Raw genomic sequence first — 112379 nt, 5'->3', positions numbered from 1 at the left:
AGCTGGTCAATGCGGAAGCGGGCGAATTGACGAAGAACGAGGCGGGCCTGATCGTGGCGCGCAGCGGCGAAGACTTGCAGGCCGACCCGGCGGTACGCATCCGCGACCGCCACCTGGAAGGCAGCAACGTGTCGGCCGTCGAGGAAATGGTCGCCACCATGAGCCTGAACCGCAGTTTCGAGATGCAGATGAAAATTTTCAAGGCCAGCGACGCGATGACCGAGTCCGGCAACCGCCTGCTGGGCGCCTGAGCCCAACGCCAACCAATTACCAGGAGTAAATCATGAATCCAGCAATGTGGATCAGCAAGACCGGCGTGCAGGCACAAGACGCCAAACTGCAAGCCATCGCGAACAACCTGGCCAACGTCAACACCGTCGGCTTCAAGCGCGACCGCGTCGTCTTCGAAGACCTGTTTTACCAGGTCGAGCAGCAGCCGGGCACGCAGCGCGCCGACAATACCCTGTCGCCATCGGGCGTGCAGCTGGGTAACGGCACGCACATGGTCGGCACGCAAAAGGTGTTTACCACCGGCAGCCTGCAAACGACGAGCCGCGAATTCGACGTCGCCATCACCGGCAACGGCTTTTTGCAAGTGCTGCGCCCGAACGGCGAAGCGGCCTACACGCGCGCCGGCCAGCTCGGCATCAATGAAAACGGCGTGATGGTCAACGCCCAGGGCTTGCCGCTGGTGCCGCAGATCACCGTGCCGAACAATGCCACAGCGATCACCATCGGCGAAAACGGCATGGTCACGGCCACCGTGCCGGGCAATGTCAACGGCACCCAGCTGGGCCAGCTGAACCTGACCAGCTTCGTCAATCCGACGGGCCTGCTGGCACTTGGCGAAAACCTGTTCCAGGAAACGGCATCGAGCGGCACGCCGACGGAAGGCCGTCCCGGCGAAGGCGCACTGGGCAAGCTGAAACAGTTCGCCCTGGAAGGCTCGAACGTGCAGGTGGTCGAAGAGATGGTCGACATGATCGCTGCCCAGCGCACCTATGAAATGAATACCAAGGTGCTGTCGGCCGCCGACAATATGCTGCAATACCTGGCGCAAGCGGCACGCTGATGACAGTCGCCATGAAAGCCACGGCAGCCATGCTGCTGGTGTTGATGGCCGGTTGCGCCAGCCAGCCGGCTGCGCCGGTGGCACCGAGCTTTTCCGATACGCCGCTGCCCGTGGCGCCGCGCAGCGCTGCGCGCGGCGGCGTGGCCGGCGGCGTGTTCAATCCCGACGCGGGGCTGGACCTGATCTCGGACAGCCGCGCCTTCCGCGTCGGCGACGTCGTCACGGTGGCCCTGCAGGAAACCACGCAGGCGAGCAAGAAGGCCGGCACCTCGTTCAACAAGGGTTCGTCCGTCGGCGTGAAGGCGGCCAACATCCTCGGCAAGACCTTGCCCAAGACGGGTATCGACCTGTCGGCCGACCGCAACTTCGCCGGCGACTCGACCAGCACGCAGCAAAATGCGCTGTCCGGCGCCATCACCGTGATCGTGCAGGAAGTGCTGCCGAACGGCTTGCTGCGCGTGCAGGGCGAAAAGACGCTGACCCTGAACCAGGGCGAGGAATTCGTGCGCCTGCGCGGCTACCTGCGCGCGGCCGACATCGATTCGAACAACCAGGTCTCGTCCCTGCGCATCGCCAATGCACAGATCGCCTATTCCGGCCAGGGCACCCTGGCCGAAGCCAATACACCAGGCTGGCTGACGCGCTTCTTCGTCGGCCCATGGATGCCGTTTTAAGGTGAGCTCATGAAATTTCGTTCCGCCCTGCCCCTGGCAGCCATGCTGGCCGCGCTCTCCGGCTTTGCCCTGCCCGCCAGCGCCGCACAAGTGCTGCGTAACCTGGTCAGTATCGAGGGCGTGCGCGACAACCCGCTGGTCGGCTACGGCCTCGTCGTGGGCCTGAACGGCAGCGGCGACACCACCCAGGTGAAGTTTTCCAGCCAGTCCGTGGTCAACATGCTCAAGCAATTCGGCGTGAAGATGCCCGACGGCGCCGAAGCAAAAAGCAAGAACGTCGCCACCGTCATGGTCAGCGCCGTGTTTCCACCAGGATACCGCCGTGGCCAGGCCATCGATGTCACCGTGTCGTCGCTGGGCGATGCGAAAAGCTTGCGCGGCGGCACCTTGCTGCTGACGCAATTGCGCGCGGCCGACAATGAAACGTATGCGCTGGCGCAAGGCAACGTCGTCGTCGGCGGCTTGAACGCCACCGGCAAGAGCGGCTCGTCCGTCACCGTCAATACGCCCACCTCGGGCCGCATTCCCAACGGCGCCAACATCGAACGCGAAATCCTCAGCGATTTCTCGACCAAGCCGACCGTCACCCTGAACTTGCGCCACCCGCATTTCGAGACGGCCATCAATATCGTCGAAGCCGTCAACCGCCGCTTTGGCGCCGTCGCCACCACGCGCGACGCCACCAGCGTGGAAGTGCTGGCGCCGGAAAACCCGACCCAGCGCGTGGCCTTCATGGCCAAGCTCGAAGCGCTCTCCGTCGATGTCGGCGTCGATACGCCGAAAGTGGTCTTCAATTCGCGCACCGGCACCGTGGTCATCGCCGAAGGCTTGCGCGTCAAGGCGGCAGCCGTCACGCACGGCTCGCTCAAGGTCGTCATTTCCGAAAGTTCGGCCGTCAGCCAGCCGGCGCCGTTCGGCCGCGGCCAGACCACCGTTACGCCGCAGTCGAAAGTTTCCGTCGACCAGGGCAATGGCAATATGTTCAAATGGCCGGCCGGCGCCAAGCTGCAGTCGATTATCGACGTGGTCAACAGCCTGGGTGCCTCGCCCGATGACATCATGGCAATTCTGCAAGCCCTGGACCAAGCCGGGGCCATCGAAGGCGAACTGGTGGTCATATGATGAATATCAACGACAGCAGCGGCGCCCTGCCCTCGGCGCTCGACGACAAGACTCCCGCCGCGGCCACGCCGGCCGATCCCCGTTATGCGGCCAAGGCCACCGAGGCGGCCGTCAAGTTCGAAGCCTTCTTCATCTCGCACATGCTGCGCCAGATGCGTTCGGGCACGCGCGAGATGGCGGGCGAAGACAGCGTCTTCAAGGACCCGATCAACAGCGACATGCTGGAAATGGCGGATAACCTGGTGGCCGACAAGATGGCCGGCCAGCGCGCCTTCGGCATCGCCGACGCCATTCTGCGCCAGCTGCTGCCGCCGGCCGGAGCCCCGGTGACAGCCCGTGGCGCTGTCAAGACCGACAATATTGCGGCGCCGCTTAATAAATCCGTCTGAAGCGTCGCCTGTACAAGGTAACAACGATTCAATGCCTGCCCACCCGCACGCGCCACACTCTTCACGAAAGAAACTTGCCCAATGAGCATCATCAGCAATGCATTGTCAGGCAGCATCGCCGCCCAGGCCGCACTCAATGCGGCCAGCCAGAACATCGCCAACCTGCAAACGGCGGGCTACACGCGCCAGGGTGTGCTGCTGTCATCGCTTGGCGCCACCGCCGGCGTGCGTTCGGCCGGCAATGGCGTGGAAGTGTCCGCCTTGCTGCGTTTTGCCGATGCTTATAAGAGCCAGCAAATGTGGCGTGCCGCGTCCGACCAGGGCGCCCGCTCGCAGACCCAGCCTTACCTGACCCAGCTCGAGCGCGTGATGGGCGACGATGCGTCGAGCATCAGCAATGGCATCGACGGTTTCTTCAAGGCCCTGAACGCGGCCGCCGTTGATCCGACGTCGACGCCGCTGCGCCAGCAGATCGTCACTTCCGCCGACGCCATGGCGCAGCGCTTCAACAGCATCAGCACCGTCATGGGCAACCAGTTGCTGTCGGTCCAGCAACAACGGGCAGCGATCGTGCCGCAAGCGAATACCACCCTGGCCAATATCGCCGCGTTGAACCAGCGCATCAGCACCTCCACAGCGTCGGGCACGAACGTGTCGTCGCTGATGGATGCGCGCGACCAGCTGATCGACGGCCTGGCCTCGCAAATGGGCATCGAGGTGCTCGACCAGCCGGACGGCTCGCGCAATGTCTCGCTGAAGTCGGGCCAGCCTCTGGTCATCGGCAGCCTGGCCGGCACCCTGAGCAGCACCATGACGAACACGGGCGACCAGACGCTGAGCCTCGATTTCGCCAAGTCCTCGTACACGCTCGATCTGGTCGCCATCGGCGGCCAGATGGGCGGCCTGGGCGAGTTCGAAAAAAATACCCTGAAGCCGCTGCAGCAGTCGCTGCAAGACATGGCCACCCAGTTGACCAGCAAGGTCAACGCGCAGCTGGCGCTGGGAACAACCATGGGCGGCACGGCCGGCGGTCCCCTGCTGGCCTACGCGAATGGCAAGCTGAGCATTACTCCCGGCTTCAACGCCAAGGACCTGGCCCTGTCGCTGACGGGCCAGGCCGGCGACAGCGGCAACTTGCAGAAATTGATCGACATCAAGAATCAACCGATCAATATCAGCTGGGTGGGTTCCGTCCTGATGAGCGACGCGGATACGCAGCTGGTCGGCAAGCTGGCGATCTACAGCCAGCAGAACCAGGCCTTGCTGAAGACGGCCAGCACGGTGCGCGCGCAAGCGATCGACGACTGGAAATCCACGAGCGGCGTGAACAAGGACGAGGAAGCGATGAACCTGGTCGAATTCCAGAATATGTACCAGGCAAACATGAAAGTCATTTCCGTGGCGAATACCTTGTTTGACGCCACTTTGCAAATGATGGGTTAAGGAGAAGATCATGCGTGTTGCCAGCAGCCAGTACCAATCGCTGATTAATATTTCTCTTCAGCAAAATCAAGAACGCATCAATTACCTGACCCAGCAGATGGCCTCGGGCTTGCGCATCCAGCTGCCGTCGGATGACCCGATCGGCAACGTGCGCATTTCGCGCCTGACGCGCGAGCAAGCCATGGTCACCCAGTACCAGGACAATATCGCCACGGTCAAAGTGCGCCTGCTGAAAAATGAAAACTACCTGTCGAGCATGGTTACCGACATGGGCCAGGCGCGCGACCTGCTCGTGTGGGCGGCCGACGGCAGCAACGCCCCCGACGACCTGAATGCGATGACACAATCGCTGGTCGCCATGCGCGACAGCGTGCTGTACACGGCCAACCTGAAGGACCAGGAAGGCCGCTACATGTTTTCCGGCACCGCCACCGACCAGCCGGCGATCAAGTACGACGCGACAGCGGCCGCCGGTTCGCGCTACAGCTACATCGGCAACACCGACACGCAGACCGTGGTGGTGGGCAATGGCGTGACGCAGGCGGCCAACGTCGACGTGAAGAATCTGGAAGTGTGGCTCAACAAGATCGACCAGGTCATCACCACCCTCGGTACGCCGGGCGTCAGCCCGAACGACCCGGCCGTGCGGGCCGTGGTGGGTGCGGGCCTGAATGGCACGGATGACGGCATGGATCTGCTCTCGGGCAAGATCGCCATCTTCGGCGGCGCGCAGAACATTCTGTCCACCTTGTCCGGCAACCTGGCCAATGTGTCGCTGTCGAACGATTCGGCCCTGCTGGACCTGAAAAAGACCGACATGGGCGCGGCAGCCATCGAACTGACCGGCTACCAGACAGCCCTGCAGGCAACATACAAGGCCTACGCCAAGGTTGGCACCATTTCCCTGTTTGATCTTCTCTGACCATCATGCAAATCGTTCAGACTTCCTCCTCCTCCGGCGTCAATGCCAAAGGCGCCGGCACAGCCCGCGTCGTCGATGACGCGTCCGCCGCCATCAACGGCAGCGCCAGCGCGCGCAGCGATGCGCCGGCGGCGAAGAGGTCGACGGCGAGCCTGCAACGCGGCCTGAGCAACTGGGATCACCAGCTGCAGGGGGAGATTTCCAACGCGCAGCAAACGCTCGACTACCTGGAACGCAGCAGCAGCCAGTTGCAAGCGCTGAAAAGCGAGCTGGCGGCCAAGCTGGCCGCGCGCCAGGGCCGCGAAGGGCAAGTCGAAGCAAGAGTACGCCAGTTCAGCAATACCTGGCGCCAGCGCGCCAGCGCCTCGGGCGGCACGCTCGACGCACAGCTCAGCTATACCAGCCCGCGCGCGGCACAGCAAAACTTCAGCATCCGCGGCCTGACCATGGCCAGCCTGCAGGAAGGCCCGCAGGAAGTGCTGGCCTTTTCCGTCGGCGGCGCGAACCAGGCATTGCGCTCGGTCAATATCGAACCTGGCCTGAGCGCGAACGAAATCGTCTCGCGCTTCGACCGCGCCCTGATGCCGTCGGGTATCGGCGTCAAGCTGGGCGAAAATGGCGAACTGGTGTTCAGCACGTCGGAAGCGGCCTGGGCCAACGTGCGCGACAGCCTGTCCGTGCGCGGCAGCGGCATCCGCTATCCGACCGGCCAGATGAGCCGCGTGCGCACGGATGCGGAACCGGCCGCCATCGCGCCGGAAGAATGGCATACGGGCGACGTGGAAGCCCTGCGCGCCACCTTGCAGCAAGTGGTGCAGGCGCTGGCGCAGTTGCAGGCGGCGCGCAGCTCCGTCAGCCTGGCCCTGGCGCAAGCCACGGGACGGGTTGCCCGCGCGCAACCTGTGCAAGTGCACGTCAGCATGGATACCTTGGCGGAAAACTTCACGCAAAAGGCCAGCGAGCCCGGCTATGAATCGCTGCTGGCGATCAGCTCGGCATTGGTTGGCATCAGCCGCGAGAGAGTCGTCGCCCTGCTGGGCCTCGAATAACCGTTCACCGCGCGTACGCCGCCTTGGCGCACACGGCAATAATGGGGCACGCCCCCTAGCTCAGGACGGTGGAAATCCGTAAGATGCTGCTGTCGCCATCTACTTCCGGAGTTTCCTTGATAAAAACCGCCGCCCGGCTGATCAGCTATGCCCTGCTGGGCAAATCCGGCAAGCAGCCCCTCGATATCGCCAAGGTGCGCAAGGTACTGATTTTGCGCAACGACAAGATCGGCGACATGATCGTCACTTCGGCCCTGCTGCGCGAGCTGAAGAAAAACTATCCGCACTGGCAGATCGACGTGGCCGCCAGCAGCGCCAACCGCGATGTCATCGCCGACAACCCGCATGTGAACGAGATCCTCATCTGGGACAAGCAGCCGCTGCTGCGCGACTTGCGCACCACCATCGCCGAGCTGCGCCGGCGCCGCTACGACGTCATCTTCAATCCCTACAACCGCTTTTCGATTCCCTTGCTGCTGCGTATCAAATGGCTGGGTGCGCGCTATTTGACGGGCTTTGCCATTCCCAAGTACGGCACCTCGACGGCGAAGCTGGGCATGTTCGACCATACCGTGCCCTGCGACCGCAGCCGCCACATCCTGCACAGCTTTTTTGCCACGTTCGAACAATTTTCCTTGCGCGACATCGATATGCGCTATGAACTGTTCGGCGTGGACGCGCACGCGGCGCGGGTCGACGCCGCCTGCGACACCTTGCTGCATACGCATGAAGGCTTATTCTGCCTCAATTTCCAGGGCAGCAATGCGCAGCGCACGGTCAGCGTGGCCGACGCGCAGCGCTGCTGCGCGGCCCTGGCGGCACGCTATCCGCGCCATGCGCTGCTGGTGATCGCCGCGCCGGGCACCGAGGCGCGCGCCGCCGACATCGTGCGCGGCGCCGGCCATGCCAACGTGATGAGCGCGCCGCCCACCGGCCACATCCTGGAGCTGGCGGCCCTGATCCGCCGCTGCGACCTGGTGCTGTCGCCCGACACGTCGGTGATCCACCTCGCCTCGGCATACGACAAGAAAATCGTCGGCTACTACATCCGCACCGACAACTACCGCTGGTTCTATCCGGCCAGCCGCCATTACCGCGTCATCCTGGCGCCGGGCCTGACCCTGGCCCCGGTCAGCGCCGCCGAGACGCTGGCCGCCGTGGAAGAGCTGATGGAAAGCGGCGGACAGGCGCAGGAAACGCTTCAGGCCGCCGGCTGAGACGCCAGCAGGCGGTCCATCTGCCCCGCCGGCAACGCGCGCGAAAAAAAGTACCCTTGCGCATAGTCGCAGCCGGCGGCGCGCAGCAGGTCGCGCTGCGACGCCGTCTCCACGCCTTCGGCCACGACTTTCAGCCCCAGCCGCTGCGCCAGCGCGATGATCGCCTCGCACATGCCCTGCCCGTCGCCATCGCGCCCCAGCTCGCCGACCAGGGAACGGCCGATCTTGAGAAAATCGATGTCGGCCTTCTTGATGCACGCGAGCGACACCTGGCCGCTGCCGAAATCATCGAGCGCCAGGGCCAGGCCCATGGCGCGGAACTGGCGCAGGCGGTCGACCACCTGGCGCCCCTCGTCGAGCAGCACCGCTTCCCTTGTCTCGATGACGATGGCGCCCGGCGCCAGCCCCTGGCGCGCCAGATGCGCACCCCAGTCCTGGTACAGCGCGGCGTCGCAGCGAAATTCCATGGCCGACTTGTTGATGCTGATCTGGAACGGGGCGCCAAGCTCATCCTGCCACTTCCGCGCCTGGCGCACGACCTGGCGAAACACCCACTCGCCGATATCGATGATCAGACCGTTCGCCTCGGCAAAGGCGATGAAATCGGCGGGCACCAGCAAGCCGCGCAGCGGATGGCGCCAGCGCAGCAGCGCCTCGGCCCGCTCGATGGCGCCGTCGCGCAGGCGGATGATGGGCTGGTAATGCACTTCGAACTGGTCCTGCGCCAGCGCCAGGCGCATCTCGCGCACCGTGCTGCGGCGCAATTCGGCCGCCTGCTGCAAGGCCGGTGTGAAGTAACTGTAGCCGTTGCGCCCCGCACTCTTGGCCGCATACATGGCCTGGTCCGCATGCCGCAGCAAGGTGTCCGGCGCCTCGGCGTCGGCCGGATACAGGGCCACGCCCACGCTGGCCGACACTTGCACCGTGTCGCCGTCGAGCATGAACGGCAGGGCCAGCGCGGCCGTCAGCTCCTGCAGCACGCGCTCGATGCCGCCCAGCTGCCCCACGCCGGCCAGGATGACGGTAAATTCGTCGCCGCCCAGGCGCGCCACCGTATCGGTGGCGCGCACGCGTTCGCTGATGCGGCGCGCCGCCTGACGCAGCAGCATGTCGCCCTTCTCGTGACCGAGGCGGTCATTCACCTGCTTGAAATGGTCGAGGTCGATGAACAGCAGGGCCAGACAAGCGCCTTCGCGTTTGGCATGGGCCGCCTCGTGCTGCAAACGGTCAAGAAACATGTGGCGGTTCGGCAAGCCTGTCAGCTGGTCGAAATTGGCTTGCCGCCAGATGCGCTCGGACGCCGCGCGCTGCGCCGTGATGTCGCTGACCAGCGCCAGCGCGCCCAGGTAGGTGCCGCTGGCATCGAAGATGGGATTGGTGGCCAGGGTGGCCCACAAGGTGCTGCCGTCACGCCGCTGGAACTTGAATTCGTGGCGCTCGACGATGCCGTCCTGCCGCCGCGCAATGTTGCGCTCAAGGATGGCGCGCCCCTCCTCATCCATGAAGGCCGCCAGCGGCTGGCCCAGCATATCCTCGATCTGGCAATCGAGCATCTGCGCCATCTTCGGATTGACAAAGCTCGTCAGCGCCTGCGCATCGATTTCCCAGATGCCCTCCTCGGCGCTGTGCACGATGCGCCGGAAACGCTCTTCGCTGCGTTCGAGCACGGCCAGCTTGCCTTCGGCCTGCTCCAGCACCAGGCGCAGCGCCTGGCCGTTCGGATCGGCGCTGCCCAGCAGGCTGACGGGCAAGCCGGCCTCGCGCGCGCCGGGACGCGGCGGCGGCAGCTGCACCTGCAGCTGGATGCGCTCGGGGTCGCTGCTGTTGAGCACGCGTTGCACGAACTGGTCGTAATCGTGGCGGAACGCCTCGTGCACAAAGGAACGGAACAGCACGTGGCCGGGATGTCCGCGCGCCAGACCGAACAGTTCCGCCGCCACCAGGTTGACCTGCAGGATCACGCCATCGAGACCGAGCACGAAATAGGCGACAGGCGCCAGCAGGTATAAATCGTTGAAATAAGCTTGTTCGCGTTCGGCCTTCATCCGTTCCGGACTGAAGACGCCATCGTCAAGCAGGGGCGCGACATGCCGCGGCACGCCGTCGTGGCCGAGCGGGGAGGAATCCAGAGCAGGTACCGCTTGCGGTGGTGTATCCATGGCTGTCCTTTGCACGGCCGTCCTGGCAGACAGGAGGGTGCAGTAGCGAGACTAGCACGCGTCGCGCGCAGTGTCGAGCCATGCCTGCCCATATGCCACATTCACCACAAGCGGGGGCCGTCAGGACGGCTGTGCCGGCAGCGCTGCGGCACGCGAGCGGCCACGCGTGAGCGCATGCCAGCCAGCGCGCAAGGCAAGCAGGCAGGCGTCGGCGAACATGGCTGCGCCACCGTTGAGACGCCGGCGCAATACGTGGGCCGCCATCCGATAGCGGCCGGAACCATACAATTGCTTGATCAATCTGCGCACGGCGGACGCATGCATGATGGCATCGTCGCACAGGAGCAGGTAATCGCGCAGCGCCACGTCGTCCAGCACCCGGCCAAAGTTGAAAAAACCATGAAAACCGAACGTGGGACCGGTGGGCTCCACACATTCGAAGGCAAAGTTGGAGGCCAGACCGGCATCGGCAAAGCGCACGCCAAAATCCTCGCGCAACCGCTCGCCATGCAACTCACAGATCGCATAGTCCTCGGGATGAACTTGCGTGATGGCCAGCTGAGGCAAGACCTCATACAGGCGCCGCGATCGCAAGGAAAAGCCGCCATTGCCGACGGCCACCGGGCGATGCGACCACGGTGCGCCTATGTAATCGCAGTCCAGGAAAGCGTTCTGCCATTGGCGCGCATCCACGATGAAACTGTCCCACTGCATGATGAGCACATGCGTGCCGCCGAAATGCGTGCCCAGCTCATGCACCATGAATGCCGAATACGCCTCCACGCTCTCGATGGGGGCGATCAGTACCTGGCGTATATGCGGGGGCAAGTCATGCAGGCGGGAGGTGAACAGCAGACACTCCTTGAAATCGGCGCCGGCCAGGCAACGCTCGATGGCAAAGCTGGCCAAGTCGGGATAACGCGTTTCCACACACACCAGGCTGATGTTGCGGAGGTCCAGTTTGTCATTACGCATCACAGGCTTTTCATCGGAATGTAGACGGAAGGCATGCCTGGCACGGCATGGCATATTTTGCAACGCCCGCATCATACAGCGCAAAGCGGAGCCGGACAAGGGGCATGGCCATCCGCCTCACTGCAGTAAATACGCTTCAGCGGCCCATGCGGTGCCGGCGCAAGCCGAAATCATGGCCCACCACCAGCAAGGTGCTGGCCACCAGGCTCGATAGCCCCACGATCAGCTGGATCAGCTTATCGTCAGGCAATATCCACAAGGACGAAGCGGGCGTCTCGCAGCCCGTGGCGGCGCTGATCAGGGGAGACACCCAGGCCGCGTCCGGCGTCACGTCGAGCACGACGGCGCCGTCGGCGCTCGTCTGCATATAGATGTCGCCCCCTTCGGCCAGGGTAAAACAGATGCCCACGCCCGTTTCCGTGGCGCGGATATTGTCCTGCATGCTGCGGTTATGTTCCTCGATCCATACTTCCACGTCGTACGGCGTTTCCAGGTGCTCCCACGGACGGGGACGGAAACGGGGACGCTCTTCCGCACTGGCGGGGGAATCCGGGATATCGGGAATGTTGCTCTCTGCTGCGCCTTGCATGCTTGTTGACCTTTTCTGCGGTGATGCGGCGGGACCGGTTGCCCGCCAGCCGCCATTATCCCTCGTTCGCGGCAAGCATGGTAATTCCACGTCGCATCCATCAGAAAAACTGACAGCTATCGACTTTTAACATCAGCATGACTGACTCAAAATACGCACCATCTCTTCTTTACAGGTTTTACATGCAAGGCATCAAACGCAAAATCGTCTACGTCACGGCCTTTGAAATCATCGGCATGGCCATTTCCACCGCCTGGCTGACCCTGCTTTCGGGCGAGTCGCCCACCAGCACAGGCCCGCTGGCCATCATGATCACCACCATCGCCGTGATCTGGAACCTGCTCTACAACACGGCGTTCGAATACTGGGAAATCCGGCAAGTATCGCGCACGCGCACGGTCTGGCGCCGTATCCTGCATGCGATCGGCTTCCAGATCACGCTTGTCATCTACCTGATCCCGCTGATCGCCTGGTGGCTCGATATCAGCCTGTGGCAAGCGTTCGTGCTGGACTTCGCGCTGATGCTGATCATCCCCTGCTACAGCTTCATCTTCAATTACTTCTTCGACGGCCTGTTCGGCGTGCCCCTGTCGGCGCAGCAGCCGAAGGAAGAGTCCAATGATGCTCAGGCCGCTTCGCTGAGCAGCTGAAGAAAGGACCGCGCCGCCATGCCCAGCGGCCGGTCCTTCATCCACACGAGGTGGATGGGCACGACCAGGCCATTGCCCGTATTCTTGAACGCCACGCAGCGCACCCGGCCCGCCGCCAGCGATTCCTTGATGGCCGAGGCGGCAAAGTTGCCCCAGCCCAGTCCCGCCTCCACCATCGCCAGCGCCATCGGCAAGCTGTCCGTGCGCCAGTAGGACAGCCCCACCACGGGGCGCGCATCGGCCAGATCGAGTTCGCGGCTGGCCACGATGATCTGGCGCAAAGTCACCAATTCCTCGATATACAGGGGCCGGCCCGCCGCGTCGGGCGGATGCTGGGTGGAGATAATCGCCAGCAAGGCATCGCTGCCCACCAGCTGGAACTGTTCCTCGTGGTTGATGCGCCCGCCCGCGAAAGCCATGCAGGCGCTGATGCGGCCCCGGTGCAGCATGTCGAGCACATCGTCCTGCGGCGCCGTCAGCACTTCGATGTCGAGCAGCGGATGGCGCTGCGACAGCGCGCGCACGGCGGCGAGAAAAGGCGCATGGTCGAGTTCGGCCGCGATGCCCAGTGAAATGCGGCTTTCCAGCCCCTGCGACAATTCCTGCACGTGCAGGTGCAGCTGCTTCAGCTGTTCGGCGATCAGGCGCGCGTGGGGCAGCAGCGCCAGCGCGGCAGGCGTGGGCACGGCTTCGCGCGCGCCCCGGTCGAACAGGGCGATGCCCAGTTCGGCCTCGATGTTGGCCATCGCCATGCTGACGGCCGACGGCGCCCTGCGCAAGGTGCGCGCGGCGGCCGAGAACGAGCCGCCGTCGACGACGGCCAGGAACAGTTCGATGTTATGGCTGGAGAGTTTCATGGAAGAGAGCGCGGCACTTTTGCGTGCGCCAGAGGTCAAACGCCAGGCCAGGCAAGAAAGGAGCAGCCATGCCGCATCGACTTCCCTACCGCCGCAGCGGTTACGTATCAGACTTTACCCGTTTCATCGACGGCTATCTGCAGGCGCACCCGGAGGTGCGGGCCAGCCAGCGCCTGGGCTGGCGCATTTACTGGGAACGCCCCGTGAATTTCGACGCATGGCGGCGCGCCGGCACCGATAGCGTGCCGGAGCCGCCCTACCACTACGATTAGAAAGCCTTAGCCTTTCCAAACGCGCTGCAATCCCGTATCCGCATGGATCCAGCCGCCACGGGGGCCGGAACGGTAATAGAAGCCCACGCCGCCCTGCTTGAAGCTGCGCACGAGCGAACCGAGCACTTCCGCGTTCAGATTCGCCACGCGGATATCGGCGGCGCGGCCCGAGATATGCAGCGACTGGCGCGCGGCGGGTACGCCCGCTTCGCGCAGCTTGCCGTTCGACTCGGCCGTGCGGTAGCCCGACAGGATCTCCAGCGGCTGCTCGATGCCGTAGCGGGCCACGAACGCCTGCGTGCCCCACAGGGTTTCCAGCAGTTTCGGGTCGATGGGCGCCGTCTTCTTGCCGTTCACGTCGCGCAGCAGGTGGCACAGTTCCTGGTAGGCCGAATCGATGACTTCGCCATCTTTCCAGTACAGCAGTTTCGCCTTTTCATTGCTGGCCGGGCGCACCACTTCCAGGGTGCGGGGCTTGAGCCAGAATTCCAGGTCCAGCGCCTGCGCGTCGAAGATGTCGGGCGGCGGTTCCAGTTCGGTGATGGCCTGGCGCGACTGCGACGTGATCGAGCGGTCGACGCTGGCCAGTTGCGTCGGCTGGGGCGGCACGCCCGTGCGCGGTGCGCGCGGCTTGGCGCTGGCCGAAGCCGAGGCGGGAGCGGCCGTGCGCGAGGCGCAGCCGATGAGTGGGGTGGCTACCAGGCCCAGCGCGGCCAGGCCCATACCGTGATGTAGAAAATTTCTGCGCGATGCCATAGTCAGTCCAATTTAACGATGGGAATACTATAGCGTATTGTGCTGCGAAGAAAAACCCTCATTTTCTATCGTATCTGCCTGTTTTTCACGTATTTTCCGCTGAGCCCGCCTGAGCGGGAAGCCGCTCACGCGGCGGCGCTGGCGGCCGCGTCCTGCTTTGCCTGCGCCAGCGCCGTCAGCGGCTTGTCGAGCAGATAACCCTGGGCCACGATGGGCAGGCCCGTGAGCGCGGCGATGCGCTGCAGCGCGGCCAGCGCGGCCGGCGTGTCGAGGCGCTTGAAGATGACGCGTATCTTCGCCGCATGGCACACAGTGACGAAGCTGGCGACGGCCCCCTCGTCGCTGAGGTTGCCCGCGTCGAGCTTGAACGCATGCGGGTGCAAACGCTCCAGCATGCCCGTGGCCTCGTGCACGCTGGCCACGTTGATGGCCAGGCGGAAACTGTTACGCCGGTAATTGTCGGCCACGTAGTTGAGCAGCCAACCCTGGTTCGGCGTGACCGTCGGCAATTGCAGCACGATGCGCCCGATGGGCAAGCCCAGCGCGTCGAGGATGCGCTGGAAGGCGTGGCCATGGTTGCTGCTGACGGCGCTGAGCAGGCGGTCGTGCACGTTCAGATACAGGTCCGACTGCTCCGCTTCGCTCTGGCGAAAGAAATTAATGGCGTGCAACATGCGGCACAGCCGGTCCAGCTCCACGGATTCGTCGTCGCTGGCCGCGTGGTCCAGCAAGCGCCACAGTGACAAGCCCTCGTCCGCCTTCGACACGCTGCGCGCCAGTCCCTCGAACGCCACCAGCTTGCCGCTGTCGAGTTCGCGCAGCGGCTGGAAGGCGCTGGTCATGGTGCAATTGAAGAAGCGCCCCAGCGCCCTGCCCTCCCCATCGAGCCAGACGCTGGTGCCAGCCTGGGTTTGATGCGACAGGCGGGCCAGGTAATTTTTCAGGACGGGAAATGGCATACGTGCTCCTTCATCGGACTGCGCCGGCGTCCCGCATGGGGACGACGGCGCCAAAGTGTGCAGAGTAAGGCAGCGTCAACCAAAGGAGAACGAATGGTTTCGCCATTTGATATGCGCGCGGCAAATATGGACGACACAACGGACGGCGCATATCGATAGTCGGAAACATTCGTTCCGGCGCCCTGCCCCGGCCTTTACTGTGGGCGTGTACCGATACCATCAGGAAGGGCCGCCATGTGCCAGTTACTCGCAATGAACAGCAGCAAGCCGGCCGCGCTGGGATTTTCCTTCGCCGGCTTTGCCGAGCGGGGGGGACGCACGGACGAGCACCGCGACGGCTGGGGCATCGCCTATCATTCCAGTAGCGGCTGCACCTTGCTGACCGATCACCTGGCCGCCATCGATTCGCCGCTGGCCGCGCAGGTGCAGCAGCATCCCGTGAAGGCGAAAAACATCGTTGCGCACATCCGCAAGGCCACGCAAGGCCGCATCGCGCCGGAAAACACCCACCCGTTCGCCCGCGAACTGTGGGGCAAGACCTGGTCCTTCGCCCACAATGGCGACTTGAAAACGTGGCGCGCCCCCGCCAATGCCCACTACCAGGCCAGCGGCGACACGGACAGCGAACAGGCGTTCTGCCACCTGCTGGCCCGCTTGCGCACGCAGTTTCCCGCAGGTGAGCCCGCGCGCGCCGCCGTGCGCGCCGCCATCACCGAGGTCGCCAAAGACATCGCCGCGCACGGCACCTTCAATTTCATCCTCTCGGACGGCGAGCTGCTGTTTGCCCACTGTTCCACGCATTTGCACTATGTGATCCGCGAATACCCGTTTTCCGTGGCGCACCTGATCGACTGCGAGCGCAGCATCGATTTTCGCCAGCACAACCACCTGGATGACCGCATCGCCGTCATCGCCACGCATCCCCTGACGCAAAACGAGGACTGGCTGGCGTTCGCGCCAGGCGAACTGAAACTGTTTGCCGGCGGCACCCTGCTGCCGGCAAACGATGCCGTACCGCACGGCGTGTATATCCAGATCAGTTATTGAGAGAAGATATTCAAAGGGAGGGAAAGGCCCGCCGCCGGATGGGCGGGCTGAAATGCTGGCGGGCCGTCAGGCCGAATTGCAGTTGCAAAAGCGCTTGCGCTTGGGGTCGCCGCTGGCGATACCGGCGGGATCAATCTGTTTCCAGCAAAAAATCGTTTCCACGCCATATGGCGAACGCACATTGCCCGCCTCGACATACCCTTGCTTGACGAAAAAGGCCTGGCTGCTGGCCGTGCTGTGCAGTTGCAAGGCCTTGATGCCCCACTCGCGCGCCTGCGCTTCCAGTTGCTCCACCAGCGCCTTGCCGGCGCCGCGGCCTTGCGCCTCGGGCAGCAGGTAGCACAGGGCCAGCTTGCCGGCGCGCGTCAGCAGGCCGACGCCGACGACGGCGCCCGCTTCGACTGCGACCAGCGAAAAATTGGTGGGCGACGCGAACCAGCACGCCACCATCTGCGGTGTTTTATTGCCCAGCCAGGCTTCCAGGATGGCCGGATCGTCCCGATGATCGAGGCTGCAGCATTCGACGATGGAGCGTCGTAATACGTTGCACGCCTCGAAAGCGTCGGTCGATGTTGCAATACGAATTTCAAGACTCATGTACGCTCACAAAATATTCCAGTTGCCGATGCAGACGGTTTGACCCCTGTATCGTGCGATTCGACTATACACCAAGCGGCGCAATCGGGTTTTTTGCCGCACGCCACGCGCTGGTTTTGCCTATGGCGCCATGCTTGCAGACTAAGTGCTGATGCGCGCCTTGCCCACGAATGTTTCCAAAAATCGATATCTGTTTTTTAGCGCAAACGGGAATCGTATCTAAGCATATTACGAAAAATTCGTTTCTTTTCCGGCCGGAATTTTAGACTATGTCTGTCTATTCTCACAACAAGAGTTCAACATGACCCATTCCAACGCCGTATCGACTGCCGCAGCGACGCTCACCCAACGCTCGCGCCGCTGGTTCCTGGCCAGCGCCCTGGCCGCTTCCGCTGCCGCCATGAGTCTGCCGCTGGCAGCCAGCGCCGCCGAACCCGTGGTCTTGCTGAACGCCTCGTACGACGTGATGCGCGAACTGTTCAAGGATGTGAATCCCGCATTTATTGCGGATTGGAAAGCCAAAACGGGCGAAACCATCACCATCAAGCAGTCGCACGGCGGCTCGAGCAAGCAGGCGCGCTCTGTGGCCGATGGCCTGGAAGCGTCCGTCGTGACCATGAACCAGGCCAATGACATCGATCTCCTCGTCGACCGCGGCCTCGTGGCGGCCGACTGGGCCAAGAAATTCCCGAACAATGCGGCGCCGTTCTATTCCACCATGGTATATCTGGTGCGCAAAGGCAACCCGAAACACATCAAGGATTGGGACGATCTGGCCAAGCCCGGCATCAAGGTCATCGTGCCGAACCCGAAAACCTCGGGCAACGGCCGCTACACCTACCTGGCAGCCTGGGGCTATGCCGTGAAAAAAGGCGGCAGCGAAGCGCAGGCGCGCGACCTCGTTACCAAGCTGTTCAAGAACGTGCCCGTGCTCGACGGCGGCGGCCGCGGCGCCACCACCACCTTTACGCAACGCGAAATCGGCGACGTGCTGGTGACGTTTGAAAATGAAGTGCAACTGGTGCGCGCCGAATTCGGCGACAACTTCGAGGTGGTGTATCCAAGCATCTCCATCCTCGCCGAGTCGCCGGTGGCCGTCGTCGACAAGGTCGTCGACCGCCGCGGCATCCGCAAGGAAGCCACGGCCTACCTGCAATACCTGTACTCCGAACCAGGCCAGGAACTGGTCGCCAAGCACTACCTGCGCCCCCGCTCGGCAGCGGTCGCCAAGAAATACGCGGCCAGCTTCAAGCCGATCACCCTGTTCACCATCGACGATGTCTTTGGCGGCTGGAAACAGGCACAAAAGAAACACTTTGACGACGGCGGCGAATTCGACAAGATTTATCAGAAGTAATCTTCGCCATATCGACAAAAACCGGGACATGTCCCGGTTTTTTCATCTCCGCGCCTGTTTGCGCATATCGATATGCGCATCGATTCGTGGTCAAAACCGCGCGCGCGCCGTACTCTGGCCATGTCGCGCCGCACGGCGTATTACGGGCACAAAGGAAACAACATGGCTATCTCGGAAGTGAATGTACGCAACCAGTTTCGCGGCAAGATCAAGGAAATCATCTTTGGCCCCGTGGTGTCTGAAGTGGACGTGGAAACGCCGCACGGCATCGTCACTTCGGTGATCACCTCGCGCTCGATCAAGGACCTGGACCTGAAGGTGGGCAGCGAAGTCATCGCGCTGGTCAAATCGACGGAAGTGTCGATCGCCAAGATCCAGTAAGCGCTGCGCCACCGCTGGTCGCCACGCCCCGCCACGTGCGGGGCGTTTGTCTTGCCGGCTAATCGCGAAACAGATACGTAAACGTGCGGCTGACGGGGAGTTTTTCCGCGCTGCCGCGCAGCAGCACCTGCATGCGCTCGGCGTCGATGCGTTCGGCCGCCTCGATGGCTTTCACATTGACCATGGTGCCGCGGTGGATTTGCCAGAACTGCTCCGGATCGAGGCTGCCCAGCAAATCCTTCAGCGGCGTGCGCACCAGCGCTTCCGAGCCGGCCAGCACCACGCGCGTGTACTTGGTGTCGGCCTGGAAGAACAGCACGTCATCGATGTCGATCAGGCGGATCTGCTTGCCCACGCTGGCCCTGATCCATTTCAACTTGTCGCGCGGCGGCGCCGGCAGCGCCGCACGCAGCGACTGCAGCAGGTGCGCCATGTCGGCCGGCTGCGCACCGAGCTTGTCGCGCAGCCTGGCCAGCGCCCGCTGCAGCCGCTCGGCCTGCACGGGTTTCAACAGGTAGTCGACGGCGCCCGCGTCGAACGCATCGACGGCGTACTGGTCATACGCGGTGACAAATACCACGTGCGCCCGGGTGCCGATACGCTCGGCCACTTCCAGACCCGACAGGCCCGGCATGCGGATGTCGAGAAAGACCACCTCCGGCTCATGCTCGAGAAAACCGTCCCAGGCATCGTTGCCGTTTTCCGCCACCAGCACGACCTGTGCTTCGGGCCAGGCTTGCGCCAGCAGCATTTGCAGGCGTTCGCGCATCAAGGGTTCGTCTTCGGCGATCAGGATGGTGGTGTTCATGCGGCAGGCTCTTTCAGGCTGGAGGCAATGGTAATGGGCAGCCATATTTCAGCGATCACGCCGCCCTCGTCGCCGTCGCGCAGGCTCAGACTGGCGGACGGATCGGACAGCGACAACCGGCTGCGCACGTTTTCCAGGCCCAGGCCGCTGCCCGGCGCGCTGCCCGCGCCGCTGGCCGGCAAGCCCATGCCCGTGTCCTGCACGCGCAGGCGCAGCATGCCGTCCACCCGCAGCGCCGACAGGCGGATCTCGCCGCCGCGCAACGATGGTTCAATACCGTGCTTGATGGCGTTTTCCGCCAGGGTCAGCAAGATCATGCTGGGGATCGTCGCGTGCGCCAGCTCGGCCGGCAAGTCCAGCGCATAGCGCAGGCGGGAACCCATGCGCGCCTGCATCACGCGCAAATATGCGGCAACCATGTCGAACTCGCTTTGCAGCGGCACTTGCTCGCTGCGCATCTCGGCCAGGCTGGCGCGCAGAAACGCGATCAGGTCGGCCGTCAATGCCGCGGCCCGGCCGGCGCCTTGCGCTCCCTGCTCGGCCAGTTGCTGCACGGCGCCCAGGGTATTGAACAGGAAATGCGGCTCAATCTGCGCGCGCAGCAGACGCAGCTGCGATTCGCTCAATTCGCGCGCCAGTCGGTCGCGCTCGGCATCCTGCTGCAACTGCACCGTCAGCGCTTCGTACTGCCGGTTGCGCCAGGTGGTCACGATCGCCAGCGGCACCATGTAAAACAAACCAGCCACCAGCAAGGCGATGCCGCCCACCCGCAGCAAGCGCTCGAAGGCCATGCTCATGGAACCGGTATCGCTCAAGCCGGCCAGCAGCACGCCGGCCGCGACCCCTGCCGCGCAGGTCGAGACGATCAGCAAGAGTTTCTTGAACTTGTAGCGCACGGAACTGCGGTAATTGAACCAGACGCCCACCAGCCCCCACGCCAGCGCAAAACCGAGGCCGTTGCTGAAGACCAGGGCCTTGAGCAATTCGAACCTGGCCGGCAGCAGCAGGTGCAGGGCAACGCCGATGGCGCTGAACAACAGCATCAGCTTGAACGCGGCAATGTAAAAACCGGCGCCACGATACTTGAGCAGGAAAGCGTGCAACTGCTGGCGCTCGATCGGCGTCAGCTTGACCAGCTTCATGGCGACGTAGCGACGCACCTTTCCCTGGACCTGCTCCGCCAGCTCGGGATGTTGCAGCACCCGCAGCGATTCTTCGTCGATGCTGCGGTACCAGTCCGTATATTTTTTTAACATCATGCGTTCTCCGTGGTCTGTGATTCAGGCATGAACGCAGTCTACGGCGCCCCTGTTGCGGGGCATAGCGCGGGGCGACGAAGCACGAAGCGGCAGGCATCAACGACGAAGCGCGCGGCGCCTGCCGGACCATGGCTGCCAATATTGCTGAAATAATATGAAGTTTCCAAGATGAAATCAATAAGTGTGGAACAATTTTCACTGCGGCAAGAATAGCCCCATTTATTTGCCAAATTGCCCGCAAAGCCGCCTGTCGCGGGCTTGTACCGTAGACATCGCTTGATCTTTAATGGTATTGTTTAAGCTTGGCAAATATTGCCTCCGAGATACACGCCGCGTCCCCGCGCGGCCCCGTTCCGGATTTGCGCGCAGCGCCCACGATGGCGCCCCAAAACTGCTTTCCCACATACAATCCCATGCTCAAAAAAATGTTCGCCGCGGTGCTGATGACGCTTTCCACAGCGGCCATCGCCGTGCCCTTCGGTTCCCAGTCGATACTGGTGGTCGAAGACGGCACAGGCAAAGTCTTGCTTGAAAAAAATTCCAACGTGGTGGTGCCCATCGCCTCGCTGACCAAACTCATGACAGCCATGGTCGTGCTCGACTCCAAGGCGAATATGCAGGAAGAGATCAGCATCGACCGCGAGGATGTCGACACCTTGAAACACAGCACCTCGCGCGTGCCCGTGGGCGCCACCCTGAGCCGCCACGACGTGCTGCAACTGGCGCTGATGTCGTCCGACAACCGCGCCGCCGCCTCGCTGGCGCGCACCTTCCCCGGCGGCCCGACGGCGTTTGCCGTGGCCGTCAACGCCAAGATCAAGGCACTGGGCATGCGCCAGACCGTGATCGAAGAACCGACGGGCCTGTCGCCGAATAACCAGTCGACGGCCGCCGACCTCGTCAAGATGGCCGTGGCCGCCTCGCGCTACCCGGAAATCAGCCGCATCACCACCGATTCGAAGGACGTCATCCAGATCAAGGGCCGCGACGTGGAATACCACAACACGAACCGCCTGGTGGGCGCCAAGGGCTGGGACATCGGCCTGTCGAAGACGGGCTACACGAATGAAGCGGGCCGCTGCCTGATCATGCGCATCAAGTCGGCCGGCAAATTCGCCACCATGATCCTGCTCAACGCGCGCGCCAATTCCGTGCGCGCCATGGACGCCGTCAACATCCGCCGCATGCTGGCGGCCGAGAACGGCATCGAAGAGCCGAAAGTGATGCGCGCTTCCGTCAGCCGGCACAAGAAGGCGCCGGCGAAGCCATCGAAGCGCCGTCGCGCCAAATAATTATTTCGCTTGCCGGTTGGTCATCACCACGCCGGCAATCGTCACCGCCCCGCCCAGCAGCATGGAGGCGAGCACCGGCTCGCCCAGCAGTCCCGCCGCCAGCACGATGCCGAACACGGGCACGAGATTGTTGAAGACGGCCGTGCGCGACGGGCCCAGCGCCTTGACGCCCTCGTAATACCAGACAAAGCCGATCACCGTGCCGAACACCCCCAGGTAGCCGATGGCGGCCCACACTTGCCAGCCAAAGCTGTGCCACGGCACGGTGGGAAACTCCACCACCGCCCCCACCAGCAAGAAGGCCAGGCCCCACATCGACGCATACGTGGTGGCGGCAATGGGGCTCAATCCCTTCAGCGCCACCCGGCCGATCAGGGTGTAGGCGGCCCAGCTGGAAATGCCGCAGAACATGAACACTTCGCCCATGCCGATGCCGCCGCCCGTGCCGTGCAGCAGGCCCGCCAGATCGCCGCGCGTGATGACGATGGCCGTGCCGCAAAACGCCAGCAGGATGCCCAGCCACTTGAACGATCCCAGCCGTTCGCGGAACAGCATGGCCGAGGCCAGCGCCGTGACGATGGGGTTCAGGGCCACGAACAGGGCCGTGCGCCCGGCCGGCATGCGCGACAGGGCCGCCAGGAAGCACAGGTTGTACAGGAAGATGCCGGTCAGGCCGAGCGCCGCCGTCGTCATCAATTGCTTGCGATCCAGGCGCGGCAAGCCCCCCTCCAGTTTCCACGCCAGCACGACGAGCAGCAGCACGGCCACGCCGAAGCGCCCGCTGGCGGCCGTCATGGGCGGCATCTGCTGCGCCAGCACGCGCCCCGCGATGAAGGTGCCGCCCCAGAACAGGGCGACGCAGATCAGTTTCAGATAGACGAGCGGCGATTGCGCGGCAGGCAAGGCGGCTGAAGGCACGGCGGAAGAAGACATGGGAGTTCCTGTAAAGCCGCTTGCGCGGCGGGTGGCGTACTTGCTGTACACTTATATATTAATACTAATATCAACTCATGAAATAATGAGCAAATACTCATACACCAGGAAAACCACAGCATGACCTTCACGCAACTGGAAATCTTTACCCTGGTGGCCGAACTGCACGGTTTTTCCGCCGCCGCCGCGCAGCTGGGCATCAGCCAGTCGGCCGTCTCGCATGCGTTAAAAGCGCTGGAAAAGGAGATGGGCGTGGATCTGATCGTGCGCCACCAGGCGTCGGCCGAGCTGACGGACGTGGGCCGCCAGCTGCTCGTGCGCGCGCGCGAAATCCTCGGCCTGTCGGAAGCGATGCGCCAGGAAGCGGCCGACGTGCTGGGCCAGCGCCAGGGCAGCCTGCGCATCGGCTCCTTCGGTCCCACCTCGTCGTTGAATCTGCTGCCGGCCATCACGGCGCAATTCCGCCTGCGCTATCCGGGCATCGCCCTGCGCATCGATGAAGGGGCCGACCATGAAGTGGTGCAGTGGATACGCGAACGCAGGGTTGACGTGGGCTTCGTCGTGCTGCCCGACGAGCGTTTTGATACGGCGCCGCTGGTGGAAGACCAGATGATGGCGCTGGTGCCGCGCAGCCACCCGCTGGCCAGCGAAACCACCATTACCCTGGCGCAGCTGTGCGAAGGGCCGTTCATCATGTCCGAGGCGGGCTGCGCCTGCCTGATCGAACCGCTGTTCGCCAACGCGGGGCTGCAGCCGAACGTCCCCTACCGCATCAGCCAGGTCATCACCATCCTCGACATGGTCAGCCGCGGCGACGGCCTGTCCATCGTCGCCGAACTGGCGCTGCCGCAGCGGCTGCGCGAACAGTATCCCGAACTGGTCGCCCTGCCCTTGAACCCGCCCGTCAGCCGCAAGGTGGGCCTGGCCGTGCGCGACCGGCGCCAGAACACGCCGGCCACCAACGCTTTTTTCGAGGTGGCGAAACAGATGGCGCCGACCCTGGCGCCGCGGCGCGCCTGAGCGCTGCTTAAAACGTTTCCCACTCCTCGCTGCGTTCCGGCTTGGCGGCAGCTGTCCCGGCGGGGCGGCTGGCGAGGCGCGGCGCCATCGCGGCGCGCACCACGGGCCGAACGGGTTGCTGCTGCTGCTGCTGCTGCTGCGGCGTCGACCCGTCGTCGAGCTTGAACACGCCCACCACCTGTGCCAGCGTGCTGGCCTGGTCCTGCAGGCTTTCGGCGGCCGCCGCCGCCTCTTCTACCAGGGCCGCATTCTGCTGCGTCACCTGGTCCATCTGCGCAATGGCCTGGTTCACCTGCTCGATGCCCGAGCTTTGCTCGACGCTGGCGGCTGTGATTTCGCCCATGATGTCGGTGACGCGGCGCACGCTGTCGACGATTTCCTGCATCGTCGCCCCCGCCTCGTCGACCAGGCGCGCGCCCGAATCGACCTTGCCCACCGAATCGTCGATCAGCAGCTTGATTTCCTTCGCCGCCCCCGCGGAGCGCTGCGCCAGGCTGCGCACTTCCGTCGCCACCACGGCGAAACCGCGTCCCTGCTCGCCCGCGCGCGCCGCTTCGACTGCCGCATTCAGGGCCAGGATATTCGTCTGGAAGGCGATGCCGTCGATCACGCTGATGATGTCGACGATCTTCTTCGACGAGTCGTTGATCGAGGCCATGGTATCGACCACCTGCGCCACCACCTGCCCGCCCTTGCTGGCCACGCCGGACGCCGATTGCGCCATCTGGTTGGCCTGGCGCGCATTGTCCGCGTTCTGCTTGACGGTGGAAGTCAGCTCCTCCATCGAGGCGGCCGTTTCTTCCAGCGAGCTCGCTTGCTGTTCCGTGCGCGAGGACAGGTCCTGGTTGCCGGCGGCGATTTCCATTGATGACACCTTGACCGATTCGCTGGCCGTGCGGATTTTCACCAGCACGGCGGCGATCTTGTCGATGAAGCGGTTGAAGGCGCCGGCGATCTGCGCCAGTTCATCCACGCCGGAAGCGTCGAGGCGGCGCGTCAAATCGCCCTCGCCCGAGGCGATATCGTCGAGCGCGTCGCGCACCAGTTCCAGGCGCTTGAGCATCCTGAACACCAGCAGCGACAGCAGCAGCGCCGCCAGCCCGGTCAGCAGCGCGGCGGTGACAGTGGCCGTCGTCAGCATCGTCTGCAAGGCTTGCATGGCTTCCTGCTGGTCAAGCACCACGGCCAGCAGCCAGTCGGTGCCCGCCACGCGCGTGACGTACAGCTTGCCGTCGCGTTCATTCAAGCGCACGGCCTCGCTCGCACGCGTGCTTTCCAGGCGGTTGACCTGCGCGGCCGACAGCGCCGCATCGAGTTTCGCCACCGGCTGCAGGCTCAGTTCCTTGTCCGCATGGGCGATGATGGTGCCGCTCTGGTCGACGAGGAAGGCAAAGCTGTGCGGCGTCGGTTTGATCGCCACCACGTTGGCGATCACCGTATCGAGCAGCACGTCCGCGCCCGCCACGCCTGCCAGCGCCTCTTTCGGGCCGACGGGCGCCGTGAACGACACCACCAGCTTGTGGCTGGCCGCATCCACGTACGGCGGCGTGAGCATCGGCACGCCCGCCTTGACGGTGTCCGTGTACCAGGCGCGCGCCGTCGGGTCGAAATCGGCCGGGCGGCCAGGATGGGTAAACACGGAACGCTTGTCCGCGTAGCCGATGAACACTTCCGCAAAATCGCCGGCCTTTTCCGCGATCTGGAAGGCGCGCAGCGGATCGGGCGTCTCGGCCGACATGACGATGGACGCCATGACTTTCTTCTTGCCATCGACCCATTGCGCCAGCACGGCGGACTGGCTTTGCAGCAGCTGCTGCATCTGCTGGTCCGACGACGCCAGCATGCTGCTGCGCGTGGTGACGTAATTGGCGACCGACAAGGCCAGCATGGACAGGACGACGATGGCCACGCAAATGAGCACCAGGCGCGTGCGAAGGGAAGACAACATGATGGACTCCTCGTTTCGATTTGATTGGCGTGAAACAGTGCTTTTGCACTACTTCATCTATGCAAGCATTCTCACACAAAAATCGGAACAATTATCATCAATATTCGGAATACAAAACATATATTTCCGAATGGAAACGTGTCGAACCCTGTCAAGCCATCAGCCGATCAACCCTCTCAGCCCGCTGGCGCGCTGCGTGCGGCGCAAAATCGCGTCGAACAGCACGGCCTGCGTGGGCGAGACGAGGGTAAAGAAATCGCGCGCGCGCGTGATGCCCGTGTAGACCAGTTCGCGCGCCAGCATGGCGCCGCCTTCCTGCGGCAGCACCAGCACCGTGTGGCGAAATTCCGAACCCTGCGACTTGTGCACCGTCATGGCGAACGCCGTCTCCACGTGGCGCAAACGCGTGGCCAGCACGCTGCGCACGTTCTCGCCTTCCAGGAAGTACACGCGCAGTGATCCCGGCCGCGCCGGGTCGCGCAAGGTCAAGCCGATGTCGCCATTGAACACGCCCGTGCCGTAATCGTTGCGCGTGACCATCACGGGACGGCCCACATACCATTCGCTGCGGCGTATCAGCCCTTCCTTTTCCAGCCGCAGTTCGATGGCCGTGTTCAGGCCCGCCACGCCCCACTCGCCTTCGCGCACGGCGCACAGGATGCGGAACGATTCAAAACTGTGCAGCACGGCGCGCACCCAGTCGTCATGCTGCGCGTACGCCGCTTCGCCCGCGTTCACCAGCGCCAGGTAAGGCTGATAGCCGCCCGGCGCATCAAGACGTCCGCGCAAGGCCAGGCGCAGCACGTCTTCCTGCTGCGCCGGCACGTTCCACGCCAGCTGGCCGCCGCTGTCGGCGGCGAAGCAGGCCCTGGCCAGGTCGGGCCTGCCGGCATTCACGGCCAGCGCCAGTTCGCCGATCGGGCCGCTGAAACGGTGGCTGTGGCGCAGCATCACCGTCTGCTGCGCCAGCGCGCCGGCCGCTCCCGCGAAGGCGTGCGGAATGGCCACGCCGCTGGCCGCCTGCGCATACGCGATGGTGGCGTCCGTGTAGCCGCCCGCCTGCGCGTCGTGGCACAAGTCGCCCAGCACGGCGCCCGCCTCCACCGACGCCAGTTGATCCTTGTCGCCCAGCAGGATCAGGATCGCCGTCGGCGGCAAGGCGTCGAGCACCGACGCCATCATCTCCAGGTGCACCATCGACGCTTCATCGACGATCAGCACGTCCACGTCGAGCGGATTGCCCGCGTGGTGCGCAAAGGCGCGCGTATCGGGCCGCGCGCCCAGCAAGCTGTGCAGGGTGCGCGCCGCGCCCATGCGCCGCGCCAGTTCCGGCAGGGGCAAGGCATCACCCGCCTTCGCCGCCAAGCCTTCCAGCGCCTTGTCGATCGACTGTTTTAATCGCGCGGCCGCCTTGCCCGTCGGCGCGGCCAGCGCGATGCGCAGCTGCTCCGGCTGCGGCGAGACGGCAAACAGCAAAGTCAACAGGCTCGCCACCGTGTACGTCTTGCCCGTGCCCGGGCCGCCCGTGATGATGGCCACCTTGCCGCGCAAGGCGACGCCGCACGCCACCTTTTGCCAGTCCGGGCCACCGTCCTGGGTCGGCTGGTCGAACAGGATGTCGAGCCATTGCCGCACCTGCGCCAGCGGCGGATTCGTCAAATCCTGCGCGCGCACGGCGATCTTTTCACCGACCAGGGTTTCGTCGCGCCAGTAGCGGCGCAGGTACAAACGGTCGCCATCGAGCACCAGCGGCTGGCGCACGTCGGCCGCGCCCACCTGCCACACCTGCGCTGCGCCGGCCAGCAGCGCGCGCCAGCCGGCGGCGCTGTCCGGCAGCGGGCCGGCAACGGCCAGCACGCCATGCCACAGCTCCTCGCTCCAGCCCAGCAGCTGCGACGGTTCGCTGGCCAGGTCCGCCAGCATCAGGCAGCTGTGGCCCCGCCCTTCCAGTTCGGACAGCACCACGCACGCCACGGCGACGGCGGACGCATGCGGCGCATCCTCGTCCAGGCTGGCGATGAAGCGGGCAAAGGCGGCGCTCAGGCGGCGCAGATGGCCATCCCCGGCGACGCCGTCGACATGGGTCAACAAAGCATTCATCTGTGCGTCATGCCGCATGGTGTTCCGTTTCTTCTAACAGTTGATCGAGGCCGTCCAGCAGTTCCAGCTGCGGCGCCAGCCAGTAGCAGCCATGCGTGTCCCCATTCGCGATACCGCGCAGGAAGAGGAAGATGGCGCCGCCCAGGTGTTCGGCCGGGTCGTAGGCGTCGCCAAGTCGGCTTTTCAGCAGCCGGTGCAGGGCCAGCATGTAGATGGCGCCCTGGATATCGTAGCGGTGCTGCGCCATGCCGGCGGCCAGCGCGGCCGTGTGGTAGGCCGCGTCGTTGGCGCCCAGCGCGTTCGACTTGTAGTCGAGCACCCAATAGCGGCCATCCCGTTCGATGACCAGGTCGGCAAAGCCTTTCAGCATGCCGTGCAGCTGGCGCCGCGGCAGCACGGGACGCGGCGCGCCATCGAGCAGCAGGCGCGTGCACAGCTGGTCGAGCGCCCCCGTGGACAGATGCTCGCTGGGGAACCAGAACTCCATCTCGGACAGCGTGCTGTCCAGCTGCGACAGCGAGGCATCGAGCAGCGGCAGCGGCGTGACGGCGATTTCCCTGAGCCAGGCGATGGCGTCTTCCTGGCGGTGGCCCCAGCCAGCCCGTTCGCAGCGCGCGGCCAGGCGCGTAGTGAAATTGGCGTCGTGAACGCTGTCGAAACCTTCGCTGCCCATCCACTCGAGCTGCTCGTGCAGGAAGTTACCCGGCACGGAACCGCGCGGGAAGCGGTGCCAGGGCGCGTCGCCCATTTGCATCGGCGCGGCCACGGCCACGGCCACGGCCGTGCCATCTTCCAGCAAGGTCTCTTCCAGCGCCCGCTGCGGCACGTGCGCGGCCGCCACGGCGCCGATCTGACGCGTGAGCGAGGTAAAGCTGCCCACCGACCAGTCGCGCTCGAACTCGCCCGCGAACACGGGCGCGGGACGCAGCTCGGGGCGCCGCTCGATGCGGTCGAGCACCGTGCAGGCGTCGGGCTGCGCCAGCGCGCTCACATAGATGGCGTCGCAGCTGCCCGCCACCTGCTGCCAGCGCAGCAGCAGCTGGTCGGACGGCAGCTTGTCGCCGCCCGTCAGCAGGTAGCCGAGCGCCGATTCGTGCAAGGTATTCTCGCCCGCCTTGCGCGCCGCCTGGGCGGCCACGCCCAGCCACAGGAAGTGGCGCGCGCGCGTCAGCGCCACGTACAGCAGGCGCAAGTCTTCCTCGATGCGCGCCTCTTCGACCGCCGCCATCGCCTCGTCGGACAGGGACAGATCGAGACGGCGCTCGCCTTTTTCATCCGCATAGTCGAAGAAACTGCGGTTGCGTTTATCGACCTTGCGCGCCGTGACGGCGAACGGCAGATACACGAGCGGATACTCGAGGCCCTTGGATTTGTGCACGGTGATGACCTTCACCAGCTCCGCGTCGCTTTCCAGGCGCAGCACGCGCTCGTCGCCGCCCTCGCCTTCGCCGGCGATCTGCTCGGCCAGCCAGCGTATCAGCGCCTGCTCGCCATCGAGCTGGCGGCTGGCCGATTGCAGCAGTTCGGCCAGGTGCAGCAGGTTCGTCAGCCGCCGCTCGCCGCCCGTCTGCTGCAGCAGCATGGCCGGCAGCTGCAGCTCGTGGATGAAGCGACGCAGCATGGCCAGCACGCCCTGGCGCTGCCAGATCAGGTGCAAGGCTTTGAGTTGCTCGACGCGGCGCTCCCATTCCAGTTCATCGCTCGACAGGCGCGCCAGCTCGCCCAGCGACAGGCCGATGGTGCGCGTGGCAAAGGCGGCGCGCGCCAGTCCCCCGTCGAGCGGGTTGGCCAGCGCCGCCAGCCAGCGCAGCACGTCGGCCGCTTCCTCGCTGTCGACGACGGAATCCTTGTCGGACAAATACACGCTGGCGACCCGGCGGCGCGCCAGCGCGCGGCGGATGGCCGCCGCCTCCTTGCGGTCGCGCACGAGGATGGCGATATCGGCCGGCTGCAGCCGCACGAAGCCGTCCGGACCGTCGAAACCGGCTTGCGCATCGCCCAGCATGGCGACGATGTGCTCGGCGCAGTGCTGCGCGAAATACTCGCGGTAGCTGTCGCCGCGCAGCGCTTCATCGCTGGCGCAGGCGGCCAGCAGGGCCGGCAGCGGGCCGCCGGCGTTCACCAGGTGCTCGGCGCGGCCCTTGGCGTCGACGGCCTCGAAGGGCAGCGGATTCTCGCCGTTTTTGCGGTAGCGGAAGGCGCCAGCCGGCACCTCGGCGCGTTCCGCGTGCAGGAACAGCTGGTTGACGGCCGCCACCAGCGGCGCCGTCGAGCGGTAGTTGGTGCCCAGCTGGTAGTGGCGGCCGGTCGTCGCACGGCGCGCCGCCAGGTAGCTCTGGATGTCGGCGCCGCGAAAGCCGTAGATCGACTGTTTCGGGTCGCCGATCAGGAACAGGCCCAGGGCCGGGTCGTTGTCGGCGATGCGGTACAGCAGGTTGAAGATCTGGTACTGGGCCGGCGCCGTATCCTGAAATTCGTCGACCATCGCCAGCGGATACTGGTCGACGATGCGCTGGCGCAGGGCCGCGCCGTTTTCGCCGGCCAGCGCGTCGTGCAGGCGCTGCAGCATGTCGGCAAAGCCGAACTGGCGCGACTGGCGTTTTAACTGGTCCATGCGCCGCGCGATGGCCGCCGCCGCATGCAGGTGCAGCTTGTGCGCCAGCGGCGTCAAGGCCGCCAGGGCGATTCCCAGCGCCTCCGTATGTTCGAAGCACGCGGGCACCTGCGCCGTGAAACTCTTGGCAAACGCATCCTCGATGCCGAACGGCGTCAGGCGCTCCCACGCCTTGGCCGTGATGGCCGGCAGCAGCAACAGCGGATCCTGCGCCCAGCGGCGCAAGCCGTCGAACCATTTCGTCAGGTTTTCCGGCTTCATCTTGACGCCGTTAAAACACTTGGGATTGGCGGCGCGGTGCTCGTTGATCCAGGCAGCCATCTGGTCCACGCGCTCGACCCAGCCCGCCTTCAGGGTGGCCAGCTGCGCGGCCAGCGCCCGCTGTTCGCGCGCGATCAGCGTGGACAGCGGCTCGTCGTCAGCCATGCGCATGATGTCCGCGCGGCGCGCCAGCTCGCGTGCGCCTTTCTTCAGCGCCCCGACGTCGGGCCAGCAGGCCAGCAGCACGTCGAGCGCCTGCGGCGGCAAGGGATAGACTTGCTGGCGCCAGTAATCGTGGGCCGCATCCTCGAACAGCGCCTGCTCGTCGCTGACCAGTTCTTCATCGAACAGGCTGCCGCTGTCGAACGCGTGCTCGCGCAGCATGCGCTGGCACCAGGCGTCGATGGTGAAGATGGCCGCTTCATCCATCGTCTCGGCGGCCAGCATCAGCCGGTGCGCGGCCTTTTGCCGTTCGCTCTCGTCAGGATAGGATTCGAGCAAGGCGTCGAGAAACGGGTCGCTGCCGCCGGATTCAATGCCAGATTCGTGCCGAAAATAGGCGGCCGCCTCGATCAGGCGCTCGCGCACGCGGTTCGACAGTTCGCGCGTGGCGGCGCGCGTAAACGTCATCACGAGGATGTCGGCCGGCAGCAAGGGACGCGTGAAGCGGCTGTCGTCGTCGCCGTGTCCCAGCACGAGCCGCACGTACAGCGCGGCGATGGTCCAGGTCTTGCCCGTGCCGGCCGAGGCTTCGATCAGGCGCGAGCCGTGCAGCGGGAACGCCAGGGGGTTGAGCAGATGGCTCGTCATTGTTCTTCTCCCGCGCCGTCGAAGGGCGCGCTGATCGGGTCGATCGTGATGTGCTGTTGCAGCCAGTCGGCCAGCGGGCCATACAGCTCGCGCGTGCAGTCTTCCCATGCTTCCTCCGCGGCCAGCGCGGAGAACTCGGGCCACAGGCGCGCCAGACACAGTTCCGCGCGCTCGCCCGACATGTCGAAGCCGCCATCGTATACGGCGCGCGGGTCGCCCTGCTGCACCAGCGCCAGGCCCGTCTTGCAGGCCGTGGGCAAGGGATGGTTCATGCCTTCGCGCCACAGCGCCAGCAGGGTGGCCAGCGCGTCACGCGAACTGGCCGGATCGAGCGGCGCCATGCTGACGATGGCGTCGCGCGCCACCAGGTAGCCGGTGACGGGAAAGCCGAGGGCGGCGGCGGCCAGCTGGCGCAGCCACATCAGCATCAGCTTGTCGCCGCGCGCCAGGCCGCCCTTGTCCGTCACCTTCGAGGAAATCTGCATCAGCCAGGCCGTCTCCTGGCCGTTGCTGCACAATCTGTCGAGCCAGTCGTCGATCTGCACCTCGCCGAACGGCAGGTTGATGGCGCGCTTGTCGGCCGCCAGCGGGAACGAGGCGCGCAGGGACAGCCACGCGCTGCGCACGGGCACCAGGGCCTCGACCAGTTGCGCCTGCACTTGCCGGCCGATCAGGCCGATGGGCAGCACGCCTTCGCGCGCCAGCTTCTCCGCGCGCGCCTCCAGGCTGGCGCGCACGTCGTCGAGTGCTTCCACGGCGCCGCCGTCATCGAGCATGGTGTCTTCCAGCAGATAGCGCTCGAGCGCATTCAGGCCGAACGGCTCTTCATCCTCGCCCAGCATGGCCGCATCGGCAAAATACACGCTCAAGCGGCGGCGGAAGAAGTATTTGACGGGCTGGCGCAAAAAGCTCGCCAGCTCGCCCAGTTTCAGACGCGTGCCGGGATCGAGTTCGTAGGGCCCCAGCGGCAACGCGGCGGCCTGCGCCTCCGCATCGGCATGCGCCACGCGCCATTCGCGCGCATAAGTCAGCAAGCCATCGGCCTCGAAATAGCGGCGGCTGAACGGCTGCAGCGCATGCTCGGTGGTCAGCGATACAAGGTGCCGGTCCAGCGACCAGCCGGCGGCCAGGTAATCGCGCAACTGCGACACCAGCACGGACGGCGGCTGCTCGGAATTGTCGCGCACATTGCGCCCCACCCAGCTCACGTACAGTTTGTCGCGCGCGGCCAGCAAGGCTTCGAGCATCAGGTAGCGGTCGTCGTCGCGGCGCGAGCGGTCGCCCGGGCGCGCCATGCCGGGCAGCGCCAGCAGGTCGAAATCGGCCTTCTGCGCGCGGCGCGGGAAGTCGCCGTCGTTCATGCCCAGCAGGCAGACGACGCGGAACGGCACGGCGCGCATCGGCATCAAGGTGCAGAAGGTCACGCCGCCGGAGACGAACTGGTGGTTCAGGGTCGGCTCGTCGAGCGCGCCCAGCCACGCCACGCGCAGCACGGACAGCGGCACCGGCTCGACAAAACCCGCATGCTCGCAGGTTTCCAGCCAGCCCTGCAAGGCGCCTTCCAGCTGTGCCAGGGTCAGGCGGTCGCCCTCGTCGTCGGCGTCGAAAAAGGCGGCCAGCAGCGCGCGCGCCTGCACGCCCCATTCGGCTGGCGTGCAGGCGCCGGCCAGCACGGTGCGCCAGTGCAGCAGCGCCTCGACCAGCTGCGCCAGCGAGCCCGCCAGCGCCGCATCGAGGCCGCCCACTTCCGCATACGGTTCGATGCCGCCGAAGCTGGCGCCACTGCCGCTGGCATAGCCGAGCAGCATGCGCCGCACGCCGAAGATCCACGCATTCTGTTCCCCGGCCGCGCCCAGCCCCAGGCCGGCGCGGTGCGCCTGGTCCAGGCCCCAGCGCACGCCCGCCCCTTCGATCCAGGCGCCCAGGGTGGCCAGGTCGTCCGGCTGCAGGCCAAAGCGGGCCGCCAGCGCGGGCACGTCGAGCAGGTCGCGCACTTCGCTCTGGCGGCAGCGCTGCTGCGGCAGCTGCAGCAGCCACTCGAGCGCGACGAGCAGCGGGTTGACGCTGCGGTCCTTCACGTCGCCGATCTCGAACGGAATGAAGCGCTCGTCGTTGCGCCGGTACTGGCCGAAAACGGCGTGGATGGCGGCCGTAAACGTGTCGATGTCGGGCACCATCACCACCACGTCGCGCGGACGCAAGCCCGTTTCGGCGCTGTGCGCGAACATGGCCAGCAGCTGGTCGTGCAGCACTTCCACTTCGCGCTGCACGCTGTGCGCCACGTGAAATTCGATCGAGCGGTCGGCGGCGTCGGGCGGCGTTTGTTCGTGTTCGGCCAGCGGACGCAGTTCGCGGATGGCCACCTGCACCTGCTGCAGCAGGGTTTCGCCCGTCTCCTCGCCAAACAGGTCGATGCGCAGGCTGTCGTCGCGCCCTTCGGCTTGCGCGTGTTCGTCGAATTCGTCGAGCATGCGGATGAAATCGCGCCCTTGCCTGCCCCAGCTGGCCAGCAGCGGGTGGCTGTGCGCATGCAGTTCTTCGAGCGGAATTTGCGCCAGGTCGGTGCCGTTGCGCTGCCGCTGGCGCTTGTTTTGCGCGCGCAGCAAGTCGCGCCCGTCGATGATGTCGCCCCAGTAGAACTGGCACGGGTTCGGCACGGCCAGCAACACCTGCGTGTGGCGCGCCAGCGCGGCCAGCGCCTGCAAGGTCTGGTACGGCAAGGCCGACACGCCGAACAGCACCACCCTGCGCGGCAGCTTGCCAAGCGGTGCATCGCCGGAGGCGATCGCCGCCAGGAAGGCGTCATGGATGTCGGCCCGGCCCGTGTCGCGCTCGAAGGCCTCGACGTCGGCACTCACGGCGCGCCACAACTGCGCCTGCCAGCGCTGGTCTTCCTTCAAGACGATGGCTTCCCCGCGCGCCGTGCGCAGCTGGTCGCGCCCGGCCGCCCAGTCGGCCAGCCAGTCGGCGCGGTAGACCTGGTACTGGTCGAACAAGTCGGCCAGGCGCTCGGCCAGCTGCAGCCGGCGTTCGCTATCGCCATCGGCGAGGAAGTAGCGCAACGGCGCAAACACCGGCTCGGCCAGCAGCGAGGGCAACAGCCGCATCAGACGCCAGGTCAGCGGGGATTTATCGAACGGCGACACGCGCGGGACGCGCTCGCGTCCCAGCATGCCCCGGTAGCTTTCCCACAGCAGGCGCGCCGGCAGCGCGATGCGCGTGGCGGCGCACACCCCCATCTCCTCGGCCAGGGCGATCTTCAGCCATTCGGCCACGCCGTTCGACTGCACCAGGAAGATATCCGTTTCCAGCGGCGCCAGCGGATGCTGGCGCAGCCATTGGAAGACGGCGGCGCGCAGCTGTTCCAGCTGGTTGCCATGCAGGATGAGGAGGCCGGGCGTGACGGGTGTATGCATGCTGATCCGATGGGTTGCCGCGTCTCCGGCCCGGTGGCCGGAGACGTCAAACGCCTATTATCGCCGCTGCCTGCCTCAAGGGGCGTCGCTGGCGGCAAATTCCATGGAAATTTGTTCCGCCACCTGCGCCAGCGCCGGCCCGAGCGCCGCCAGCAAGGCGCGCGCCTGCTGCAGGTCGCCGCCCAGGCGCAAGCCTTCGATCGACAGGCACAGGGCGGCGAAGGCATGGGCGCCCACGGCCAGCGCCGACGATTTGCTGCGGTGTCCCAGGTCGGCCAGGCGCCCCAGGTCTTCCAGCGCCATGGCTTGCTCCATTTCGGCGATGCCATCGCGCGCCGTGTCGAGAAACAGCTGGGTGTACTTGCGCATCTTCACGGCGTCATTGCTGAAAGTGAGCGCCAGGGTGGCCAGGTCGAGGATGGCCGTGTCGCGCAACTCCGGCGCGACGTCCGATGGCGGCGCTGTCGGCGGTGTCGATGCCGCCGCCAGCCTGTCGCGGCCGATGCCGCCGATGCCGCCACGCAGGCGAAACCATTTCGCCAGCAGGTGAAACAGCAGATTCGGGGCGATCGGCTTGGTCACGAATTCATCCATGCCCGCCTCCAGGCAGCGGGCGCGGTCTTCGCTGCCCGCGTTGGCCGTCATGGCGATCACCAGCAGGCCGGCAAGTTGCGGGTCGGCGCGGATGCGGCGCGTCGCCTCGAAGCCGTCCATCTCCGGCATCTGTACGTCCATCAGCACGCAGTCGTAGCGCTGGCGCGCCAGCAATTCCAGCGCCTCGCGGCCATTGCAGGCGACGCAGACGGTGGCGCCCGCGTCTTCCAGCAATTCGCAGCCCACCTGCTGGCTGAAGATGTTGTCTTCCACCAGCAGGATGGACGCGCCGCGTATCACCCCCAGCACTTCCGGCTCGACTTCGGCGATACCCTCGTCGGCCGCCTGCGCGCTTTTCTCCAGGCGCGCAGTGAACCAGAAGGTGCTGCCCAGGCCCGGCTGGCTGTACACGCCCACCTTGCCGCCCATGAGCTCCACCAGCTGCTTGCTGATCACCAGCCCCAGGCCGCTGCCGCCATACTTGCGCGTGGTCGACGGGTCGGCCTGGTGGAAGGAGCGGAACAGCTGCGCCACCTCTTCCTGCTTCATGCCGATGCCCCGGTCCTGCACCTCGAAGCGCAGCATGCCGTAGCTGCCGCGCTCCTCGGACTGGCGCACGCGCACGAAGATGCTGCCGTTGTCGGAAAACTTGATGGCGTTGCTGGTCAGGTTCAGCAAGACTTGCTCCAGGCGCAGCGGGTCGCCGCGCCAGCGCTGCGGCAGCTCGGACGCGATATCGAACTGCAGCACCAGGCCCTTGACGGCGGCCGCGTCGCCCAGCTGGCTGGCAATGTTTGCCAGCAGGGTGTCGAGACGGAAGTCCAGCACTTCCAGTTCCAGCTTGCCCGCCTCGATCTTGGAAAAATCGAGAATGTCGTTGATCAGGCCCAGCAGATGCTGGCCCGAATGGAAGATTTTCTGCAGATAGTCGCGCTGGCGCGCATCGGCCACCGATTTCAGCGCCAGGTGGGCCATGCCGATGATGCTGTTCATCGGCGTGCGGATTTCATGGCTCATGTTCGACAGGAAGTCGCTCTTGGCCTGGCTGGCCGCGTCGGCCTGCTCTTTCAGGCGGTGCAGTTCCGTCACGTCGGTGGACAGGCCGATCAGGCCCGTGACGGGACCGGGCAAGCCCAGCGGCACCTTCACGCTCCACAGGTGATGCACCTGGCCCTGCGCATCGACGAAGCGCTCCTCGCCGACGAACTTGGCGCCGCTGTCGAAGACCTGGCGCTCCGTGCGCTGCGCGGCGGCGGCCGCATCGCCGAGCATCAACTCGCCATCCTGGCGGCCGATCAGCTGCTCCGCCGGACGGCCCAGGATGGTTGCCGTGCGCGCATTCACGTAGCGGTAGCGCAGGTCGGCATCCTTCATGTAGACGTAGGCGTCGACGCTGTCGAGCACCGTATCGAGCAGGGTGCGCTGCGCCACCGCGTTGCGGCGCGAGCGGTACAAGGTAAAGATATAGCCGTAAATGAGCAGGGTGCCGGCGACGCCGACGCCCAGCGCCAGCCATGGAAAATAGCGGTCGAAGGGGCTGTACAGCTCCGCCTTGCGCACGCGGAAATGGGCTTTCCACAGGCCGCCCTGGTAAGCGACGGGCAGCACCTGGTCGAAATAGTCGGCATCGCTGCCCGGTTGCGGCGGCGCCGCCGCCAAGTCGCCGTCATCGTTGAACAGCAGGCGGTCCTGCGGCGTGATGGACAGGGGCCCGCCGGCCGTCAAAGGGTCGGCCGCGCTGTACAGGGTCAGGTGCAGCGGTTCCAGGGCGCTGCGTTCGAGCGCGCTGTGCACCAGCTGCGCCACGCCAAAGCCGATGCCGACGGACCCCTGGTAGGCGGCGCGGCGCTCGGCCACGCTGCCCTGCGGCATGCCATTGCGATACACGGGCAGGCGCATGCCCAGGCCCACATGCGCGGGCGGCCCCTTGATCATGATCACCTGCCCCGATGCGCTGACCTGGCCGCTGTCGCGGGCCTGCGCCAGCGACAGCGCCACCAGCGGGTTGGCGCCGATATCGACGCCCATGCGTTCGGCCAGCAGGGAATCGGGCTCCAGGTAGGTGAGCACCGTGTATTCAGGCCGCTCGCCCGCAGGCCGGATGGTGAAAGCGGGATAGCCGCGCGGCGCCAGGCTGGTGTCGCGGCGCACGGCCTCGATGAAGGCGTCGCGCTGCGCTGACGGGACGGCCGCCGCGTAGTTGACCGATTCGATGGCCGGGAACTGGCGCACGATATCGAGGCCGGCCACGTAATCGTGGAACTGGCGGCGCGTCAGGTGCTCGCTGGTGCGGAACAGGGCCTCGAGGCCGCGCAGCAGGTCGGAATAGCTTTTTACGCGCGTGATCAGGCTATGCTGGGCGCCATGCGTGAGATTGTCGAAACGCTGTTCGGCGTCGTCATTGACCGTGCGCGCCGCGCCCGCATACAGGGCACCGCCCACCGCAAGGGCCAGCAGCAGCCCCCCCGCCCATATCCTGTAGCCCGTTACCGCCTCGCCCTTGCTCAAAGTGTGCATTGTCGATCGCTTATTCCGGTTTCCTCGAATGTGCGGCGCACCGGCCGCCCAGCAAGTACGAGGATACTATCAAAGCTCATGCCCGACGCGCTTGTGCAAGAAAAAAAGCGCGCAGGATGGTTGCACTGGAAAACACCGGGTACCTAGGCCCCCTGCAGCGCCACGGCCAGGAAGTCGCAAAAGGCGCGCACCTTTTCCTGCACATGGCGTCCATCGGGCGTCAAGGCATACACGCCACGCCTGGCCATGCCGTGCGACGGCAGTACGCGCACCAGGGCGCCGCTGGCCAGCAGCGGCGCGGCGACGAACGACGGCAGCGCCCCGACGCCGATGCCCGCCACCAGCATATCGGCCAGCAGCAGGCTGCTGTCGGCGGAAAAGCGCACGGGCAGCACGATGCTGCTCGCCCCTTCCGGGCCGTCCAGCTGCCAGACGCCGGGACTGTCGGCCAGGCGGTAGGCCAGGCAATCATGGCCGTGCAAGTCCTGCGCCTGCCGCGGCGTGCCGCGGCGCGCCAGGTAGGCCGGCGATGCGCAAATCATCTGCTCGACGTCACCCAGGCGGCGCGCCACCAGGGACGAATCGGCCAGCGCGGCGCGGATGCGCAGCGACACGTCATAGCCCTCGCCCACCACGTCGCGCAGGCGGTCGTCCAGGGTCATCTCTATCCTGACGTCCGGATAGCGGGCCATGAAGTCCGGCAGCAAGGGCGACAGCACCTTCAGGCCAAACGACAGCGGCGCATTCACGCGCAGCCGCCCCGCCATCTTGCCGGCGCAGCCGCGCGTGGCCAGTTCCAGCGCATCGATTTCATCGAGCAGGCGGCAGCATTCAAGATAATAGGCCCGCCCGCCATCCGACAGACTCATACGGCGTGTCGTGCGCACCAGCAGCAGCGTTCCCAGGCGCGCTTCGAGCTGGCGCACCTGCTTGCTGATGGCCGCCGCCGACTGATTCAAATCCTGCGCCGCCTTGCTGAAGCTGTCGCGCTCGACCACCTTGCGAAACACGCGCATGTGCGCCAGGACATCCATGATTCTTTCCATTTAGTTGAATATCTTATTATTTTATCGCTGATTATCATTGGCATTGAAAATAATATGATGGTGGCTTCTTCATTCATGTCACGCAAGGAGTACCCCATGTTCAAACCATCCGCCACCCTGACGACCCTGCTGCTGGCCCTGCTGGCAGGGACAGTGCAAGCCGCCCTGCCCGAGGTGGGCCTCAGCCCCTGGGGCCCGAAGGATGAAATCGGCCGCCTGAACCTGATGACGCCGGCCTCGCGCGCCGCCATCCTGGCCCGCATCGACGGCGGCAAGAGCTATGACCTGGCCGTCGATTTCTATATCGGCATGCCCAGCTGGCAGGCGGCAGGCGACCCGCCCTACCAGATGTGGATGACGCACACGCCGAAAGGCAATGTGGTGGCCGACTCTATGAACGTGGGCGAACAGATGAACCGCCACGTCAGCTACACGGGCTCGGCCGTGTCCATGTATGCGCACATGGGCACGCATATCGACGCCTTGAACCACTTCGGCTTGAACGGCAAGATCTGGAACGGTTTTACGGAGGAACAATATCTGGGCGACCGGGGCTGGACCGTGACGGGCGCGGAAAAGCTGCCGCCGATCGTCGCGCGCGGCGTGCTGATCGACGTGGCCGTGGCCAAGGGTCTGTCGCAATTGCCCGACAATTACCGGGTGACGCGGCAGGACTTGCGCGCCGCACTGGCGCAACAGAAGGTGACGCTGGAAAAAGGCGATGTGGTGCTGATACGCACGGGCCGCATGCAGCACTATGAGCAGGCGCACACCTACATGGCCAATCCGCCCGGCCTGTCGCTCGATGCGGCGAAATTCCTCGTCGAAGACGGCGGCGCCATGGTGGTGGGCGCGGACAACCTCAGTTTCGAGGCGTTTCCGTCCGAAGTGGCGGGCAATTACCTGCCCGTGCACACCTATCTGCTGGCGCAGCAGGGCACGCCCATCCTGGAACTGGTCGACCTGGAAGCCTTGTCGCGCGACAAGGTCTACCAGTTCGCCTTCATCGGCGCCTCATTGAAATTCCGCGGCGGCGACGCGGCCCCCATCCGTCCCGTGGCCCTGCCGATCCGCTAGCGTCCGGTGGCAGCGAACACGCCCGGCGCGCCATGCGCATCCCACGCATCGGCGCAGCGCACCACCTCGCCCACGACGATGATGCTGGGGCTGCCCAGGCCGCTGGCCAGCAAGTCGTCGGGCAGCTCCTGCAAGGTGCTCAGCAACTGGCGCTGCGCCGGCAGGCTGGCCGATTGCACCACGGCCACGGGCGTGCCGGGCGCCATGCCGCCGGCCAGCAAGCCGGCCTGGATGGCCGCCACCCGGGCCACGCCCATGTAGATGACGAGGGTGAGCTTGCTCTGCGCCAGGGCCGCCCAGTTCGGCTCGGAAGCGCTGTCCTTGCCGTGACCTGTGACGAAGATGGCGCCCTGGCTCCAGCCGCGGTGCGTGAGCGGCACGCCGATGGCCGTTGGTGCGGCCAGGCCGCTGCTGATGCCGGGGATCACCTCGACGGCCACGCCGTGGCTGCGCAGATAGGCGCGCTCTTCGCCGCCGCGCCCGAACAGATACGGGTCGCCCCCTTTCAGGCGCACCACGTGCAGGCCGGCGCGGGCGTCAAGCAGCATCAGGCGCTCGATGAAGGCTTGCGGCGTGGAGGCGCAGCCGCCCCGCTTGCCCACCTCGACCACGCGCACGCCGGGCGAAGCATGGGCGAGGACGGCTGGATTGACGAGGTCGTCGATCAGCACCACGTCGGCGCTGGCGATGGCTTTTACTGCCTTGATCGTCAGCAAGTCCGGATCGCCGGGACCGGCGCCAACCAGGGTTACGCTTCCACATTGCGCCATGATGCAGTCTCCAATCAGAAAAAATGGCCGATGGCAAACGATGCCGCGTACGCTTCCGGCGCGCTGCCGTCCCACACGACGCCGTCGCACAGGGTCGAACTGCGCATCGGTGAGGCGGGCAAGGGCGTTGCCGTCATTTCCGCCGCCTGGCGGTACAGGTCGATGCGGTTGACTTGCCTTGCCACCGCCAGGTAATCGGGTTCGTCGCGCAGCAAGCCCCAGCGCCGGTGCTGGGTCATGAACCACATGCCGTCGGACAGATACGGGAAATTGACGGCGCCATCGCCGTAGAACTTCAAGCCGTGCGCCTCGTCCCAGGTCTTGCCCAGGCCATCCTGGTAATGGCCGAGAATGCGCGGCGCCAAGGTTTCCTGCGGCGTGTTCAGGTAAGCGGGATCGGCCAGGGTGGCCGCCATGGCCAGCCGGTTGGCATCGCTGGCGTCGATCCAGCGTCCCGCCTCGAGCACGGCGGCGATCAGGGCGCGGCAGCTGTTCGGATGCTGCTGCGCAAACGCGGCGCTGGTGCCCAGCACCTTGCCCGGATGGTCGGGCCAGATGGCGCCGCTGGTGACGGCCATCACGCCCACGCCGTCGACGATGGCCTTGTAGCCCCACGGTTCGCCAGCGCAAAAGCCATCCATCTGGCCCGCGCGCAATGCCGCCACCATCTGCGACGGGGGCACGGTCATCACGCGCGCGTCGCGCAGCGGATCGATGCCGTGCGCCGCCAGCCAGTATTGCAGCAGCATCGCGTGGTTGCCGGTCGGGAAAGTATGCGCGAACGCAAATGGCCGCGCCGCGGCCCGCATGTGGCGCGCCAGGGTGGGACCATCGTGGGCGCCCTCGCGCGCCAGCGCCGCCGACAATGTCACGGCCTGGCCGCTGTGATTGAGGTTCATCAGCACGGCCATGTCGCGCTGCTGCCCACCGATGCCCATCTGCACGCCATACACGAGGCCGTACAGCACGTGGGCGGCGTCGAGTTCGCCGTTTTGCAATTTGTCGCGCACGCCGGCCCACGACATCTCCCGGCTCAGTTCAATCTTGATGCCGTATTTCTCATCGAGACCCAGCTTCGACGCCATCACCAGCGAGGCGCAATCGGTCAGCGGCAGATAGCCGATGCGTATCGTCTGCTTTTCCGGCTGCAGGGGCCGCATCGTGTGGGCAGTGGCGCCCGCTTGCTGTGTCATACCATTCCTTGCTGATAAGTACTATTTTTCCGCGCCGCCATGGGCAAGGTCATGCCCATCGAGCAGCAAGGACCGTGCCCGGGCATGCCCTGTCCCAGGCAGCTGAAAATGCACCGCAATGGTGCGCTGCACCAGCATGTGTCAGGAAATGCGCTCTTCATCCCAGCAAGTCCTCCACGTCGAGGATGCGCTGGGCAATTTCCGCCAATTTGAGTTTCTTGTTCATGGCCATGCTGCGCAAGCGCTGGTAAGCCTGATCTTCCGTCAAGCCGTGATGCGTCATCAGCAAGCCCTTGGCCCGTTCGATCACCTTGCGCTCGAGCAGCTTGTGCCGCGTGTCGAGCAATTCGGCGCGCAATTTTTCTTCCTGACGAAAGCGCGCCAGCGCCACGTTGAGCACGGGCAAGATGCGCTCGGCATGCAGGCCGGCTACGATATAGGCGGACACCCCGGCCGCCATGGCCGCGTCGATGCTGGCCGTGGCGCCGTCTTCCGTGAACAGGACGATGGGGCGGCGCTCGTCGCGCGTGGCGATGACGATGTGCTCGAGCACGTCGCGCGCATCCGATTCGGCGTCGATGATGATGAGGTCAGGCTGCAGCTGCGCGATGCGCTCGGGAAGGTAGAGGTCGGCTGGCAGGGAGGCGACGATGTCGTAGCCCGATTCCAGCAAGCCGATGCGCAAGGCATTGCCGCGCTGCACTTGGGCAGCCAAGGCCGCGTTCTCGTGCACGCCGTGCTCGACAATAGTGTTGACGACGACGATGCGCAAAGGCTGGGTACGGCTGGACGTCATGGGAGCGATCTGCAATGGCTAAACACAACCATTGCAGTAAGCAAGAAGCGAACCAGCCGGTTTTACAACGGAATTACTTCAGGGTCGGCATGGCAAACTCGGCGCCGGCCGCCGTCGAGGCCGGCCAGCGCTGCGTCACCGCCTTCTGCTTCGTGTAAAAACGCACCGATTCCGGACCGTGCGCGTGGTGGTCGCCGAACAGGCTGCGCTTCCAGCCGCCGAAGCTGTGGAAGGCCATCGGCACGGGGATCGGCACGTTGACGCCCACCATGCCCACCTGCACGCGGTGCGTGTATTCGCGCGCCGTATTGCCGTCGCGCGTGTAGATGGCCGTGCCGTTGCCGTATTCATGCGCATTGACCAGGTCCAGCGCCGCCGTGAAATCGGGCACGCGCACGATGCACAGCACGGGGCCGAAGATTTCCTCTTTGTAGATCGTCATCTCCGGCGTGACGTGGTCGAACAGGCTGCCGCCGAGGAAAAAGCCCTTTTCGTGGCCGGGCAAGACGAAACCGCGCCCGTCGCAGATGAGCTTGGCGCCCTCTTCCACGCCCTTGGCGATGTAGCCGGCGATCTTCTCCTTGTGCACCTGCGTGACCACCGGCCCCATCTCGGCCGACAGATCCATGCCCTGCGTGATCTTTAACGCCGCGATGCGCGGCACCAAGGATTCGACCAATTGGTCGGCCACGTTGCCCACCGCCACGACGACGGAAATGGCCATGCAGCGCTCGCCGGCCGAACCGAACGCGGCGCCCATCAGGGCGTCGACCGTCTGCGCAATGTCCGCGTCCGGCATGACGACCATGTGGTTTTTCGCGCCGCCCAAGGCTTGGACGCGCTTGCCCTGCGCGCAGCCGGTCGCATAAATATACTCGGCGATCGGCGTGGAACCGACAAAGCTGACGGCGCGCACGTCCGGGTGATGCAGCAAGCCGTCCACGGCTTCCTTGTCTCCCTGCAGCACGTTGAAGACGCCGTCCGGCAAGCCCGCGTCCGTCAGCAGCTGCGCCAGCAGCAGGCTGGCCGACGGGTCGCGCTCCGACGGTTTCAGCACAAACGTGTTGCCGCAGGCAATGGCCATCGGGAACATCCACATCGGCACCATCACGGGAAAATTGAACGGCGTGATGCCGACACAGACGCCGAGCGCCTGGCGGATCGACCAGGCGTCGATGCCGCCGGCCACCTGTTCCGAATACTCGCCCTTCATCATCTGCGGGATGCCGCAGGCAAATTCCACCACTTCGATGCCGCGCGTGACTTCCCCTTTCGCATCCGTGAATACCTTGCCGTGCTCGGCCGTGATCAGGGCGGCCAGCTGGTCCGCATGTTCTTCCAGCAATTCCTTGAACTTGAACATGACGCGGGCGCGGCGCAATGGGGACGTTTGCGACCAGGCGGGAAAGGCCGCGTGGGCGGCGGCCACGGCGGCGTTCAGTTCGGCAGGCGTCGCCAGCGCCACCTGCGCCGCGATCGCTCCCGTGGCGGGATTGAAAACGTCGCTCGTGCGCTCCGCGCGCGACGCCATGGGGTTGCCACCAATAAAGTGGCCGATTGTCGGGGTCGTCATTATCTTGTCCTTGGTTATTTCGTCATCAGCCAGTCATGGGCCGGGTCGTTTTTAAAATGCCACACGCGTTGCGGGCCGGCCATCACGTTCAGGTAATAGCCGTCGTAGCCATATGGCACGGTGACGGGGTGGTAGCCGCGCGGCACCATCACCACGTCGTGGTTTTCCACGGCCATGGCTTCGTCGAGGGAACGGTCGTCCGTGTAGACCCGTTGAAAGGCAAAGCCCTGCTCGGGGTTCAGGCGGTGGTAATACGTTTCCTCCAGCGAACTCTCGGTTGGAATATTGTCGCTGTCGTGCTTGTGCGGCGGATAGCTCGACGAGTGGCCGGACGGCGTGACCACCTCGACCACCAGCAAGCCGTCCGCCTCGGCCGTCTGCGGCAGGATGTCGCACACATAGCGGGTATTGGCGCCCTTGCCGCGCACGGAGCGCGTCATGGTGGAGGGTTCGATCAGGCGCGCCGGGCGGTGCGTCGTGGCCGGCGCGCTGCACAGGGCGACCTCGGCGGCGTTCACGGCCGTGATGCTGACCGTCGTTTCCAGCGGCACATACACAGCATACGGCGAGACGTCGTCAAACACGCTCTGGCGATTGCCGATGGCGCGCCACTCTTGCCCGCCCGCCGTGACGGTCACCGTGCCCGTCAGCACGACGAGGCACAGTTCGCGCTTGCCCGTGTCCAGGCTGAGGCTCTCGCCGGCCGCCAGCCGGTGCGCGGCAAAGCCCACATGCGTCCAGCCGGCGGATTCGGGCGTCACCTCGACGATCATGCCGCCGTTCTTGGCCGCTTTGACCAGCAGCGGGCTCATGCCGCCTCCCGTCCCAGGCGGGGAATCGCGTCAACCAGGCGCGCCAGGTAATCGTGGCCCATCTTCGCATACTGATAGCTGGGGGCGACGGCCGGATCCTGCTCCGCCTCCACCACCAGCCAGCCTTCGTAGCCGTGCAGATACAGCCGCGTCAAAATGGCCGGAAAGTCGATGCTGCCGTCGCCGGGCACACTGAAGGCGCCATTGATCACCGCTTGCAAAAAACTCCAGTGGCCATTTCTCGCCAGTTTCACCACGTTGGGGCGCACGTCCTTGCAATGCACGTGGCAAATCCGGTCGATGTGCTTGTTCAAGACCGCTAGCGCGTCGCCGCCGGCAAAGGTGATGTGGCCCGTGTCGAACAGCAAGCCCACTTCCGGTCCCGTCAGGGCCATCAATTGGTCCACGTCCGCCGGCGTTTCCACGTAAGCGCCCATGTGGTGGTGGTAGGCCAGGCGCACGCCGTGGTCGAGCAAGTGCTTGGCAAAGGCCGTCAGCTTGTCGGCGTAGTCCTGCCATTGCTGCTGCGACTGGAAACGCGGGCGTTTATACAGCGGCCGGGCTTCGCCCTGAATGGCGTCGGCCACTTCGCCATACACCATGACGCTGGCGCCGCTGTCGGCCAGCAGGCGCAAGTGCGGGCCGACGGAGGCGATCTCTTCCTCGACCGAGCGATGGGCCAGCCGTCCCGAATACCAGCCGGAGACGCACGCAAGATTGTATTTGCCCAACACGGCATTCAGGGCCGGGGCGTCTTTCGGAAACTTGTTGCCCAGCTCAAAACCCACATAGCCGATCTCGGCGCCTTCCTTCAGGGCCGTTTCCAGGGGCGTCTCGCCGCCCAGGCTCGGCAAATCGTCGTTCATCCACGAGATCGGGTTGATGCCGATCTTCACATTCCAGGTAGTCATTTCAATTCCTTTGTTTCAGGCGATCGTTTTCATAACGGGCACGGGCAGCTTGCACGGCGGGCTGAGTGGACACTTCCGGCACGGCCACTTCCCACCAGCAACCGCCCTCTTGCGTCGTGCGCGTGTCGTCCGTATCGATGCAGATCAGATACGTGCGGGAGGCGGCGCGGGCGCGCAGCATGGCCTGTTCCAGCTCGGCGATGTCGGCCACGTGTTCGGACAGCGCGCCCAGCGACCGCGCATGCAGGGCGAAGTCGATGGCGGGTGCGCTGTCAGGCAGCATATTGTTGAACGAGGCATTGCCGCAGGCCTGCTGCAATCGGTTGATGCAGCCGTAGCCGCGGTTGTCGAGCACCACGATGATGAGTTTTTTGTCCAGCATGACGGAGGTGGCGATTTCCGAATTCATCATCAGGTAGCTGCCGTCGCCCACCATGACGATGACTTCCGCTTCCGGTTTCGCCATCTTGACGCCGAGGCCGCCGGCGATTTCATAACCCATGCACGAATAGCCGTATTCCATGTGGTAGCCACCCGGCGTTTCCGTGCGCCACAGTTTATGCAGTTCGGCCGGCAAGGTGCCCGCCGCGCAGACGACGATGTCGCGGCTGGTGGAATCGGGAGCGGAACGCTGCACGGCGCCGATGACTTCGCCGTCGTACGGCAAGCCGGCGACGTCGCGCTTGCCGGTAATGGATGCCACGGTGGCGCGCCAGGCATTCGCCTCCTGCTGCGCGCGGTCCAGCCACTGGCCCGCGCTGTTCCAGCTACCCAGCAGGCGCGACAGGCCCTGCAAGCCGAGTGTCGCGTCCGCCTGCAGGCCCAGGCCGCGGCGTTTCAGGGCGTCAAAGTTGTTGACGTTCAGGCTGAGCAATTGCGCCTGCGCAAACAGCGAGTTCGAGCCCGTCGTGAAATCCTGCAGGCGCGTGCCGACGGCCAGCACGACGTCGGCCTGCGCCGCCAGCGCGTTGGCGGCGGGCGAACCGGTGACGCCGATGGCGCCCAGCTGCAATGGATGGTCCCACGGCAAGCTGCTCTTGCCGGCCTGGGTTTCCGCCACGGGAATGCCGTGGCGTTCGGCAAACGCCTGCAGGGCGGCGCCGGCCTGGCCGTACAGCACGCCGCCGCCGGCGACGATCAGCGGCTGTTTCGCGTTGCTCAGCAAGGCGGCCGCCTCTTCCAGTTCCTGCTCGACGGGCGGCACGGCGCGGAAACGCACGATGCGCGGCGTAAAGAATTCTTCCGGATAGTCATACGCCATCGTCTGCACGTCTTGCGGCAGGGACAAGGTGACGGGGCCGCAGGCGGCCGGGTCCGTCAAGGCGGCAATCGCCCGTGGCAAGGCCGTGAGCAATTGCTCCGGATAGACGATGCGGTCGAAATAGCGCGACAGCGGCTTGAAGGCATCGTTGACGGACACGCTGCCGTCCGTGCCATCTTCCAGCTGCTGCAAGACCGGGTCCGGCGCGCGCGAGACGAAGACGTCGCCGGGCAACAAGAGCACGGGCAAGCGATTCACGTGCGCCAGCGCGGCGGCCGTGAGCAGGTTGGTGGCGCCGGGGCCGATGGAACTGGTGACGGCCAGCATGCGCCGGCGCATGTGGGCTTTCGCATAGGCAATGGCCGAATGCGCCATCGCCTGTTCATTGTGCGCGCGGTAGGTGGGAAAGGATTCGCGGTACTGGTACAGCGCCTCGCCCATGCCGGCCACGTTGCCGTGGCCAAAGATGGCGAAGGCGCCGCCGAACAACGGGACCAGGGAACCATCGCCGTCCTCCGTGCGCAAGGCGGCCAGGTAGCGGACCAAAGCCTGGGCCATGGTCAAGCGGATGGTGGTGGCGCTCATGCTGCACGCTCCAGGCGGTTGCGCGTGCGCTGCCACAGGGAAATCAACTGCTCGAAGTTGGCGCGCACGGCGGCGATCAGGCCCGCATCGTCGAGCTCTCCGGCCAGCCAGCGGCGGCTCGGTTCCTGGAAGATCGTGCGTCCCACCATGAAGCCGCGGCAGGTGCTGCTGGCACTGGCCTGTTCAAAACTGTCGGCCAGGGCGGCGATCGGCGCGTTCAAGCCCAGCAAGACGACACCCCGGCAATACGGATCGCGCTCGTGCACCAGGGCATCGATCGCTTGCCATTGCTGGGCCGACATACTTTCCAGTTTCCACCATTCCGGGTAGATACCGAGGTTGTACAGGCGCTTGACGGCACGCAAGACCGTGTCTTCACTGTGCGGCAAGGCTTCCGACGGTATGACTTCGAGCAACAGTTCGTGACCGCTCACTTGCGCCGCGTCGTACAGGGCCTTGATCTGCGCTTCCTGTTCCAATCGGTTTTCCACGGCGTCGTCCGGATGCAGCTGCACCAGGCATTTGATCACGTGTTCCTTCGGCCAGCTGAGCAAATGCGAACCGATGGAACGGCCCCAGTCGAATTGCAGCGGATTGGAACCGGGCAATTCCACGGGACGGCCGATCCACCAGCCGCGCCCCGTCGCATCGTTGAGCGCATCGACGCCATAGCGTCCATCGATCAGCACGCCCGTCTTGCCGGCCAGTCGCAAGGCCGCTTCCGTCTGCGCCACAGCTTGCACCATCAATTGCTTCAGGGCGCAAATAGCCGACTCGGGCGCGCCCGTCTGTTGCGCCAGCTCAAAGAATTGCGTGCGGTGATCGAAGGCAAACACGCACAATTCGTTCCATTGCTTGCGCGCCACCGTCGTGCGGTGCAGCCGGGACAAGGTCGCGTCCTGGTCCGGCTGCGTCAGCTTGGCCGCGTTGGCGAGGAAATAGTCGAGCTCGACGGGCGACGGCATGGCCGGCGCGCAGCCGTGGCGCGACACGACGAGGGCGCCGCAGCCATTCGCGTAGCGGCAGCAGGCCTCGTAATCCTCGCCGCGCAACCAGCCTTTCAGGAAACCCGAGAGAAACGCGTCGCCCGCGCCCAGCACGTTGAGCACTTCCACGCGCACGCCACGGTAGTTATATGCATCGTCAAGGCTGGCCGGCACCACATTGTCGATGACGGCGCTGCCCAGCGGCCCGCGCTTGACGACGAGGGTCGCCAGGGTGGCGGCCCGCACGGCGCGCAGGGACGCCATGATGTCCGCGCCGCCGCCGGCGATCATGAATTCCTCTTCCGTGCCGACGATCAGGTCGAATTGCGGCAGGATGCCTTGCAGATGTTGCGTGACGCCGTCGTTCGAGACGAAACGCGTTTCGCCATCGGCCTTGCCGGACAAACCCCACAGCACGGGCCGGTAATCGATGTCGAGCACGGTGCGCACATTACTGGCGCGGGCCAGCTGCAAGGCCTGCGTGCTGACGGCGTGCATGGCGGCCGTGGAGAAATGCGTGCCGGTGATTAACAGCGCCTTGCTCGACGCAATGAAAGCCGCATCCACCGACGATGCGTCGATGGCCATGTCGGCGCAATTTTCACGGTAAAAAATCAGCGGGAAGGTGTCTTTATCCTTGATGCCCAGCATCACCAGGGCGGTGAGCCGCTCGCGGTCGATGCCGACATGGCTGACGTCGCAGCCCTCCTGCGCCAAGGTGTCGGTGAGGAAACGCCCCATGTGGTCGTCGCCCACTTTCGACAGCATGGCGGACTTCAAGCCCAAACGGGCCGTGCCGAAAGCGATATTCGCCGACGAGCCGCCCAGGTACTTGGCGAAACTCGTCGCGTCTTCCAGCGTGCTGCCGATCTGCTGCGCGTACAGGTCCACCGCCAGGCGGCCCAGGCAGATCACGTCCAGCGCCCTACCCTGGGCAAATTGTGTGGAATTATTCATGGCTATCCTTAAATCGTGACACCGTCGAGTTCACTCATCAGCGTTTGCATTTCCGCACCGCCCGCCATCATGTCCAGCAAGGCATCCTTGGTCACCGTATCCTTGGTGAAGGTGCCCAGCGACTTGCCCCGGTTCAACAACGTGAACGAGTCGCCGACCGGATACGCATGGTGCACATTATGCGTAATAAAGATCACGGAAATACCGCGCTCGCGCGCCTTGTAGATCAGTTTCAGCACATTGAACGATTGCTTCACGCCCAGCGCGGCCGTCGGCTCGTCCAGGATCAGCACGCGGGCGCCGAAATGGATGGCGCGGGCGATGGCCAGACATTGCTTTTCGCCGCCCGACATGGTGCCGATGGCCTGGTGCGGATCGCGCACCATGATGCCCATCTCGGCCAGCTTGTCGCGCGCCGTGGCGGCCGCATAGTCGATATCCATCACGGGCACGACGCCCAACAGCTTTTTCATCGGCTCGCGGCCCATGAAGAAATTGCGCGCCACGGACAGCAGCGGCACCAGCGCCAGGTCCTGATAGACGGTGGCCACGCCCATGTCCAGCGCTTCGCTGGGCGAATTGAAGACGACGGGCTTGCCATCGACCAGGTACTGGCCGTCGGTCGGCTTGTGCACGCCGGCCAGGGTCTTGATCAGGGTGGACTTGCCGGCGCCGTTGTCGCCCAGCAAACAGTGCACTTCACCTTCCTTGAGCCGCATGGTGATGTTTTGCAGCGCCAGCACGGAGCCGAAACGCTTGCTGACATTTTCCAGGGCAAGAATATGCTCACTCATGATTTATCTCGCTTCCGTGACGCGTGAGCGTACAAAGTTATTGAACAGCACCGCGATCAGCAACATGACGCCGAGGAACACGCGGAACCAGTCCGAATTGATGTTGGTATAAGTGATGCCGATCTGCACCACGCCGAAGATCAGCGCGCCGAAGCAGGCGCCGACGACGGAACCGTAGCCGCCCGTCAGCAAGGCGCCGCCGATGACGGCCGCGATGATGGCTTCGAATTCCTTTTGCATGCCGCGGTCGGCGGCGGCCGAACCCACATCGCATACTTGCAAGGTGGCAAACAGGCAGGCACAGAAGGCCGTGAAGACGAACAGGGAAATCTTCACCTTGCGTACCGGCACGCCCACATTCTTGGCCGCGTTGGCATCGCCGCCGACGGCGAACATCCAGTTGCCGAAGCGGGTACGCGACAGCACGAAGGCGGCGCCGGCGGCCAGCACCAGCCACCAGGTGATGACTTTCGGCACGCCCTTCACCAGCGGCGAACCGTCGTCAAGCACGGCGATCCAGCCGTGCGCGCCCATCCACTGGAACAGGCCCGTCGCCACATTACCGTGGAACAGCAGGCTGGCCAGCCAGTCCTGCGCCGCCAGGTCGCCCACGCCGCTGACGATGGTGCGGTTGGCGAACATGATCGACAGGGCCAGGGTCAGGCCGCGCAGGATGAACAGGAATGCCAGGGTCACGATGAACGATGGCAAACGCGTCTTGATGACGATGTAGCCGTTGAGCCAACCCAGCGCCATGGAACCGGCGAAGGCGAAGATAATGGCGGCCCACAATGGCCAGTGGAAATAAATCGTCGGGATGGCGATCATCATGCCGGCAAAGCCGATCATGGAACCGATCGACAGGTCGAACTCGCCGGCGATCATCAGCAGGCAGGCGCCGATGGCGATGATGCCCAGGTAGGACGCCACTTGCATCCAGTTGACGACGCCATCGAGGTTGAACATGCCGGAATCGCCGGCCGTGATGACGAAGAAGGCAAATACGAGCACCGCGCCGGAGATCGAGGCGAACTCGGGGCGGCCAAAAAACCGTTTGACCCAGCTGGTCGTGCCCACGCGCTCGTCGCCGGCGGCAACTGGCTTGCTGGAGGCGCCGGGAGGCGGGGGAGGATTCATGCCGGGGCTAGCCAGGCTGGATTTGAGCGCAGTCATACGAAGTCCTTTCAGTGATACTTGTTACCAATTCCGATTACTTTCCTGCCAGCATCGCTGGCGCCAGGCGTGTTCCTCCCAAGCGCCGCCCGCGGGAGGCGGTGCGGCGCTGGGCAACTCCCGGTGGCGACTGTGTGGATTAGCGGTATTGACCGGCGTATTTTTCGACCTTGGCGATGTTTTCCTTGGTCACAAAACCGGGGCCGGAGCTGATGTGGCGCGGGCCGTAGATAGGCGTCAGGCCGTATTCCGCCAGGCGCGCCTGGTATTTCGGATTGGCGATCAGGATTTCCTTGACCTTGGCCAGGTCAGTGATCTTCTGCTGTTTCATGATGGCCATCACGGCGACAGGAATGTAGCCTTGCAGGTAGGGCTGCTGGTCGATGGCGAACTGGATGCTGCCATCCTTGATGCCTTTGGCGATTTCCTCCGACAAGTCGAAGCTGGCGAAGTACATCTTGCCTTTCAGCCCCAGCTTTTCGACGGCGCGCATGGCGGCAGGCGCCGAATCCGGTCCCAGCGCCAGCACGGCCTGGGTCTTCGGATTGCTGCGCAGATAGGCGCTGACCTTGCTTTCGATCACGCCAGGGTCGACGCCATTGGTGTCGAGCGTGGACGATTTGAAATCGACGCCCAGCGCATCGGCAAAACCGCGGCAGCGTTCGAACGAGGACGCATTCATCGCATAGTGATTCACGCACACGAACGATTTGATGCCCGCTTCCTTGGCGCGCTTGCCGGCGCCCAGGCCCGCGTCATACTCGGGCTGGCCCACGTGCATGATGGCTTTCAACTGTTCGCTTTGCGCCAGGGTACCCGAATTGATAGTCACGAGCATGATTTTCTTGGCCACTACCGTACCCAGCGGTTTTTGCAGCACGCTGAAGTCGGCGATGTCGGCGATCAAGCCGTCGTAATTGCGCGCGGCCGACTGCTCGATCAGGCGCGCCATGTCGGCCAGGTCGCCATTCGGCGGATTGCGGTAGTCGACCGTGACGTTGAAGTCCTCGCCGGCTTGCTTGATGGCGTTCTTGATGGTATTCCACCAGGAATCGGAGTCCGGCGCATGGCTGACGAGGACGAATTTCTCGCCGGCAGCATGGCTGGCGCCCGTGCTCAAACCCAGGCTCAGGCCCAGGCTGGCGATGGCCAGGCATTTCATCAAACCCTTGCTTTTATTGCTATGCATGAATGTCTCCTAGACGGATTAATTTTTATAGTTGCGAGCTTTTATGAAGGGTGTCACCGGCCTGGCCTTGCGGCACACGAACCGATGCACTGCGCACAGCTTAGGCCACAAAAAAGACAAATGCAATAAAATTTTCAAAAATAATTTAAATAGAAATTCGTTTCTATTTTTCAGATTCCCTCCTATAATTCTCGCCAGAACCAGCCGCACGAATAAAGCGGCCCAGCAAGCACACCGAGGAAAACACCATGGCAGCCACCGCCCCCATCGAACAGCTGATGCAGCACATTGCCGCCGAGTACGACAACCTGTCGCGCCAGTTGAAAGTCATCGCGCAATACATTGAAAAGCACCGGGCCAGCCTGATGCTCGAACGCATCAGCGACATCGCCGCCGCCTGCGACGTGCAGCCGTCGGCCATAGTGCGTTTCGCGCAGCGCTTCGGCTATACGGGCTTTTCCGAAATGCAGGATGTGTTCCGCCAGGCTTACACGGACCAGGCCGGCGCCACGCCCGACTATCAGCAGCGCATCCGCAAGCTCATCTCCACGCGCGACGCCGCCCTCAGCGCGGGCGACCTGACGCGCGAATTCGTCGGCGCCAGCCGCGCCGGCCTCGACGACCTGGCCGCGGGACTCGACGACGCGCAGCTGGAAGCGGCCGTCAACCTGCTGCTCAAGGCTGAAAATATCTATGTGATCGGCGTGCGCCGGTCCTTCCCGATCGCCTCCTACATCGCCTACGCGCTCGAGCACACGGACAAGCGCGTGCACCTGATTAGCGGACTGGGCGGCATGCACCGCGAACAGATGCGCAGCGTGCGCGAACGCGATGTGGCGATCGCCATCAGTTTCTCGCCTTACGGCAAGGAAACCCAGCAGTGCATCAAGGCGGCGCAAGACAAGGGCGCCAAGGTCCTGGTGATTACCGACAGCAAGCTGGCCCCGCTCGCGCGGGCCGCCGACGCGCTGCTCACCGTCACCGAGGGCAGCGCCTTCGCCTTCCGCTCGCTGACCAGCACCATCTGCCTGTGCCAGGCGCTGTTCATCGCGCTGGCATACAAATTAGAGCTCGACATCGAAGAAATCCACACCCCAGGAGAACATGATGATTGAAGTAGCGTTGTTCGGCGCCGGACGCATCGGCAAAATCCACGCGGCCAACCTGGCCGCGCAACCCGGCGTGCAGTTCAAGTACGTGGTCGACGTCAACCAGGAAGCAGCCGCAGCGCTGGCGGGCCTGCATGGCGGCAGCAGCGCAACTGTCGAGGCGGCATTGGCAGACCCGGCCGTCAAGGCCGTCGTCATCGCCTCGAGCACGGACACCCACGCGGACCTGATCCTGCGCTCGGCCGCCGCCGGCAAGGCCATCTTTTGCGAAAAGCCCGTCGATCTGACGCTGGACCGGGCACGCGCCTGCGCCGCCGCCGTCAAGGAGGCAAAAGTGCTGTGCATGCTGGGCTTCCAGCGCCGCTACGACCCCACCTTCAATGCCGTCAAGACACGCATCGCAGCGGGCGAGATCGGCACGCCGGAGTTGCTGGTGGTCACCAGCCGCGATCCCGGTCCGCCACCCGTGAGCTACATCAAGGTCTCGGGCGGCATCTTCAAGGATATGCTGATCCACGATTTCGACATCTTCCGCTGGATACTCGACGATGAAGCCGTCAGCGTGCACGCCACGGGCAGCTGCCTCGTCGACCCCGCCATCGGCGAGGCAGGCGACCTGGACACGGCCGTCGTCACCATCCGCACGGCCAAGGGCCGCTTGTGCCAGATCAATGCCTCGCGCCGCGCCGCCTACGGCTACGACCAGCGCTTCGAAGTGCTGGGCAGCGCCGGCATGCTGCAGGCGGGCAACCACAAGCCGACGGAAGTGACGGCCTATGGCTCGGTGAACGTCAGCGTGGACAAGCCGGAAGATTTCTTCCTGGAACGCTACCGCGTGGCGTACGCGCAGGAAATGGCGCATTTCTTCGACGCCCTCACCCACGGCACGCCGCTGCGCACCACCGTGCACGATGGCTTGAAGGCGCTGGAACTGGCCGAGGCGGCCACCTTGTCGTGGCGCGAGCAGCGTGTTGTGACCCTGTAAAAATACAAAAACAAGATACTGGAGACCAAATGTCATCCCCAACATTAAAAGTGGGCATCGTCGGCCTGGGCAGGCTGGGCCAGCGCCACGCCATCAACCTGGCGCAACGCGTGCCCAATGCCAGCGTGGTCGCCGCCTGCAGCCCCGTGCCGGCCGAGCTGGACTGGGCCGCCAGCCAGCTGGGCGTCACCACCGGCTATGCCGATTACGATGCGCTGCTGGCCCACCCGGGCCTGGACGCCGTCTTCCTCGTCACCCCCACCTCGCTGCATGCGGACCAGATCATCGCCGCCCTGCGCGCCGGCAAGCATGTGTTTTGCGAAAAACCGCTGTCCTTGGACCTGGCCGACTGCCTGAAGGTGGAAGCGGAAGCGGCGCGCCACCCGCAACTGACCATCATGATCGGCTTCGTGCGGCGTTTCGACGCCAGCTACCATGACGCGCAGCAAAAGATCGCCCAGGGTCTGATCGGCAAGCCGTATCTCGTGCGTTCGCAAACCTGCGACCAGAACGACCCCAGCGGTGCCTTCATGCGTTTCGCCCCCACCAGCGGCGGCATCTTCCTCGATTGCAGCGTGCACGATATCGACCTGGCACGCTGGCTACTGGGCAATCCCGTGCCAAAACGCGTGTATGCGAGCGGCACCAACGCCATCCACACGGGCTTGCAGGCCTTCGGCGATGTCGACAACGGCCTGGCGACGGTCGAGTTTGCCGATGGCAGCATGGCCAGCTTCATGGCGTCGCGCACCATGGCGCACGGCCATGAAACCCTGACGGAAGTGTTCGGCACGGGCGGCCGCCTGGCCGTGGGCAGCAATCCGCGCCTGAACAGGGTGGAAATTTCGGATGCGCATGGCGTGCGCAACGAATGCACGCCGGACTTCTATGCCCGCTTCGCCGACGCCTTCCTGATCGAGGCGCAGGAGTTCACGGATGCGGCGCTGGGCCGGCGCACCCTGTCATTGACCCTGCACGACGCAACGGAAGCGACGCGCATCGGCCTGGCCATGACGCAAGCGATGCGCGAGGCACGGCCCGTCGAGTTTTAAACCAAAGCCGGGACTCAGACAGCCGGCGTGGAAAACGGCTGCCTGGGTTCCACGGCCAGCCGCAAGCCCATGGCATCGAGGATGGCCGTCAAGGTGGCGAGCGAGGGATTGCCCTCGGGCGACAGGGTGCGGTACAGCTGGGTGGGATTGAGCCCGGCCGCCTGCGCCACGGCGGGCACGCCGCCAAAGGCGCGCGTCAGCTGGCGCAGCACGGCCAGCAGTTCCCCGTGGTCGCCGTCGGCAAGGATATTGTTGATCAGTTCAAGGGCCAGATCGGGATCGTCGCGGTACAGTTCGGCCATCGCTTCGTCATGCGAGCGGTCTCTCGGTGGTTTGCGGATGTCCTCGCTCATGTCCTCTCTCCTTCCAGTCGTGCCAGCAGGCACAGGCGTATTCGATATCTTTCGATTGGGTACGCTTGTCGCCGCCGCACAGCAATAAAATGATCTGTTCGCCGGCGACGGCGTAATACACGCGGTAACCAGGCCCCACATCGATGCGCAATTCCCACACGCCATCGTGGCAAAATTTATGGTCGCCAAAATTGCCCGCCATCAGACGCAACACGCGCCGGGCTATGGCCACCCTGGCCGTATTATCGCGTTGGCGTTTCAGCCATTCCGTATATAAATCCCTGCCCGATGATGTCAGGTAGTGCCGGATCTCGACCATCATATTCGTCCATAAACGAAGAAAAATCAAGGAAAAAATCACGCTGATACGTAAAAGGAAGACCACGCCATCTTGCTACCAAACCCGCTCAAGCAGGCCGTGAATGCCGGGTTCACTGAGCTATATCAAGATGTATTTTCCCAATTACTGTAAAGAAAGGATGTGACGCGTACACGCCTCACGCGCATGCCATTGCGCTATACAATAAGCGCCTGCCCAACCGCAAAAACCAAGGCCACCATGACGAACGACGACAGCCACTCTCCTTCCCTCGCCGACGCGGCCGAACGCTACGTCAAGCTGGTTCTGGCCATGGGCCAGCACGATGCCTCGTACGTGGATGCCTATTACGGCCCGCCCGCATGGCAGCAGGAAGCGGTAGAACAGCAATTGAGTTTGAGCGACATCAAGGCCGCGACTGACAAGGCGCTGGCCCTGCTGGCCGATGACGCATCCTTGCGCGCCCTCAACCTGCGCAAGCAGCTGCACGCCGTGCTGGCCAAGGCGGAGATGCTGCAAGGCACACGCCTCGATTTCGATACCGAAAGCGCGCGCCTGTACGACGCCGTCTCGCCCCATCACGACCGTGCATACTATGAAGCACTGGTGGCGGCAATCGACGCCCTGCTGCCCGGCGACGGCACGGTCAGCGAACGCGTGAATGCCTTGCGCGCGCAACTCGTCATTCCCGCCGATAAGCTGCGCGCCGTCATGGAAGCGGCCATCCGCGCGGGCCGCGAGCGCACCTTGCAGTACATCGCCCTGCCCGATGGCGAGGATTTCGTGCTGGAATTCGTCACCGACAAGCCTTGGAGCGGCTATAACTGGTACAAGGGTAACTACCAAAGCGTGATCCAGATCAATACGGACTTGCCCGTGTACATCGATCGCGCCGTCGACCTCGGCTGCCATGAAGCGTATCCGGGCCACCACGTGTACAACGTGCTGCTCGAACGCGACCTGGTGCGCGGCAAGGGCTGGATGGAGTACTGCATCTATCCGCTGTATTCGCCGCAGTCCTTGATCGCCGAAGGCACGGCCAACTACGGCATCGAACTGAGTTTTACGGATGTGGAAAGGCTGGCGTTCGAGCAACAGGTGCTGTACCCGCTGGCCGGCCTGGACCCAGCGCTGGCGCCCCGCTATGCGCAACTGAACGCGCTGCTGGCCAAGCTCGGCTATGCCGACAACGACATCGCGCGCCAGTACCTCGAAGGCAGCCTGAGCCGCGAAGAAGCGCTGGAATGGCTGGTCAACGTGCGCCTGTACCCGGCCGAGAAATCCGCGCAGCGCCTGCAGTTCTACGATGCCATGGGCGCGTACGTCATCAATTACAACCTGGGCCAGGACATGGCGAAAGCCTATGTCGAACGCCAGGGCGCGACGCGCGCCGCACATTGGGCCGCCTTCCGCGACCTGATGTCCTCGCCGCGCGTGCCCAGCGCGCTGCTGGAATGAGGCGCCAGCGCTAAAGGAGAAAACATGCCACGCTACATCACGCACGCTGCCAGCGCCCTGCTGCTGGCCCTGTCCTTCAGCAATGCGGCATGCGCCAGGGATGCCGCTGTCGCCACGGCACCGGCGCTCAGCGCACGCCAGCAGGCGCTGATGGCCACCGTGGCGGGCAGCGCCGCCCATCCGCGCATCCTGCAGGTGCGCCTCGATGAACTGCATCCGACCCAGCCAGCCATCGGCTACGACCAGGTGTATTACAAGCTGGGGCGCTATGCGGCCGAAGAAAAGCACATCGCCGACATCGCCAAGCCGAAGAAATTCGCCGACCTGTGCGAAGCCAATGGCCAGGGCGACGTCCTGCCCAACACGGCCAATGTGGCCGGCGCCACCCTGGCCGCGCCGCCGGCCGGCTACCGCTGCAAGGCGGCCGTGGGCAGCCGCCCGGACGACATGAAGACCGTCGTCATCGGCCCGCGCGGCCTCGTGTACCTGACCGATGGCCACCATACGTTTTCCACCTTCTGGGAAGCCGATGGCGGACGCAATCATCAATTACAGGTCTGGGTCAAGGTCAGCGACAATTTCAGCGCGCTGGGCGACGCGGCCTTCTGGGCGCGCATGCGCGAGGAAAACAAGGTATGGCTGAAAGACGGCAAGAACCAGGCCATCACGCCGCGGCAGCTGCCTTCCGCCATCGGCCTCGCCTCCCTGGGCGACGATCCCTACCGCTCGCTCGTCTACTTTACGCGCGGGATCGGCTACGAGCCGCCCGAGCACGCCACGGAATTTCTCGAGTTTTACTGGGCCGACTGGCTGCGCCGCATTCCCGCGCTGGACCTGGCGCAGGTCGACCTGCGCGACCCTGTCGCGTATGCCAATGCGATCCTGCTGGCCGCGCAGGCGATGGTGGCGCTGCGGCCCGGCGATATCGTCAGCGGCGGCAAGAGCGCGCGCGAGCTGGGCGCCCTGCGTGAAGTCAACCGGAATGAATTCGATGAGCTGATCGACGACAAGGGCAAGCTGCGCCACGCCATCGCCTATAAAAAATCGCTGCCGCATTAAGCGCGGCGGCATAAACGACCACGGCCCGCCTGTCATGCGACAAGCGGGCCGTTTTCTATTGCTGGTGCCGCTTACGCGATGCGTTCGCCGTTGGCCGGATCGAACAGGGCCGCTTTCGACAGGTTGAACGACAGCTGCATGGTCTGCCCCGGCAGCACGGCTTCGCGCGGGTGCGTGCGGCAGGTCACGGCGGCGCCGTTCAGGCGCGTCGTCAGCAAGGTGTCAGGGCCGGTCGGCTCGACCAGGTCGATCAGGCAACCGAGTTCCTGGCCCACGTCGCCGTGCGCGCTGCTCATGTCCGTGATCTGTTCCGGGCGTACGCCCAGGATCACGTCGCGGCCCGCGTAGCTGCGCAGCTTGTCGGCCGGGAACGGCAAGGCCAGGCGCAGGCTCTTGCCCGCGTTCTCGATGGCGACGGACACCGTTTCGCCTTCGATGACAGGCTTGACGGTGATGAAGTTCATCGACGGCGAGCCAATGAAGCCCGCCACGAACAGGTTAGCCGGGTTGTCGTAGATTTCCTGCGGCGTGCCCAGTTGCTGCACCACCCCATCCTTCATGACGGCGATCAGGTCGCCCATCGTCATCGCCTCGATCTGGTCATGCGTGACGTAGACGATGGTGGCCTTCAGGCGCTGGTGCAGCAGCTTGATCTCGGCGCGCATTTCCACGCGCAGCTTGGCGTCCAGGTTCGACAGCGGTTCGTCGAACAGGAACAGCGACGGCTTGCGCGAAATGGCGCGGCCCATGGCCACGCGCTGGCGCTGGCCGCCCGACAGCTGCGCCGGGCGGCGGTCCAGCAAGTGCGTGATCTGCAGCGTTTCGGCCACGCGCGAGACGATTTCTTCCTGCTCCGCCTTCGGCACCTTTTTCACATTCAGGCCGAACGCGATGTTTTCGCGCACCGTCATCGACGGGTACAGCGCGTAGGACTGGAACACCATGGCGATGTCGCGGTCCTTCGGCGGCAGGTCGTTGACGACCTTGCCGTCGATGAGGATTTCGCCGGACGTGACGCTTTCCAGGCCGGCCACCATGTTGAGCAAGGTCGACTTGCCGGAGCCGGAGCCGCCGACGAGGATCAGGAACTGGCCATCCTTGATCTCGATGTCGATGCCTTTCAAGACTTCGACGCCATTCGTGTACACCTTGCGGATGCTGCGTATCGATAAACTGGACATATTCTTTCCTTAACCTTTGACTGCGCCTGCGGTCAGACCGCGCACAAAATAACGGCCTGCGACCAGATAGACCAGCAGGGTCGGCAGCGCGGCAATCACCGCGGCGGCCATGTTGACGTTGTATTCCTTCACGCCCGTGGACGTGTTGACCAGGTTGTTCAAGCCCACCGTGATCGGCTGCGAATCGCCGCTGGCGAAGACGATCCCGAACAGGAAGTCGTTCCAGATCTGCGTGAACTGCCAGATGATGCAGACGACGAAAATCGGACCCGAAATCGGCAGCACGATCTTGCGGAAGATCAGGAAGAAGCCCGCGCCGTCGATGCGCGCCGCCTTGATCAGTTCTTCCGGCACGCCGATATAGTAGTTACGGAAGAACAGGGTCGTGAACGCCGTGCCGTACACCACGTGCACGAAGACGAGGCCCGTGGTGGTATTGGCCAGGCCGAATTCGCCCAGCAGGCGCGCCATCGGCAGGATCACCACCTGGAACGGAATGAAGCAGCCCACCAGCAGGGCGGCAAACAGGATTTCCGAACCGCGGAAGCGCCAGTGCGCGAACACGTAGCCGTTGAAGGCGCCCAGGAAGGTCGAGATCAGCACGGCGGGAATCACCATCTTGATCGAGTTCCAGAAGAACGGCTGCATGCCGTCGCAGGTGACGCCCGTGCAGGCCGAAGACCAGGCCTTGGCCCAGGAATCGAACTGCCACAGGTGCGGCAAGGCCAGCAGGTTGCCGCTGCGGATCTCGTCGAGCGACTTGAACGACGTCGACAGGGTCACGTACAGGGGCACGATGTAGTACACCGCAAACAGAATCAGCAGCAGATATACCACCACCCGTCCGAGGGTGAGGCGATTATTTCGGGTAGGTGTCATCTCATCGCCTTTGCGCTGCGCGTTTCCAGGTACATCAGCGGCACGAGCACGGCCACGATGGTGGCCAGCATCATCATGGCCGATGCCGAGCCCAGGCCCAGCTGGCCGCGGGTGAAGGAAAACTGGTACATGAAGATGGCCGGCACGGACGACGAGTTGCCAGGTCCGCCAGCCGTCAGTGCGATGACCAGGTCGAAGCTCTTGATGGCGATATGCGCGAGGATCAGCAGCACGCTGAAGAACACGGGACGCATGGCGGGAATCACGATGCGCCAGTAGATCGTCGGCAGCGATGCGCCGTCGACTTGCGCCGCCTTGATGATTTCATCGTCGATGCCGCGCAGGCCGGCCAGGAACAGGGCCATGACAAAGCCCGACGACTGCCACACGCCGGCGATCACCACCGTGTAGATGGCCATGTCGGAGTTCACCAGCCAGTCGAAGGTGAACGACGTCCAGCCCCAGTCGTGCATGACCTTTTCCAGGCCCAGGCTGGGATTGAGCATCCATTTCCAGGCCGTGCCGGTGACGATGAAGGACAGCGCCATCGGATACAGATAGATGGCGCGCAGCGCGCCTTCGGCGCGGATTTTCTGGTCCAGCAGGATGGCCAGGAACAGGCCGATGGCGATGCTGCAACCGATGAACAGGACACCGAAGATGCCGAGGTTCTTGAGCGAGGTCCACCAGCGCTCGTTGTCGAAGAGCTCGACGTATTGCACCAGGCCGGCGAACTCGTAGTTCGGCATCAGCCGCGATTCGGTCAGCGACAGCCAACCGGTCAAAAAGATAAAACCATAGACGAATACCAGGCTGGCGATGAGCGTGGGGCCCAGCACCATCTGCGGTATCCATCGGTCGAATTGCTTGCGTATGGACATAGGACAGCCGTAGAAGAAGAACTGCGTGTGGCGCCGGCCTGGCCGAAGCCAGGGTGGACGCCTGCGATGCATGCGATGCAGCGGGCGCCGGCGAGCGTGCCGGCGCCGTCGTGATTACTTCACTTTTGCCGCTTTGGCCAGGGCGGCAACCGCGTCTTTCGAGCTCATGTTGGTGTTCATGAACTTGGCGATGACGTCGGTCACGGCGCCTTGCGTGGCCGATGGCAGCGCCATGCCGTGGGCGAACGACGGCACCAGGCCGCCGGTCTTGTTGGTGGCGTCCATGTCTTCCATCGATTTCAGGGCGCAAGCGTCAAACTTGTCCTTGGAAACGCCGGAACGCACGGGGATGGAACCCTTGTTCAGGTTGAAGATCGACTGGAACTTCGGATTCATGATGGCGTTGGCCAGGGCGATCTGCCCTTTCTTCGCATTCGCATCCTTTTGCGTGAACATGGCAAACGAATCGATGTTGAAGGTGTAGGCCTTGTCCGTGCCAGGCGCGGCCACGCACAGGTAGTCCTTGCCTGGCACCTTGCCGGCGGCCGTGAACTCGCCCTTGGCCCAGTCGCCCATGAACTGGAAGCCGGCCTTGTTGTTGATGACCATGGCGGTGGCCAGGTTCCAGTCGCGGCCTGCCGCATCCTTGTCGATGTAGGTCTTCACCTTGCCCAGGGTGTCAAACACCTTGAGCATGGTCGGGCCGGTCAATTCCTTCTGGTCCAGCTTGAGGATGGCCTTTTTGTAGAATTCCGTGCCGCCCACGCCCAGCGCGACGGATTCAAACACGGTGGCGTCCTGCCAAGGCTGGCCGCCGTGGGCGATCGCGATGCCGCCCGATTTCTTGATTTTCTCGGCCGCGTCGAAGAACGCATCCCAGGTGGTCGGGGTGGTGGCCACGCCGGCTTTTTTCAGCACTTCCGGATTGACCCACATCCAGTTGACGCGGTGGACGTTGACTGGAGCGGCGACGTAGTGGCCCTTGTATTTCATGATGTCGGCGACGACTTTCGGCAGCACGGCATCCCATTTGCCTGGAATGGCGGCATCATCGATATTGGCCAGCACGCCTTCTGCGCCCCACTCCTGGATCGATGGGCCCTTGATCTGCGCAGCCGTCGGCGGGTTGCCGGAAATGACGCGGGTCTTCAGCGCGGTCGCGGCGTTTTCGCCAGCGCCGCCGGCCACGGCGAAGTCTTTCCAGCCGAAGCCGCTTTCCTTCACGATTTGCTGCAACTGGCCCACGGACTTCGCTTCGCCGCCGGAGGTCCAGTAGTGCAACACTTCCACGTCGGTCGCAAAGGCGCTGCCGGCGAATGCCAGGGTGGTCAACGCGGCCAGTTGGGTAATCTTGAATTTCAGTTTCATCTCCACATTCCTTTTTTGATCAAGCTTTTAGGGGGCTTCGGCATACGGGGGCCGAAAAAGGTGAAATCTGCGCCTGTACCGGCGCTCTTGTGCTCAGACCCGCTTGCAAACGGGCATCATCTTCAGTGAAAAGACGGCGCCGTGATCCATGACATGCGTACTTTGTATTTATATCACGGGACGGCGCCAAAAACGCATCCGCGAAGGATGCGCCAGGTTGAACTAGACTGCCAACGCCTGCTAACTTAGAACCAAGTTTCCACTTGGAAACCGTAGGAGGTGCCGCTGGTATTGTTGTTGTAGATCGGGCCGCCGTTGTTCGACGCATTGACCGAGGCGGTGGCCGCATCGTTCCATTTGCCGTAGGTGACGAAAGCGCGCAGTTCAGGGCGCGACCACAGGCCAGGGCCGGCCGAGATCGTCGGGGCGATGGTCAGCTTGGTCAGGCGCTTGGCCGGCAGGCCGCCCGCTTGCGTCACGCGGTCCGTGCCCAGTTCGCCCACCAGCTTGAAGTTGTTGGTGAATGCGTACACGGGACGCACGCCGACCGAGGTCCAGGTCGAGGAACCGTTGGCGTTCGATTCGTCTTTTTGCCACAGGGCGACGAATTCCATGCCGAAGTTGGCCATCGGCTGGATCGCCATGTCATTGAAGATGCGCGTGCGTTTCACGTCCGAACCGAAATTGGTGTCGCCCGACGCGCCGAACTGCGCGCCCTTGCCGGTGCCAGGACCGACGCCGTACTGCACGCCGAAGGTATTGCCGCCGCCGAAGACTTTCGCCTGGCGGTGGAAGGCCGACAGTTGCCAGCCATTGTGCTTCTGGCCAAACGCGTCGTTGTCCTTGCCTTCGCCGATGATGTAGGTCGCGGCCAGGTCCAGCGTGCCGTTTTCATTGACGGGAATCTCGCCGTAGATGAAGTTCTGGCGCACGGCCGACTTGGTGCTGACGACGCCGGTCTTCGACACGGTATTGATGTCGTTGTCCTTGAAGAAGGCGTACGAGAATTTACCGGGGCCCGCGGGAATGCGGTCCAGGCCGGCGCCCGTGCCGTTCATGTTGATGTACTGCAAGTCCAGCATGTGGATGTCAGGACGGTAGTAGAAGCGCTTGCCGATCCAGGCCGTGCCGCCGTTCAGGAAATCGAGTCCCTGCGCTTCGACATAGGCCTTGACGATGCCCAGCTTGTTGTCGCCGAAATCGGAATTTGGCGCGTAAGCGTTGACCCAGATGGTGGCCAGGTAGTTCACGCCGCCGGACTGGGCGACGGACTTGGTGTAGCCGAATTCCGTGTAGGCGTCGCACTCATTGCCCAGACGATATTTCATGGTATTGCCGCCCAGACCGAAGCAGCCTTGCGAACCGCCGCCGCCCGAGGTATTGCTGCCGGCGCCGGCGCGCAGGTAGCCATGGAAGCCTTCGGAATCGGATGGGTACATAGGGTCGGCGGCAGCGGAACCGCTGGCGATGGCCAAGACGATGGCAGCTGGCAGTGTCTTCAACACGGCCTTCAACATGTTGCGATGCAGCATGGTAAGTCTCCTCAGTAATTTGTTTTTATCTAGTCATTCGTGGCCGAATGTACTGGCCAGAATTCTTTCCAGCAGGGACATAGTAACTATACTACGAACAAATATCAACATATTATGTTGTAATCCTACGACTACTCTGCGACACTTTATTTGCGTACCGACAGGCGAGTTGACTGCCCTGTTTTTTCCGCTGGCGCCGCCGCATCCGGCACGGCGGGCAGGCACTTGCGCAGGCGTTCCGCATTTTTCGGCACGCGGCACGTATACGAATTAAAATCCTTGGTTTTTGCCCATAACGACAGTGCGCGGCCACGACCACGCACGCAGACGAGACAAAGCACCGCCATGAAAATTGATGAAAAAATGGAAGTAGCAGGCAGCGATCCGGCGGAGCGTTTCAGTGAAGGCCCGCGCCTTCTGGCAGACATCGGCGGCACCAATGCCCGCTTCGTGCTGGAAACGCGCCAGGGCCACCTGGAAGCGGTCGCCGTGCTGCCCTGCGACGACTACGCTTCGCTGCTCGACGCCATCACCGCGTATATGGACAGCAGCGAGGCGCGCGCCGCCGGTTCGGCGCGCGTGCGCCATGCGGCCATCGCCATCGCCAATCCCATCGACGACGACAATATCCGCATGATGAACCATCACTGGTTCTTCTCGATCGAGGCGATGCGTGCCGCGCTGGGCCTCGACACCTTGCTGGTGGTGAACGACTTCACGGCGCTGGCCATGGCCCTGCCCTATCTGCGGCCCGACCAGCGCCAGCAGATCGGTGGCGGCATGGCGCGCGCCGACAGCGTCATCGGCCTGCTCGGTTCGGGCACGGGCCTGGGCGTGTCGGGCATGATCCCCGCCGAAGACCGCTGGATCGCGCTGGGCAGCGAAGGGGGCCACGTCAGCTTTGCCCCCTGCGACCAGCGCGAGATGGACGTGCTGTCCTTCGCCTGGCGCGAACTGTCGCACGTCTCGGCCGAACGCCTCGCCTCCGGGCGCGGCCTGGAACTGATCTACCGCGCCCTGTCCGACCGGGCTGGCCGGCATGACGTGCAGCCTCTGCTGGCGGCCGACATCACCAGCCGCGCCCTGAACAATGAATGCGACGTGTGTCTGGAAGCGGTGGACTGCTTCTGCGCCATCCTCGGCTCCATCGCCGGCAACGTGGCCATGACCCTGGGCGCGCTGGGCGGCATCTATATAGGCGGGGGCATCGTGCCGCGCCTGGGGCCTTTGTTCGAACAGTCGCAGTTCCGCGCCCGCTTCGAGCAAAAGGGCCGCCTGAACGAATACCTGGCGCAGATCCCCACCTTTCTGATCACGGCCGAACTGCCGACTTTCCTCGGCATCGCCGCCATCCTCGCGCAAAAGCTCAAGCGCGCCCATACCGGCGCGCCCGTGCTCGAATCCGTGCGCCAGGCGCGCGGCAGGATGAGTCCATCGGAATGCAAGGTGGCCGACTGGGTGCTGAAGGAACCGAACGCCATGCTGACCCTGCCGATCGCCGAAATCGCCCAGCGCGTCGGCGTGAGCCAGCCAACCGTGATGCGCTTTTGCCGCTCGATCGGCGTGCAGGGTCTGGCCGACTTCAAGCTGAAGCTCGCTTCCGGCCTGACGGGCGGCGCCATCACGGTGGCGCACTGCCATGTGGAGATCTCGGACTCCGACGCGGAACTGGCGCGCAAGGTGCTGGGCAATAGTGCCTCGGCCGCGCTGGCCCTGCGCGACATGCTCGACGTGAAGGCGCTGACGGCAGCCATCGAACTGCTGCGCGGCGCGCAGCGCGTGGAATTGCTGGCAGTCGGCAGCGCCCGCGTGGTGGCCGACGACATGCAGCACAAACTGCTCAACCTGGGCATCGTCAGCAGCTTCTTTGCCGACCCGCAGGCGCAGGAAATGAGCGCGGCCATGCTGAAACCGGGCGACGTGGCGCTGGTCATTTCCCGTTCGGGCGCCCTGCCCGACCTGCTGCGCACCGTCAAGGTGGCGCAGGGCTGCGGCGCGCGCGTGCTGGCGATCACGGCCAGCGGTTCGCCGCTGGCCAAGCTGGCCGACGTGCTGCTGACCCTGAACCACCCGGAAGGCAATCTCAATTTCGTGCCCATGATCGTGCGCCTGCTGCAGCTGATGATGCTCGATATCCTGTCGGTGGGACTGGCGCGGCGCGACACGGCGCAGCGCACCAGCGCCGCCCAGCTGGAAGAAGGTCAATTGCACGGCATGCGCATCAGCGGCAAGCTGAAATTCGGTGGCCACCTCGAATAAGGCGGCGCACGGCGCCCACGCCCCCGATACGGCCAGCGGGGCCACCGTGCATGACGTGGCGCGCGTGGCCGGCGTATCGGCCATGACGGTATCGCGCGTGATCAACGGGCGCGCCAGCGTCAGCGCGGCCACGCGCGACAAGGTCGAGGCGGCCATCGCCAGCCTGCGCTACCAGCCCAACCTGGCGGCGCGCGCCGCCCGCACCGGCACCCTGCGCATCGGCCTCTTGTACAGCAATCCCAGCGCGGCCTTCCTCAGCGAATTTTTAGTTGGCGCCATGGACCAGTGCCGCCAGGGCGGCGGCCAGCTGCTGCTCGAGCGCTGCGGCGACCTGGCCAGCCAGCGCGCCGGCATCGATTGCCTGGTGGCGGCCGGCGTGGACGGCATCCTCGTGCCGCCGCCCCTGTGCGATTCACCGGAAGTGCTGGCGCAGCTCAATACCATGGGCATCCCCGCCATCGCCGTGGCCACGGCGCGCCCCTCGCCCGGCGTCTCGGCCGTGCGCATCGACGACTACGAAGGCGCGCTGGCCATGACGCGCCATCTGCTCGCGCTTGGCCACCGCGACATCGGCTTCATCGAGGGAGATCCGGCGCACACGCCCGCCCTGCTGCGCCGCCAGGCCTTCGAGGACGCCATGCGGGAAGCGGGCTTGCAGGTAGCGCCGCACAGGGTGGCGCAAGGCTATTTTACGTATCGTTCGGGTCTGGACGCGGCGCGCCGGCTGCTGGCGCAGCAACCGTACCCCAGCGCCATCTTCGCCAGCAACGACGACATGGCCGCCGCCACCCTGGCCGTGGCGCACGGCATGGGCTTGCAGGTGCCGCTGGAATTGAGCGTGTGCGGCTTCGACGACACGCCCGTCGCCACCACCGTCTGGCCCGAGCTGACCACCATCCACCAGCCCATCGCCGACATGGCGCGCGCCGCCGTCAGTCTCGTCATCGACGCGATCCGCCAGCGCCGCGCGGGAGAAACCGCGCCTGCCACGCATCGCCTGATGGAATTTACCTTGATGGCGCGGGCGTCGTCGGGACCCGTGACGCGGGGTCAGACCCGCCGGGTCTGACCCCGGCCTTGGTATTGCTACCGCACCACCGTGCGCTGCGCCAGCGATTCCACCAGTTCCACCGATGGCGGCGAACCGCCGGCCGCCAGGCAGGCGCCCGCGCCCGCCGCGACGGCAAAGCGCAAGTGCTGGCCGCCGTCCGCATCGGGCCGGTACATCAGGCTGTACAACAAGCCGCCGATGCTGGCGTCGCCCGCACCCACCGAGTCGACCACCTCGATGGCGGGCGGGGCCGCCTGCCATGTCTGCTCGCCCCGGTACAGTGCCGCGCCCTGCGCGCCGCGCGTATACAAATACGTGGCGTGCGGATTCCAGCCGCGCAGGGTGGCGAACGCGCCATCGATGTCGTCATGGCGGAACAGGCCCGCCAGGTCTTCATCGGACACCTTGATCACGTCGGCCAGCTCCGTCATGCGGCGCAGGGTGGCGTCGTAGCGCTCATCCATCATGATGCGGAAATTCGGGTCATAGCTGATCTTCACGCCAGCGGCCTTGAGTTCCTGCGCCAGCGCCACCAGCTTGCCCGCCAGCGGTTCGCGCGCCAGGCTGATGCCGCCGAAATGCACCCATTGCGCGCCCTGCATCCAGCCGGACGGCAAGAGCGCAGCGTCGAAATGCAGGTCGGCGCTGTCGTCGCCGATGAAGTAATAGGTGGGCGGATGCAGTTCATGCACGATGGCCAGCAGCGGCGACTTCGCGCGGCGCTGCAAAAAGCGCATGTCCAGGCCCGCCGCGTCGGTCGCTTGCGCCAGCGCGTCGCCGAAGACGTCGAGGCTGACGGCGCCGGCAAAGGCGCTGGGCACGCCCAGGCGCGCCATCACGCGCGCCACGTTCCACGTCGAGCCGCCCACCTGGCTGCTCCAGGAATCCGGCCCTGTGCGCAGCATGTCCGTCAGCGCTTCGCCGGCCGAGACAAACGCGGGGAAGGTGGGAAAAGCGGCGGCGCTCATGCGGCACCGCCGATCACGTTCAGCACTTCATAGCAGGCGCCCATCGTGTGGTAATCGACCTTGCCGGCCGGGCTTTTCTCGTTGCTGATTTTTTGGTTCTCCGGCGTCAGGATGCGGTACCAGGCGCCGTGCTCGTGGTCGACGAAATGCTTCCAGCTGTAGTCCCAGATCTTGTCATAGCTGTGCCAGTAGGCGTCGTCGCCCGTGCGCGCGGCCAGCACGGCGGCGGCGGCGAAGCTTTCCGCCTGCACCCAGAAGTATTTGTCGCCATCGCAGATTTCATCGTGCGGGCCGAAACCATAATGGATGCCGCCATGCGCGCCATCCCAGGCCTTGGCCAGCGCCGTGTCGTACAGGGCGCGCGCGCGCGGCAGCAGCCAGTCGGACGGTCCGGCCATGAACTTGGCGTGGCGCTCCATGATCAACAGCAGCTTGGCCCATTCCGTGAAATGGCCGGGCTGGTAGCCCCACGGACGGAAGATATTGCTCTTGTCGTGCAGGTTGTAATCCCAGTCGATCGACCAGTCAGGCTTGTAGTGTTCCCATATCATGCCGTTCGCCAGGCCCGCCTGGCGCACCGTGATGTTGTGCGCCAGCGTCTCGGCGCGATGCAGATATCTCGCTTCGCCCGTCGCCTCGAACGCGGCCAGCATGGCTTCGCACGCGTGCATGTTGGCGTTCTGGCCCCGGTAGCCGTCCAGGGTAGACCAGTCGGCGCTGGCCACGTCCGCATACAGGCCGTGTTCGGGCAGCCAGAAGCGCTGCTCCATCAATTCGAAGGTCTCGTCCAGGTACGCGCGCGCTTCCGTCACGCCAGCTTGCAAAGCGTGGGCATACGCGAGCAGCACGAAGGCCAGGCCGTAGCAGTGGTTGGCGCCGTCTTCCACCGTCTTGACGCCGTCCTGCCACTTCAGTTGCCAGGCATAGCCGCCGGTGGCCGGGTCGCGGTGCGCGTCGCGCAGGAAAGCGACGCCGTGGCGCAGGGCCGCCTGGTAAGCGTCGCCGCCGAAATGGCGGTACGCCATGGCGTAATTGAAGATGAAGCGCGTGCTGCTGACCAGGTGGCGCGTGGCAGCGTCATACACGGTGCCGTCATCGAGGAAGAAGTGATAAAAGCCGCCGCTGGCGTCAATGGCGCGCGGGTGATAAAAATGCATCGTGTGCTGGATATGCGCTTCGAGCATTGCCCTGGAGCGGAAGTCGGGATTCATGGGTCTCTCATGATATTGTTATCGATAACAATGATGATAGCATGCCGTCCCCGCGCCGTCATGCCCGCTCAGGGAGTCTTGGCCAGCTTGCGCTTTTCACGCCACAGTGCCGCCTTGGCCGGGTCGGCCGCCTGTCCCAGCTCGCCCTTATCGTACACCTGGACCAGCCGCTCGATGGCTTCCGCGTCGCCCTGCCTGGCCGCCAGCAGGTACAGCGCGAAGGGCTGGGGCGCCGGCCCTTGCCGGGTGGGGCCACCGCGCCCCTGCTCCAGCAGCCGCGCAAAACCCGTCTGGCCCGGCGGGCTTTTGGCGATGGCCGCCATTTCATACCAGCCCAGGGCCGCCTCGTCGCTCTGCGGCACGCCCTGCCCCACTTCATACGAGTACGCCACATTGTTCAAGCCGGGCGGATCGAGCGCCTTGGCCGCCCGCATGTACCAGCCGAACGCCTCCTTGCGCTGCGCGTCATCGTTGGCCGTCATCATCAGGCGATAGCCGATTTCATTGTAGGCGGGGATGAAGCCGTTTTCCGCATAATATTTCAGCCAGTGCAGCGCATGCGCCTGCTCTGCCGGGCTGCTGTGGATATTCTCGAAGTGCATGGCCAGCGTGTAATTGGCCAGTTCCACGCCTTGCGCGGCGCCCTTGCGCGACCAGTATTCGCCCAGCTTGCGGTCGGTGGCCATGCCCTGGCCCAGCGTGTAGGCCACACCGAGGAAAGCCTGCGCCGGGCCATAGCCGCCTTCGGCCGATTTCCGCATCCACGCCAGGCCGGCGTCGACGTCGCGCGGCGTGCCCTCGCCTTGGTGCAGCATCTGCGCCAGCTCCAGCTGGGCGGCCGTGTCGCCCCCTTCGGCGGCGCGGCGCGCCTTGTCGAAGGCGGCGACCTTGTCCGGCGACAGGTCGGCCGGGCGGTCGATCACGGCCTGCACCCTCGCGCGCATGGCGTCCAGGCCGGACATGTCGAATTCGGCCAGGGCCGGATGCTGGCGCGGCGCCGCTTCGGCGGCTGGCTGCGCCGGCACGCTCTGCGCCATGGCCAGGCTCAATATCAACAGGACAGTCTTCATTTGTTTTCCTTCTCTGCCAGCTTGGCGCGCCATTCGGCCGCGTCTTCGGCATTCGCCGCCTGTCCCAGTTCACCCTTCACAGACACATCGAGCATGCGCCGCATGGCGGGCAGGTCGCCGCTCCATGCCGCCCGCTCATACCAGGCCAGGGCCAGCTTGTCCGACTGTGCCACGCCCAGTCCCAGCTCGTGCGCGCGGGCCAGGTTGCGCATGCCGGCAGGTTCCTGTTCGCGCGCCGATCTGTCATACCAGTGGAAAGCCTCGGCGCGCTCCTGCTCATCGGTGGCTGCGCGCATCAGGTGCTCGCCCAGCGCGTTATACGCGGGCACGAAGTTCTGTTCGGCCGCCCTCTTTAACCATCGGATGGCCAGCGTCTGTTCCTCGGCACTGCTGCCGCCATCGATGAATTCCAGCGCCAGGATGGCTTGCGCCAGTTCGTCGCCTTGCGCGACGCCCTTGCGCAGCCAGACTTCGCCCTGCACGCGGTCGACGGGCACCTTGCCGCCCACCGTGTAGGCCAGGCCCAGGGCCGCTTGCGCCGGCGCATAGCCGCCTTCGGCCGACTTGCGTATCCAGGCCATCGATAGCGCCGTGTCTTGCGGCGCGCCGGCGCCCAGCTGCAGCATGCGCGCCAGTTCCAGCTGCGCCTCCACGTCGCCGGTTTCCGCCAGCCGCCGTGCCTGCTCAAATTCGGCCATGCTTTCCGGGCTATGGGTCGTCACATCGGCTCTTGCCTTGATGGCGATCAGCTGCAGGTCGAGCAAGGTGGGCGAAGTCTGGGCCAGGAGGGGCAGCGGCAAAAGAAAAGGCATCAGCAACAGTAATTTCTTGGGCATGCGGCGGTGTCGGGAAGTAGAAAACACGCATGGTAGCCGATGCCACGCCAGACAGGCGCGCACGGTAGGCGAAGTTTGACAGGGCAGGCCGGCAGGCTTACATTGCACGAGCCCACCACTGACACAGGAACACCATGAACCACGTATCGAAAACCGCCTTGGCCTTGCTCGTCGTCCTCGCCGCCAGCGGCGCCGCCAGCGCCGCCGACACCCAGCTGGCCGGCTGCGCCGCCAAGCGCGAAAGCATCCGCAGCGAATTGCAGCAGGCGCAGGAACAGGGCCTGACCGACAAGGTCGCGGGCCTGACGCGTGCGCTCGACGAAGTCAATGCCCACTGCCGCGACAATGTGCTGGTCGAACGCCATAACAAGAAGGTACTGAAGGCGCAGGCCAAGGTCAACCAGACGGAGCGCTCGCTGCGCCTGGCCCAGGAAGCGAACAAGCAGCCGAAAAAGATCGCCAAGCTGGAAGGCAAGCTGGAAAAAGCCAGGGCGGAACTGGCCGCCCTGCAGGCGCAGACCCCTTAAGCTTTCTCGCCCAGCAGCTGGTAAATGCTGGAAAAATCCAGCGCGCCCGACCCCGCCTTGCTGTGCAAGCTGTACAGATTGCGCGACAAGGCGCCCAGCGGCACGGAGGCGCCGCTGGCCAAGGCGCTTTCCACGGCCAGCCCCAGGTCTTTCAGCATCAGGTCGACGCCAAAGCCGCCCGTGTAGCCGCGCGACGCGGGCACGTTCTCGGCCACGCCCGGACACGGGTTGTACACCTCCAGGGTCCAGTTGCGGCCCGAGCTTTTCGCCATCACGTCCGACACCACCTTGGCGTCCAGGCCATTGGCCACGCCCAGGCGTATCGCTTCGCTGGTGCCGATCATCAAAATCCCCAGCAGCATGTTGTTGCAGATCTTGACCGTCTGGCCGCAACCGGAGCCGCCCGCATGGAAAATCGCCTTGCCCATGACGTCCAGGTAAGGCCGCGCCGCCGCCAGCGCGGACTCTTCGCCGCCCACCATGAAGGTCAAGGTGCCGTTGGTGGCGCCCGCCGTGCCGCCCGACACGGGCGCGTCCAGCATGGGCATGCCCTTTTCCTCGGCCGCGCGGCCCACCTGGCGTGCCGCCTCGGTGGAAATCGTCGAACAGTCGATCAGCAAGGTGCCGGGCCGCGCCTGCGCCAGGATGCCCGCGTCGCCAAGATAAGCACCCAGCACGTGGCGGCTGGCCGGCAGCATGGTGATGACGATGTCGGCGGCGCCTATCGCTGCCGCCTGGTCGTCGGACACCAGGCCGCCGCCGTCGGCGAAATGCCGCACGCTGGCCGGCAGCAAGTCAAAGCCCGTCACCGCATGGCCGGCGCGCACGAGGTTGTGCGCCATGGGCAAGCCCATGTTGCCCAGGCCGATGAAAACGATATTGGTGCTCATCGCCGCCTCCTTATTTCATCGCAATGGTGGTGTTCACGCCGCTGCCGCCGTCGTCCGGGGCGAACCAGCGCGCCGTGACGGTCTTGGTCTGCGTCCAGAAGTACAAGGCTTGCTTGCCGTTCGGGCCCAAATCTCCCAGTTTCGACGCGCGCGAGCCGGTAAAGCTGAAATAGGCGACGGGCACGGGAATGGCCACGTTGATGCCCACCTGCCCCACGTCGATCTCGTTCTGGAACTTGCGCCCGGCCCAGCCGGACGAGGTGAAGATCGAGGTGCCGTTGCCGTTCGGGTTGGCGTTGATGAAGGCGATCGCTTCGTCGAGCGTATCGGTTTCGACCACGCACATGGCGGGGCCGAAGATTTCCTGCGTGTAGACGGAATTCGACGCTGCCACCTTCGAGAAAATCGTCGGGCCCATGAAGTTGCCGCCCTCGTAGCCGGCCACCTTGTGGCCGCGGCCGTCGAGCAGCAGCTGCGCGCCGTCATCCACGCCTGCCTGGATCAGCTTTTCCGCCCGCTGCATGGCTGCTTTCGAGACCATCGGCCCCAGGTCGGCCGTGCGGTCGCTGCCCGGCCCCACTTTCAGCGCTTGCGAACGGGCGACGATTTCCGGCAGCCAGGAACGCGCCTCGCCCACCAGCACGACGACGGAATTGGCCATGCAGCGCTGGCCGGCCGCGCCGAAGGCCGCGCCGATCAGGTTATTGATCGCCTGCTCCTTGTTGGCGTCGGCCAGCACCACGCAATGGTTTTTCGCGCCCATCATCGATTGCGCGCGCTTGCCCGATTCGCTGGCGCGGCGGTACACATGCGTGCCCACGTGAGTGGAGCCGATGAAGGAGACTGCCTTGATGTCGGGATGGTCGCACAGCATGTTGACGACGTCCGCGCCGCCATGCACGACGTTCAGCACGCCGGCCGGCAAGCCCGCCTGGTACATCAGTTCGACCAGATACATCGACGAGGACGGGTCCTGCTCCGACGGTTTCAGCACAAACGTATTGCCGCAGGCGATGGCGATCGGGAACATGAAGCACGGCAGCATGACGGGGAAATTGAACGCCGTGATGCCGGCGCCCACGCCCAGCGGCTGGTAGATGTTGTAGACATCGACGCCGGTGGCTGCGTTTTCCGCGATCTCGCCCAGCTGCAGGGTGGCGATCGAGCACGCGTGCTCCACCACTTCCAGGCCGCGCATGACTTCCCCTTCCGCGTCGGGCAGGGTCTTGCCATGTTCGCGCGTGATCAGTTCAGCCAGGGCGCCGATGTTGTCGCGGATCAGCTGCTGGTACTTGAGCATGATGCGCATGCGCGCGGCCAGCGGGGTATTGCGCCACGTCTTGAACGCTTCCTTGGCCGTGGCGACGGCCAGATTGACTTCATCGGGCGTGGAAAACGGCACCCTGGCGACGATTTCCTGGGTGGCCGGGTTGACGACGTCGCGCCATTCCGTGCTGGTCGAGGCGTGGTGCTTGCCGGCTATGTGCAGGGGGACGGCGGGAATTGAGGTGAGGGCTTGGTTCATTTGTTTGGCTCCGTGATTATTTTTTGACGAGGTTGCACGCGGCCGCATCCATCGGCTTGAAGGCCTGGTCGGCGGGAATGGTGGACAGCACTTTCAGGTAATCCCACGCGCCTTTCGATTCGGCCGGGGTCTTGACCTGCACCAGATACATGTCGTGGATCACGCGGCCGTCGGGGCGGATCGAGGCGTTGTTCATGACGGCATCCTTGATGGGCAGCTCGCGCATCTTCTGGGCGACGATCTTCGAGTCGTCGCTCTTCGCGGCCGCCACCGATTTCAGGTAGTGGTAGACGCTCGAATACACGCCCGCCTGCACCATGGTCGGCTTGGCGCCCTTGTTGAGCGCCTCGAAACGCTTGGCGAAGGCGCGGCTGCGGTCATCGAAATCCCAGTAGAAGCCGTCCGCGTAGACGAGGCCCTGGGCCGTGTCCAGCCCCAGCGCATGCACGTCGGAGAGGAACACCAGCAAGGCGGCCAGGCGCTGGTCCTTGCCGCTGCCGATGCGGAACTCGCGCGCCTGCTTGATGGCCGAGACGGTGTCGGCGCCGCCGTTGGCCAGGCCGATCACCTGCGCCTTCGAGCCTTGCGCCTGCACCAGGAAGGACGAGAAGTCCGACGCGTTGAGCGGATGGCGCACGGCGCCCAGCACGGTGCCGCCATTGCGCTTGACGACTTCGCTGGCATCCTTTTCCAGCGAGTGGCCGAACGCATAATCGACGGTGACGAAGTACCACGACTTTTGCCCCAGCTTGGTCAATGCCGCCGCCGTGCCGGCCGCCTGCGAATACGTGTCGAACATCCAGTGAAAGCCGTTCGGCGAGCAGTCTTCATTGGTCAGGCGCCCCGTGGCGGGGCCGCTGAACATGGCGATGCCGCCCTTCTCCTTCATCAGCTTTTGCACGGACAGGGCCACCGAGGAATTCGTGAGGTCGGCAATGGCGTCGACCTTGTCGCGGTCCAGCCATTCGCGCGCCTTGGAGGCGGCGATGTCGGCCTTGTTCAAGTGGTCGGCCGACAGGATTTCGATCTTCATGCCCTTGCATTCGGCCTTCAGGCAATCCTCGACGGCCATCTGGCTGGCGACGACGGAGCCGCGCCCGCCCATGGCCGAATATGGGCCGGACATGTCGGTCAGGATGCCGACCTTGACGACGCCATCGGAAATCTGCGCGTGCGCGCCGGTGAAAGACAGGGAAAGCGCCAGCGCGCCCATGGCCAGAACGGTTTTTTTCATGCGTGTCTCCAGGTGGATGGGTTTTCTTATATGTTTAGATGCATTCTGCATGTGTAAAAATATGCACTCAAGTGAAATTAATGCATAATTCCTTTGCAAAAATGCACAGAGAGGGTTTGCCATGCTCGATTGGGACAATGTACGGGTCTTCCTGGAACTGACGCGCAGCGCCGGTCTCGTCGATGCGGCGAAAAAGCTGGGCATCGACCATTCCACCGTGTCGCGGCGCATGCGCAAGTTCGAGGAACAGGTGGGCACGCAGCTGTTCGACCGCAACTACGTGGGCTACCAGCTGACGCCCGAGGGCCACCGCCTGATGGAGTACGCGGAAACCATGGAAAGCACGGTGTTTGCCGCCACCGAGGAACTGGGCGAACACAATCGCCTGCTGTCGGGCCAGGTGCGCCTGGGCGCCACCGAGGGCTTCGGCGCCATCGTGCTGGCGCCGCACCTGGCGCAGTTTTGCGGACGCTACCCGCACATCAGCGTGGACTTGATCGCCGTGCCCCGCTTCGTCAGCCTGTCCAAGCGCGAGGCGGACGTGGCCATTTCCATCGAGCGGCCCCTGTCCGGCCCGTACGTCGTGACGAAGCTGTCCGACTACCGGCTGAAACTGTACGCCACGCCAGCCTACCTGGGGCGCCACGCACCGATTACCAGCGTGGCGCAGCTGGCGCAGCACCCCATCATCGGCTATGTGGACGACCTGGTCTTCAGTTCGGAACTGCGCTACATGGACAACGTGGCGCCCGACTCCCTGCGCGCATTCCGCAGCACCAGCGTGATCGCCCAGTACCACGCGGCGCGCGCGGGCCAGGCGCTGGCGATCCTGCCCTGCTTCGTGGCGCAGCAATCGAACGAGCTGGTGCCCGTGCTCGACGGCGAGATCGACCTGCTGCGCGCCTTCTGGATGATCTCGCCCAGCGAGCGGCGCAACATCGCCCGGGTCAGCGCCCTGTGGAACTACCTGCGCAGCGCCATCGATTTGAACCACGCCTACCTGATGGGCGAAACGGCCACGCCCAGCTGGCCCACTTAAGCACACTGCGGCGCGCTACACTGTCGCCACATACTAATAAGGAGAATGCCATGCTGATGGATGCAAGCCAGGCTGTTTTGGTCATTGTCGACCTGCAAGGCCGCCTGATGCCGGCCATCCACGATGCGGGCCTGGTACTGGCGCAAAACCTGCGCCTGGCCAGGATCGCCCGCCTGCTCGACGTGCCCGTGCTGGGCACAGAACAGAACCGCCAGGGGCTGGGACCGAACGTGGAAGAGATCGCCGCGCTGTGCGAACAGACCCTGCACAAGACGCATTTCGGCGCCTGTTTTGATGGCTTGCAGGACATGCTGCCCGCCGGGCGCAAACAGATTGTCGTCACCGGTTGCGAAGCCCATGTGTGCATGCTGCAGACGGCCGTCGGCCTGCTCGAGCTCGGATATGACGTCATCATCGCCATCGACGCCGTGGGTTCACGCCAGGCGGCCAGCCGCGACGCGGCGCTGGCGCGCCTGGACAAGCTCGGCGCCCATCTGGTGACGGTGGAGATGCTGGCCTTCGAATGGTTGCGCGACTGCAAGCATCCGTGCTTCCGCGACGTGCTGGCGCTGATTAAATAACACGTAAGGTTTAAGCCAGATCAAGCCCATCGGCGATTCATTTGCTAGCTTGGTAACAGCGCCGCCACTGCGAGCGGCGCGCCCGTCCACACCAGCAAGGGAACCATCATGGCCTATATCCTGCGAGGCAAGCTGTGCGGCTTGATCTGTGCCGAATGTCCTGAAGCCTTATCCCACGTCATCGTGCGCCTGTACCGGACGCGCGCGTCGCAAAACGTCACGGCCCTGGCCGTGGCCAGCGCCAAGGAAACCTTCGCCATCCTCACCGATGAAGAGGTGCAAGCCAAGGCGCCGTTCCTGCTGGCCGAGGCGCGCACGGATGACGACGGCAACTACAGTTTCACCCTGGACGGCGATTATCAGGGCGAGGCCGTCGAAGTCGATGTGCTGTGCCCTACCGTGCCGCATCTGAAGCCGGGGCCGAAAGACCCCGTGCCGTTGCAGTTTTCCATCACCACCATCCAGCCCCGCTGGCGCCAGGTCGACAACGATTTCCTCGCCATCTGGGATTACTGCCTGCCGCAACGCTTCTGGTGCCTGGTGCGCGCCCGTTTCGGCGCCTGGACCATCTGCGGCCGCCTGCGCACCTGCGAGGCGCCCCACACGCCGATCGCGGGCGCCACCGTGCGCGCATTCGACGCGGACTGGCTGCAGGACGATGCGCTGGGCGTGGCGGTGACGGACGCCGGCGGGCGCTTCCGCATCGATTACCTGACGTCAGACTTCACGCTCACGCCGTTCTCGCCCTTCATCAACGTGGAATTCACCAGCGGCCCCGACGTGTATTTTACGGCGCAGCTGGGCAGCGTCACCATCCTGTCGGAAACGCAGGCCAACGGGCGCCAGCCGGGGCGCGAAAACGTGGGCCACTGTTTCTGCGTGGAATTATGCTCGAAAGACGTCCTGCCGCCCGACGTGGAAGACGTGCCCCACTGGCAGCAGGTGGAAATCTTCGACATCCATCCCTTCCCTTCGCTGGCGGGCTTTTCCGCGCAAGGTTATGCGGGCGGCGCGGCCGCCTCGTATGTGTTCGGCGGCGGCGTCACCCTGAAAGGCAATTGCCCGCTGCGCAACAGCGCCATCCCCGCCAATCCGCTCGAATACCGCTTCCTGATCGGCGAATGGTCCTGGCCGGGCGGCAGCGACGACCCGACGGCCATCCCGACGGTGGCGCCGGCCAGCCTGGCGCCGCTGACGCAAGTGCTCGGCACCCTCGTCGGCTATGTGTTCTATACGAACGGACTGGGCCTGGCCGACTCGGCGCAGGTGATCGTCGATGCGGGCGACTTGAAGCCGGGCGGCTGGATAAGGGTGGACGGCAAGCAAGTCACCGTGGACATGCGCGACGGCACGACGGCCATCGTCATCGTGCAGCAGAATATCTTCCTGCGCACCTTCGATTTGCTGACCGTGAATACGCCTGCCATCACCAGCCTGCATCCGGCCAAACTGCCGGGCGGCTTGCCCATCCTCGACGCGGGCCGCAGCCTGACGGCGGCCGAAAGCGAACCGATACGCCGCTACCGCCTGGGCTTCGAGGTGCGCGATGGCAATACCCTGGCCATCGTGGCCACGGACGGGCTCGACTCCATCGTCTTCGACAACTCGCCCGTCATCGTGGCGCTGGACCTGGAAGAGTTGCGCAGCAATGCCTGCAACCCCGTCTCGGGCGGTCTCGTGCATATCCTGTACACGATCGACCACCCGCATCTGCGCTTCTTCAATCTCACGATTTCCAACAACAACGGCATCCAGCACCCGCCGCCACCGCTGCCGGCCGCCAGCTTCACGCCACCGCCGCCACCGAGCAATTATCTGTTCCGCGGCGGCGCGGGCGGGCCCCATTTATCGGGCAACAACGGCGGCTTCCCCGTCAATGTGGCTCTCGACCCGCCGTGCGCCTACCGCGTGGCCATCGGGTGGCAGACGCGGCATTACCTGGCGTCCAGCCACAGCATCGACAGGCTGTACTGCAAGTAGGTGCTGGCAAGCAAGCGTCATTCAGAAATAACGTACCCACGCCTGCCGCGACGTGCGCTTGTAATGGGCAAACGCACGGCAGGGGAAGTACAGCACGGGCATCAGCAGCAAGGCCAGCAGCCAGACTTGCCAGATATGTTCGACGCCGTAGCGGGCGCCGTGGTTGGCGCCCAGCAGCGCCGTCAAGGTGATGCCTATCACCAGCAGCAGATACAGGTGCAGCAAGTAGTAAAACATGGGCGCGCCGCCAAAGGTGGCGCAAGCGCGCGTGAACCCGTTATCGACGCTTTCCAGCCAGGCCAGGCCCAGCAGGCCCAGGCCCAGGGTGAACAGGAGAAAATCCAGCGACGGCGGATACTTGGTGAAGTTCAGCACGCTCATGGCCGTGCGCAAGGCCGTGTCGCCGGCCACCCACGGCAAGGTTTCGCCGTAAATATTGAAGCCGCGCAGCACGCCCAAGAGCAGCAAGCTGCCCGCACCCAGCGCCAGCAGCAGGCGGCGCCTTCCCTCCGGCGAGCGGCTGCGCGCATACAGGGGCCCGGCCGCATAACCGAGCACGATCACGCCTATCCACGGCAGCAGCGGGTAGCTGACCTTGATCTTCATGGCGCCGTCGGCCACCAGGTAACCGCGTTGCAGCAGCACCGTCAGCAGATAATAGGCAAAGCTGCCCTCTTGCGCGCGCAAGCCGGTCAGCAGATGCTGTCCCGCGATAATCGCTACACCGAGCACGACCAGCACTTTCAACGGCAGCTTATGCAGCACGGCCAGCGCCATCATGGCCAGGCCGATGACCCAGATCACCTGCAGGTACAGCACGGCGGGCGGAAACGCACCGCTCCACGCGAAGTTAACGAACACCAGTTCCAGCACGACAAGCAGCAAACCCCGCTTGAACAGGAAACCGGCCGCGCTGCGGGGGCCGGCGGCCGGATGCGCGTACAGCCAGGCGGACAAGCCCGTCAAAAAGACAAACATGGGCGCACACACGTGGGCGGCCAGGCGGGTAAAAAACAGGGCCGGATCGACGCCGGCCGCATCCATGGGGTCGCTCACCTGGTGATGTAAAAACACCGTCTCGCGCACATGGTCAAACAGCATGATCAGCATGACGAGGCCGCGCAGCACGTCGATGACGGCGATGCGGGCGCGCAGGGTGGCGGGGGAAGTCAAGGTCATGGTCATCGATTAAAAACGGTAGTGTGCATTCAGGGTCACCGTGCGCTCGGCCCCCGGCGCCACCCACAAGGCGCTATAGGAACTCGCATAGTAGCTGCGGTTGAACAGGTTTTCCACGTTCAGGGCCAGGCGCCATTGTGCGTTGGGCGAATACGACGCCAGCAGCTTGGCCGTCGTGTAGGCCGGCAAGGTGAAACTGGTGCTGACGGCGACGTCGCCCAGGCGCTCGCCCACATATTGCACGCCGCCGCCCACGCTGGCCGTGCCCGTGGCCAGCGCGAATTGCTGCGTGGCCAGCAGGCTGGCGCTGTGGCGCGGCACGTTGGCGAAGCGGCTGCCCGTCACAATCGTATTGTCGCCGCGCGTGACGGTGGCGTCGGTGTAGGCATAGGCGCCCGAGACGCGCAAGCCGCGCGCCACTTCTCCCGACACGTCGAGTTCCAGGCCCCGGCTGCCCACCTCGCCCGCCGCGATGGCGAAGTCCGTGTTGGCGGGATTGGTCGTCAGCACATTGCGCTTGCGGATGTCATACACGGCCACGGTGCCCGTCAGCTTGCCCGTTTCCAGCTTGGCGCCCAGTTCATACGAGCGGCTGCGCTCGGCCGGGAAGGCCTGGTTGTCGATGCTGATGCCGCTGTTGGGCCGGAAACCTTTCGCGGCACTCGCATACAGCGACCACGCCGTCGACGGCTGGTACACGAGGCCCGCGCGGGGACTGGTGGCCGACAGCGACTGGCGGTTGCTCGTGTTCAGGCGATGGTTCGCCACATCCTGCGTGTACGTATCGTGGCGTACGCCGACCAGCGCCTTCCACTGGGCGCCCAGATCGACCTGGTCCTGCGCATACAGGCCGCGCGCCCGTTGCCCTTCCTGCGTGTCGATGGACAGGGCCAGCGGAGCGGCCTTGCCGCCGTACACGGGCGCATAAATATCGATGGCATATGGATTGCCAGCGGACGGATTGCGGCGCAGCTGCACGCGGTGGTCGTCGAAATGGTAGGCGTCGACGCCGGCCAGCACCTCGTGCGCCAGCGGGCCCGTCCTGAACTTGCCCAGCACTTCGACACGGGCGGAGGCGTCGGTGGCCGAGAAATCGCGGTGGCGGCGCTGGCGGTTCAGGGTGCGGCCATCGGCCAGCAGCTTGTTCGCCTCGGTCGAATAGCCGCTCAATTCGCTGTCGCGGTAGGAAGCGCCCGCCTGCACCGTCCAGTCGTCGGACAGCGCGTGGTGGATGAACAGCTGCTGCCCCAGCGACTTGACCGTCATGGGCCCGTCATCCGGTTCGCCCAGGAAGCGCGAGACAGGGACAAGACCCAGCTGTCCATGCACGGCCACCACGCCCCGGTCGAACGGCGCGCGCTGGCGCACGGCTTCGATTTCATACGACACGCTCGTGTGCTCGCCCGCCAGCCAGAGGAAGGACGGAGAAAACAGGCTGCGCTCGACTTTCACCGTATCGCGGAAGCTGTGCCCTTCCTCTTGCGCGGCGTTCAGGCGGTAGGCGACGGTATCGCTCAACGGACCCGTCAAGTCCAGCGCGACGCGGCGCGTCTGGAAGCTGCCCAGCGATACGTCGGCGCTGTATTCCGGTGCGAACTTCGGCTTTTTCGTCGTGATGTTCACCGTGCCGCCCGGCTCGCCCCGGCCGTACAGCGCGGAAGCGGGACCTTTCAGCACTTCCACGTTCTGCGTATTGCCCGCGTCGCGCATGCCGTTGTAGCCGCGGCTGGAACTGAAGCCGTTGACCATGTAATCGGAACCGAAATTCGGGTCGCCCGTGAAGCCGCGCATGGCGTAGCTATCCCACAGGCCGCCCAGCGGACTTTGCCTGGCGATGCCGCTGGCCAGGTCCAGCGCGCCGGCCAGTGTCGTCACGCCCGCGTCACGCAGCAAGTCGCTAGTAAGCACGCGCACGCTTTGCGGCAAGTCCATCAGCAAGGCATCCGTCTTGGTGGCGCCCGTGGCGGACAGGCTGCGGTAATGCTGGCGCTCCGCGCTGACGGTGACGACATCGTCAGCCTGCACATCATCGATTGCCAGTGACCAGGGGCTGGCAGCGGCAAGTAAAAGCGCCACGGGGCGGCGTAAAAACACGTGCATGGAATTCCTGACAAGGCTGCAAATCAATGCAATAGGCTTGCATTATAATTGATAATCAATTCTCATTAAAGCCCTCACCAACAATCTGCGCCAAAAACTCCACGAACACCTGCACCTTGGCGGCGCGCAGCTGGCGCGGATGGAACAGCGCCCACAAGTCCGGTCCCCGCGTGCGGAACGCTTGCAGCACGGGCACCAGGCTCCCCTCGCGCAAAGGCTGCTGCACGGAAACGGATAGCGCCTGCACGATGCCGCAACCGGCCTGGGCGGCGGCGATCATCGATTCGATATGGTCGAAGGCCAGGGCGGCCGGCGGCGTATGCGCATAGGGTTCGCCCGCATCCCCGTCCTGGAACAGCCACGGCCGCACCTGGCGCGCTTTCGGATACAGGAAATGCAGGCAGGCGTACCGCTCCAGCTCCTGCGGCGATGGCGGCATGCCATGCCGGGCGACAAAGTCGGGCGAGGCGCAGCACAGGTAATCCATGTGGAGCAGGCTGCGCGCCACCAGCGATGAATCCTGCGGTTCGCCGATACGCAGCATCACGTCGATGCCCTCTTCCACCATGTCGACCAGGCGGTCGCTGACCGTCAGGCGCAGGGCGATGTCGGGATAGGCGGCGGTAAAGCGGGGCAAGGCGGGCGCCACCAGGTTGCGGCTGATGCTGCTGGGCATATCCACGCGCAGGCTGCCCGAGGGTTTCCCGGCCGCCTGTTCCAGACTGGACTCCAGCGCCGCCATGCCGGCCAGCACCTGGCGCGCCTGCGCATGGCACTGCTGGCCTTCGGCCGTGAGCGACATGCTGCGCGTGGTGCGCTGCAAGAGCCGCACGCCGAAATGCTTTTCCAGCGCCGCCACCTGGTTCGTCACGGACGAGGTCGAGATGCCCAGGCGCTGCGCCGCCTTGCTGAAGCCGCCCGCTTCGACCACGGCGCAAAACACCTTCATCGCTTCCAACCTGTCCATGCCTTCCCTTCCTGTTTTTCAGGCGATTATCCACGATTCCGCAATAGTGCATCGGGCCGCGTCCCGTTTTTCTTTATGCCCTTCCCGCCTAGACTGGGGGCATCAACCACAGGAGAATCCCATGCAAGCCCTCGTCCTCACCCGCTTTGCCGTCCCCATGAGCATCGAGCACCTGCCCGTGCCGCAGCCCGGCCCCGGGCAAGTCCTCGTGCGTATCGCCGCCAGCGGCGTCAATCCACTCGACGCGAAGATCGCCGCCGGCGCCGCACCGCACGCCTGGCCCAGCCTGCCCGCCATCCTCGGCATCGACGTGGCCGGCACGGTGGCGGCCGTGGGCGATGGCGTGACGACTTTTCACGTTGGCGCAACAGTGTATGGCATGGCGGGCGGCATCGCCGGCATCCAGGGTTCGCTGGCCGAGTATGGCGTCTTCGACTCCGCCCTGCTGGCGCCTGTGCCGCAAGGACTGAGCCTGCGCGAAGCGGCCGCCCTGCCCCTCGTCTTCATCACGGCCTGGGAAGGGCTGGTGGATCGTGCCCGCGTGCAGGCGGGCGACAGCGTGCTCGTGCATGGCGGCGCGGGCGGCGTGGGCCACATGGCCGTGCAACTGGCCGTCGCTCTGGGCGCCACCGTGTTCGCCACGGGCAGCGCCGCCAGCCGCGCCGCCATCGAGGCGCTGGGCGCCCGTTTCATCGATTACCGCACCAGCACGGTGGATGATTACATGGCCGAACACACGGGCGGCGCCGGCTTCGACATCGTCTACGATACGGTGGGCGGCGCCACCCTGGACGCCAGCTTCCAGGCGGCGCGCCTCTATGGCGGCCACGTCGTCAGCTGCCTCGGTTGGGGCACGTTTGCGCTGAGTCCGCTGACGGCGCGCGCGGCGACCTATTCCGGCGTGTTCACCCTGCTGCCCCTGCTGAGCGGCCAGGGCCACGCGCGCCATGGCGCGATTCTGCGCGAAGCGAACAAACTGATCGAGGCTGGCAAGTTGCAGGTACGGCTCGACCCACGCCGCTTTACCCTGCGCACGGCGCACGATGCGCATGCGGCGCAAATCGACGGCAGCGCGCGCGGCAAGCTGGTGGTGGATGTGGCCGGCTGAACGCCGGCTTGTGACTTGTCGGTGGAAACGTTAATATACAAGAACTAACTTGCATATTGATGAGGTCGAGCATGCGTGAAAATCTGGAAAAACTGCTGGCGCAGGGACGCGACAACGCCCTGCTGCGCTTTGGCCTGGGCGATGCCTGCCTGAAAGAGCATGACGCCGAGCAAGCCGCCGTCCACCTGGCGCAAGCGACGCAACAGCAACCCGGCTATTCCGCCGCCTGGAAACTGCTGGGCAAGGCCTTGCTTCAGCTGGGCCGGCTGGATGACGCGCAAGCGGCCTGGACCACAGGTATGACGGTGGCCCGGCAGCAAGGCGACCTGCAAGCCGTCAAGGAAATGACGGTGTTCCTGAAACGCCTGCAAAAACAGCAGGCGGCAGAGTAAAAAATCTTAATGCGCGTGCGCCGCGCCCTTGGCCTCGAGAGGCACCGCCTCGCCCCGTTCCTTCGCCAGGCGCTTGGCCAGCAAACCGCCCGCTTCGGCAGCGTAGGCGCGGCATGCGCCGGCGTCGATCAGGGGGTTGTCCGTACCGCTGCGTCTGGCCGCCTTGCCCAGCACGTCCGTCGTGCCCGGATGCACGGGGATGATGATGTCGCATGGCAAGGCGGCCACCTTGGCAATGCTCGCTTCGAACGAGGCTGAAATATCGGGCGAACCGCCCTTGCCCTTGCCCGTATAAGTAAAATCGCCACTGGCATACGGGTTCAGGCTGTCCGCATATACGACGTCCAGGCAGCGGTCGCCTTCGCACGAGGTCCACGTCCACGTCGTGCCGCCTGGCGTGTGGCCCGGCGTCATGTGGGCCGTCAAGGTCAGCGGCCCCACCTTGACGGTATCGCCCTCGCCCACCACCTTGACCTTGCGCACCTTGGCGACGTGCACGACGGGATTGGCCTGGTATTGCGGATCGTCCTTGCCATTCGTGCCGCTTTGCAGGCCCAGGGCGCCCGAGGCGCTGGCCATCACGGTGGCGCCGCTGGCCCTTTGCAGTGCGGCAATGCCGCCCGCATGGTCCCAATGGGCGTGGGAATTGAGGATGACTTTCACGTCCTCGATGCGAAAGCCCAGCGCCTGGATATTGGCGATGATCAGGGGTGCCGATTGCGGCAGCGCGCCGTCGAGCAGGATATGGCCCTGCGGACTCGTCACCAGCACGGCGGACAGGCCGGCCGTGCCCACATACCAGCTATTGCCATAGATATTGAACGGCTTGACGGGCGCGTTCCATTCCTTGCAACTGTCGCAATCAACAGGCTTATCCTGCACCGGGGCCGGTGTCTTCGCCTGCACGGTGCCTGCCGCCATGGTCGCAACCGTAGCCAGCATCAACTTCGCCAATAGTGTCATCTTCATCTCCAGAGTGTAAAAAAGAAGGGCGCCCGCACTGGCGCGCCCGGGGGGGGTATCAATGCATGCGGCCAGTCCTGTCGGCCAGGGTGTCGCGGATGTGTCCGGCGTCGAGCGAGCGCCGCTGCGCGCCGTCGGCGTCCAGCAGCACCACGGTGACGTGCTTGCCGCCGCTGCGCATGCGCATGCTCAGGCAGCTGCCCGCCGCGTTGCTGCTGCCCGTCTTGGACAGCACAATGTCCCAGCCCTTGCCGCCCACCAGCGGGTTAGTGTTGTGCAAGGTGCGAAGCTTGCCATTGACGGCCACGCTGGCCTGCGGATGGCTGGTGATGCGCGCGATGTCCGGATAGCGCGCGGCGGCCGCGACGATCTTCGCCACCTCATTGGCCGTCGACGTATTCGCGGGCGAACTGCCGACCGGGTCCGTCAGGGTGGTGCGGCGCAAGCCCAGCTGGTGGATCTTCGCTTGCAAGGCCTGATGAAACGCCGTGCTGCCGCCCGGATAGGTGCGCGCCAGCGCGGCGGCGGCGCGGTTTTCGGACGGCAGCAGCGCCAGTTGCAACAGCGCGCCGCGCGACACGGTCGCGCCATCGGCCAGCAGGCTGTAGCGTTGCAAGGACGAGCCGCCATCGGCGCGCACGATGCGCAGCTGCTCGTCGGGGTCGAGCCCGGCATCCAGCACCACCATGGCCGTCATCAGCTTGGTGATCGAGGCGATGGGCACGACGGCGTCCGCGTCTTTCGCCATCAGCACCTGGCCGCTGGCGTCGTCGAATACCAGCATATGTTTCGCGCTGACGGGCAAGTCCAGCATCGCGACGGCGGCATCGGCCAAGATCGTCCCGTTGACGGCAGGCTTGCCCTGCACCTGCAGCAGCAAGGTGGCGCAGGCCAGCAGCAAGGCGGGCACGGCCAGTTTCCAGCCGGCCGTATCAAGCCCGGGCGCCATCAGCCTTTCGATGCGCGTGAGCAGCGCCCCGCCCCGGGCCGACATCAGCAAGCCGGCTTGCTGCGGCGCGGCCGTGTGCAAGGACAAGGCATGCAGCGCCGTGGCCAGCTGCTGCGGGTCCTGCAGCGCTTGCGCGGCCAGCGCGTCGGCCACCTGCTCGCGCTCGGCACGCATGCGCGCCGACAGCCACCAGACGACGGGGTGAAAAAACAGCAGCGCCTCGGCCACGCTTTGCAAGAGGTTGACCAGGTAATCCCAGCGCCGCACGTGCGCCAGTTCATGCGCCAGCAACGCTTCGAGCAAGGCGACGGGCATGCCGCTCAGCAAGGCGGCCGGCAGCAGGATGACGGGGCGCCAGAAGCCGACCGTCACGGGACTGGACAAGCCCGCATGCAGCTTCAGCGGTACCTGGCGGCTGCGGCGCAAGCCCATGCGCAGCGCCAGCGCATCGACGCGCGCCTGCCAGATGGCCGGGGCGGCCACAGCCTGGCGGCGCAGCTTGCCGACCCAGGCCAGGCCCAGGCACAGGCGCAAGCTCATCAGGCCGACGCCGGCGCTCCAGGCCAGCACCAGGGCGGGCATCCACGCTTGCAGCGCGGCGCGCCAGGCGGGCGGCGCGTCCATCGACAGCCGGGCCGGCGAGGCGCCCGCATCCGCCAGCAGCGAGAGCAGATGAACGGCGGGAATACACAGGCACAGCAGCAATGCCAGCGCGCACACGGCATAGCGCCAGCGCGCGCTGGCGTGGCGCAGCAGCCAGAGCAGCGCGCCGGAGACGGCGCCCACGATCACGCCCTGCCAGACGAAATACAGCAAGACCCAGCCCAGCGCAGGGACAAGGTTGCCCAGATCGATGCCGAGGCGCATGTCCAGGTTCATGACTGTTTGCCATCCTTTCTGCGCAGGATTTTTTCAATTTCCAGGCGTTCCGCGTCGCTCACGTGCTCGCGCAGCGCCGTCAGCACGAGCGCCTTGCCGGAACCGGAAAACACCTTGCCGATCAAGTCCTTGAGCAAGCTGGTCTGTAACTTTTCCTGCGCGTCGACGGCCGCATACAGCTGCGGCCGCTGGCTTTCGTCGCGACTCAGGAGACCCTTGCCATGCATCAATTGCAGCTGGCGCAGCACGGTGGCATAGCTGGCGTCGGCGCGTTCCGCGGCCAGGGCGTCATACACGGCGCGGGCGTCGGACGGACCGCGCTGCCAGAGGATGCGCAGCAGGTCCAGTTCGGCGGCCGTGGGATGGGGAGTGGAAGTATTTTTTAACATGACGCTAGAATACCGATTCTAGAACACCATGTCTAGAACTTTTTTTCTAGAGTGGGAAGACGGCTAGAAATCGCGCAGGCGGTCGAACACGGCATACAGCGCCGCCACATCGGGCAGTTGCGCCTGCGTCAGCACCTGCTCCAGCGCCACGTAGATTTCATCGCGCTCCACCGTTTCGATGATGCTGGAACGCCGCTCGATCTGGTTGAACACGGCGACATAGGTCGTGACCATCTCTTGCGCCATCGCTTGCACAGTCCCGGAATCGCTCACCCCGTCGAGGGTGCGCGCCGTGGCCAGCAGTTTTTTATACGCCTGCGCGGCCTTCCTGGCATATGCCGCCGAGATATGCTCGCGGCCATCCCAGTCGCGGAACGGGTTGTCCAGATTTTCCGCCAGCCACTCGGGCTTGCGCGGCCGCGTCACCGACAGGTTCAAGCCCAGCGCCGCCGCCTTTTTATAGCTGGCCTTGATGGCCATGGCCGCATCGGCCGGCAGGCTGGCCAGGCACAGGCTGGACAAGGATGGCAACTGCGCCGGAGTGGGAAAGTCGTCAGGGCCGTAGCCAAACAGTTCATACGCGGTGAACTCTTGCAAGCGGGTCAATGTGGCGATGCTGGCCACGTTCGACGCCAGCCCCGGCTTGCCCCAGACGGTGAGCTCGGTCAGCCCGGGGAAACGCTGCGCCACCACGTCGAAATCCACGGCCGGCATCGCGCGCAGCGACAGGTGCATCAATTCATCGAGGCCGTGGAATGGCGCCAGGGCGCCGCCACACTGCAGGCGCAGGAAGCGCCCTGCATGCGGGTCGTCGATATGCAGCGATGGCGACGGCGCGCCATTCAGTATCAGGGTGCTCAAGCCCTCGTTCAGGCGCAGCGATTGCAAGCCTTCGGCATGCACGATGAGGCGGCCGACATTGCTGTTGCTCAAGTCGAGTTCGCTCACCGTAGATGACTGCCACTGCACTTCGCTGATGATCGGATTGCCGTTGATATAGGCGGCCAGCGCCGCGCTGCCGTGGCGCGTCTCGATCGCCGTCAGGCAAGGCAGCTGGTCCAGTTCGGACAGATCGCCAAGCGCCTGCAGGACCCCATCGCCGATGCGGCTCGTATTCTGGCGCAAGGCCTGACCGCCTATGCGCACTTCCTCGCTCGATGCGGCCTTGAAACGCTGGCGCCTGGCCGGGTCGACCTGCTCCCAGCGGCGCTGCCGATACAGACTGTCGCCCATGTGCCAGCCGCCGCTGTAGCTCTTCACTTGCGTATCCACCAGGGGCGCGATATTGGCCACCAAGGTGTAAGCCCGCGGCACCTTGGCATTGACGAAACTGTGGTCGTGGCGGCGGTTCCAGAAATAGTAATCGCACACCAGCGGGCGCATCGATTGCACGGCCGCCGCATCGGGCAAGGCGTCGCCCGTCCAGTCCAGCTCCAGGACGGCGGCCAGCGGCGCCCTGCCGGACGAAGCGTCGTCCTCGATGGCGGTGACCTGGCAAGCCACATACTGCTGCAGCCTGGACGAAAACACGCTGTAAATATCTCCAACCTTGGCAAGCACGTCATTTCCTTGTATCGAACGGTGAGGCCCGCACGATAGCAAAGATTGGCGGCGCGCGGCGTACGCGCCGCCGAAGCCGCCAGGGTGTTTACCCCGCTCAGTCCGCGTGCAGCTTGTGGTGCATGCGGCGCAAGCCCAGCCACACGGCGGCGGCCACGAACGGCACCAGGGCGCCGACGAGGATTTCCGGGTTCACGGGCAGCCCCATCACCTTGGCCGCCTTGCCCGTGTAGCTGAACAGGCCGATCACGTAATACGAGATCGCCGCCACGGACAGGCCTTCCACCGCTTGCTGCAGGCGCAGCTGCTGCGCGGCGCGGGCGTTCATCGATTGCAGGATTTGCCGGTTCTGCAATTCCTGCACGATGCCCACGCGCGTGCGCAGCAAGTCATTCGTGTTGGCGATGCGCTGCGCCATCGCTTCCTGGCGGCTGGCCATCGCTGCGCACGTATTCATGGCCGGCGTCAAACGGCGGTCCATGAATTCCTCGACCGTGGGGATGCCTTCGATGCGCACTTCGCGCAACTCGTCGATGCGCGCCTTGACGAGGCCCATGTAGGCTTTCGAGGCGGAAAAACGGTAACTATTGTCGAGCGACAGCTTTTCAATGCGGGCCGCCAGGCGCGTGATGCGGTCGAGCAAGGCTTGCTCGGCTACGCCCTCGTCCGCCTTGCTGGCACCCGGCGCATCGTCCGTATCGACCATGGCGGCGGCCAGGGTCGCCAGTTCGTTTTCGATGGCGTTCAACGAAGGCGCCGCCTGCATGGCGTAGGGCAAGCCCAACAAGGCCATCATGCGGTAGGTTTCGATTTCCAGCACGCGCTGCACCAGGCGGCCCGACTGCTGCGAACGCATGCCCGCGTCGCGGATGACGAAACGGCTGAAACCATCCGACTGAATCGTGAAATCCGTCCACAATTCGCCGCCCTGCAGCACCTTGCTGCCTGCCAGGGTATTGCCTTCGAATACGCGCGACAAGCCCTGCATGAAGATCTCGGCCGGCTCGGTCGCCTGCTCGAGCACCACGTGGGCTGCCACCATCAGCTTGCCCTTCAAGCCGACCAGCCACTGCTGCGGCAACTGCGCCAGCGGCATGCGCTCGAACGCCTGCGCCAAAGGCAAGGCGGTACCAGGATGCTCGGCGAAGGTAAACGTGGCAAATTCCGTGTGGCATTCCCATTTCAGGCGGAAACGGCCAAAATCGTAATAAAAATACTTGGCCTCGGCGGCGGGCGGCGTGACGCCGAAATGCGTGCACAGGGCCGCCAGAGTGGCGTGCTGGGCCGCCATATTCGACGCACCGGGCGCCGCGCTGTCATCTTTATATACAGCCAGATGGGTGATCAGCTCGGGGGCGTCGAGCTGCAAAAACGGCCGCGAGTGGATTTCCGCGGCCAGCGGCACGCGCAGGGCGTGGTTCAAACTGGAGTTAATCAAGTGCATGATAGCCAAAGGTAAAGTTGCAAAACTGCTTAGACCCGCGCGCGTGCTGCTGTGCCGGCAGCGGGGGCCTGATTGTCACAGTGTAACAAAGCAGAAAGCATGCCACTTTTTTCCAGGGCCACTCATGTCGTCTTGATAAGTCCCGTAACGCCCTGCTCCGCCCCTTGGCGGCTGCCCAGCCACCAGAAGACGGCGGCCAGCGCCACGGCCGAGGCCTGTCCCAGCGCCAGCTTGAACGCACTGTCGAACAGCAACGGTGCGACAAAACCGGACACCAGCGCAAACACCAGCATCTGCACGAAATTCTGCAGGGAGGCGGCCAGGCCCCGCATCTGCGGGAAAATGTCGAGCGTCGACATGGTCATGCCCGGCAAGGCAAGCGACATGCCGAACGCGTACAGCATCACGGGCACGACGGCGAACGGGATGCTGGCGACAAACCAGTGGTTGTAAGCGATATTGATCGCCCCCGTGGCCGCCATGGCCAGCAAGCCCCAGCGCACCAGCACGGTGCTGCTCACCACGTGGGCCAGCTTGCCCGACAGCGCCGAGCCCAGCACCAGCCCCGCCACCATGGGGATGAACATCCAGCCGAACGCCGTTTCCGGCAGATGCAGCAATTCCAGGATGAAATGCGGGGCCGAGGCGATATACAGGGCGAAGCCGCCAAAGGCGAAAGCCACGGCCAGCGAGCGCAGCAGGAACGCCCGGTGGCGCAAGGCCAGCCAGTAATTGCGCGCGATGTTGGCCGGGTGGAAGGGTTGGCGATGCTCGACGGCCAGACTTTCCGGCAAGCCTTTCAGGCAGGCGAGCGCCAGCAGCACGGTGACGGAAAAGGTGAAGACGAACGTCGATTGCCAGCCGTAGGCCACGTGCAGCCAGCCGCCGATGATGGGGGCGATGGCCGGCGCGATGCCGAACACCATCATGATATTGGCCAGCATCTTTTGCGCGGCCGCGCCAGCTAAACTGTCGCGCACGATGGCTTGGCCGATCACCCTGCCCGCGCCGGCCGAGGCGCCCTGCATGCCGCGGAAGAACAGCAGCCAGCCAAAGCTGGGCGCGAACGCGGCGCCGATGGAGCCGACGGCGAAGATCAGCAAGGATGCCAGAATCACGGGGCGGCGGCCAAACGAGTCGGACAAGGTGCCGTAGAACAAGGTCATGAAGGCATAGGCGGCCAGGTAGACGCTCAGGGTCTGCTGCACCAGCACGCTGCTGACGTCGAAATGCGCGCCGATCGCGGGAAACGACGGCAGGAAGGTATCGGTGGCGAACGGGCCCAGCATGGCCAGCCCGGCCAGCACCAGGGTCAGCTTGCGCGCCTTCATGCGACCGCCTGCGCGGCATGCTGACGGCGCAAGCCATCGAGGGCCGCCAGCGAGAAAGCGGCGACATGCTGCGCAATGCTGGCGGTGCCCGCCTCGTCATAGGTGATTTCCGGCGCCACCAGTTCATGCACGATGCGCGACCGGGCGTAGAACACGGCCTGGCCGATCACGCTGAACACGCATTTCTGCACCACGTCCGCCGGCATGGCCTGCCCCACCACGCCACGGATCAAGCCCGTAAACAGCGCATGGTGCGCGCGCACATCGCGCTCGGCCAGCATGTGGATGGCGGCCGTCGGCTCGATCAGTTCGCGCGCCACCAGGCGGCTGAACAGCGAAGCCGGTCCCGGGCGCAGCATGTCGAATACCATCGCCTGTATCGCCAGGCGCAACTGTTCCACGGGCGCGACGGGCGCCGCAGGGCCGGCCTCCGGCGCGGCAGCGGCACGCGCCAGTTCGCGCGCATGGTCGAAGGCGGCCAGGTACAGCTCTTCCTTGCCATGAAAATAGTAATTGACCATCGCCACGTTGACGTGGGCCGCTTCGCAGATCCTGCGCACGGACGCGAGCTTGTAACCGTCGTCGGCAAACAGCTCCACCGCCGCCTGCAGGATGCGCGCGCGCGCCGGTTCGCTTTCTTTCTCGCTTTCCTTTTCTTGCTTCATGCCAATCCCATCATTTAAACAGTCGTTTAATATTATCCGGTATTGTATCAAACAGCCGTTTAACTTTCAAACGGACGCAAAAAAGCCCGGCGTACCGGGCTTTTCAAGGGTGCAGCGGCAGGATTAGTGTTTCATCGCCGGCATCGGGGCCGAGCTGGCGCCCAACGGACGGGCCACGGCGGTCACTTCGATGGTTTCGCGGTGCTTGTCCTCGCCTTCCAGCACCAGCGTCAGCGGGATCTTGTCGCCCGCCTTCACCTGCCCTTTCAGGTCCAGCAGCATGACGTGGTAGCCGCCCGGCTTCAGTTCGACAGCTTTGCCGGCTGGCAAGGCGATTTCCTTGACCTGGCGCATGCGCATCATATTGTCCGTCATGCTCATTTCATGGATTTCCGCCACGCCCGCCACGGGCGAGCGCACTTCCAGCAAACGCATGGCTTTCGGCGCCGTGATCTGCATGAAGGCGCCCGTGGCTTTTTGCTGCGGCACGGTGGCGCGCACCCACGGGTCGGTGATCTGCACGGAAGTCTGGGCAGCGGCGGAGAAGGACAGCACGGTCAGGGCCGTGGCCAGCAGGGTTTTCAGATGGGTCATGATCATTCCTCGGTAGGGTTATAAGGTGTATTTCGATTGCATCAGGGTTTTGATGTCCTGCACGCACTCGTCGCCCGTCAACTGGTGTTTCAAGCCCAGGCGCATGCGTCCCTCGGTGTCGAGCACATAGCTGATGGCCGTGTGGTCCATCGTATAGGAACTGCCGCTCGGCACGCGGCGGTAGAAGACCTTGTAATTGAAGGCCGTCTGCGCCGTGTCCTTCGGGTCCGTGCGCAAGCCCAGGAAGCTGGGGTCGAAAGCGCGCATGTATTCGCCCAGCAGCTCGGGCGTGTCGCGCTCGGGGTCGATGCTGATGAAGATCACTTGCAGTTTATCGGCGTCCGGCCCCAGCTTCTGGCGGATTTCCAGCGCGCGCGACAGGGCTGTCGGACACACGTCCGGGCATTGCGTGAAGCCAAAGAAGACCATCACATACTTGCCCTTGAAGTCGGCCAGGGTGTACACCTTGCCGTCGGGGCCGCTCAATTTGAAGTCGGGCTTGTAATCGCCTCCCGTCAAGTCGAGGCCGTTGTAATGGGGTTTCGGCGCTTGTTCGCAAGCGGCAAGCGTAAGCAATCCCGCCGTGCCGGCGAGAAGGAAAAGACGACGTTTCATGGCATTCTGGCCCGATGGGCGTAGTGGAGACGGTTAAGACGTGGAAGGCGTGCGTGCTGCGTTCAGGCAGCCGAAGGCGGACCGCGCGGACTGGCGGCCAGCCACGCGAACGGCGCTTTGGGCGCCTGGTAAAACAATGGCGGATACAGGTCGTGGCCCGTGATGACGGCCAGCGGAGACACGGCAGGCGGCGGCAGGCCCACGCTGCCGGCATGGCTCATGCAGAACGGGCAATGCTCGATGTGGTGCAGCACGGAATCGGTGGTGGATTTGGCGGCGGGCGCCAGGTCCGCCTGCGTATAGACGGCGCCGCTGGCCGAGCAAATGTCGACGGCGGCATTGTTCGCGTTCGCGTGCAGCGAGGCAAACGCATACGACAAGGATGGCGACAGCGCATTGAGCAGTATCGCCAGGCAGGCGAACCACATATGCCACTGTTTGCGCTTCAATAAAGATCCCATGGCCACGATTATAACGGAGTCTGGCTATCCGGGCGCCTGTCCCCGCAGGAACAGGCTGGGGCGCACGCCGGCCACGTCCACGCAGGCGTCGCAAAACGCGGGGATCGAGGCAAAGCCGGAGCCGGCCGCCACCTGCGCCAGGTCGCGCTCGCCGTCCTCCCCATCGGCGTCCGCCTGCGCCGCCGTGTGCAGCGCGTGCGCCAGGCGCTGTTCGCGCACCAGACTGAGCAATGCCTCGCCCTCGGCAAACAGGCGGGCACGCGCCTTGTGCGGCGTCACTTGCCACAGGGCCGCCAGGCGCGCCGCCGTCCATTTGCCTTGCGGCGTATCAAAGATGTGCTGCGCCAGCGCCTGGCTCCAGCGCTTGCCGCCGCCATGGCCGCCCTCCGGCTCATCGTCTTCCAGCGCCAGCGTAAACACGGCGGGCTTGCCCCGCCCCGGCATCACATCGCAGGCAAACCGCAAGAAGGCGGGCACGACAAAACTGTCGCCGCTGGCCAGCTTCTTGGTGGTGATTTCATTGTGCAAGGTGACAAAACCCTGGCGCACGGTGACGCGCAGCCGGAGCGGAAAGCGCAAGCCCAGCAAGTGCAGAGGATGATCGGAAACGAGTGCCATGCGTCAATTCAATGTCATAAGCCAGCCGCCAGCATGCCATACATCGCGCAAGCAGTCTGTCATCACAGCGACGCCACGCCATAACGGCGCAAGCCATCGAGGTCGACGACGCGGATGGCCTGGTAGGCGATGCTGATGAGCTTTAGTTCGGCCAGATGGCCCAGCGCCTGGTTCACGCGCTGGCGCGAAATGCCGGTCAGCAAGCCGATTTCTTCCTGCGACAGCTCAAGCACGCTGGACGTGCGCGGGTATAGCATGGGGTGGAACAGCTGCGCGATCGCTTGCGCCACCTGCGCGTCGACGGCCAGCAGGCGCTGGTTCTGGATGGTGGCGATGAATTGCCCCATGCGTTCGTTCAGCTGGCGGATGACGAAGGCGTTAAAGGAGAGGCTCTCGGCCAGCAGCAGATGAAACAGGTCCACGGGCACGAGGAGGATGCTCGATGCGCGCACGGCCACCACGTCGTAGCGGCGCAATTCGCGCTTGAGCACGCTGCCCTCGCCGCACCAGCCGCCGGCCGGCACGCCGGAAAACGTGGCGCCGCGCCCATCGGCATTGTAGACGGCCAGCTTGATCAAGCCCGTGTGCACGCCGATCCAGTGCGCCGACGGTTCGCCGCGCCGCGTGATGAAGGCGCCCGCCTCGTAATGCCGCAGCACGCTGCCGGCACGCAACAAGGTCTGATGCCGCGCGTCGAGGGCCGTGAACCAGTCGTGGCTGTCGAGTTCGGGCACGGCAGGGCCTACACTATCGTTGCTATCCATTTCATCCTTCTGTTGTCACTCGTCACCTGTCACCGCAGTTGTCACTAAGATGACAGTGATTTTCCAGCACCGGTGCTATGCTAACCGGTATCAATCCCGAAACAGGGAGCCGCAGAATTTTATTTAACAGGAGACAAGCATGACACCTGATTTCAACACCGGCCTCGGCAAAAACAGCGCCAACTACGCCGCCCTCACCCCGCTCGACTATATCGCCAGGGCAGCGGCAGTATATGGCAATCGCCTGGCAATTGCACATGGCGCCGTGCGGCAGACGTGGCGTGAAACGTATGCGCGCACGCGCCGCCTGGCCTCCGGCCTGATCAAGCTGGGCGTGGGCACGGGCGACACGGTGGCCGTCATGCTGCCGAACACCCCCGCCATGGTGGAAGCGAGCTTTGGCGTTCCCATGGCGGGCGCCGTCCTCAATGCGCTGAACATCCGCCTCGACCTGGCCTCGCTGACCTTCATGCTGCGTCACGGCCACGCAAAAGTCTTGCTGGCCGACACGGAATTCGCCGAGCTGGCGCGCCAGATGGCGGCGCAGATTCCCGGCTTGCGCGTGATCCAGGTCAACGACGTGCTGGGACCGCAAGTGGACGCCTTTTCCGACCTCGACTACGAAAGCTTGCTGGCCAGCGGCGACCCCGATTACGACTGGCAGCCACCGGCGGACGAGTGGGACGCCATTGCCCTCAACTACACGTCCGGCACCACGGGCGACCCGAAAGGCGTCGTCTACCACCACCGGGGCGCGGCCCTGAACGCCCTGTCGAACATCCTGGAATGGGACATGCCCAAGCATGCCGTCTACCTGTGGACCTTGCCGATGTTCCACTGCAACGGCTGGTGCTTCCCGTGGACCATCGCCGCGCGCGCGGGCGTCAACGTGTGCCTGCGCAAGTTCGAGCCGAAGCTCGTGTTCGACCTGATGCGCGAATTGCGCATCACCCACTATTGCGCGGCGCCCATCGTGCATGCGGCGCTGGCCAACGCGCCCGCCAACTGGCGCGAGGGCATAGCCTGGACCGTGCGCGGCATGGTGGCCGGTGCGCCGCCGCCGGCCGCCATGGTGGCGAAGATCGAAGCTATGGGTTTCGACCTGATCCACTCGTATGGCTTGACGGAAGTGTACGGCCCGGCCGCCATCTGCGCCGAGCAGGACGAGTGGGCGGCCTTGAGCCAGGAAGAGCGCGCAGTACTCAAATCGCGCCAGGGCGTGCGCTACCACCTGCAAAGCGCCGTCGCCGTGATCGACCCGGAAACCATGCAGCCGGTGGCGGCCGATGGCGAACAGATCGGCGAGATCATGTTCCGTGGCAACATCTGCATGAAGGGCTATCTGAAGAATGAAAAGGCGACGCAGGAAGCGTTCGCGGGCGGCTGGTTCCACACGGGCGACCTCGGCGTCATGTATCCGGACGGCTACATCAAGCTGAAGGACCGCAGCAAGGACATCATCATTTCCGGCGGCGAGAACATTTCCAGCGTGGAAGTCGAAGACGCCCTGTACCACCACCCGCAAGTGCTGGCGGCCGCCGTTATCGCCCAGCCCGACGAGAAATGGGGCGAGACGCCGTGCGCCTTCGTCGAACTGCGCGAAGGGGCGACGGTGACGGAAGCGGAATTGATTGCCTTCTGCAAGAACAACCTGGCGGGCTTCAAGGTGCCGAAAGCCATTTATTTCGGTCCCCTGCCCCGCACGTCCACAGGCAAGATCCAGAAGTTCGAATTGCGCAAGCGCATGCAGTCGGACAAGGCCATCGACGTCTAGGCTTAACCGCCCTTGCCCAGCCACGCCGGCTGCGCCACCACCAGGCGCGAGAAGCTGGCGATGCTGGCCACGGCGGCGAAACCTGCCGCCAGGCACAGCGCATACGTCGTGCCCCGGCTGGCGGACACCGTGAAGCAATACGCGACCAGCGCCGCGCCCGTCGCTTGCCCGATCAGGCGCGACGTGGCCACCACGCCGCTGGCGCCGCCGGCCCGTTCGGGCGGCGCGCTGCCCATGATGGCTTTCAGATTGGGCGCCTGGAAAAAGCCGAAACCGATGCCGCACAAGGCCATGCGCCAGCCGATGTCAAACGCGCTGGGGTGCGCCGGTATCCACACCAGGGTCAGCAAGCCGCCGGCCAGCGCCGCCAGGCCGATGCCGCCCAGCACGCCAGGCGAATAACGGTCGCTGAGGCGCCCCGCCACGGGCGCCATCACAGCCACCAGCATGGCCCACGGCGTCATCAAAAAGCCCGTCTCGACGGGCGAACGCCCCAGGGTCACTTCAAAATAGAATGGCAGCGAGACGAAGGCCAGCCCCTGCGCGGCAAACGTGCAGATGGCCGTCAGCGACGACAGCAGGAACAATGGGCGGCGGAACAGGTCGATCGGCAGCATGGGCGCCGCATGCCCCGCCTGGCGGCGCAGCAGCAAGACAAAGAAAATCACCACGGCCACCAGTTCCGGCAGCAGGGTCGAGATGGCCGCGTGGTGGGCGGCGTCGCCGAACAATAAAATCAGCAAGCCGAAGGCGCCCACGTTGTACAGCGCCGTGCGCGCATCGAGCGTGTGGCCGGACAGTTTGGTCGCCGGCAGCATGCGGCTGGCCAGGAAAAAGCCGGCCACGCCCAGCGGGACGTTGATGGCGAACAGCCACGGCCACGACGCCGTCGCCAGGATCAAGGAAGCGGCCGTGGGGCCGATGGCGAACGCGACGGCCACCACCAGCGCATTGTTGCCGAAGGCCCGTCCCAGCAAGTGTTTGGGATACAGGGCGCGCAGCAGTGCCGTATTGACGCTCATCATGGCGCTGGCGCCAACACCTTGGAAAAGCCTTGCCACCACCAGCGACGGCAAGGACCAGGCCAGCGCGCAGGCGAGCGACGCCAGGGTAAACAAGAACATGCCGGAGATAAACACGCGGCGGTAGCCGGCGATTTCGCCGAGGGCCGAAAACGGCAGCAGGGTCGCCACCATGGCCAGCTGATACACGTTGACGATCCAGACGGAAGCGGCCGGCGTCGTACGCAGCTCGCTGGCGATGGCCGGCAAGGCCGTGTTGGCGATCGCCGTATCGAGCGAGGCCATGCCCACGCCGATGGCCAGCGCCAGCATGGCCCATAAACGGGCGCCGGGCGGCAAGCCGTCCTCGCCCACGAGGAAAGGCTGCGCCTTGTTTTTCTGCTTCATCATGTTGCCTGTTCGTCTAGCCCGTCCGGGGCGGCATACGGTGCCGCAGCCACGACACTAGCATGAATGGGCGGACTCTGCCGGGCAGGCAACGCCCATCACTTCCGGCAGTCGATCACTTTAAAATCTTTCGAATAACAGATGCGCAACTCGCCCGAGTGCTTTTCATAACCGAGCCAGCGGCCTTTCAGCTGCGGGTTGTGCTGCTTCATCCACTGGAACAACTCATTCTTGGGCATGCTGGAATCCGGCAACTTCAAGGCCTGGAACAGTTCGCGTTCCTTCTCGAAATACTGCTTGGCCGTATCGAAATCGCAGGCGCCATGCTTTTCCCATTCGCCCTGCAGCAAGGCTTCGCCCGGCTGCATGCACATATAGGGCAGGATCTCGGACGGCGCCAGCTTCGGCAGATTGCCCTTGCAGTAACGCGGATGCATGTCCGTCTTGCGCGGCGGCGTCACGGAAATGTCGTCGCAGGTGGCCGGATTGTTCGACTGCGCCCACAAGCCATGGACGATCCAGCCGAAGTGGTTGCTCTCTGCACACTGGAAGGCGGCCTTCTTCGAGACTTCCCCACGGCGGCGCTGGCTGTCGCAAAAACCGGGCGACCACGACAGCGCCAGCATGAAGTAGTCGGTAGGCACGTTCGTGCTTTGCTTGTAGCAGGTATTTTTCTCGTCCGACGGCTTGACGTCATAGTCGTAATAACTGACGTTGCGCGGAATGGCGCAGCTGGCATCGGCCGCGTGGACGGCGCCAGCGGACAGGCTGAGGAATACGGCGGCCAGCGCGGGCAAGACAGTTCTCAATTGCATCGGGTTTCCCTTTCAGAATATAAAACGCCGGCAACTGAGTGCCGGCGCGGTATCAATCAATCAAGTGCATCAGCAAACTTTATGCATCCAGCCATGCATATCCGGTGCCGTGCCATGCTGCAAGCCCAGCAGCGCTTCGCGCAGGGCCAGGGTGACGGCGCCGTTTTCATTGTTGTTGATGGTCATTTCAAAGCCATCGGCCTTGGCTACGCCCACGGGCGTGATGACGGCGGCCGTGCCGCAGGCGAACACTTCGGTCATGCGGCCCGAGGCGATGTCGTCGCGCCATTGCCGGACGGACAATTTACGCTCTTCCGTCGCATAGCCGAGGTCTTTCGCCATTTCCAGCAGGCTGCGGCGGGTGATGCCTGGCAGCAAGGTGCCCGTCAGTTCCGGCGTCACGACGGTGATCTTCTCGCCATCCTTGTAGACGAAGAAGAGGTTCATGCCGCCCATTTCCTCGATGAATTCGCGGTGCACGGCGTCCAGCCACACGACCTGGTCGCAGCCCTTTTCCTGTGCTTGCGACTGGGCCATCAGGCTGGCCGCGTAGTTGCCCGCGCATTTGGCTTCGCCCGTGCCGCCCGGCGCGGCGCGCACGAAGTCTTCGCTGATCCACACGGTGACGGGTTTCACGCCTTTCGGGAAGTAGGCGCCGGCCGGCGAGGCGAACAGCACGAACAGGTATTCTTCCGATGGACGCACGCCCAGGTAAGGGTCGGTGGCGATCATCAGCGGACGCATGTACAGGCTCTCGCCCGTGTTTTTCGGCACCCAGTTACGGTCTTGCGCAATCAGCGCGTCGCCCGCTTCCAGGAACAGCTCCACAGGGATGGCCGGCATGGCCAGGCGCGCGGCGCTGCGGTTGAAGCGCTCGGCATTTTGTTCCGGACGGAACGTCTTGATGCTGCCGTCAGGCTGGGCGAACGCCTTGTAGCCTTCGAAGATGGCCTGGCCGTAGTGCAGCGACGAGGCGGACGGGTCCAGCATCAAAGGGCCGTAAGCCTTCAGTTCGCCCTGCTGCCACTTGCCGTCGCGGTAAGGAATCACCACCATGTGGTCCGTGAAGATCCGGCCGAAGGCGGGATTGACCATGCGCGCGGCGCGCTCGGCGTCGGACAGGGGATGGGCGGATGGGGTGACGACGAGATTCGGTGTGGAAGTGGTCATGGCAGCAATGGGAACTAGTGAACAGTATCCCTATTGTAGCGCCTCCAGCGCCCGATCAGGCAAACGAGGATGGCCATCGCCACGCGAAAACAGGGAACCATCATTTGCGAATGATTCTCGTTTGCGTTAATATGTCAGTCCTCCTTCTACCCCGCCATGCCTGATGCCCCGCATGGCGGCGCTATCGAAAGCCGCTTCATGACGACCTCCTCCCTTCCACACCTCCTGCCACGCGCCGGCGCCGACGATGCGCCGCAGACTCGTCAGCTTGCCGTCCCGCAACAACGGCGCTGGCACTGGCACTGGAAGCAGGTATGGTTTCAATTGCACTGGTTCATCGGCATCACGGCCGGCACGGTGCTGGTGATCATCGGCCTGAGCGGCGCCACCCTGGCCTTCAAGGATGAATTGCTCGATGTCATGAACCCCGGCGTGCGCCATGTGCCCGCGGAAACGCGCGCGCCGCTGACGCCGGCCCAGCTGAGCAGCATTGCCGCTAAGGAACACGGCCAGCGCGTGGCCTCGATCACCCTGTATGCGGAAGCGGGCGCGGCGCCACGCCTGTTCTTCGCGCCGAAAGACGGCCAGCGGCGCGGCGCATCTATTTATATGCATCCTTACACGGGCGCGACCCAGCCGGCGCTGATGGGCGCGGCATTTTTCGAGTGGACGGAATCGCTGCACCGCTGGCTGCTGCTGCCCCGCGATCCGGGCCGGCAAGTGGCGGGCGCGCTGGCCCTGTGCCTGCTGGGCCTGGCATTGTCGGGCCTGTACCTGCGCTGGCCCCGCCGTCCGCTGGACTGGCGCACCTGGCTGACCTTCGACCCGGCCCTGAAAGGCCGCTCTTTCCTGTGGAATCTGCACGCCGTGGCCGGCACCTGGTGCCTGGTGGTCTACGTGGCGCTGACCCTGACGGGCATTTACTGGAGCTATGACGTGGTGCGCGACAATATCGACGCCTGGGCCGGCAAGCCCCCGCGCACGGCGCAGGCGCCCGCAAAAAAAGGGCAGTCCAAGGAGAGAAAGGATGCACTGCCCGTCGACGTCGGCCTGGCATGGACCAGCTTCCAGCAGCACGCCCCCGGCTGGACCCTGGCCACGGTGCGTCTGCCCATGCGCCCCGGCGAAGCCGTGCAATTCACGTGGCTGGCCAGCGATGCGCCGCACGAACGGGCGCGCAGCCGCATGAGCATTGCACCGGCCGACGGCACGCTCACGGAAAACGAACCGTACAGCCAGCAGGCGCTGGGGCCGCGCCTTGTCAACATCATTTATCCGCTGCACATGGGCACGTACTTCGGCTTGCCGGGCCGCATCATCGTCACCCTGGCCAGCCTGGGCCTGCCCCTGTTCGCCATCACGGGCTGGATGCTGTACCTGGGCCGTCGCAAGGCAAAACGGGCTGTCCACGCGCAGCGCGCTCTGCTGGCTGGCACTCCGGGCAAAACGGACACAGGATTGCCTACCCTGGTGGCCTACGCCAGCCAGTCAGGCCAGGCCGAGCGCCTGGCCCTGGAAAGCGCGCGCGCCCTGCAGCAGGCGGGCGTGGCCGTCAATGTGCAATCGCTGGACCGTTTCGATCCCGCGCAATTGCGCCAGTACGAACGAGCCCTGATCGTCGCCAGCACCTTTGGCGAAGGCGAGGCGCCGGACGGCACGCGCCGCTTCGCGCGCCTGCTGCGGCAAACGGCGGGCATGCCGCTGGCGGGCCTGGAATTCGGCATGCTGGCCCTGGGCGACCGCCATTACAGCGCCTTCTGCGGCTTCGGCCATGCGCTGGCGCAACAATTGCAGGCGCTGGGCGCCACGCCTATGTTCCCGCTGATCGAAGTGGACAAGCACGACCCCGCCGCCCTGGCCGGCTGGTCCACGGCATTGGCCCGCTGCAGCGGCAGCGCCATCGACGCCATCGGCGTGCAGGAAGAAGCGTCGTACGCCGAATGGCGTCTGGCGCGCCGCGTGCTGCTCAACCCGGGCAGCCTCGGTGGCGAACTGCATGAAATCACCTTGACGGGCCCGGCCGATGCCAGCTGGGAAGCGGGCGCGCTGGCGGAAATCATCGGGTGCAACGCGGACGGCAGCGAAGGCGACGCGCAGAGCGCCCAGCATGCGCCGCGCAGCTATTCGCTCGCTTCGCTGCCGTCCGATGGCGAACTGCAGTTGCTGGTGCGCCAGGAACGCCATGCGGGCGAGGAAAACGAGGGCTACGGCATCTGTTCCGGCTGGCTCACGCGCTTCGCGCCATTGGGCGCCAGCATCCGTTTGCGCCTGCAAGCCAATCCCGCCTTCGCGCCCGCCCTGGTCGACGTGCCCTGCATTTATATCGGCAATGGTTCCGGCCTGGCCGGTCTGCGGGCGCACCTGCGCGCGCGCCACCGGGCGGGGCTGGCCCGCAACTGGCTGCTGTTCGGCGAGCGCCAGCAAGCTTTTGACAGCATCTGCGGCGAACAGTTGCAAGGCTGGCTCGACGCTGGCCACCTGGCGCGCCTGGACCGCGTCTTTTCGCGCGATGGTGAAGCGCGGGAATATGTGCAGGACCGCCTGCGCGCCAACGCCGGCGAACTGCGCGCGTGGCTGGCGCAGGGCGCCATCGTCTACGTGTGCGGCAGCCTGCAAGGCATGGCGGCAGGAATCGATGCTGTACTGCAAGAAGTGTTGGGACAGGACGGTCTCGACGCCCTGCTGGCGGCCGGACGCTACCGCCGCGACGTGTATTGATCTGCATCAGCCGGCCCTCCCTCACCGCCCGGCTATGTGGGCAGGCGCACGGTCAGCGCCAGCCATCGGACTACAGTAGGGGCATGGCGACATACTTGCCGCCCCACCCACTGTCTGCGAGGCACCCCATGAAAAACCCCTGGATGAGCATGTACCTGAGCGCCGCCAACCGCGTTGCCAACACGGCGCGCGGCCACGCCACGGCCGCCGTCAAGCGCGAAGCGGCAAAAAATACGCGGCAATTGACGCAAGTGTGGTTCGACTCTTTCCTGCCCGCCGCAGGCAAGCCGCGGCGCAGCCGCAAGGCAAAATAAGGGCGCAACTGCTGCAGTGCATCACAGCAACAAGTTGAAGTTTCAATCAGATGAACTAAACTGCAAGCATGGTAGTACATAGGAAGTGACCGGCAGGCGCCGCATCCCCGCGCCGCCGCCGGTACACCGGGAGACGACCATGTTGACGCTCAAAGTGCTGCTCTGCCTCGCCTTGTCGGCCCTGATGCTCGTGCCCCTCGTGCTGCGCGACGCGATGCAGACGTCGGCCGGGCAGCAGTTGCAGGTGCCGAATGTCGATGCGCAAGGCATGTGGGCCCACTGGCCCAAGCAATAGCAATACGCGCGGCTGAGAAAACACCGCTGACTGCGTTGCTTTGACTTGCCGTACTCGCGTACTGTCTGCGTCAAAGACGCCTTGCCAGCGGCGTTTTTCAGCGGCGCTCGGTATCACGTCGCATCGATGAAAACCGCTTTGTTGCGGGTGGGGATTTGTTCCCTTATGTTCTTTGCTTTTTTCGTATTGCCTTCCCTCCCCTCTTCACCATACTTTTGATCCAGATCATGGATTTCCACCTTCGCTGCGCCCAAACTGGAACAGTCCGCTTGCACCGCGACGGACTTAACCTGGAGCATCGGCATGGGTAAATCGGATTGGAAGGATGAGATGGCGCTGGGCGTTCCCGCCATCGACGAGGCGCATGAGGCGCTGTTTCAGGAGCTGGCGCGGCTAGGGCAATTGAGCGACCAGCATTTCAGCGTGGCGTTCCGCGAGCTGATTGCGGCCGTCGAACGCGATTTCCGCGAGGAAGAGGATTTGATGGAGCAAATCGCCTTTCCCTCGCTGGCCAACCACCGCGAACAGCATGCGCGCGTGCTCAGCGGCCTGCACCATGCCTGGGCCGCCGTCGATGAAGGCGACCTGGAACAGGGGCGCCATGCGCTGTCGCTGTTGCCGCAGTGGCTGATCTTCCACCAGGCGACCATGGACCTGGCCCTGGCGGCGGCGCTGGAACTGGTGCAGCGCCAGCCCAACTAGGCTCTACAGCAACAGCACCGTCGCCTGCTCGGGCATGACCACGCGGTAGTGTCCCGGGTATTTGTCTTCGCCGTCGAAAATCTTGCAAAACACGGGCTGGTTGATGTCGTTGACGGCCGCCTCGTTCATGGGCAGGGTCGCGATCAGCTGTTCTCCATCCATCAATTGCAAGGCGCTGCCCCGCTCGGCCGCGCAAAAGGCCAGCGATTGCACGTCGCTGGCAAACGGCCGCTTGTACCACGGCGTGATGGCCCGCACCGCGCGCCGGGCATCGCGCAAGACTTGCCCCACGCGCGTGACGTTCCACGCATCGCGCGCCACGGACGGCTGCAGCACGATATTGGCCGTCAGCTCGCCCCTGCCCTTGTTCACCAAAAACGTGCCGTCCTGCGCGGCGATATCATCGTTGAGCGGCACGACAAACACGCCGCCGGCCGACACCTTGATCGGCATGAGGGCGCCATTGCCTTGCAAGGCCACGCGCACGTCGTCGATGGTGGCGCTCAGCTTGGCAGGAATCAGGCGCAGGGCCATGACCACGCTGCCGCTCGACACTTGCCACACTTTCCTGGCCGTCAGATAACTTTCACGGTAAGCCATGAACCGCACGTGCGGCGCCTTGGCGTCGCTGGTGGCCGTGATCGTCACCGTTTGCGGTGGCAGGGCTTCCTCTGCCGGCGCCGTTGCCTTGGGCGCTGATGCCGCGGAAGTGGCCGGCGCAAGCGGTGGCGCAACGGCCTCGGCGGCGGGCGGCACGCTGGCGCTCTGCAGCGGCGCGGGAGCAGCCGGCGGCGGCGCGTGTTCCTGGGCCTGGCCCAGCGACACGACACACAACCATCCGGCACAAGCGATCCATGTACGCATGCATTTCTTTCATTAAGGAAAATATTTTGTCAGCGCCTGCATTATCGCAGAAGGCCAGCCGATGCGCCGCCCTTGGCTTGCCTGCACTCCTTTGGTGCGCACGCTTGATTATTTAGCAAATATCTCCTATATTGATAATGATTCTTATTCACAAAAGTGACAGGAATCGCGCGCCTTTCTTTTCCACTGCCCGTCCGCACCGGGCCTTGCGGTGGAACTGCTATCCAAGCCAGACCACGGGCCAGCGTTACGCCATCCCCCCAGCTACTGCGCAGCTCGCCAGACGAGATAGGAACACTCACGACTAACAATATTCCAGGAAAATAATGCAATCAACGACAGCCTTCTCATCTTGGCGCCAGCCCGCCTTGCGCCCCCTCCCCCGTCTATTACACATCAGCCTGCTCAGTCTTGCCGCCGGCGTGGTCCTGCCGGCACAGGCCGCCGATGCCGCCGCCGCCGACGTCACCATGCCGGCCGTCACCGTGATTGGCCAGTCGGCGGCGACGACGGAAGGCACGCAGTCGTACACGGCAGGTGAAACGCGCAGCGCCACGCGCATGGACCTGTCCTTGCGCGAGACGCCGCAATCGGTCAGCGTCATCACGCGCCAGCTGCTCGACGACCTGGGCGCCGTGCGGCTGGACCAGGCGCTGGCGCAGACGACGGGCATCCAGGTGGGCCAGAACGACACGGAGCGCACGCGCTTCTATGCGCGCGGCTTCGGCATCAACAATCTCCAGATCGACGGCATGGCGCGCGGCGGCAATGCGCCGCTGCAAGACACGATTTTGTACGACCGCATCGAGGTCGTGCGCGGCGCCACGGGCCTGATGGGCGGCACGGGCGACCCGTCGGCCACCATCAACATGATACGCAAGCGGCCGACCAGGGACTTCCAGGCTAGCGCCGGTCTCATCATGAGCCGCTGGGATGACCAGCGCGTCGAGGCCGATCTGTCCACGCCGCTGAACGCGGAGGGCAGCGTGCGCGCGCGCACGTCCCTGGCCTGGCAACAACGCGATTCCTACCTGGACATGTATCACGAACGCAAGACGGTGGGCATGGTCATCCTTGAGGCGGACGTGCGCCCCGGCACCCTGCTGACGGCCGGCGTCGACTTCCAGGACAATCAGCCCACGGGCGCCACCTGGGGCGCCGTGCCGTACTGGAACGCGGATGGCAGCCTGGCGAACTTGCCGCGCAACACCAGCCTCACGACGCCCTGGAGCACCTGGGCCAACAAGCAGCACACGCTATTCACGTCGCTGGACCAGCGCCTGCCCGGCAACTGGAATCTCCACCTCGGTTATGCGCGCACGGAAAGCACGAACCGCACCACGGTCGCCTACGCGGGCGGCGGCCATCCCGATCCGGCGACGGGCAAAGGCATGTTCCTGTGGACGGGCGCCTATGGCGCAGGCAAGACCACGGGCGACAATTTCGACGTCTATGCCAGCGGCCCGTTCACCTTGCTGGGGCGCAAGCATACGGCCATCGCCGGCTGGAACGGCGGCAACCAGCGCGCCCGCTCGCTGGGCGGCGAGGCGGAAATCAACTACCCGGACTTCCTGCCCGATTACCGCAGCTGGACGGGCAACATCCCCCGCCCCGTGTTCCACCCGGACGGCTCGCACACGGAAACCGTGACCCGCCTGGCAGGCGGCTATGTCGCCACACGCTTGAGCCTGGCCAACCCGCTGCATGTGGTCATCGGCGCGCGCAGCAGCACCTACCGCACCGATACGCGCAACTACGATACGCGGGGCGTACACACCGACAACAGCGACTTTGCGGAGACACGCAACGAAGTCACGCCCTATGTGGGCGTCGTATTCGACATCAACAGGCAGTACTCGGCCTACGCCAGCTTCACGCAGCTGTTCAACCCGCAAACGAGCAAGGACCGCAACAACAAGTTCCTGGCGCCGGAAACGGGAGACAATGCGGAACTGGGCATCAAGGGCGAATTTTATGAAGGCAAGCTGAATGCGTCGGCCGCCCTGTTCCACACGAAGAAAAAGAACCTGGCGGAACTCGACCGCACGGTGCCGCCCGGCTTTTTGCTGCCAGACGGCGGCCAGGCCATGGTGGCCAATGGCGCCGGCATCACGGCCAAGGGCGTCGAGTTCGACGTTTCCGGCCAGTTAACGCCCGCATGGGAGGCGAGCGGCGGCTATACCTATCTGCACGCGGCCGAGGCCGATGGCCGCCGCGCCGCCACCACGCAGCCGCGCCATTTGCTGCGCCTGGCCACCAGCTATCGTTTCGACGGCCGGCTGGCGGGCTTGAAGGCGGGCGCCAGCATGACGGCGCAAAGCGCCACCTACAGCGAATCGTGGTACGGCCGCCCGCCATCGGGCAAGATCACGAATATCCCGCAAGCGGGCTATGCGCTGGTCAACGCCATGGCCAGCTACGCGCTCAACCGGCACGCCAGCGTGCAGCTGAACGTGAATAACCTGCTCGATAAAAAGTACTATCGCAACGTGGGCTTCTTCGATGGCGTGTTCTGGGGCGAGCCGCGCAACATCAGCCTGACCGTGCGCACGATGTTTTAAGCGCGCCAGTGCGCGGGCGCCGGCAGGGTAAAGCCGTCGAGCAGGGGTCCGCCCACGGGCGCCAGCACGGCGGCGGCGACTTGCCCGAACGCGCGCTGGCCGGCCGGCAAGTCGCTGGCGGCCAGGCGCAGCGCGCCGTCGAGCTGGCCGGCGATGACGGGATCGAAGGCCTGCAGGCGGCGGAACAGGTGCTTGCCGCCGCCGCTCCACTGCCCCGCCGCGCGCAAGTGCAGGTCGGCCAGCGCTTCGTACAGCTGGCAAGCGACGGCCAGCGCCTCGCCCGGGTGCGTACTGTCGACCAGGTCTTCCAGCGCGGTGGTGATGGCGTAGCGCCGGCGCTGCAGGTTTTCCGCGTCGAGCGCGGGCGGCCCGGCCGTGTCGATGGCGTGCGCCAGCGCGTGCAGCTGCGCGTAGGCGTGGCCGGCTGCGACGACGTTTTCCCCTTCGACGACCATCATCGCCAGCGGTACCGTGCCGCCGGGCGCATCCATTTCCTTGCAAAAATACGTGAACGTGGCCAGGTCGTGCGCGAACAGTTCCACCGTGCGCCCCTCGGCCACGAGGGTGTCGCGCCAGGCGCAGTCGACGTGGTCGAACAGCAGCAGCAAGTCGATATCGGAACTGGCCGTTTGCCGGCCCGTGGCGAACGAGCCGCCGATGATGGCCGCCACGGCCGTGGGATAGCGCTCGTGCACCAGCCGTTGGGCAATCGCGCGGATGGTCTCATAGGTGGGGATCGTCGTCAAAGCCGGTGCTCCATGTCGATAAAACACTATCCTACACGCAATACGCAGGTTGCCGCCAGCCTGCTACACTGGCGCCATCTGATCAAGGAACCAACATGGAATACGACTGCATCGTGGTGCCCTCGCCCGTGGGCGAACTGACCCTGGTGGCGCGCGGGGAGGCCCTGGCGGCCATCCTGTGGGAAAACGACAAACCGAACCGCGTGCGACTGGGCGACATGCGCGTCGATGACGGTTGCGCCGTGCTGCAGGAAACGGCGCGCCAGCTGGATGAATATTTTGCCGGCACGCGCCAGCATTTTGAGGTGCCGCTCGATTTTGCCGGCACGCCATTTCAGCAGGAAGTCTGGCGCGCGCTGCTGACGATACCGTATGGCCAGACGCGCAGCTATGGCGAGATCGCGCGCCAGATCGGCCGCCCCGCCGCCGTGCGCGCCGTGGGCGCCGCCAACGGCAAGAATCCCATTTCCATCATCGCCCCCTGCCACCGCGTCGTCGGCGCCACGGGCGAGCTGACGGGCTTTGCGGGCGGCCTGCATGCCAAGGAAACCTTGTTGGCGCTGGAAGGCATTTCCCTGTCCAGCGACCGCGAAGCGCTGAAAACGGGCCACGCCCGCCGCCGCGCCGTGCATGTCGATACGGCGCAAGGCAGCCTATTTTAAGCGGCGGCATCGCTCCCCTTGTGGGATACTCACGCCCTCCGCTCAAGCCAACACATCCTATGCCCTGCCTTGTCATCGCGTTCTTTGTCGTACTGTACTTACTCGCCACCTTCTTTTTTCACATCCCCGCCCTGGTTGCCCTCGCATATGGCGTGCTGAGCCTGGGATGCTTCGTTGCCTATGCCATCGACAAGTCCGCCGCCAAGGAGGGCCGCTGGCGCACCTCGGAGCGCACCTTGCTGCTGCTGGGACTGCTGTGCGGCTGGCCTGGCGCCGTGCTGGCCCAGCAATGGCTGCGCCACAAGTCGAGCAAGCGTTCGTTCCGCATCGTGTTCTGGATCACGGTCGCCCTCAATATCGGCGCTTTCGTGTATTTCAGCATGCATTATGCGGCGCCCGATATCGGCACCGACGTCGCGCCCATCGAGCTGTAAGATCACTCGCCCAGCAAGCGCAGCGATTCCAGCCAGTCGGCCTTCCATTCGCGCAGCAAAGGCTGCGTGGCGAACGCCTTTTTCAAATGCGCCATCGGCACGCGGTGCACGTCGTGCAAGCCGAACGCCAAGGTCACCGGATGCCACAAGTGACTGTTCTTACCGCCGCGCGAATTCTTGCGCACGCGCGCCCCATCGTCGCCAAAGATGCCCACGCCGCTGGCCATGCCTTTGTCCAGGTCGACCTTGCCCACCCCGGCAAAGGCAATCAAAATCTGCTCGCGCCCCAGGCCCTTCAAGGCGCTGGGCAAGATCACGGGCGTCTTGTCCGCTTCCGTGTCGGCCGGCTGTGGGTGCTGCAACTCCTTGAGCAAACGCAACAGGTCGCGCTCCTGGAAATGCAAGCCG

General features: G+C 64.7%; 101 protein-coding genes (2 of these 101 running past the window's edge). 38 read left to right on the top strand and 63 right to left on the bottom strand.

Annotated elements, in window-relative coordinates:
• From ACQ4W4_RS18190 to ACQ4W4_RS18150, 9 genes are all read left to right on the top strand, one after another.
• Positions 1 to 251: the 3' portion of a flagellar basal body rod protein FlgF gene (locus ACQ4W4_RS18190; protein WP_436543182.1), read on the top strand. It extends 478 nt beyond the left edge of the window; 251 of the gene's 729 nt are visible here — the last part of the coding sequence; its start codon lies off the left edge, out of view; the stop codon is at positions 249 to 251.
• A 32-nt stretch (positions 252 to 283) separates the two neighbouring features.
• The gene (gene flgG / locus ACQ4W4_RS18185; protein ID WP_170909686.1) at positions 284 to 1072 is read left to right on the top strand and encodes a flagellar basal-body rod protein FlgG; all 789 of its coding nucleotides are present in this window, start codon (positions 284 to 286) and stop codon (positions 1070 to 1072) included.
• An 11-nt stretch (positions 1073 to 1083) separates the two neighbouring features.
• Positions 1084 to 1746: a flagellar basal body L-ring protein FlgH gene (gene flgH, locus ACQ4W4_RS18180; protein ID WP_436543181.1), complete on the top strand. Its 663-nt coding sequence runs from the start codon at positions 1084 to 1086 to the stop codon at positions 1744 to 1746.
• A gap of 9 nt (positions 1747 to 1755) precedes the next feature.
• Positions 1756 to 2868 carry a flagellar basal body P-ring protein FlgI gene (locus ACQ4W4_RS18175; RefSeq protein WP_070219890.1) on the top strand — a complete coding sequence of 371 codons (1113 nt, stop codon included), beginning with the start codon at positions 1756 to 1758 and terminating at the stop codon, positions 2866 to 2868.
• The gene (locus ACQ4W4_RS18170; RefSeq protein ID WP_436543180.1) at positions 2865 to 3257 is read left to right on the top strand and encodes a rod-binding protein; all 393 of its coding nucleotides are present in this window, start codon (positions 2865 to 2867) and stop codon (positions 3255 to 3257) included. Before ACQ4W4_RS18175 ends, ACQ4W4_RS18170 begins: the two co-directional genes overlap by 4 nt.
• Before the next feature lie 81 nt (positions 3258 to 3338).
• Positions 3339 to 4700 (top strand): flagellar hook-associated protein FlgK, encoded by a 1362-nt coding sequence (gene flgK, locus ACQ4W4_RS18165; RefSeq protein WP_436543179.1) that lies wholly within the window; start codon positions 3339 to 3341, stop codon positions 4698 to 4700.
• A gap of 10 nt (positions 4701 to 4710) precedes the next feature.
• The gene (flgL, locus tag ACQ4W4_RS18160) at positions 4711 to 5622 is read left to right on the top strand and encodes a flagellar hook-associated protein FlgL (protein WP_070219886.1); all 912 of its coding nucleotides are present in this window, start codon (positions 4711 to 4713) and stop codon (positions 5620 to 5622) included.
• A 5-nt stretch (positions 5623 to 5627) separates the two neighbouring features.
• Entirely contained in the window at positions 5628 to 6671 is a 1044-nt protein-coding gene (locus ACQ4W4_RS18155; RefSeq protein WP_436543178.1) for a hypothetical protein, read from the top strand.
• 116 nt (positions 6672 to 6787) lie between these two features.
• Positions 6788 to 7888 (top strand): glycosyltransferase family 9 protein, encoded by a 1101-nt coding sequence (locus tag ACQ4W4_RS18150; protein ID WP_436543177.1) that lies wholly within the window; start codon positions 6788 to 6790, stop codon positions 7886 to 7888.
• Here ACQ4W4_RS18150 and ACQ4W4_RS18145 read toward each other — a convergent pair.
• From ACQ4W4_RS18145 to ACQ4W4_RS18135, 3 genes are all read right to left on the bottom strand, one after another.
• Positions 7873 to 10047, bottom strand: a complete 2175-nt coding sequence (locus ACQ4W4_RS18145; RefSeq protein WP_436543176.1) for a putative bifunctional diguanylate cyclase/phosphodiesterase — start codon at positions 10045 to 10047, stop codon at positions 7873 to 7875. The two genes, ACQ4W4_RS18150 and ACQ4W4_RS18145, sit on opposite strands and share 16 nt — an antisense overlap.
• 120 nt (positions 10048 to 10167) lie before the next feature.
• Positions 10168 to 11121, bottom strand: coding sequence for a DUF5672 family protein (locus tag ACQ4W4_RS18140; RefSeq protein WP_436543175.1), 954 nt, complete (start codon positions 11119 to 11121; stop codon positions 10168 to 10170).
• A 37-nt stretch (positions 11122 to 11158) separates the two neighbouring features.
• A complete protein-coding gene (locus tag ACQ4W4_RS18135) occupies positions 11159 to 11611 on the bottom strand; it encodes a hypothetical protein (RefSeq protein WP_436543174.1) in 453 nt (150 codons plus the stop codon).
• A 182-nt stretch (positions 11612 to 11793) separates the two neighbouring features.
• On the opposite strand from ACQ4W4_RS18135, the gene ACQ4W4_RS18130 reads away from it, so the two are divergent.
• The gene (locus ACQ4W4_RS18130; RefSeq protein WP_436543173.1) at positions 11794 to 12261 is read left to right on the top strand and encodes a PACE efflux transporter; all 468 of its coding nucleotides are present in this window, start codon (positions 11794 to 11796) and stop codon (positions 12259 to 12261) included.
• Here the strand turns inward: ACQ4W4_RS18130 and ACQ4W4_RS18125 are convergent.
• Positions 12237 to 13118, bottom strand: a complete 882-nt coding sequence (locus ACQ4W4_RS18125; RefSeq protein ID WP_436543172.1) for a LysR family transcriptional regulator — start codon at positions 13116 to 13118, stop codon at positions 12237 to 12239. The two genes, ACQ4W4_RS18130 and ACQ4W4_RS18125, sit on opposite strands and share 25 nt — an antisense overlap.
• A gap of 68 nt (positions 13119 to 13186) precedes the next feature.
• Between ACQ4W4_RS18125 and ACQ4W4_RS18120 the strand changes: the two genes are divergently transcribed.
• On the top strand, positions 13187 to 13390 hold the full coding sequence (locus ACQ4W4_RS18120; protein WP_436543171.1) for a DUF3460 family protein: 204 nt from the start codon (positions 13187 to 13189) through the stop codon (positions 13388 to 13390).
• 6 nt (positions 13391 to 13396) lie between these two features.
• On the opposite strand, the gene ACQ4W4_RS18115 is transcribed toward ACQ4W4_RS18120, so the two are convergent.
• Together ACQ4W4_RS18115 and ACQ4W4_RS18110 are read right to left on the bottom strand one after the other, a co-directional pair.
• Positions 13397 to 14146, bottom strand: coding sequence for a YcbK family protein (locus ACQ4W4_RS18115; protein ID WP_413465212.1), 750 nt, complete (start codon positions 14144 to 14146; stop codon positions 13397 to 13399).
• A gap of 125 nt (positions 14147 to 14271) precedes the next feature.
• Positions 14272 to 15105: an EAL domain-containing protein gene (locus tag ACQ4W4_RS18110; protein ID WP_436543170.1), complete on the bottom strand. Its 834-nt coding sequence runs from the start codon at positions 15103 to 15105 to the stop codon at positions 14272 to 14274.
• Positions 15106 to 15339: 234 nt separating this feature from the next.
• Here ACQ4W4_RS18110 and ACQ4W4_RS18105 point away from each other — a divergent pair, with 234 nt between their 5' ends.
• A complete protein-coding gene (locus tag ACQ4W4_RS18105) occupies positions 15340 to 16152 on the top strand; it encodes a class II glutamine amidotransferase (RefSeq protein ID WP_436543169.1) in 813 nt (270 codons plus the stop codon).
• Between the two features lie 66 nt (positions 16153 to 16218).
• Here ACQ4W4_RS18105 and ACQ4W4_RS18100 read toward each other — a convergent pair whose 3' ends face one another.
• Positions 16219 to 16749, bottom strand: coding sequence for a GNAT family N-acetyltransferase (locus ACQ4W4_RS18100; RefSeq protein ID WP_099402317.1), 531 nt, complete (start codon positions 16747 to 16749; stop codon positions 16219 to 16221).
• 301 nt (positions 16750 to 17050) lie between these two features.
• On the opposite strand from ACQ4W4_RS18100, the gene ACQ4W4_RS18095 reads away from it, so the two are divergent.
• Together ACQ4W4_RS18095 and ACQ4W4_RS18090 are read left to right on the top strand one after the other, a co-directional pair.
• Positions 17051 to 18106: a sulfate ABC transporter substrate-binding protein gene (locus tag ACQ4W4_RS18095; RefSeq protein WP_436543168.1), complete on the top strand. Its 1056-nt coding sequence runs from the start codon at positions 17051 to 17053 to the stop codon at positions 18104 to 18106.
• A gap of 162 nt (positions 18107 to 18268) precedes the next feature.
• Positions 18269 to 18487, top strand: a complete 219-nt coding sequence (locus tag ACQ4W4_RS18090; protein WP_034757699.1) for a TOBE domain-containing protein — start codon at positions 18269 to 18271, stop codon at positions 18485 to 18487.
• A 58-nt stretch (positions 18488 to 18545) separates the two neighbouring features.
• On the opposite strand, the gene ACQ4W4_RS18085 is transcribed toward ACQ4W4_RS18090, so the two are convergent.
• Entirely contained in the window at positions 18546 to 19295 is a 750-nt protein-coding gene (locus ACQ4W4_RS18085) for a LytR/AlgR family response regulator transcription factor (RefSeq protein WP_436543167.1), read from the bottom strand.
• Positions 19292 to 20554 (bottom strand): sensor histidine kinase, encoded by a 1263-nt coding sequence (locus ACQ4W4_RS18080; protein ID WP_436543166.1) that lies wholly within the window; start codon positions 20552 to 20554, stop codon positions 19292 to 19294. Before ACQ4W4_RS18080 ends, ACQ4W4_RS18085 begins: the two co-directional genes overlap by 4 nt.
• A 413-nt stretch (positions 20555 to 20967) precedes the next feature.
• On the opposite strand from ACQ4W4_RS18080, the gene ACQ4W4_RS18075 reads away from it, so the two are divergent.
• Positions 20968 to 21846 (top strand): serine hydrolase, encoded by an 879-nt coding sequence (locus tag ACQ4W4_RS18075; RefSeq protein WP_035826880.1) that lies wholly within the window; start codon positions 20968 to 20970, stop codon positions 21844 to 21846.
• On the opposite strand, the gene ACQ4W4_RS18070 is transcribed toward ACQ4W4_RS18075, so the two are convergent.
• Positions 21847 to 22779, bottom strand: a complete 933-nt coding sequence (locus tag ACQ4W4_RS18070; RefSeq protein WP_436543165.1) for a DMT family transporter — start codon at positions 22777 to 22779, stop codon at positions 21847 to 21849.
• 120 nt (positions 22780 to 22899) lie between these two features.
• Here ACQ4W4_RS18070 and ACQ4W4_RS18065 point away from each other — a divergent pair, with 120 nt between their 5' ends.
• Entirely contained in the window at positions 22900 to 23799 is a 900-nt protein-coding gene (locus ACQ4W4_RS18065) for a LysR family transcriptional regulator (protein WP_436543164.1), read from the top strand.
• A 7-nt stretch (positions 23800 to 23806) separates the two neighbouring features.
• On the opposite strand, the gene ACQ4W4_RS18060 is transcribed toward ACQ4W4_RS18065, so the two are convergent.
• The 6 genes from ACQ4W4_RS18060 to ACQ4W4_RS18035 form a co-directional block, all read right to left on the bottom strand.
• Positions 23807 to 25747 carry a methyl-accepting chemotaxis protein gene (locus ACQ4W4_RS18060; RefSeq protein ID WP_436543163.1) on the bottom strand — a complete coding sequence of 647 codons (1941 nt, stop codon included), beginning with the start codon at positions 25745 to 25747 and terminating at the stop codon, positions 23807 to 23809.
• Positions 25748 to 25906: 159 nt separating this feature from the next.
• Positions 25907 to 27847, bottom strand: a complete 1941-nt coding sequence (gene recD, locus ACQ4W4_RS18055; RefSeq protein WP_436543162.1) for an exodeoxyribonuclease V subunit alpha — start codon at positions 27845 to 27847, stop codon at positions 25907 to 25909.
• Between the two features lie 7 nt (positions 27848 to 27854).
• Positions 27855 to 31532 carry an exodeoxyribonuclease V subunit beta gene (gene recB / locus ACQ4W4_RS18050; protein WP_436543161.1) on the bottom strand — a complete coding sequence of 1226 codons (3678 nt, stop codon included), beginning with the start codon at positions 31530 to 31532 and terminating at the stop codon, positions 27855 to 27857.
• The gene (gene recC / locus ACQ4W4_RS18045; protein WP_436543160.1) at positions 31529 to 34948 is read right to left on the bottom strand and encodes an exodeoxyribonuclease V subunit gamma; all 3420 of its coding nucleotides are present in this window, start codon (positions 34946 to 34948) and stop codon (positions 31529 to 31531) included. Before recC ends, recB begins: the two co-directional genes overlap by 4 nt.
• 75 nt (positions 34949 to 35023) lie before the next feature.
• Positions 35024 to 38059 carry a CHASE domain-containing protein gene (locus ACQ4W4_RS18040; protein WP_436543159.1) on the bottom strand — a complete coding sequence of 1012 codons (3036 nt, stop codon included), beginning with the start codon at positions 38057 to 38059 and terminating at the stop codon, positions 35024 to 35026.
• 143 nt (positions 38060 to 38202) lie between these two features.
• The gene (locus ACQ4W4_RS18035) at positions 38203 to 39093 is read right to left on the bottom strand and encodes a LysR family transcriptional regulator (protein WP_436543158.1); all 891 of its coding nucleotides are present in this window, start codon (positions 39091 to 39093) and stop codon (positions 38203 to 38205) included.
• A gap of 108 nt (positions 39094 to 39201) precedes the next feature.
• Between ACQ4W4_RS18035 and ACQ4W4_RS18030 the strand changes: the two genes are divergently transcribed.
• Entirely contained in the window at positions 39202 to 40182 is a 981-nt protein-coding gene (locus tag ACQ4W4_RS18030; protein WP_436543157.1) for a cyclase family protein, read from the top strand.
• On the opposite strand, the gene cobA is transcribed toward ACQ4W4_RS18030, so the two are convergent.
• The 11 genes from cobA to ACQ4W4_RS17975 form a co-directional block, all read right to left on the bottom strand.
• Positions 40179 to 40952: a uroporphyrinogen-III C-methyltransferase gene (gene cobA, locus ACQ4W4_RS18025; RefSeq protein WP_436543156.1), complete on the bottom strand. Its 774-nt coding sequence runs from the start codon at positions 40950 to 40952 to the stop codon at positions 40179 to 40181. The genes ACQ4W4_RS18030 and cobA overlap by 4 nt on opposite strands.
• Before the next feature lie 14 nt (positions 40953 to 40966).
• On the bottom strand, positions 40967 to 42145 hold the full coding sequence (locus ACQ4W4_RS18020; RefSeq protein WP_436543155.1) for a CmpA/NrtA family ABC transporter substrate-binding protein: 1179 nt from the start codon (positions 42143 to 42145) through the stop codon (positions 40967 to 40969).
• 157 nt (positions 42146 to 42302) lie between these two features.
• Entirely contained in the window at positions 42303 to 42941 is a 639-nt protein-coding gene (locus tag ACQ4W4_RS18015) for an ANTAR domain-containing response regulator (protein ID WP_070291249.1), read from the bottom strand.
• Positions 42942 to 43014: 73 nt separating this feature from the next.
• On the bottom strand, positions 43015 to 44514 hold the full coding sequence (locus ACQ4W4_RS18010; RefSeq protein WP_436543154.1) for a CoA-acylating methylmalonate-semialdehyde dehydrogenase: 1500 nt from the start codon (positions 44512 to 44514) through the stop codon (positions 43015 to 43017).
• Positions 44515 to 44528: 14 nt separating this feature from the next.
• Positions 44529 to 45326: a 5-deoxy-glucuronate isomerase gene (gene iolB, locus ACQ4W4_RS18005; protein WP_436543153.1), complete on the bottom strand. Its 798-nt coding sequence runs from the start codon at positions 45324 to 45326 to the stop codon at positions 44529 to 44531.
• Complete coding sequence (gene iolE / locus ACQ4W4_RS18000) at positions 45323 to 46237, bottom strand: myo-inosose-2 dehydratase (RefSeq protein ID WP_436543152.1); 915 nt, start codon at positions 46235 to 46237, stop codon at positions 45323 to 45325. Before iolE ends, iolB begins: the two co-directional genes overlap by 4 nt.
• 1 nt (position 46238) lies before the next feature.
• Entirely contained in the window at positions 46239 to 48083 is a 1845-nt protein-coding gene (gene iolD, locus ACQ4W4_RS17995) for a 3D-(3,5/4)-trihydroxycyclohexane-1,2-dione acylhydrolase (decyclizing) (protein WP_436543151.1), read from the bottom strand.
• Entirely contained in the window at positions 48080 to 50026 is a 1947-nt protein-coding gene (locus tag ACQ4W4_RS17990; protein WP_436543150.1) for a bifunctional 5-dehydro-2-deoxygluconokinase/5-dehydro-2-deoxyphosphogluconate aldolase, read from the bottom strand. The genes iolD and ACQ4W4_RS17990 overlap by 4 nt, the downstream gene beginning before the upstream one ends.
• 8 nt (positions 50027 to 50034) lie before the next feature.
• Entirely contained in the window at positions 50035 to 50820 is a 786-nt protein-coding gene (locus ACQ4W4_RS17985) for an ATP-binding cassette domain-containing protein (protein WP_436543149.1), read from the bottom strand.
• 3 nt (positions 50821 to 50823) lie between these two features.
• Positions 50824 to 51957: an ABC transporter permease gene (locus ACQ4W4_RS17980; protein ID WP_436543268.1), complete on the bottom strand. Its 1134-nt coding sequence runs from the start codon at positions 51955 to 51957 to the stop codon at positions 50824 to 50826.
• 175 nt (positions 51958 to 52132) lie between these two features.
• On the bottom strand, positions 52133 to 53182 hold the full coding sequence (locus tag ACQ4W4_RS17975; RefSeq protein WP_436543148.1) for a sugar ABC transporter substrate-binding protein: 1050 nt from the start codon (positions 53180 to 53182) through the stop codon (positions 52133 to 52135).
• Positions 53183 to 53430: 248 nt separating this feature from the next.
• Here ACQ4W4_RS17975 and ACQ4W4_RS17970 point away from each other — a divergent pair, with 248 nt between their 5' ends.
• Genes ACQ4W4_RS17970 through ACQ4W4_RS17960 form a run of 3 tightly spaced genes read left to right on the top strand, consistent with a single transcriptional unit; the run spans position 53431 to position 56328 of the window.
• Positions 53431 to 54297, top strand: coding sequence for a MurR/RpiR family transcriptional regulator (locus ACQ4W4_RS17970; protein WP_034757651.1), 867 nt, complete (start codon positions 53431 to 53433; stop codon positions 54295 to 54297).
• Entirely contained in the window at positions 54290 to 55276 is a 987-nt protein-coding gene (gene iolG, locus ACQ4W4_RS17965; protein WP_436543267.1) for an inositol 2-dehydrogenase, read from the top strand. The genes ACQ4W4_RS17970 and iolG overlap by 8 nt, the downstream gene beginning before the upstream one ends.
• A 29-nt stretch (positions 55277 to 55305) precedes the next feature.
• Positions 55306 to 56328 carry a Gfo/Idh/MocA family oxidoreductase gene (locus ACQ4W4_RS17960; RefSeq protein ID WP_436543147.1) on the top strand — a complete coding sequence of 341 codons (1023 nt, stop codon included), beginning with the start codon at positions 55306 to 55308 and terminating at the stop codon, positions 56326 to 56328.
• Between the two features lie 14 nt (positions 56329 to 56342).
• Here ACQ4W4_RS17960 and ACQ4W4_RS17955 read toward each other — a convergent pair whose 3' ends face one another.
• Positions 56343 to 56681: a helix-turn-helix domain-containing transcriptional regulator gene (locus ACQ4W4_RS17955; RefSeq protein WP_436543146.1), complete on the bottom strand. Its 339-nt coding sequence runs from the start codon at positions 56679 to 56681 to the stop codon at positions 56343 to 56345.
• Positions 56638 to 57003 (bottom strand): type II toxin-antitoxin system RelE/ParE family toxin, encoded by a 366-nt coding sequence (locus ACQ4W4_RS17950; RefSeq protein WP_436543145.1) that lies wholly within the window; start codon positions 57001 to 57003, stop codon positions 56638 to 56640. Before ACQ4W4_RS17950 ends, ACQ4W4_RS17955 begins: the two co-directional genes overlap by 44 nt.
• A gap of 237 nt (positions 57004 to 57240) precedes the next feature.
• Here ACQ4W4_RS17950 and ACQ4W4_RS17945 point away from each other — a divergent pair, with 237 nt between their 5' ends.
• Both ACQ4W4_RS17945 and ACQ4W4_RS17940 read left to right on the top strand, forming a co-directional pair.
• Complete coding sequence (locus tag ACQ4W4_RS17945) at positions 57241 to 58458, top strand: hypothetical protein (RefSeq protein ID WP_436543144.1); 1218 nt, start codon at positions 57241 to 57243, stop codon at positions 58456 to 58458.
• 24 nt (positions 58459 to 58482) lie between these two features.
• Complete coding sequence (locus ACQ4W4_RS17940) at positions 58483 to 59517, top strand: ParB/Srx family N-terminal domain-containing protein (protein WP_436543143.1); 1035 nt, start codon at positions 58483 to 58485, stop codon at positions 59515 to 59517.
• A gap of 71 nt (positions 59518 to 59588) precedes the next feature.
• Here ACQ4W4_RS17940 and ACQ4W4_RS17935 read toward each other — a convergent pair whose 3' ends face one another.
• From ACQ4W4_RS17935 to ACQ4W4_RS17915, 5 genes are all read right to left on the bottom strand, one after another.
• The gene (locus ACQ4W4_RS17935) at positions 59589 to 60698 is read right to left on the bottom strand and encodes an ABC transporter ATP-binding protein (RefSeq protein WP_436543142.1); all 1110 of its coding nucleotides are present in this window, start codon (positions 60696 to 60698) and stop codon (positions 59589 to 59591) included.
• Between the two features lie 9 nt (positions 60699 to 60707).
• The gene (locus ACQ4W4_RS17930; RefSeq protein ID WP_436543141.1) at positions 60708 to 61577 is read right to left on the bottom strand and encodes a carbohydrate ABC transporter permease; all 870 of its coding nucleotides are present in this window, start codon (positions 61575 to 61577) and stop codon (positions 60708 to 60710) included.
• Positions 61574 to 62458: a carbohydrate ABC transporter permease gene (locus ACQ4W4_RS17925; RefSeq protein ID WP_010397323.1), complete on the bottom strand. Its 885-nt coding sequence runs from the start codon at positions 62456 to 62458 to the stop codon at positions 61574 to 61576. Before ACQ4W4_RS17925 ends, ACQ4W4_RS17930 begins: the two co-directional genes overlap by 4 nt.
• 114 nt (positions 62459 to 62572) lie before the next feature.
• A complete protein-coding gene (locus ACQ4W4_RS17920; protein WP_035817882.1) occupies positions 62573 to 63826 on the bottom strand; it encodes an ABC transporter substrate-binding protein in 1254 nt (417 codons plus the stop codon).
• Positions 63827 to 64071: 245 nt separating this feature from the next.
• A complete protein-coding gene (locus ACQ4W4_RS17915; RefSeq protein ID WP_099408604.1) occupies positions 64072 to 65358 on the bottom strand; it encodes a maltoporin in 1287 nt (428 codons plus the stop codon).
• Between the two features lie 345 nt (positions 65359 to 65703).
• Here ACQ4W4_RS17915 and ACQ4W4_RS17910 point away from each other — a divergent pair, with 345 nt between their 5' ends.
• Positions 65704 to 67617, top strand: a complete 1914-nt coding sequence (locus ACQ4W4_RS17910; protein WP_436543140.1) for a glucokinase — start codon at positions 65704 to 65706, stop codon at positions 67615 to 67617.
• Positions 67601 to 68686, top strand: coding sequence for a LacI family DNA-binding transcriptional regulator (locus ACQ4W4_RS17905; protein ID WP_436543139.1), 1086 nt, complete (start codon positions 67601 to 67603; stop codon positions 68684 to 68686). The genes ACQ4W4_RS17910 and ACQ4W4_RS17905 overlap by 17 nt, the downstream gene beginning before the upstream one ends.
• Positions 68687 to 68703: 17 nt before the next feature.
• Here the strand turns inward: ACQ4W4_RS17905 and ACQ4W4_RS17900 are convergent, their stop codons facing one another.
• The 4 genes from ACQ4W4_RS17900 to ACQ4W4_RS17885 form a co-directional block, all read right to left on the bottom strand.
• Complete coding sequence (locus ACQ4W4_RS17900; protein WP_436543138.1) at positions 68704 to 69636, bottom strand: carbohydrate kinase family protein; 933 nt, start codon at positions 69634 to 69636, stop codon at positions 68704 to 68706.
• A complete protein-coding gene (locus ACQ4W4_RS17895; protein ID WP_436543137.1) occupies positions 69633 to 70847 on the bottom strand; it encodes an AGE family epimerase/isomerase in 1215 nt (404 codons plus the stop codon). Before ACQ4W4_RS17895 ends, ACQ4W4_RS17900 begins: the two co-directional genes overlap by 4 nt.
• A 68-nt stretch (positions 70848 to 70915) precedes the next feature.
• A complete protein-coding gene (locus tag ACQ4W4_RS17890; RefSeq protein ID WP_436543136.1) occupies positions 70916 to 71917 on the bottom strand; it encodes a tetratricopeptide repeat protein in 1002 nt (333 codons plus the stop codon).
• The gene (locus ACQ4W4_RS17885; RefSeq protein WP_436543135.1) at positions 71914 to 72753 is read right to left on the bottom strand and encodes a tetratricopeptide repeat protein; all 840 of its coding nucleotides are present in this window, start codon (positions 72751 to 72753) and stop codon (positions 71914 to 71916) included. The genes ACQ4W4_RS17890 and ACQ4W4_RS17885 overlap by 4 nt, the downstream gene beginning before the upstream one ends.
• A gap of 134 nt (positions 72754 to 72887) precedes the next feature.
• Here ACQ4W4_RS17885 and ACQ4W4_RS17880 point away from each other — a divergent pair, with 134 nt between their 5' ends.
• The gene (locus tag ACQ4W4_RS17880; protein ID WP_436543134.1) at positions 72888 to 73280 is read left to right on the top strand and encodes a DUF1090 family protein; all 393 of its coding nucleotides are present in this window, start codon (positions 72888 to 72890) and stop codon (positions 73278 to 73280) included.
• Here the strand turns inward: ACQ4W4_RS17880 and mmsB are convergent.
• Genes mmsB through ACQ4W4_RS17865 form a run of 3 tightly spaced genes read right to left on the bottom strand, consistent with a single transcriptional unit; the run spans position 73277 to position 76929 of the window.
• A complete protein-coding gene (gene mmsB, locus ACQ4W4_RS17875) occupies positions 73277 to 74170 on the bottom strand; it encodes a 3-hydroxyisobutyrate dehydrogenase (RefSeq protein ID WP_436543133.1) in 894 nt (297 codons plus the stop codon). The two genes, ACQ4W4_RS17880 and mmsB, sit on opposite strands and share 4 nt — an antisense overlap.
• 10 nt (positions 74171 to 74180) lie before the next feature.
• The gene (locus ACQ4W4_RS17870; RefSeq protein WP_436543132.1) at positions 74181 to 75695 is read right to left on the bottom strand and encodes a CoA-acylating methylmalonate-semialdehyde dehydrogenase; all 1515 of its coding nucleotides are present in this window, start codon (positions 75693 to 75695) and stop codon (positions 74181 to 74183) included.
• A 16-nt stretch (positions 75696 to 75711) separates the two neighbouring features.
• Complete coding sequence (locus tag ACQ4W4_RS17865; protein WP_436543131.1) at positions 75712 to 76929, bottom strand: ABC transporter substrate-binding protein; 1218 nt, start codon at positions 76927 to 76929, stop codon at positions 75712 to 75714.
• Between the two features lie 121 nt (positions 76930 to 77050).
• Here ACQ4W4_RS17865 and ACQ4W4_RS17860 point away from each other — a divergent pair, with 121 nt between their 5' ends.
• The 3 genes from ACQ4W4_RS17860 to ACQ4W4_RS17850 all read left to right on the top strand — a co-directional run bounded on the left by ACQ4W4_RS17860 (position 77051) and on the right by ACQ4W4_RS17850 (position 80529).
• The gene (locus ACQ4W4_RS17860) at positions 77051 to 77968 is read left to right on the top strand and encodes a LysR family transcriptional regulator (protein ID WP_436543130.1); all 918 of its coding nucleotides are present in this window, start codon (positions 77051 to 77053) and stop codon (positions 77966 to 77968) included.
• 50 nt (positions 77969 to 78018) lie between these two features.
• Positions 78019 to 78549 carry an isochorismatase family protein gene (locus tag ACQ4W4_RS17855; RefSeq protein ID WP_436543129.1) on the top strand — a complete coding sequence of 177 codons (531 nt, stop codon included), beginning with the start codon at positions 78019 to 78021 and terminating at the stop codon, positions 78547 to 78549.
• 108 nt (positions 78550 to 78657) lie between these two features.
• On the top strand, positions 78658 to 80529 hold the full coding sequence (locus ACQ4W4_RS17850; RefSeq protein ID WP_436543128.1) for a transthyretin-like family protein: 1872 nt from the start codon (positions 78658 to 78660) through the stop codon (positions 80527 to 80529).
• A gap of 21 nt (positions 80530 to 80550) precedes the next feature.
• Here the strand turns inward: ACQ4W4_RS17850 and ACQ4W4_RS17845 are convergent, their stop codons facing one another.
• The 3 genes from ACQ4W4_RS17845 to ACQ4W4_RS17835 are packed head-to-tail and all read right to left on the bottom strand — an operon-like array spanning position 80551 to position 84775.
• Positions 80551 to 81714 (bottom strand): acetyltransferase domain-containing protein, encoded by a 1164-nt coding sequence (locus ACQ4W4_RS17845; RefSeq protein ID WP_436543127.1) that lies wholly within the window; start codon positions 81712 to 81714, stop codon positions 80551 to 80553.
• A 3-nt stretch (positions 81715 to 81717) separates the two neighbouring features.
• Positions 81718 to 83808, bottom strand: coding sequence for a TonB-dependent siderophore receptor (locus ACQ4W4_RS17840; protein ID WP_436543126.1), 2091 nt, complete (start codon positions 83806 to 83808; stop codon positions 81718 to 81720).
• Positions 83809 to 83863: 55 nt separating this feature from the next.
• On the bottom strand, positions 83864 to 84775 hold the full coding sequence (locus tag ACQ4W4_RS17835; protein ID WP_436543125.1) for a LysR family transcriptional regulator: 912 nt from the start codon (positions 84773 to 84775) through the stop codon (positions 83864 to 83866).
• 121 nt (positions 84776 to 84896) lie between these two features.
• Here ACQ4W4_RS17835 and ACQ4W4_RS17830 point away from each other — a divergent pair, with 121 nt between their 5' ends.
• Positions 84897 to 85883, top strand: coding sequence for a zinc-dependent alcohol dehydrogenase family protein (locus ACQ4W4_RS17830; protein ID WP_436543124.1), 987 nt, complete (start codon positions 84897 to 84899; stop codon positions 85881 to 85883).
• A 71-nt stretch (positions 85884 to 85954) separates the two neighbouring features.
• On the top strand, positions 85955 to 86275 hold the full coding sequence (locus tag ACQ4W4_RS17825; RefSeq protein WP_436543123.1) for a tetratricopeptide repeat protein: 321 nt from the start codon (positions 85955 to 85957) through the stop codon (positions 86273 to 86275).
• A 6-nt stretch (positions 86276 to 86281) separates the two neighbouring features.
• On the opposite strand, the gene bla is transcribed toward ACQ4W4_RS17825, so the two are convergent.
• The 12 genes from bla to ACQ4W4_RS17765 form a co-directional block, all read right to left on the bottom strand.
• Positions 86282 to 87238 carry a subclass B3 metallo-beta-lactamase gene (gene bla / locus ACQ4W4_RS17820; RefSeq protein WP_436543122.1) on the bottom strand — a complete coding sequence of 319 codons (957 nt, stop codon included), beginning with the start codon at positions 87236 to 87238 and terminating at the stop codon, positions 86282 to 86284.
• A 58-nt stretch (positions 87239 to 87296) separates the two neighbouring features.
• Positions 87297 to 89066, bottom strand: coding sequence for a M56 family metallopeptidase (locus ACQ4W4_RS17815; RefSeq protein ID WP_436543121.1), 1770 nt, complete (start codon positions 89064 to 89066; stop codon positions 87297 to 87299).
• On the bottom strand, positions 89063 to 89455 hold the full coding sequence (locus tag ACQ4W4_RS17810) for a BlaI/MecI/CopY family transcriptional regulator (RefSeq protein WP_436543120.1): 393 nt from the start codon (positions 89453 to 89455) through the stop codon (positions 89063 to 89065). The genes ACQ4W4_RS17815 and ACQ4W4_RS17810 overlap by 4 nt, the downstream gene beginning before the upstream one ends.
• A 63-nt stretch (positions 89456 to 89518) precedes the next feature.
• Complete coding sequence (locus ACQ4W4_RS17805) at positions 89519 to 91015, bottom strand: hypothetical protein (protein WP_436543119.1); 1497 nt, start codon at positions 91013 to 91015, stop codon at positions 89519 to 89521.
• A 97-nt stretch (positions 91016 to 91112) separates the two neighbouring features.
• Positions 91113 to 92459, bottom strand: coding sequence for a DUF3422 family protein (locus ACQ4W4_RS17800; protein WP_436543118.1), 1347 nt, complete (start codon positions 92457 to 92459; stop codon positions 91113 to 91115).
• 122 nt (positions 92460 to 92581) lie between these two features.
• Positions 92582 to 93790 (bottom strand): multidrug effflux MFS transporter, encoded by a 1209-nt coding sequence (locus tag ACQ4W4_RS17795; protein WP_436543117.1) that lies wholly within the window; start codon positions 93788 to 93790, stop codon positions 92582 to 92584.
• Positions 93787 to 94455, bottom strand: coding sequence for a CerR family C-terminal domain-containing protein (locus ACQ4W4_RS17790; RefSeq protein WP_436543116.1), 669 nt, complete (start codon positions 94453 to 94455; stop codon positions 93787 to 93789). The genes ACQ4W4_RS17795 and ACQ4W4_RS17790 overlap by 4 nt, the downstream gene beginning before the upstream one ends.
• A gap of 123 nt (positions 94456 to 94578) precedes the next feature.
• Positions 94579 to 95049 carry a copper chaperone PCu(A)C gene (locus tag ACQ4W4_RS17785; RefSeq protein ID WP_436543115.1) on the bottom strand — a complete coding sequence of 157 codons (471 nt, stop codon included), beginning with the start codon at positions 95047 to 95049 and terminating at the stop codon, positions 94579 to 94581.
• Positions 95050 to 95067: 18 nt separating this feature from the next.
• Complete coding sequence (locus ACQ4W4_RS17780) at positions 95068 to 95664, bottom strand: SCO family protein (RefSeq protein ID WP_436543114.1); 597 nt, start codon at positions 95662 to 95664, stop codon at positions 95068 to 95070.
• 62 nt (positions 95665 to 95726) lie between these two features.
• Complete coding sequence (locus tag ACQ4W4_RS17775) at positions 95727 to 96125, bottom strand: DUF2946 domain-containing protein (protein WP_436543113.1); 399 nt, start codon at positions 96123 to 96125, stop codon at positions 95727 to 95729.
• Positions 96126 to 96149: 24 nt separating this feature from the next.
• Positions 96150 to 96743: a helix-turn-helix transcriptional regulator gene (locus ACQ4W4_RS17770; RefSeq protein ID WP_436543112.1), complete on the bottom strand. Its 594-nt coding sequence runs from the start codon at positions 96741 to 96743 to the stop codon at positions 96150 to 96152.
• A 62-nt stretch (positions 96744 to 96805) separates the two neighbouring features.
• Positions 96806 to 97507: a Crp/Fnr family transcriptional regulator gene (locus ACQ4W4_RS17765; protein WP_436543111.1), complete on the bottom strand. Its 702-nt coding sequence runs from the start codon at positions 97505 to 97507 to the stop codon at positions 96806 to 96808.
• Positions 97508 to 97646: 139 nt separating this feature from the next.
• On the opposite strand from ACQ4W4_RS17765, the gene ACQ4W4_RS17760 reads away from it, so the two are divergent.
• Positions 97647 to 99281, top strand: a complete 1635-nt coding sequence (locus ACQ4W4_RS17760) for an acyl-CoA synthetase (RefSeq protein WP_436543110.1) — start codon at positions 97647 to 97649, stop codon at positions 99279 to 99281.
• 2 nt (positions 99282 to 99283) lie between these two features.
• Here the strand turns inward: ACQ4W4_RS17760 and ACQ4W4_RS17755 are convergent, their stop codons facing one another.
• The 3 genes from ACQ4W4_RS17755 to ACQ4W4_RS17745 all read right to left on the bottom strand — a co-directional run bounded on the left by ACQ4W4_RS17755 (position 99284) and on the right by ACQ4W4_RS17745 (position 102675).
• The gene (locus tag ACQ4W4_RS17755; RefSeq protein WP_436543109.1) at positions 99284 to 100693 is read right to left on the bottom strand and encodes an MFS transporter; all 1410 of its coding nucleotides are present in this window, start codon (positions 100691 to 100693) and stop codon (positions 99284 to 99286) included.
• A gap of 95 nt (positions 100694 to 100788) precedes the next feature.
• The gene (locus ACQ4W4_RS17750; protein WP_436543108.1) at positions 100789 to 101505 is read right to left on the bottom strand and encodes a ribonuclease T2 family protein; all 717 of its coding nucleotides are present in this window, start codon (positions 101503 to 101505) and stop codon (positions 100789 to 100791) included.
• A 69-nt stretch (positions 101506 to 101574) separates the two neighbouring features.
• Positions 101575 to 102675 carry a branched-chain amino acid aminotransferase gene (locus ACQ4W4_RS17745; RefSeq protein WP_436543107.1) on the bottom strand — a complete coding sequence of 367 codons (1101 nt, stop codon included), beginning with the start codon at positions 102673 to 102675 and terminating at the stop codon, positions 101575 to 101577.
• A 198-nt stretch (positions 102676 to 102873) separates the two neighbouring features.
• Between ACQ4W4_RS17745 and ACQ4W4_RS17740 the strand changes: the two genes are divergently transcribed.
• From ACQ4W4_RS17740 to ACQ4W4_RS17730, 3 genes are all read left to right on the top strand, one after another.
• Entirely contained in the window at positions 102874 to 105393 is a 2520-nt protein-coding gene (locus ACQ4W4_RS17740) for a PepSY domain-containing protein (RefSeq protein WP_436543106.1), read from the top strand.
• A gap of 128 nt (positions 105394 to 105521) precedes the next feature.
• On the top strand, positions 105522 to 105707 hold the full coding sequence (locus tag ACQ4W4_RS17735) for a hypothetical protein (RefSeq protein WP_099408630.1): 186 nt from the start codon (positions 105522 to 105524) through the stop codon (positions 105705 to 105707).
• Positions 105708 to 105846: 139 nt separating this feature from the next.
• The gene (locus tag ACQ4W4_RS17730) at positions 105847 to 106002 is read left to right on the top strand and encodes a hypothetical protein (protein ID WP_157792430.1); all 156 of its coding nucleotides are present in this window, start codon (positions 105847 to 105849) and stop codon (positions 106000 to 106002) included.
• 113 nt (positions 106003 to 106115) lie between these two features.
• Here the strand turns inward: ACQ4W4_RS17730 and ACQ4W4_RS17725 are convergent, their stop codons facing one another.
• Positions 106116 to 106307, bottom strand: a complete 192-nt coding sequence (locus ACQ4W4_RS17725; RefSeq protein ID WP_436543105.1) for a hypothetical protein — start codon at positions 106305 to 106307, stop codon at positions 106116 to 106118.
• On the opposite strand from ACQ4W4_RS17725, the gene ACQ4W4_RS17720 reads away from it, so the two are divergent.
• Complete coding sequence (locus tag ACQ4W4_RS17720; RefSeq protein ID WP_436543104.1) at positions 106306 to 106704, top strand: bacteriohemerythrin; 399 nt, start codon at positions 106306 to 106308, stop codon at positions 106702 to 106704. The genes ACQ4W4_RS17725 and ACQ4W4_RS17720 overlap by 2 nt on opposite strands.
• Positions 106705 to 106707: 3 nt before the next feature.
• Here ACQ4W4_RS17720 and ACQ4W4_RS17715 read toward each other — a convergent pair whose 3' ends face one another.
• Positions 106708 to 107568 (bottom strand): hypothetical protein, encoded by an 861-nt coding sequence (locus tag ACQ4W4_RS17715; RefSeq protein ID WP_436543103.1) that lies wholly within the window; start codon positions 107566 to 107568, stop codon positions 106708 to 106710.
• Positions 107569 to 107894: 326 nt separating this feature from the next.
• Here ACQ4W4_RS17715 and ACQ4W4_RS17710 point away from each other — a divergent pair, with 326 nt between their 5' ends.
• Positions 107895 to 110129 carry a TonB-dependent siderophore receptor gene (locus ACQ4W4_RS17710; RefSeq protein ID WP_436543102.1) on the top strand — a complete coding sequence of 745 codons (2235 nt, stop codon included), beginning with the start codon at positions 107895 to 107897 and terminating at the stop codon, positions 110127 to 110129.
• On the opposite strand, the gene ACQ4W4_RS17705 is transcribed toward ACQ4W4_RS17710, so the two are convergent.
• The gene (locus ACQ4W4_RS17705; protein WP_436543101.1) at positions 110126 to 110875 is read right to left on the bottom strand and encodes a nucleotidyltransferase domain-containing protein; all 750 of its coding nucleotides are present in this window, start codon (positions 110873 to 110875) and stop codon (positions 110126 to 110128) included. The genes ACQ4W4_RS17710 and ACQ4W4_RS17705 overlap by 4 nt on opposite strands.
• Positions 110876 to 110970: 95 nt before the next feature.
• On the opposite strand from ACQ4W4_RS17705, the gene ACQ4W4_RS17700 reads away from it, so the two are divergent.
• Complete coding sequence (locus tag ACQ4W4_RS17700) at positions 110971 to 111537, top strand: methylated-DNA--[protein]-cysteine S-methyltransferase (RefSeq protein WP_436543100.1); 567 nt, start codon at positions 110971 to 110973, stop codon at positions 111535 to 111537.
• Between the two features lie 59 nt (positions 111538 to 111596).
• Entirely contained in the window at positions 111597 to 111971 is a 375-nt protein-coding gene (locus tag ACQ4W4_RS17695) for a DUF1294 domain-containing protein (RefSeq protein ID WP_436543099.1), read from the top strand.
• Between the two features lie 2 nt (positions 111972 to 111973).
• Here ACQ4W4_RS17695 and ACQ4W4_RS17690 read toward each other — a convergent pair whose 3' ends face one another.
• Positions 111974 to 112379, bottom strand: partial view of a hypothetical protein gene (locus ACQ4W4_RS17690; protein ID WP_436543098.1) — the 3' portion only. The gene runs 314 nt beyond the window's last position; 406 of the gene's 720 nt are visible here — the last part of the coding sequence; its start codon lies off the right edge, out of view; its stop codon occupies positions 111974 to 111976.

Source organism: Janthinobacterium glycogeni (assembly GCF_051380725.1).
In the GTDB taxonomy this organism is placed as follows: domain Bacteria; phylum Pseudomonadota; class Gammaproteobacteria; order Burkholderiales; family Burkholderiaceae_D; genus Janthinobacterium.
Note: the sequence above shows the minus strand (reverse complement) of the source record. Positions and strands in the feature narration are given on the sequence as shown.

Excerpts from the sequence above, each read along its gene's own strand:
- flgG (WP_170909686.1), top strand. The coding sequence starts at position 284 with ATGAATCCAGCAATGTGGATCAGCAAGACCGGCGTGCAGGCACAAGAC.
- flgH (WP_436543181.1), top strand. The coding sequence starts at position 1,084 with ATGAAAGCCACGGCAGCCATGCTGCTGGTGTTGATGGCCGGTTGCGCC.
- ACQ4W4_RS18175 (WP_070219890.1), top strand. The coding sequence starts at position 1,756 with ATGAAATTTCGTTCCGCCCTGCCCCTGGCAGCCATGCTGGCCGCGCTC.
- ACQ4W4_RS18170 (WP_436543180.1), top strand. The coding sequence starts at position 2,865 with ATGATGAATATCAACGACAGCAGCGGCGCCCTGCCCTCGGCGCTCGAC.
- flgK (WP_436543179.1), top strand. The coding sequence starts at position 3,339 with ATGAGCATCATCAGCAATGCATTGTCAGGCAGCATCGCCGCCCAGGCC.
- flgL (WP_070219886.1), top strand. The coding sequence starts at position 4,711 with ATGCGTGTTGCCAGCAGCCAGTACCAATCGCTGATTAATATTTCTCTT.
- ACQ4W4_RS18155 (WP_436543178.1), top strand. The coding sequence starts at position 5,628 with ATGCAAATCGTTCAGACTTCCTCCTCCTCCGGCGTCAATGCCAAAGGC.
- ACQ4W4_RS18145 (WP_436543176.1), bottom strand. The coding sequence starts at position 10,047 with ATGGATACACCACCGCAAGCGGTACCTGCTCTGGATTCCTCCCCGCTC.
- ACQ4W4_RS18135 (WP_436543174.1), bottom strand. The coding sequence starts at position 11,611 with ATGCAAGGCGCAGCAGAGAGCAACATTCCCGATATCCCGGATTCCCCC.
- ACQ4W4_RS18130 (WP_436543173.1), top strand. The coding sequence starts at position 11,794 with ATGCAAGGCATCAAACGCAAAATCGTCTACGTCACGGCCTTTGAAATC.
- ACQ4W4_RS18125 (WP_436543172.1), bottom strand. The coding sequence starts at position 13,118 with ATGAAACTCTCCAGCCATAACATCGAACTGTTCCTGGCCGTCGTCGAC.
- ACQ4W4_RS18120 (WP_436543171.1), top strand. The coding sequence starts at position 13,187 with ATGCCGCATCGACTTCCCTACCGCCGCAGCGGTTACGTATCAGACTTT.
- ACQ4W4_RS18115 (WP_413465212.1), bottom strand. The coding sequence starts at position 14,146 with ATGGCATCGCGCAGAAATTTTCTACATCACGGTATGGGCCTGGCCGCG.
- ACQ4W4_RS18110 (WP_436543170.1), bottom strand. The coding sequence starts at position 15,105 with ATGCCATTTCCCGTCCTGAAAAATTACCTGGCCCGCCTGTCGCATCAA.
- ACQ4W4_RS18105 (WP_436543169.1), top strand. The coding sequence starts at position 15,340 with ATGTGCCAGTTACTCGCAATGAACAGCAGCAAGCCGGCCGCGCTGGGA.
- ACQ4W4_RS18100 (WP_099402317.1), bottom strand. The coding sequence starts at position 16,749 with ATGAGTCTTGAAATTCGTATTGCAACATCGACCGACGCTTTCGAGGCG.
- ACQ4W4_RS18095 (WP_436543168.1), top strand. The coding sequence starts at position 17,051 with ATGACCCATTCCAACGCCGTATCGACTGCCGCAGCGACGCTCACCCAA.
- ACQ4W4_RS18090 (WP_034757699.1), top strand. The coding sequence starts at position 18,269 with ATGGCTATCTCGGAAGTGAATGTACGCAACCAGTTTCGCGGCAAGATC.
- ACQ4W4_RS18085 (WP_436543167.1), bottom strand. The coding sequence starts at position 19,295 with ATGAACACCACCATCCTGATCGCCGAAGACGAACCCTTGATGCGCGAA.
- ACQ4W4_RS18080 (WP_436543166.1), bottom strand. The coding sequence starts at position 20,554 with ATGATGTTAAAAAAATATACGGACTGGTACCGCAGCATCGACGAAGAA.
- ACQ4W4_RS18075 (WP_035826880.1), top strand. The coding sequence starts at position 20,968 with ATGCTCAAAAAAATGTTCGCCGCGGTGCTGATGACGCTTTCCACAGCG.
- ACQ4W4_RS18070 (WP_436543165.1), bottom strand. The coding sequence starts at position 22,779 with ATGTCTTCTTCCGCCGTGCCTTCAGCCGCCTTGCCTGCCGCGCAATCG.
- ACQ4W4_RS18065 (WP_436543164.1), top strand. The coding sequence starts at position 22,900 with ATGACCTTCACGCAACTGGAAATCTTTACCCTGGTGGCCGAACTGCAC.
- ACQ4W4_RS18060 (WP_436543163.1), bottom strand. The coding sequence starts at position 25,747 with ATGTTGTCTTCCCTTCGCACGCGCCTGGTGCTCATTTGCGTGGCCATC.
- recD (WP_436543162.1), bottom strand. The coding sequence starts at position 27,847 with ATGAATGCTTTGTTGACCCATGTCGACGGCGTCGCCGGGGATGGCCAT.
- recB (WP_436543161.1), bottom strand. The coding sequence starts at position 31,532 with ATGACGAGCCATCTGCTCAACCCCCTGGCGTTCCCGCTGCACGGCTCG.
- recC (WP_436543160.1), bottom strand. The coding sequence starts at position 34,948 with ATGCATACACCCGTCACGCCCGGCCTCCTCATCCTGCATGGCAACCAG.
- ACQ4W4_RS18040 (WP_436543159.1), bottom strand. The coding sequence starts at position 38,059 with ATGCACACTTTGAGCAAGGGCGAGGCGGTAACGGGCTACAGGATATGG.
- ACQ4W4_RS18035 (WP_436543158.1), bottom strand. The coding sequence starts at position 39,093 with ATGGATGTCCTGGCGCACATGCGCGTGTTTCGCAAGGTGGTCGAGCGC.
- ACQ4W4_RS18030 (WP_436543157.1), top strand. The coding sequence starts at position 39,202 with ATGTTCAAACCATCCGCCACCCTGACGACCCTGCTGCTGGCCCTGCTG.
- cobA (WP_436543156.1), bottom strand. The coding sequence starts at position 40,952 with ATGGCGCAATGTGGAAGCGTAACCCTGGTTGGCGCCGGTCCCGGCGAT.
- ACQ4W4_RS18020 (WP_436543155.1), bottom strand. The coding sequence starts at position 42,145 with ATGACACAGCAAGCGGGCGCCACTGCCCACACGATGCGGCCCCTGCAG.
- ACQ4W4_RS18015 (WP_070291249.1), bottom strand. The coding sequence starts at position 42,941 with ATGACGTCCAGCCGTACCCAGCCTTTGCGCATCGTCGTCGTCAACACT.
- ACQ4W4_RS18010 (WP_436543154.1), bottom strand. The coding sequence starts at position 44,514 with ATGACGACCCCGACAATCGGCCACTTTATTGGTGGCAACCCCATGGCG.
- iolB (WP_436543153.1), bottom strand. The coding sequence starts at position 45,326 with ATGAGCCCGCTGCTGGTCAAAGCGGCCAAGAACGGCGGCATGATCGTC.
- iolE (WP_436543152.1), bottom strand. The coding sequence starts at position 46,237 with ATGACTACCTGGAATGTGAAGATCGGCATCAACCCGATCTCGTGGATG.
- iolD (WP_436543151.1), bottom strand. The coding sequence starts at position 48,083 with ATGAGCGCCACCACCATCCGCTTGACCATGGCCCAGGCTTTGGTCCGC.
- ACQ4W4_RS17990 (WP_436543150.1), bottom strand. The coding sequence starts at position 50,026 with ATGAATAATTCCACACAATTTGCCCAGGGTAGGGCGCTGGACGTGATC.
- ACQ4W4_RS17985 (WP_436543149.1), bottom strand. The coding sequence starts at position 50,820 with ATGAGTGAGCATATTCTTGCCCTGGAAAATGTCAGCAAGCGTTTCGGC.
- ACQ4W4_RS17980 (WP_436543268.1), bottom strand. The coding sequence starts at position 51,957 with ATGAATCCTCCCCCGCCTCCCGGCGCCTCCAGCAAGCCAGTTGCCGCC.
- ACQ4W4_RS17975 (WP_436543148.1), bottom strand. The coding sequence starts at position 53,182 with ATGCATAGCAATAAAAGCAAGGGTTTGATGAAATGCCTGGCCATCGCC.
- ACQ4W4_RS17970 (WP_034757651.1), top strand. The coding sequence starts at position 53,431 with ATGGCAGCCACCGCCCCCATCGAACAGCTGATGCAGCACATTGCCGCC.
- iolG (WP_436543267.1), top strand. The coding sequence starts at position 54,290 with ATGATTGAAGTAGCGTTGTTCGGCGCCGGACGCATCGGCAAAATCCAC.
- ACQ4W4_RS17960 (WP_436543147.1), top strand. The coding sequence starts at position 55,306 with ATGTCATCCCCAACATTAAAAGTGGGCATCGTCGGCCTGGGCAGGCTG.
- ACQ4W4_RS17955 (WP_436543146.1), bottom strand. The coding sequence starts at position 56,681 with ATGAGCGAGGACATCCGCAAACCACCGAGAGACCGCTCGCATGACGAA.
- ACQ4W4_RS17950 (WP_436543145.1), bottom strand. The coding sequence starts at position 57,003 with ATGATGGTCGAGATCCGGCACTACCTGACATCATCGGGCAGGGATTTA.
- ACQ4W4_RS17945 (WP_436543144.1), top strand. The coding sequence starts at position 57,241 with ATGACGAACGACGACAGCCACTCTCCTTCCCTCGCCGACGCGGCCGAA.
- ACQ4W4_RS17940 (WP_436543143.1), top strand. The coding sequence starts at position 58,483 with ATGCCACGCTACATCACGCACGCTGCCAGCGCCCTGCTGCTGGCCCTG.
- ACQ4W4_RS17935 (WP_436543142.1), bottom strand. The coding sequence starts at position 60,698 with ATGTCCAGTTTATCGATACGCAGCATCCGCAAGGTGTACACGAATGGC.
- ACQ4W4_RS17930 (WP_436543141.1), bottom strand. The coding sequence starts at position 61,577 with ATGACACCTACCCGAAATAATCGCCTCACCCTCGGACGGGTGGTGGTA.
- ACQ4W4_RS17925 (WP_010397323.1), bottom strand. The coding sequence starts at position 62,458 with ATGTCCATACGCAAGCAATTCGACCGATGGATACCGCAGATGGTGCTG.
- ACQ4W4_RS17920 (WP_035817882.1), bottom strand. The coding sequence starts at position 63,826 with ATGAAACTGAAATTCAAGATTACCCAACTGGCCGCGTTGACCACCCTG.
- ACQ4W4_RS17915 (WP_099408604.1), bottom strand. The coding sequence starts at position 65,358 with ATGCTGCATCGCAACATGTTGAAGGCCGTGTTGAAGACACTGCCAGCT.
- ACQ4W4_RS17910 (WP_436543140.1), top strand. The coding sequence starts at position 65,704 with ATGAAAATTGATGAAAAAATGGAAGTAGCAGGCAGCGATCCGGCGGAG.
- ACQ4W4_RS17900 (WP_436543138.1), bottom strand. The coding sequence starts at position 69,636 with ATGAGCGCCGCCGCTTTTCCCACCTTCCCCGCGTTTGTCTCGGCCGGC.
- ACQ4W4_RS17895 (WP_436543137.1), bottom strand. The coding sequence starts at position 70,847 with ATGAATCCCGACTTCCGCTCCAGGGCAATGCTCGAAGCGCATATCCAG.
- ACQ4W4_RS17890 (WP_436543136.1), bottom strand. The coding sequence starts at position 71,917 with ATGAAGACTGTCCTGTTGATATTGAGCCTGGCCATGGCGCAGAGCGTG.
- ACQ4W4_RS17885 (WP_436543135.1), bottom strand. The coding sequence starts at position 72,753 with ATGCCCAAGAAATTACTGTTGCTGATGCCTTTTCTTTTGCCGCTGCCC.
- ACQ4W4_RS17880 (WP_436543134.1), top strand. The coding sequence starts at position 72,888 with ATGAACCACGTATCGAAAACCGCCTTGGCCTTGCTCGTCGTCCTCGCC.
- mmsB (WP_436543133.1), bottom strand. The coding sequence starts at position 74,170 with ATGAGCACCAATATCGTTTTCATCGGCCTGGGCAACATGGGCTTGCCC.
- ACQ4W4_RS17870 (WP_436543132.1), bottom strand. The coding sequence starts at position 75,695 with ATGAACCAAGCCCTCACCTCAATTCCCGCCGTCCCCCTGCACATAGCC.
- ACQ4W4_RS17865 (WP_436543131.1), bottom strand. The coding sequence starts at position 76,929 with ATGAAAAAAACCGTTCTGGCCATGGGCGCGCTGGCGCTTTCCCTGTCT.
- ACQ4W4_RS17860 (WP_436543130.1), top strand. The coding sequence starts at position 77,051 with ATGCTCGATTGGGACAATGTACGGGTCTTCCTGGAACTGACGCGCAGC.
- ACQ4W4_RS17855 (WP_436543129.1), top strand. The coding sequence starts at position 78,019 with ATGCTGATGGATGCAAGCCAGGCTGTTTTGGTCATTGTCGACCTGCAA.
- ACQ4W4_RS17850 (WP_436543128.1), top strand. The coding sequence starts at position 78,658 with ATGGCCTATATCCTGCGAGGCAAGCTGTGCGGCTTGATCTGTGCCGAA.
- ACQ4W4_RS17845 (WP_436543127.1), bottom strand. The coding sequence starts at position 81,714 with ATGACCATGACCTTGACTTCCCCCGCCACCCTGCGCGCCCGCATCGCC.
- ACQ4W4_RS17840 (WP_436543126.1), bottom strand. The coding sequence starts at position 83,808 with ATGCACGTGTTTTTACGCCGCCCCGTGGCGCTTTTACTTGCCGCTGCC.
- ACQ4W4_RS17835 (WP_436543125.1), bottom strand. The coding sequence starts at position 84,775 with ATGGACAGGTTGGAAGCGATGAAGGTGTTTTGCGCCGTGGTCGAAGCG.
- ACQ4W4_RS17830 (WP_436543124.1), top strand. The coding sequence starts at position 84,897 with ATGCAAGCCCTCGTCCTCACCCGCTTTGCCGTCCCCATGAGCATCGAG.
- ACQ4W4_RS17825 (WP_436543123.1), top strand. The coding sequence starts at position 85,955 with ATGCGTGAAAATCTGGAAAAACTGCTGGCGCAGGGACGCGACAACGCC.
- bla (WP_436543122.1), bottom strand. The coding sequence starts at position 87,238 with ATGACACTATTGGCGAAGTTGATGCTGGCTACGGTTGCGACCATGGCG.
- ACQ4W4_RS17815 (WP_436543121.1), bottom strand. The coding sequence starts at position 89,066 with ATGAACCTGGACATGCGCCTCGGCATCGATCTGGGCAACCTTGTCCCT.
- ACQ4W4_RS17810 (WP_436543120.1), bottom strand. The coding sequence starts at position 89,455 with ATGTTAAAAAATACTTCCACTCCCCATCCCACGGCCGCCGAACTGGAC.
- ACQ4W4_RS17800 (WP_436543118.1), bottom strand. The coding sequence starts at position 92,459 with ATGCACTTGATTAACTCCAGTTTGAACCACGCCCTGCGCGTGCCGCTG.
- ACQ4W4_RS17795 (WP_436543117.1), bottom strand. The coding sequence starts at position 93,790 with ATGAAGGCGCGCAAGCTGACCCTGGTGCTGGCCGGGCTGGCCATGCTG.
- ACQ4W4_RS17790 (WP_436543116.1), bottom strand. The coding sequence starts at position 94,455 with ATGAAGCAAGAAAAGGAAAGCGAGAAAGAAAGCGAACCGGCGCGCGCG.
- ACQ4W4_RS17785 (WP_436543115.1), bottom strand. The coding sequence starts at position 95,049 with ATGACCCATCTGAAAACCCTGCTGGCCACGGCCCTGACCGTGCTGTCC.
- ACQ4W4_RS17780 (WP_436543114.1), bottom strand. The coding sequence starts at position 95,664 with ATGAAACGTCGTCTTTTCCTTCTCGCCGGCACGGCGGGATTGCTTACG.
- ACQ4W4_RS17775 (WP_436543113.1), bottom strand. The coding sequence starts at position 96,125 with ATGGGATCTTTATTGAAGCGCAAACAGTGGCATATGTGGTTCGCCTGC.
- ACQ4W4_RS17770 (WP_436543112.1), bottom strand. The coding sequence starts at position 96,743 with ATGGCACTCGTTTCCGATCATCCTCTGCACTTGCTGGGCTTGCGCTTT.
- ACQ4W4_RS17765 (WP_436543111.1), bottom strand. The coding sequence starts at position 97,507 with ATGGATAGCAACGATAGTGTAGGCCCTGCCGTGCCCGAACTCGACAGC.
- ACQ4W4_RS17760 (WP_436543110.1), top strand. The coding sequence starts at position 97,647 with ATGACACCTGATTTCAACACCGGCCTCGGCAAAAACAGCGCCAACTAC.
- ACQ4W4_RS17755 (WP_436543109.1), bottom strand. The coding sequence starts at position 100,693 with ATGATGAAGCAGAAAAACAAGGCGCAGCCTTTCCTCGTGGGCGAGGAC.
- ACQ4W4_RS17750 (WP_436543108.1), bottom strand. The coding sequence starts at position 101,505 with ATGCAATTGAGAACTGTCTTGCCCGCGCTGGCCGCCGTATTCCTCAGC.
- ACQ4W4_RS17745 (WP_436543107.1), bottom strand. The coding sequence starts at position 102,675 with ATGACCACTTCCACACCGAATCTCGTCGTCACCCCATCCGCCCATCCC.
- ACQ4W4_RS17740 (WP_436543106.1), top strand. The coding sequence starts at position 102,874 with ATGACGACCTCCTCCCTTCCACACCTCCTGCCACGCGCCGGCGCCGAC.
- ACQ4W4_RS17735 (WP_099408630.1), top strand. The coding sequence starts at position 105,522 with ATGAAAAACCCCTGGATGAGCATGTACCTGAGCGCCGCCAACCGCGTT.
- ACQ4W4_RS17730 (WP_157792430.1), top strand. The coding sequence starts at position 105,847 with ATGTTGACGCTCAAAGTGCTGCTCTGCCTCGCCTTGTCGGCCCTGATG.
- ACQ4W4_RS17720 (WP_436543104.1), top strand. The coding sequence starts at position 106,306 with ATGGGTAAATCGGATTGGAAGGATGAGATGGCGCTGGGCGTTCCCGCC.
- ACQ4W4_RS17725 (WP_436543105.1), bottom strand. The coding sequence starts at position 106,307 with ATGCCGATGCTCCAGGTTAAGTCCGTCGCGGTGCAAGCGGACTGTTCC.
- ACQ4W4_RS17715 (WP_436543103.1), bottom strand. The coding sequence starts at position 107,568 with ATGCGTACATGGATCGCTTGTGCCGGATGGTTGTGTGTCGTGTCGCTG.
- ACQ4W4_RS17710 (WP_436543102.1), top strand. The coding sequence starts at position 107,895 with ATGCAATCAACGACAGCCTTCTCATCTTGGCGCCAGCCCGCCTTGCGC.
- ACQ4W4_RS17700 (WP_436543100.1), top strand. The coding sequence starts at position 110,971 with ATGGAATACGACTGCATCGTGGTGCCCTCGCCCGTGGGCGAACTGACC.
- ACQ4W4_RS17695 (WP_436543099.1), top strand. The coding sequence starts at position 111,597 with ATGCCCTGCCTTGTCATCGCGTTCTTTGTCGTACTGTACTTACTCGCC.